Genomic DNA, 114428 nt, shown 5'->3' on the forward strand with positions numbered 1-114428 from the left:
CTGCGGTCGATGGGCGCGGACGTGGTGATCGTCTCGGCGCACTCCGGCACCAGCGGTACGTCGTCCTACGGTGACGCGCTGCCGTACGTGGAGAACGCGGCGGCGCTGGTGGCGGAGCGGGTGCCGGGGATCGACGCGATCCTGGTCGGGCACGCGCACGTGGAGATCCCCGAGTACCGGGTGGTCAACCGGGAGACGGGCCGTGCGGTGGTGCTCTCCGAGCCGCTGAAGTGGGGGCAGCGGCTGACGCTGTTCGACTTCGACCTGGTGTGGGAGCGGGGCGGCTGGCACGTGGAGTCGGTGTCGTCCAAGGTGCTCAACGCGAACACGGTGGAGGAGGACCGCTCCATCACGCGTCTGGTGCGCGGCCAGCACAAGAAGGTGGTGGCGTACGTCAACGAGCGGATCGGGTCGTCCACTGCCGCGATGAGTGCGGCGGAGGCGCCGTACAAGGACACCCCGGTCATCGACTTCATCAACCATGTGCAGGCGGAGACGGTGCGTGCCGCGCTGGCGGGCACGGCGTACGCGGGCCTGCCGGTGCTGTCGCAGGCGTCGTGCTTCTCGCGGACGGCGGCGGTGCCGGCGGGCGAGGTGTCGGTGCGGCAGGTGGCGGGGCTGTATCCGTTCGAGAACACGCTGGAGGCGCGGCTGTTGACCGGTGCGCAGCTGCGGGAGTACCTGGAGTTCTCGGCCCGGTACTACGTGCGGACGCCGGCGGGCGGTCCGGTGGATCCGGCGAAGCTGACGAACGCCGAGGGCACTCCGGATTACAACTATGACGTGGTGAGCGGCCTCTCCTACGAGATCGACGTGGCGAAGGCGCCGGGGTCGCGGGTCGGGAAGGTGGTGTTCGAGGGCAAGCCGCTGGACGACGCGGCGCAGTTCGTGCTGGCGGTGAACAACTACCGGGCGAGCGGCGGGGGGAATTTTCCGCATGTGGCGCGGGCCCGGCAGCTGTGGGCGCATCCGGAGGAGATCCGGAACACGATCATCGCGTGGGTGCGGGCTCAGCGGGTGATCGATGTGGCGCGGTTCTCGTCAGTGGACTGGAAGCTGACGCGGGATGGTGTGCCGGTTTTCTGAGTCGGCGGCCGGTGCGGGGGGTGTGGTGCGGGGCCGCGGCGTGGGTCGCGGCTCCAGCCCGAATGTGGTGAAGGCGGTGCGTTCGGGGAGGGGGTAGTGGGTGGTGCCGGTGATGGCGTTGAGGATGGTGGCGCTGCGCCAGGTGGCGAGGCCGAGGCCGGAGCTGCCGACGCCGTGGGTGTGGGTTTCGGCGTTCTGGACGTGGATGGAGCCCTTGACGAGGGGGTCGAGGACGAGGCGGTGGTGGGTGTCGATGCGGGCGCGGCCGGCGGAGTCGCGGCGGATGTAGGGGTCGAGGGCGGCGAGGAGGCGGTCGACGCGGCGTTCGCGGTAGCCGGTGGCGAGGACGACGGCGTCGGTGGTGAGGCGGGAGCGGGTGCCCTGCTCGGGGTGTTCGAGGTGGAGTTCGACCCGGGTGGTGCCGACGCGGCCGGCGGTGCGGACGAAGACTCCGGGGGTGAGGGTGGTGTCGGGCCAGCCGCCGTGGAGGCTGCGGCGGTAGAGCTCGTCGTGGATGGCGGTGAGGGTGGCGGGGTCGATGCCGCCGTTGAGCTGCCACTGCTGGGGGAGGGTGCGGTCTCGGACGGGCTCGGGGAGGGTGTGGAAGTACTGGCTGTAGTCGGGGGTGAAGTGTTCGAGGCCGAGGCGGGTGTGCTCGGCGGGGGCGAAGGCGGGGGTGCGGGCGAGCCAGTGGAGGCGCTCGCGGCCGGCCGGGCGGTGGCGGAGGAGGTCGAGGAAGATCTCGGCGCCGGACTGGCCGGCTCCGATGACGGTGACGTGGTCGGCGGCGAGGAGGTCGGCGCGGTGGTGGAGGTAGTCGGCGGAGTGGTGGACGGGGACGCCGTGGGCCTCGGCGAGGGGCGGAGGGGTTCGGGGACGTCGGGGGTGGTGCCGATGCCGAGGACGACGTTGCGTGCGTAGGTGCGGCCGAGGGCCTCGGCTTCTCCGTCGGGGTCGAGCTGGGTGTAGTCGATTTCGAAGAGGACGCGTTCGGGGTTCCAGCGGACGGCGTCGATGTGGTGGCCGAAGTGGAGTCCGCCGAGGTGTTCGCCGACCCAGCGGCAGTAGGCGTCGTATTCGGCGCGTTGGATGTGGGTGCGCTGGGCGAAGTAGAAGGGGTAGAGCCGCTCGCGGGTCTTGAGGTAGTTCAGGAAGCTCCAGGGGCTGGTGGGGTCGGCGAGGCTGACCAGGTCGGCCAGGAAGGGGACTTGGACGCGGGTGCCGTCGATGAGGAGCCCGGGGTGCCAGCGGAAGGTGTGATTCTCGTCATAGAAGGCGGCCTTGAGGTCCGGGAGGGGGTGCGCGAGGGCGGCGAGGGAGAGGTTGAAGGGGCCGATGCCGATGCCGGCGAGGTCCAGCGGCGCGTCGGGGGTGTGGTCGGGGGACGGGGGGTTGGTCATGCGGGAGTGCGGCCTTCCCGTGGTCGGCGGTGGACCGGGCCGGTGAAGTGCGGCCTCTGTCCTTGGTGTTGAGCGGGGCCGGGCCTTTGCTGAGCGGCACGGAGCCGGTTCAAGCTACCGGCTGTGCCCGGCCGGTGACGCCTTGTGGGGGATGTTTCCCCCGATGGGGGTACTGCCCCGGCGGGCGGCGGGGGACCGGGGCGGCGGGGGGCGCGTGGAGCCGCGGCAGGGTGCGGGGAGCGGCGCGGGAGCGGCTTCGACTACCCTGCACCCCATGGCCATGATGAACCTCGCTATCGACATCGGACCGCTCAAGCCCGATATCGCCCCCCTGATCCTGGGGCTGGTGCTCTTCTTCCTCGTCTTCGCGGTGATCGCGAAGGGGATCCTGCCCCGGATCAACAAGGTCCTCGCCGAGCGCGAGCAGTCCACCGAGGGGCGCTTCGGCGAGGCCGAGGAGACGCGTTCCGAGGCGGAGCGGGTCCACGCCGAGTACCAGGAGCTGCTGGCCGAGGCCCGGCACGAGGCCGCGCGGCTGCGCCAGGAGGCGGTCGAGCAGGGCAACGCGATCATCGCCGAGCTGCGGGCCGAGGGCCAGCGCCAGCGCGACGAGATCGTCTCGGCCGGTCACGCCATGATCGACGCGGAGCGTGCGGTGGCGGAGGCCGAGCTGCGCGAGCAGGTCGGTGTGCTGGCCACGGAGCTGGCGGGCAAGATCGTCGGTGAGTCGGTCGAGGAGTACGCGCGGCAGAGCGGCATCGTGGACCGCTTCCTCGAGGAGCTCCGGACGGCGCAGCCGGCGGATGCCGTCGAGGACAAGCGCGGCTGACGAGCGGCAGCGTTTTTCGGGCCTGGCGTCCGTGCCCCGGTCGGGGTGCGGGCGCCTTTGTCGTGCGGGCCGGGCCGTGGGGGCTCGCGCGAGAGGGTTTCTCCCCGCCCCGCCCTTTCCCCGTTTCCCCAGGGGCCGCCCCTCCCCCCTCCCCCCGGCCCCGCGCTCCGCGCGGCCGAGCGGGGGCTCCGCCCCCCCTGCATCCCTGGCGGGGCCCCGCCCCCGCCCCCACGCCTGAGGCACGCCCCCAGCGCCCCCGCCTCCGCGGCTCCGGCCAGCCCGAAAGGCCCGAAAGGGCGGGCCAGGCTCGGAGGAGGCCGGTCAGGCGCGGGCGATTGTCTCGTGGTGGCGGATGACCTCGGCGATGATGAAGTTGAGGAACTTCTCGGCGAAGGCGGGGTCGAGTTTGGCGTTCTCCGCGAGGTCGCGGAGGCGGGCGATCTGGCGGGCCTCGCGGGCGGGGTCGGCGGGGGGCATCTTGTGTGCGGCCTTGAGGTGGCCGACCTGCTGGGTGCACTTGAAGCGCTCGGCGAGCATGTGGATCACGGCGGCGTCGATGTTGTCGATGCTGTCGCGGAGCCGGGAGAGCTCGGCGAGGACCTCGGGCTCGGGGTCGGTGCTGTCGTTCATGGTGCCCGAGCCTATGCGCAAGCGGCTCCGTCCGCGGACGGGGCGGATGGGACCGGTCCGGCGGCCCCGGTGACGGCGGCCCGTGTCATGGGCGACGATGTGCGCGGCCGGGCCGCGCGGGCCGGGGCCGGGAGGGCGGGTGGGAGCCATGCCGCAGGTCGCCGCGGACGACGAGGGGTTCCTGATCGGCGGCCGGCGGGTGCGGCTGCTGTCGGGCGCCGTGCACTACTTCCGTGTGCACGAGGGCCTTTGGGCGCACCGGCTGGGCATGGTGCGCGCGATGGGGCTCAACTGCGTGGAGACGTACGTCCCGTGGAACCGGCACGAGCCCGACGAGGGCGCGGTGCGCGGCCTGGGGGAGCTGGGCCGGTTCCTGGACGCGGCGGCCGCGGCGGGGCTGTACGCGATCGTGCGGCCGGGGCCGTACATCTGCGCGGAGTGGGACAACGGGGGCCTGCCGCACTGGCTGACGGGCCGGCTGGGCCGCCGGGTGCGCACCGGCGACCCGGAGTACCTGCGGGCGGCGGACGGCTGGCTGGGGGCGGTCGCGGAGGAGGTCGTACCGCGGCAGGCGGACCGCGGCGGCCCGGTCGTCCTGGTCCAGGTGGAGAACGAGTACGGCTCGTACGGTTCGGACCGGGCCCATTTGCGCTACCTGGTGCGCCGGTTGAGGGCGTCGGGGGTGAGCGTGCCGTTGGTGACCTCGGACGGCCCGGAGGATCACATGCTGACGGGCGGGACGGTCGCGGGGGCCGTCGCGACGGTCAACTTCGGTTCGGACGCGCGCGGGGCGTTCGCGGCGCTGCGCCGGCACCGGCCGCGCGGGCCGCTGATGTGCATGGAGCTGTGGTGCGGCTGGTTCTCGCACTGGGGCGGCGAGCGGGTGGTGCGGGACGCGGGCGAGGCGGCGGGGGTGCTGCGGGAGGTGCTGGAGTGCGGGGCGTCGGTGAACGTCTACATGGCGCACGGCGGGACGAGCTTCGGCGGCTGGTCGGGGGCCGACCGCGCCGGGGAGGAGCACTCGGGGGCGCTGCTGCCGACGGTGACGTCGTACGACTACGACGCGCCGATCGACGAGTACGGGCGGGCGACGGCCAAGTTCCATGCCTTCCGGGAGGTGTTGGCGGCGTACGGGGAGGCCCCGCCGCCCCCGCCGCCGCCCGCTCCCCCGGTGCTGTCCGCGCCGGTGCTGGTGCCCCTGGGGCAATGGGCGCCGCTGGGCGCGGTGTTGGACGTCCTGGGCGGGGCGGAGCGGGAGGGGCCGGTGCCGCCCTCGTTCGAGGAGCTGGGGGTGGACCGGGGCGTGGTCCGCTACCGCTTCGCGCTGCCGGGTCCGCGGGCGCCGCGGCCGCTGCGGGTGCGGGGGCTGCGGGACAGGGCGGTGGTGTACGTGGACGGGGTGCGGGTGGCCGTGCTGGACGCCGAGGAGGGGCTCGTCGGCGAGGTGGCGGGCCCGGCGGAGGTGGAGCTGTGGGTGGAGTCGCTGGGCCGGGTCGCCTACGGTCCGCGGCTGGGCGAGACGAAGGGACTCACGGGTGGGCTGACGCACGGCGGCGCCTACGTGCACGGGGTCCGGGCGCGCGGTCTGCGGCTGGCGGCGCCGGAGGGCGCGGGCGCGCTCGCGGCGGTGCCCTGGCGGGCCCCTGCCGGGGAGGGTCCGGGTCTGTACCGCGGTTCCTTCCGGGTGCCGGGTCCGGGCGACGCGACGCTCGAACTGCCGGGCTGGGGAAGGGGGTTCGTGTGGGTCAACGGTTTCTGTCCGGGGCGCTACTGGTCGGCCGGTCCGCAGGGCGCGTTGTACGTCCCGGGGCCGGTGCTGCGCGAGGGGCGGAACGAGCTGGTGGTGCTGGAGCTGGAGCGGGCGGGCGAGCCATTGGCGCGACTGGACGGGGACGTCCGGTGAGGGGCGTCCCCGGGTCCGCGTCCCGTCGGTCACCGGCCGATGACGGTGACCGACGGGACGGAACCCCGTGGGAGGGTTGTTCCCGAGATCGTGCGACGTGAAGCCGTCCGGACGGAACCAAACGGCGGTGCTTCTCCCCAGGGTCTCCACGTTTCCCCAGGGTCTCCACGTTCCACCCGCACCTCCCCCGTCCCCGGCGGGCGGGGGCGGTCAGGGCGGGGCGGGGGCGGTCAGGACCGGGCGGGGCGGGTGTAGCTGTAGGAGCGCTCGACGCGGGCGACGTGGACGACGAATTTCTCGTACCAGCGCTCGCGGCCCTCGGCCCGCGTGACGGCGTGCTCCGCCTGGTCGCGCCAGGCGCGTATGGAGGCGTCGTCGCGCCAGTAGGAGACGGTGATGCCGAGGCCGCTGCCGCTGAGCGCCGAGTCGATGCCGAGGAACCCCGGCTGCTCGAAGGCGAGTTCCAGCATGTGGGCCGCCCTCTCGTCGTAGTCCTCGCAGCCCTTGGTGATGAGGGCGCTGAAGACGACGACGTAGTAGGGCGGTTCGGGCAGCGTGGCGGGGGCGATGTCGCTCATCGTGTCCTCCGTGGCGGGCGGTCGGCGAAGGACAAGATCTCGCCTCCCGGCCGCGTCCGCAATCGCTCCCCCGGTCAGCCCCGGCGGCCGGGTCCGCCGGCCGCGCCGGGCGGCCGGGCCCCGCGCTCCGGGCGCGGCCGTTCCACCGGGAACACCGCCGTCACCAGCCAGCCGCCCTCCGGCGCCGGGCCGGCGCGCAGGCGTCCGCCCATGGCCTTGGCCCGTTCGGCGAGGCCGACGAGGCCGAAGCCGCCGCCGCGGGCCTGGTCGGTGAGGCCGGCGGGGCGGCGGCCGTCGTCGGCGACGCGCAGTTCGACGCCGTCGGGGACGCCGCGGACGCCGATGCGCACGGCGGTCGCGTCGGCGGCGTGCTTGCGGATGTTGGTCAGGGCCTCGCGGACGACGCGGTGGACGGCGGCGGCGACGTCGCCGGGCAGCCAGGTCTCCATGCCCTGCTCGATGTAGAGGGCGACGGGCGGTCCGGTGCGGGCGAAGTCCTCGGCGAGGGCGCGGACCTCGGGCAGGCCGGCGACCGGTTCCGTCTCGGGCTCGGCGCCCTCGCGCAGCACGCCGACGAGCCGGCGCATCGCCCCGAGCGCCTCCCCCGCGGAGCTCTCGATGCGTTCGAAGGCCCGTCCCGCCGCCTCTCCCTCCAGCGAGGTGAAGCGCGCCGCCTGGGCCTGCACGGCGATGCCGGTGATGTGGTGGGCGACGAGGTCGTGCAGTTCGCGGGCGAGTTCGAGCCGCTCGGCGGTGCGGACGGCGGCCATGTCCCGTACGCGCTGGGCGCCTTGGGCGCGCAGCAGCAGCGAGTAGGCGCCCACGACGACGGTCAGCACGCTGAAGACGGCGGTGAACCGGGCGGGGTTGAGGTCGCGCATGGGCGCGGCGAGGGCCGCCAGGGCGAGTGCCGGGCCCAGGACGGCGGCGACGCGCGCGGTGGAGCGCTGGATCACGGCGGTGAGCAGGACGAGCAGCGCGATGTCCTCCCCCATGCCCCAGACGACACCGGGGTGCCGCCCGGTCATCAGGACGGCGGAGGTGGTGCCGGAGACGGCCACGGCGGCGGTGGCCCGCGCCTCCAGCGGGATCCAGCCGTAGGGCACCGCGCACAGGCAGACGACGACGCCGGAGGCGAGCACGATGGCGTGCGGCGGGCTGGGCTGCCGGGTCAGGACCAGCCCCTCCCAGCCCACCAGCGCGAGCAGGGCGACGGCGAACGCGGCCTTGGCGGCGACGGCGCGGCGGGGGTGCCGGACGGTCCACCCGGCCCGTCTGTTCACGGCACCCGTCCGGCGTTCACGAACCGCCCGTGGCCAGCCCGCTCTCCCAGGCCCAGGCGGCGATCTCGACGCGGTTGCGGGCGTCGAGCTTGGTCTGCACGTTGGCGAGGTGGGTCTTGACCGTGGAGAGGGAGACGAACAGTTCGGCGGCGATCTCGGCGTTGGTGGCGCCGCGGGCCAGGCAGCGCACGACGTCGGCCTCCCGCTCGGTGAGCGGCTCGGAGGGGGTCTTGACCGCGGAGGGTTCCCCCGCGGCGGCCGGGGCCAGGTCGCGCAGCAGGCGGACGGTGATGGCGGGCGAGATCAGGGAGTCGCCGACGGCCGCGGCGTGCACGGCCTCGACGAGCATGGCGGGGCTGGCGTCCTTCAGCAGGAAGCCGGAGGCGCCGTTGCGCAGGGCGGAGTGGACGTACTCGTCGAGGTCGAAGGTGGTGACGATGACGATGCGGGGGCGGCCGCCGCGCCCGGGGTCGGCGGCGGTGAGGGCGGAGAGGCGGCGGGTGACCTCCAGGCCGTCGAGCTTGGGCATGCGGATGTCGAGGAGCAGGACGTCGGGCCGGTACCGCTCGACGGCCTCCAGGGCGGCCTCGCCGTCCACGACGTCGGCGACGACGTCGATGTCGGGCTGGCTCTCCAGGATCATCCGGAAGCCGGTGCGGACCATCTCCTGGTCGTCCGCGATGACCACGGTGATCGCCATGTCGTCCCCTCCGCCGGGGTGGGCCGGTACGGGTGGCCGGTACGGGCGCCCGGCGGGGTGGGCCGCCGCCGGCCGCCGTGCCGGGCGTCCCTCCATGTCACCGGGGGTGTGCCGGGGCCGCAACAGCAGGGCGCCGGGCCGCCGGGTGCCGGGCCGGGGCCGGGGGACTCCGCCGCGCCCACCCGTGGGGCGCTGCCGGGCCGCGGTGGGCTCGCCCGGCCCGCTCAGCCGTCCGCCCGTCCGGCGGCGCGGCGCCGCCCGAGGAGCCGTACGCCGTACGCGCCGCCGCCGACGGCCAGGAGCGCCGCGGTGCCCGCGACGAGCGGCCCGCCGACGTCGTGGTGGCTCTTGACCGTCTGCCCGGCCTGGACCATGCGCCGCACCGGGTTGCTGGCCGCCTGGCGGTGCCCGGCGGGCCGCTTCTCGACCTCGGACCGCTTCTCGACGGCGTCCTTCGCGGGCGGCCGCGCCGGGGCGGCCGGGCGCGACACGCCGCCGCGGTGCTCCCGCTGGGTGACCGGCGCCTGCCCGCGGCCGGTCGTCGCGGGCCGGTCCTTGGCGGCGGCACCGGCCGGGTGCTCCTGGGGGCGCTGCTGGACGACGGTGCGGTGGAGGGGGCTGAGGGGGGTGTGGCGGCCGTGCTCCCGGGGGCTTTCCCGCGGGCTCTCCCGGAGGCGTTCGTGGCTGACGACGGGCCGGTGGCCGCCGGGGTGGTCGCGGTGCCCGCCCTCCGCGGCGAAGGCACCGGTCGCCGGTACGAGTGCCGCGCCCACGGCGGCGAGGAGGGTGAGGGCGGCGGTGCGGGTCCTGGCGGGCACGTCGGGTGCCTTTCTGTCGGTCGTCCGGTGCGCGGGCGATGCCGCGGTGTCCTGCGCCCGCGGCGTCCGGACGTCCTCGCCGTCGTGGCCGCCGCGGCCACGACATCACGTTACGGCGGTTCACCCCGCGCACACCTCGGCTGTCCGACCATTTGCCGATCCGCCGAAAGGATGACGGCGGCCCGTCCGCGTCCTACCGCGGTCGCGCGGACGGGCCGCCTCCCGGCGGACTGCCGGAGGTCCGGCCGGGTGCTCGGCGGGGACGGTCAGCGGTGATCGGCCGTTGCCCAGCCGGTGATCACCGGTGACCGGCCGGTGGTTCAGCCGCCCAGGCTCGCGGCGCCCGCCGCGATGTCCTTCGCGAAGGTGCTCACCTTCGTGTAGACGCCGGGGTAGCCGGGCCGGGCGCAGCCCGTGCCCCAGCTGACGATGCCGACCTCGATCCAGGCGCCGGAGTCGTCCTTGCGGAACATCGGGCCGCCGGAGTCGCCCTGGCAGGTGTCCACGCCGCCGGTGTCGAGCTTGCCGGCGCATATCTCCTCGGCGGGTATGGTGCCGCCGCCGTAGGCGGAGTTGCAGGCGGCGTCGTCCACGTAGGGCACCTCGGCCTTGAGGAGGTGGTTCTGCTGGGCCCCGCCCTCCTTGTCGGCGCCCCAGCCGGCCACGGTGAAGGTGCCGGAGTTGTAGGCGGGGGTGTCGGCGGTCCTGAGGGTGGGCAGGTCGACCGGCCGGGCGAGCTTGATCAGCGCCCAGTCCTTGCCGGAGCCGTTGTAGCCGGGGGCCTGGAGGACCCGGGTGGAGCCGACCTTGACCGCCTGGGGGGAGTCGAGTTCGACGGCTCCGACGGTGGCGGTGATCGAGGTGTCGGCGCCGCTGCCGTTCACGCAGTGCGCGGCGGTGAGGACGATCTGCCGGGTGTAGAGGGCGCCGCCGCAGCCCATGGAGAGGCGGACCATCCAGGGGAACTCGCCCTGCTGGGCGGGGACGCCGCCGACGACGTACGGGCCGGGTTCCTTCGCCGGGCTCTTCGCGGGGGCCGCCTGGGCGCCGCCGGGCTGGAGGCTGAAGGCGGCGAGGGCCACCGCGCCGGCCGCGAGGCCTCTCTTCCATGCCGTGGTGTGGGTGCGCAAGGGACGTCCTTTCGTGGGAGGTTGCGCGCCTTTGCCAGGCTCATGACAACTCACTGGGGACACTCTGCCGATGACGAGCCCGGGTGGGCGCGCTGCGAGTATCGGAGCGGGCGGTTCCCCGCGGCAAGGACGGTTCCGGCCAGTGCGTACGGACCGTTCGGTCGGGGACTCCCGCCCGGCCCCGCCCCCGTTCCGGAGCCCGCCCGTACAGTGGAGACGGGCGGGCTCTGGAACGGGGCGGTGGTGGCCGGTGGGCACGGACGTCGAGATCCAGCACGGTTTCCCGCACCTGGCGACGGTGCACTCCGCGGTCACCGCCCTCTACCGGCGGCTCTCCGCCGAGGCCGTGCGCGGCTTCGCCACGAGCCTCCTCCCGGCCGACGTCGCCTTCTCCGACGACGAGGACCCCTACCTCGGCGTCCAGCGCGTCGCCGGGGCGATCGTGCGGCACCTGCGGCTGCCGGACGCGCGGATGATCGTCAGCTTCCACGGCATGCGGCAGGCGGCCGGCGTCGAACTCGCCGCCGGGCCCGAGTACTTCGTCGAACTCAACACGCGCTTCAAGGAGCACCGCAGGGACATCGGGGCGGCCCTCGCCCACGAGGTCACCCACGTCCTCCTGCACCGGCTCGGGCTCGCCTTCGCCGGCACGCGCGACAACGAGATCCTCACCGACACGGTGGCCTCGTACCTCGGGGCGGGGTGGCTGCTGCTCGACGCGTACCGGGAGGACGCGCTCACCACGCAGAAGCTCGGCTATCTCACGCCGGAGGAGTTCGGCTACGTCCTCGCCCTGCGGGCACGGGAGTTCGGGGAGGACCCCTCCCCCTGGTTCACAAGCCCGCGGGCGTACGACGCGTACGTCGCCGGGGCGGAGCGGGCGCGGCGGGGGCGGCGGCGGGCGCCGCTGGCGGGGGCCGGGCGGCCGGCCCGCCACCGGTACGCTCGGGACCGGCGCGCCGGGGTCTCGTCCGTGCCGGACGAATACGCCTTCGGGGGCGATCCGTTGCGGGTCAGCTTTCCGTGTCCGACGTGCCGGCAGTGGTTGCGGGTGCGGGTTTCGGGGAGGGTGCGGGTGCGGTGCGGGGTGTGCGGGGGTGTCGCGGAGTGCGACACGTAGGGATCGCGCCCCGGACCCTCCCCCGGAGGGGGCACCCCCTCCGCGGCGCTACCGCGCCGCACTCGCCCCCGCCCACCACCGCCTCAACACCCGCTCCGCCGGCTTCCCGTGCGGGGTGTACGCCAGCTTGCGCGGCGTCTCCCCCGCCCCCGGCCAGTCGTCCCACATCCACCAGCACACCCCGGCCCACCACGCCTTCCCCTCGAACGCGGCGAGCAACGCCTCGTAGCCCGCCGCCTGTTCGGCGTCACCGTTGGCCGTGCTGACCGTCCACGAGTAGGGGGCCGTCGTCGTGCCGCGCTGGCTGACGTAGCCGGCCTCGGTGAAGAGGATGCGGCGGTGCTCCCGCGCCGCGAAGGCGGCGAGTTCGTCGACGACGGGCTGCCAGGCCGCCCGCAGGGCCCCCGCGTCCGTCGTGGGCCGGTCGCCGAGCGGCCAGTAGGCGTCGATGCCGACGACGTCGAGGTCCTGCCAGAAGGCGACGTGGCGGTACTCGTCGTAGTTGGCGGCGTACGTCAACGGGCCCTTGTAGCGCGCCCGGACGGCGGAGACGACGCCTTTCCAGTGGCCGCCGTCCCCGGACGTCCCCGCCAGCTCGGTGCCGACCGCGAACTGCTCCGCCCCGGTCTCGGCGGCCAGTTGGGCGTAGTGCCCGATGAAGCGCCGGTAGACCGTGAACCAGGCGTCGGCGTCCTCGGGCCTGATCCCGGCCCGGTCCCCCTCGTTCCGCAGGTCGACATGCGGCTTGATCATGGCCTTGAGGCCGGCGTCGTGGGCGAGCCGGACGATGTGCCGCAGGCTGTCGTCGCTCGCGGTCTCGTCCGTGGGCCGGAAGTCCGCGTCCGTGACGCGGTCCTGGTACCAGGTGGGGGTGAAGGTCACCCAGCGCGCCCCGGTGGCGGCGATCTGCCGCAGATACGTTCCGGCCTCGGGGCTGTCGTAGTCGTCCTTGTTCCAGGACGGCAGCGTGATGCCCTTCAGCGGGGGCTCCTTCCGCTCGGCGGGCCGTTTGCCCGGACCGCGGCTCGCGGTGACGCCGGGGGACTCCCGGGGCTCCGAGGAGTCCGTGCCGGAGCAGCCGGCGAGGAAGAGGGCGGCCGCGGCCACGAGCCCGACGACGGCCGCCCCCTTCGTCGCGCTCACTGGCTCAGGTCCCCGGGGCCGACGAAGGTGTACCCGAGGGCACGGATGCCGTCGACCGTCTGCTGGAGCGCCGTCGTGCCGTAGTACGGGTGGTAGAAGAAGCTCGCCACCCCGTCGCGGACGGCCAGGTTGGCCCTGGCCGCGGCGACCAGGTCGGCCGGGAGCCGGGCCGGGTGGTTGTTGTAGGGCTCGGGCTCGTAGTTGCCGAGGTTCTCCGGCAGCACGGTGGTCCCGTAGACGTCCTTGACCGCGTACGGGAAGAACTGGCCGATGTAACGGCCGGCGTCCACCGGGGCGCCGCTCAGCGTGCCTGCGAAGTACAAGGATCGCTCCAGCCGGGCCGGGATGTTCTGTCCCACGACACGGTAGTCGGTGGCGGACGCCGCGTAGTGCGGAGTCGTCCACAGCGCCGGCTTCGGCAGCCCGGCCGCCGCGAAGCCCGCGAGCGCGGACGTCACGCGGGACTGCGCCCACACCGTCGAGTCCTCGGCGGGCGGCCCGTCGTAGACGACGTTGTCGGCGGCGTCGACGTGCGCCCGGAAGAACTCGAAGTCGTCGCCCGTGACGCCCGAGTACGGGTTGTTCACGTTGCTGTACTGATGGGTGTAGCCGTGGTCCATCAGCACCGCGCCGTGCGCCAGCATGTACTTGAGGGCGGAGACGACCTGCGGCGCCTGGGCGAGCGTGACCGTCTCGGGAACACCGTTGTTGTAGACGCCCTTGGGGTCCGTGTAGACGGGGATGACGTTGATGCCGTACGGGATCTTCTGTCCGTACAGGTAGTCCGCCGCCGCCCGCAGCTCGCCCGGGCTGGACTTGGGGCTGATGTCCTCCAGCCGTACGAACGCCCGGTGCCGCTCGGCGGTGGCCGGCGCGAGGCCGTCGAAGAGCAGGTCCTCGAAGACGATCACGCGGTCGGACTCGGAGACGTAGGTGAAGGGGATCTCCCCGACGTAGGTGAGGTTGCCGGAGCGGATCGCCCAGGGGCTGGTGTCGCCGGAGTTGGCGTCCGTGGCCTCCGCGAGCCGGGTCACCTGCGGGTAGCCGGGCCCGCTCACCAGCGCGGGGTAAAGCACGCCGCCGTCGTACCCGGCGGGGATCTTGCGGGTCAGCTGCTGTCCCTTGTACGAGACCCGGGTGATGTTGCCGACCGAACCGCCGGGCGCGTAGAAGGAGTTGGTGGGATCCCAGCCGTAGTGCTGCTTGAAGGTGTCCACGCCGACGGCGCCGGCCATGCCCCAGATGTTGTCCCCGATCCACGTCACGGGGTGGGTGGTGGCCAGGGCGTCCCGGTAGAACGCGGCGGGGACGGCGTCCGGGACGCCGCCGCCGTAGTAGGTGGAGCCGATGTAGACCGTGGACGTGTACTGGTCCACCATGCCGGCGGTGTACGCCGAGACGGGCTTGGCGGTCACGGTCCCGAAGTGCCCGGCGAGGTTGGCGGCGGCCATCGCGTAGAGCTCGCCGAGGTAGCCGTAGGGGCCGGTGGTGTCGTAGAGGACGAGCGCGGTGGCCGCCGAGGCGGCGGCGGCCCGCGGCCGGGCGACGGCGGGCACGACGCTCCCGGCGCCGGGGCGCGCGGCGGCGGGGGTGGCGACGGCGCTCTTCACCGCGGTACGCGGGTTCACCGCGGCGCCCGGTTTCGCCGCGGTGCCCGGCGTCGGCGCGGTGCCCGGCGTCGGCGTCGCGCGGCGCACGACGAGCTTGTGCCGGCCGCGGAGCCGGTCGTTGGCCAGCCGGGCGGCCTGCCAGGCCTTGAGGTCCTTGGTACCGACGCCCGAGAGGGCCGCGGTTCCCACGCCCTGGAGGGCGTGGGCCGCGTGTCCCTTGCCCCCCGGGGACCCGGCCGCGCCGGCCCCCTCCTGCGAAAGAGCGAAGCCGCCCAGCAGGGCGGCGGCTATCGAAAGCGCGACCGAGGCGCGGGAAATTCCCCGTCTCCGTACGGAATGACGCGCACGCATATGCGATTCCCCCCTGAGTGAACGCGGTGAACGCGGTGAACGCGGTGAAGCCGGATAACCCGGTGGATCCGGTGGATCCGATGGATCCGATGGATCCGATGGATCCGATGGATCCGATGGATCCGATGGATCCGATGGATCCCCGGTGATTCCCCGTGATCCGCGCGGATTTCCGGCACTTCCCCCCGGAAGCCGCCCCGCGACCGGCCCGGTGCGGGCCGACAGTTGGCCGATTCTGGTGGGGTGGAGGACCCCTGTCAATACGCTCCCGGCCCGCCCCCGGAAGCCGCCCCCGGCGCATTCCGAGCGCGCATTCGACCCCTCAATTGGTGCGGACCGCAGGCCACTTGCGTCACATTCCCGGCCCCACCAGCGAGAACTACCCGCGGGTCGGAAGAATTTACACATCCGATTCAACGATTTCTCCGATGTTCCGCTGAACGGACCGGGGGGTCTGGTACGTTCCCAGCGCACGCCTCGGAGGAGGCGAAAAATGGGGGGGAACCCATGTACGGAAAACCCGCTCTGGGCACCGTCGTGCCACTCGCCGGGCTGACGGTCGCCCCACAGGTCGCCCCGGGAATGCCGTTCGCCGAACGGCTCCAGCAAGCGGCCGGCGCCGGATTCGTGCTCTACTGCGCGGTGGCCGCGGGACTGATGACGCTCAAATTCTGGTACCAGATACGGAATTGGGGCGGCCGCTCGTGAACGACGTCTCCACGGCACTGATCTGGTCCAGCATCGCCATCATCGTGATGGCGGGCTGCTACAACACCGCCCTGTTCCTCATCTCCCGGCGCGGCTTCCGCAGATCCAGAGGCCCCCGGGAGCAGCGCTTCTACGTCTTCCTCCTCGCCTGCCTCAACGAGGAGAAGGTGCTCGCCGAGAGCCTGGCCCGCATCACGGCGCTGCCCGCCCGCAACACCCTGGCGCTCGTGATCGACGACGCCTCCGACGACCGCACCGCCGAGATCGCCGAGGCGGCCCTGCGCGCCGACCCCGGCAAGGTCCGGCTCCTGCGCCGCCACCTGCCCGACGCCCGCAAGGGCAAGGGCGCCGCCCTCAACGCCGGTATCCGGCACCTGCGTTCGTCCGGGCTGCTGGAGGGGCGCGACCCGCGGGACGTCATCGTCTGCGTGGTGGACGCCGACGGCCGGCTCGACCCGCACGTCGTGCAGGCGGTCGACCCGTACTTCGACAACCCCCGCACCGGCGGCACCCAGATCGGGGTGCGGATGTACAACCGCCACCAGGGGCTGCTGGCCCGGCTCCAGGACATGGAGTTCGTCATCTACGGCGACATCTTCCAGAGCGCCCGCCGCACGATCGGCAGCGTCGGGATGGGCGGCAACGGCCAGTTCATGCGGCTGGCCGCGCTCGACACCCTGATGGGCCCGGACGGCTCCGGCCCCTGGAGCGACTCCCTGACCGAGGACCTCGACCTCGGCGTCCGCCTGATCGCCCGCGGCTGGACCAACCAGCACTGCACCTCGGCCGCCGTCTCCCAGCAGGCCGTGCTCGACGTGCGGCGGCTCGTGCGCCAGCGCTCGCGCTGGTTCCAGGGCCACCTCCAGTCGGCGGGCCTCGTCCCGCTCATCGTGCGCGAAGTGCCCACCCGGCCCGCGCTGGACCTGCTCTACCACCTCTCCAGCCCGGTGCTCATCCTGCTCACCTCCCTGCTGCCGCTGTCCTTCCTGGTCGCGGTGGCCGGCACGGTCGTCGGCTCGTTCGAGGCCGGCCGCCCGCTGGTCTCCCCGATGTGGGTGATCGGTCCGTACGTCCTGTCGTTCACCGCCGCCTACGTCTACGGCTGGGTCTACTCCCGGCGCGAACAGGGCCTCGGACTGGCCCGCGCGGTCCTGCTGTCGCACGTCTTCATCTTCTACGGCTACATCTGGTTCGCCGCCGGGTGGTGGGGGCTGTGGCGGATGCTGACCGGCAAACAGACCTGGCTCAAGACCGCGCGCACCTAAGGCACTTCGTCCACCCATGACGTCCCAGGGAGAACCATGTCCGCGAACCTGATCAACTCCCCCGTGCGCGCCATGCTCGTCCTCGGCACCCGCCCCGAGGCGATCAAGCTCGCGCCGGTGGCCCGCGCCATGACGGCCTCGGAGCTCTTCGAGCCGGTCGTCGTCACCACCGGCCAGCACCGCGAGATGCTGCACCAGATGCTCGACCTGCTCCAGGTGCCCGAGCGCACCGCGCTCGACGTGATGCGCGAGCGCCAGGAGCTGTCCACCCTCACGGCCCGCCTCGTCGACGGCCTCGGCGAGGTCATCCGGGCGCGGCGGCCGGACGTCGTGCTGGTCCAGGGCGACACGACCACCGCGCTGACCGGCGCCCTGGCCGCCTTCTACGAGCACGTCCCGGTCGCCCACGTGGAGGCGGGGCTGCGCACGGGCGTGCTGGACAACCCGTTCCCCGAGGAGCTCAACCGGCGTCTCATCGGCCGGGTGGCGCGCTGGCACTTCGCCCCGACGCCGCGGGCGGCGGCGCACCTGGTGGCCGAGGGCATCCCCGCCTCGGAGGTCTTCACCACCGGCAACACGGTCATCGACAACCTCCTGTGGGTCCTGGAGAAGGGCACCGGCCGCAGCCACTTCACCGGCGCGGACGGGCTGCGGCGCGTCCTGCTGACGCTGCACCGCCGGGAGAACCAGGGCGACACCATGCGCGGCATGGGCCGGGCCATACGCCGGCTGGCCGACCGGGGCGACGTGGAGATCCTGCTGCCCCTGCACAAGAGCCCGGCGGTGCGCGACGCACTGCTGCCGGAGCTGACCGGCCACCCGCGCGTCCGTGTCGTCGAGCCCCTCGGCTACCTCGACTTCTCGGCCACGCTGGCCGCCTGCGACCTGGTCCTCACCGACTCCGGCGGCGTCCAGGAGGAGGCGCCGGCGCTCGGCAAGCCGGCCCTCGTCCTGCGCACCACCACCGAACGGCCCGAGGCGGTGGAGGCGGGGGCAGCGCGGCTGGTGGGCACCGTGCCGGAGGTGATCCTGGCGGCGGTGGAGCGCCTCCTGGACTCCCCCGCCGACTACGAGCGCATGGCCACGGCCGGGAACCCGTTCGGCGACGGCCACGCCACCGACCACATCGTCGCCCAGCTCGCGGAGGACTTCGGCGCGGACGCGGACGCGGCGCCCGTGGAGGCCCGTCTCCCCGAGGGTCCGGGGTCATACTCGACCACATGACGAGAGTCCATCGGCTCCTCCTCGCCCTCGCCGCCCTCCTGGGCCTGGCGTTCGGGGCGTACGCCCTGTGGAGCGAGGAGAACGCGCCGGAGCGGCCGTGGGCCGAGGGCTCGGTCCACGGGCCGTGGCGGACGGTGTTCACCGGGCACGGCACGGTCGAGGGCCACGACGGCGTCCTGACCCTCTCCCCCGCCCCGGCCACCCGCCCCGACGAGACCCACGCGGCCCTGGTCGTCTCGACGGCGGCGTACGAGAACGTCGACTACGCCGCCCGCATGCGCACCGTCGCGCAGCTCCGCTCCCCGGCCCCCAACCCCTGGGAGGTCCCCTGGCTCCTGTGGGCCTACTCGGACCCCGAGCACTTCTACTACCTCACCCTCAAGCCGAACGGCTGGGAACTCGGCAAGCGCGACCCCGCCTACCCCGGCGGCCAGCGCTTCCTCGCCACCGGCCAGGGCTCCTACCCCGTCGGCCACCCCTCCGACGTCCGCATCGCCCAGCGCGGCGCCCGCATGGAGGTCGCCGTGGACGGCCGCGGCCTGGTCGCCTACCAGGACCAGGAACGCCCTTACGTCCGCGGCAGCGTCGGCATGTACACGGAGGACGCGCGGGTGCTCTTCAGCGACGTGTCCGTACGGTCGGCACCGGCGTCCGGATGACCGCGGTGCACGGCCCCGGCCGAGGAGTTGGCGGGTGGCGGGGCGGACGACGTCCGGGGGCCCGGCGCGGCGAAGCCCCCGGAAACCCCGCCGTCACCCCAGATGCACCTCCAGGGCCGCCCGCACCGCCGACTCGACCGCGCCCTCGATCCAGGACGGCTTGACGGACGTGTGGTCGCCGGCGAAGTGGAGCGGGCCTTCGGGGGTGCGGATGGAGGGGAGCAGTTCGGTGTGCTGGCCGGGGAGGAGGACGGAGGCCTCGCCGTAGGCGTACGGGTCCCGCAGCCAGCTCTGGGTGCGGCCGGCGCCGGTGCAGAAGACCTCCACCCGCTGGCCGTAGACCTGTTGGAGCCCCCGCAGGGCGTGGGGGTAACGGGCGTCGTCGTCGAGGGAGTCCCAGCGGGCGGCGTCGTCGGCCCAGCTGTAGGAGGCGAGGACGACACCGCCCCGGCTGCCGGGCACGGGGTGGGAGGGGTGGATCATGAAGCGGTTGGGGTTGTCGGAGACGGAGCCGCCGCCGACGACCCCGGTGGCCTCGGGGGCGTCGCGCCCGGCCCACCGGGTGGCGGCGTGGTGCGCGCGCTGGGCGGGGGTGATGCGGCCGCGCGGGACGGAGGGGTGCGCGCCGAGGAGGCTGCCGTCGTCGGGCGCCCGGCCCGTGCGGTACTGGTCGTACAGCCCGGGGCGGATCTCGTCGAGCGCCCGGCGCCAGCCGTCCTCGTCCAGCTCCCACCAGCGCCGGCCGAATTCGAGGAGCACCTTGGTGGCGCCGTCGTAGTGCAGTTCGGTGACGGCCCGCCGCTTGCCGTACGACATGAGGGGGCTGATCTGCACGTGCCGCAGTCCGGAGAAGGGGACGGTGACGACGGCGAGGTCGGCGGTGAACTGTTCGCGGACCACCTTCCCGCCGCGTCCCTCGGAGACGGTGTCCACCCAGACGTGCGGGCCGTCGGCGCGAACGTGCCGGGTGTCGCCGTGCCGGCCGGGGTGCCAGTACTCGATGTGCGTGACGCGGCGGTCGAGGCGCAGGACGTCGTCCACCCGGCGCAGCAGCGCGTCCGGGAGCGTCGCCGTTCCGCCGACGAGCTCCCAGAAGGCCGTGTCGGGGCTGATCAGGGACTGGCTGATGAAGCTGTGGACGAAGGAGAGGGGCAGCCGGGAGGTGAGGTTCTCCAGCGTTCCGACGAGGTCGATCGTCCGCTCGTCGAGGCCGGCCTCCTCGGTGAGGAAGCGGTACATCGACCAGTCGCCGTACTTCTCGACGACCCGGGCCCAGCCCCGCACCTGTTCCGGCAGGGGCTTGCCGACCCGCTTGCCGTCCTTGCCGGCGGTGCTGAACTCGTCGCGCACGGGGTCCAGCGCGCGGCGCAGGATGGTGGCCGACGGCACGTCGAGGTACGGGTCGGGCACGCCGAACGAGCGGTTGACCTTGCGCGGGGACGCGGCGTACGCGGAGCGGCGGACGCGGATGCCGTTGACGTGCAGCCAGGCGTTGTTGACGGGTCTGCCCTGTCCGTCGACGTCCACGAGGTGGAACGGGCGCCTGCGCAGGCCGAGCCGGTCGATGAGGCCCATCACCAGCGGGTGGCTGCCGGGGATGCGCATGGCGCCGGCCTCGGCGTACTGGAGGGGGTCGGCGAAGGGCTGCTCCTGCCGCTCGTGGCCGCCCGTGCGGAAGGTCTTGACGCGGCCGCCGACGCGGTTGCCGTTGGCCTCCAGCAGGGTGACGCGGTGTCCGGCCCGCTTGAGCAGCCAGGCGGCGACCAGTCCGGCGGGGCCGGCGCCGATGACCAGCACCTTCCTGGCGGCTCCGGAACGGCCGCGCGGCAGACCGGCGTCGAGGATCTTCCGGTAGACGGGGGCCAGCGGCCGGTCCTGGTCGTCCACGAGGAGCAGGGCGCGGGCGACGCCGAGGCAGGTGTCGCGGCCGGCGGCGGGTCCGGCCGGCGCGGCGGTGGCCGGGCCGGCCGCCGGGCCGAGTGCGGCGGCCGCGGCGGCGGCCCCCGAGGCGGCTGCCGCGAACTGCCGGCGGGAGAGGGCGGGTTGGTCCTGAGGGGCCCGGGGTTCGTCCATGCCCCCTGCATAGGGCGCCGTGGCGTCCGTACGACGAGCGGACCGGCGAACGCCACCTGATCGTGGGAGCGCCCCGGCGCGGGGCGGGATCCGACGCGCCCCCGCCCCGGGGTTTGCCCGCCAACCGGCCGGAACCGGGCGTCAGTTGACGTACAGATCTCGCAAGGGGTCAATGCGGGGCCCGTGATCGCAAGGGAGGATGAACATACCGCCATCCGTCACGTCAGCGGTTTTTCATACGGAAGACTCTCTCTTGCCAGAGCTTTTGCCCTGGCCCCCCCCAACCCCTGGAGAGAGCTATGAGCAGCATGCGCAACGCCGCCGCCGTGACCGTGATGGCCGCCACCGCCCTCGGCGCCGGGGCGGCCGCCGCCGACGCCAGCCAGGCCCACGGCACCGCCTGCAACTCCCCGGGCGTGGTCGCCGGGAACGTCATCCAGGTCGCGCCCCGGGTCTCCCCGAACGTCGGCGGCAACACGGTCTCGGTCGTGGGCCTCGGCAACGTCTCGCACGCCAACACGCTGGTCAACAAGTAAGCGCCCTGGTTCCAGCCGCCAAGGGCGGGGTCGCGTGTCCCCCTCTCCCCGGGGGCCACGCGGCCTTCCGCCCCGGCGTGATCACACGGCCAGCGCCCGGTCCGTCGGCCGGATCGGGGCGGGCAGGGTGCTGCTGCCCGTCAGATAGCGGTCGACGGCGCGGGCGGCGGAGCGGCCCTCGGCGATGGCCCAGACGATCAGCGACTGGCCGCGGCCCGCGTCGCCGGCGACGAAGACGCCGGGGACGTTGGTGGCGAAGTCGGCGTCGCGCGCGACGTTGCCGCGCTCGTCCAGCTCCAGGCCGAGCTGCTCGACGAGGCCGTTCTCGCGGTCCGTCCCGGTGAAGCCCATGGCCAGGGTGACCAGTTGGGCGGGGATGCGGCGCTCGGTGCCCGGCTTCTGTTCGAGCCTGCCGCCGGTGAACTCCACCTCGACCAGGTGCAGCCACTGCACGTTGCCGTCCTCGTCGCCCTCGAAGCGGGTCGTGGAGACGGAGTAGACGCGCTCGCCGCCCTCCTCGTGGGCGGAGGTGACCTTGTAGAGGAGGGGGAACGTCGGCCAGGGCTGGCCGGCGGGCCGGGTCTCCGACGGCCTCGGCATGATCTCCAGCTGGGTGACGGACAGGGCGCCCTGCCGGTGCGCGGTGCCGACGCAGTCGGCGCCGGTGTCGCCGCCGCCGATGACGACGACGTGCTTGCCCTCGGCGGTGATGGTGGGCGCGACGTAGTCGCCCTCGCGCACCTTGTTGGCGACGGGCAGGTACTCCATCGCGAAGTGGACGCCCTTCAACTCCCGCCCGGAGACGGGCAGATCGCGCGACGTCGTGGCGCCGGCCGCGATGACCACCGCGTCGTACCGCCCGCGCAGCTTCGCCGCGTCGATGTCGCGGCCGATCTCCACCTCGGTGCGGAACTTGGTGCCCTCCGCCCGCATCTGCTCGATGCGCCGGTTGATGTGCCGCTTCTCCATCTTGAACTCGGGGATGCCGTACCGCAGCAGCCCGCCGACGCGGTCGGACCGCTCGTACACCGCCACCGTGTGCCCGGCGCGGGTCAGCTGCTGGGCGGCGGCGAGGCCGGCCGGGCCGGAGCCGATGACGGCGACGGTGCGGCCGGAGAGCCGCTCGGGCGGCTGCGGGGTGACGTCACCGGCGGCCCACGCCTTGTCGACGATGGTGACCTCGACGTTCTTGATGGTGACGGGCTGCTGGTTGATGCCCAGCACGCACGCCGACTCGCAGGGCGCGGGGCACAGCCGCCCGGTGAACTCCGGGAAGTTGTTGGTGGCGTGCAGCCGCTCGCTGGCGGCCCGCCAGTCCTCGCGCCAGGCGTAGTCGTTCCACTCGGGGATGAGGTTGCCCAGCGGACAGCCGTTGTGGCAGAACGGGATGCCGCAGTCCATGCAGCGCCCGGCCTGCTTGCTGATGATCGGCAGCAGGGCGCCGGGGACGGCCACCTCGTTCCAGTCGCGGACGCGCTCGGCGACCGGGCGGGAGGGGGCGCCCTCGCGGTCGGTGGTCAGGAAGCCCTTCGGGTCAGCCATGGGTCGCCGCCTCCATCATCTTCTCGTGGGTCTCGGTCTCGGGGAGACCGGCTCGCTCGGCGGCGTCCTTGGCGGCGAGCACTGCCTTGTACGTGGTCGGGAGGACCTTGCGGAAGCGGTCCGCGGCCGCGTCCCAGTCGGCGAGGAGCGCCGCCGCGACGGTGGAGGCGGTCTCCTCGTGGTGGCGGCGCACCACGCCGTGCAGCCACCGCCGGTCGGCGTCGTCCAGCGGCTCGACGGCACCGGCCAGTTCCCGGTTGACGTTCCGCACGTCCAGGTCGACGACGTAGGCGACGCCGCCGGACATACCGGCCGCGAAGTTGCGCCCGGTCGGGCCGAGGACGACGGCGCGGCCGCCGGTCATGTACTCGCAGCCGTGGTCGCCGGCGCCCTCGCAGACCACGGTGGCCCCGGAGTTGCGGACGCAGAACCGCTCGCCGACGCTGCCGCGCAGGAACATCTCGCCGCCGGTGGCGCCGTAGGCGAGGGTGTTGCCGGCGATGGTGGAGTACTCGGCGAGGTGGTCGGCGGCCCGGTCGGGGCGGACGACGATCCGGCCGCCGGAGAGGCCCTTGCCGACGTAGTCGTTGGCGTCGCCCTCCAGGCGCAGGGTGACGCCGCGCGGCAGGAAGGCGCCGAAGGACTGGCCGGCGGAGCCGGTGAAGGTGATGTCGATGGTGTCGTCCGGCAGTCCGGCGCCGCCGAACTTCCGCGTCACCTCGTGGCCGAGCATCGTGCCGACGGTCCGGTTGATGTTGCGGATCGGCAGCTGGGCGCGGACGGGCTGGGGCTCCTCGTCGCCGACGGTGTCGAGCGCGTCGGCGGCCAGCTTGATCAGCTGGTTGTCGAGCGCCTTGGCCAGCCCGTGGTCCTGGGCGACGGCCCGGTGCCGGACGGCGCCGTCGGGCAGTTCGGGGACGTGGAACAGCGGCGCCAGGTCCAGGCCCTGGGCCTTCCAGTGGTCCACGGCCCGCTCCACGTCCAGCAGTTCGGCGTGGCCGACGGCCTCCTGGAGGGTGCGGAAGCCCAGCTCCGCGAGGAGTTCGCGGACCTCCTGGGCGATGAACTCGAAGAAGTTCACCACGTGTTCGGCCTTGCCGGCGAACCGCTCGCGCAGCACCGGGTTCTGGGTGGCGATGCCGACCGGGCAGGTGTCCAGGTGGCAGACCCGCATCATGACGCAGCCGGAGACGACGAGCGGCGCGGTCGCGAAGCCGAACTCCTCGGCACCGAGCAGCGCGGCGATCAGCACGTCGCGGCCGGTCTTGAGCTGGCCGTCGGCCTGGACGACGATGCGGTCGCGCAACCCGTTCAGCAGCAGCGTCTGCTGGGTCTCGGCCAGGCCCAGCTCCCAGGGGCCGCCCGCGTGCTTGAGGGAGGTCAGCGGCGAGGCGCCGGTGCCGCCGTCGTGCCCGGAGACCAGCACCACGTCCGCGTGCGCCTTCGACACCCCGGCGGCGACCGTGCCGACGCCCGCCTCGGAGACGAGCTTGACGTGGATGCGGGCGGCCGGGTTGGCGTTCTTGAGGTCGTGGATGAGCTGGGCGAGGTCCTCGATGGAGTAGATGTCGTGGTGCGGCGGCGGGGAGATCAGCCCCACGCCCGGCGTGGAGTGCCGCGTCTTCGCCACCCACGGGTAGACCTTGTGGCCGGGCAGCTGGCCGCCCTCGCCGGGCTTGGCGCCCTGCGCCATCTTGATCTGGATGTCGTCGGCGTTGACCAGGTACTCGCTGGTGACGCCGAAGCGCCCGGACGCCACCTGCTTGATGCCGGAGCGGCGCGCCGGGTCGTACAGCCGCTCCGGGTCCTCGCCGCCCTCGCCGGTGTTGGACTTGCCGCCCAGCCGGTTCATGGCGATGGCCAGGGTCTCGTGCGCCTCGCGGGAGATGGAGCCGTACGACATGGCGCCGGTGGAGAAGCGCTTGACGATCTCGGCGACGGGCTCGACCTCGTCCAGCGGCACGGGCTCGCGGTCGGACGCGAAGGAGAACAGGCCGCGCAGCGTCATCAGCCGCTCGGACTGCTCGTTCACCCGGGCCGTGTACTGCCGGAAGATGTCGTAGCGCCGCTCGCGGGTGGCGTGCTGGAGGCGGAAGACGGTCTCGGGGTCGAACAGGTGGGGCTCGCCCTCACGCCGCCACTGGTACTCGCCGCCGATCTCCAGCCTGCGGTGCGTGGCGGGTATGCCGGTGGCCGGGTAGGCCTTGGCGTGCCGGGCTGCGACCTCCCGCGCGACGACCTCCAGGCCGATGCCGCCGATCTTGGTGGTGGTGCCGTGGAAGTAGGTGTCCACGAAGGAGGCGTCGAGGCCGACGGCCTCGAAGACCTGGGCGCCGCGGTAGGAGGCGACGGTGGAGATGCCCATCTTGGACATCACCTTGAGGACGCCCTTGCCGAGCGCCCTGATGAGGTTGCGGATCGCCCGCTCCGGCTCGATTCCGGGCTGGTCCTGGAAGGACGTGCCGGCGCGGACGAGGTCCTCGACGGACTCCATCGCCAGGTACGGGTTGACGGCCGCGGCGCCGTAGCCGATGAGCAGCGCCACGTGGTGCACCTCGCGCACGTCGCCGGCCTCGACCAGCAGGCCCACCCGGGTGCGCTGCTTGGTGCGGATGAGGTGGTGGTGGATCGCCGAGGTGAGCAACAGCGAGGGGATCGGGGCGTGTTCGGCGTCGGAGTGCCGGTCGGAGAGGACGATCAGCCGGGCGCCGTCGGCGATGGCCGCGTCCGCCTCGGCGCACATCGCGTCCAGCCGGGCGGCCAGCGCGGCGCCGCCGCCGGAGACCCGGTAGAGGCCGGAGAGCGTGACGGCCTTGAGGCCGGGCAGGTCGCCGTCGGCGTTGATGTGGATGAGCTTGGCCAGCTCGTCGTTGTCGATGACGGGGAACGGCAGGGTGACGCTGCGGCAGGACGCGGCCGTCGGCTCCAGCAGGTTGCCCTGCGGCCCGAGCGAGGAGACCAGGGAGGTGACCAGCTCCTCCCGGATGGCGTCCAGCGGCGGGTTGGTGACCTGGGCGAAGAGCTGGGTGAAGTAGTCGAAGAGCAGCCGCGGCCGCTCGGAGAGCGCGGCGATCGGCGCGTCCGTGCCCATCGAGCCGATCGGCTCGGCGCCCGTGCGGGCCATCGGGGCGAGGAGGACGCGCAGTTCCTCCTCGGTGTAGCCGAAGGTCTGCTGGCGGCGGGTGACGGAGGCGTGGGTGTGGACGATGTGCTCGCGCTCGGGCAGGTCCTCCAGGTCGATGAGACCGGCCTCCAGCCACTCCTGGTAGGGCTGTTCGGCGGCGAGGGACGCCTTGATCTCGTCGTCCTCGATGATGCGGTGCCCGGCGGTGTCGACCAGGAACATCTTCCCCGGCTGGAGGCGGCCCTTGCGGACGACCTTCGCCGGGTCGATGTCGAGGACGCCGACCTCGGAGGAGAGGACGACCAGCCCGTCGTCCGTCACCCAGTACCGGCCCGGCCGCAGGCCGTTGCGGTCGAGAACGGCGCCGACGAGGGTGCCGTCGGTGAAGGTCACACAGGCCGGGCCGTCCCAGGGCTCCATCAGTGTGGAGTGGTACTGGTAGAAGGCGCGCCGTGCCGGGTCCATGGAGGCGTGGTTCTCCCAGGCCTCCGGGATCATCATCAGGATGCTGTGCGGCAGCGAACGCCCGCCCAGGTGGAGGAGTTCGAGGACCTCGTCGAAGGTGGCGGAGTCGGAGGCGTCCGGGGTGCAGACCGGGAAGATCCGCTCCAGCGGGCCGTCGCCGAACAGGCCGCTGGCGAGCTGCGATTCACGCGCCCGCATCCAATTGCGGTTGCCGCCCACGGTGTTGATCTCGCCGTTGTGCGCCACGAAGCGGTACGGGTGGGCGAGCGGCCAGCTCGGGAAGGTGTTGGTGGAGAAGCGGGAGTGGACCAGGGCGATGGCCGTGGCGAAGCGGCGGTCGGACAGGTCCGGGAAGAAGGGCTCCAACTGGCCGGTGGTCAGCATGCCCTTGTAGACTAGGGTCCGGGCGGAGAGCGACGGGAAGTAGACCCCGGCCTCGCGCTCGGCGCGCTTGCGCAGCACGAACGCCTTGCGGTCCAGGGCGATTCCGGTGCTCCGCCCCTCCCCGTCCGCGACGCCGTCCGCGACGAAGAGCTGCCGGAACTCCGGCATCGTCGCCCGCGCCGAGCTGCCCAGCAGCTCGGGGGCGACGGGGACGTCGCGCCAGCCGAGGACGGCGAGGCCCTCCTCGGCGGCGATCGCCTCGATGCGCGGCATCTCCGCCTCCGTGCCGAGGAAGGCGATGCCGACGGCGTACGCGCCCGGCTCGGGCAGCGCGAAGTCCACGACCTCGCGCAGGAACGCGTCCGGGACCTGGACGAGGATCCCGGCGCCGTCCCCCGAGTCGGGCTCGGAGCCGGTCGCGCCGCGGTGCTCCAGGTTGCGCAGGACGGTGAGCGCCCGGTCCACCAGGGCGTGGCTCGCCTCGCCGGTCAGGGTCGCGACGAAGCCGACGCCACAGGCGTCGTGTTCGTGGCGAGGGTCGTACATCCCCTGCGGGGCGGGGTGGGATGCAGAACGCATCGGCGCTCCCGTCGTCGTCTTGGCAGTCATGTCGGTGCATGTGCCGAGGGACGACGCTGGCCCTCCGCGAAATTTCGTGCAGGTTACACACCGGCTCCCGCGATGCGGAAGGCATATCCCACTATGTGGACACTTCGGGTGGATTCACCCTGCCGAACTGGCTGTGCGAGCGGCACTGCCCGCGGGTTTGGTTAGGTGTGCCCTGCCGGCGGAGGGTTGAAACAGGGCCGAAACCTGCACGTTATGCGGTGCCCCGCAAAAGCATCACCCGACGGCGGTGCCGAAGGCAAGACCCAGCAGGTAGGTCACCCCCGCCGCCGCCCCGCCGAGCAGGAGCTGCCGCAGCCCGCTGAACCACCACGACCGGGCCGTCACCCGGGCCACGACGGCGCCGCAGGCGAAGAGGCCGAGGAGCGCCAGCAGCACGGCCGGCCACAGCGCGGCGGCCCCGAGGAGGTAGGGCAGCACGGGCAGCAGCGCGCCCAGCGCGAATGAGCCGAACGAGGCGAGGGCGGCGGTCATCGGCGACGGCAGGTCGGACGGGTCTATGCCCAGCTCCTCGCGGGCGTGGATCTCCAGCGCCTGCTCCGGGTCGCGCGACAGCTGCCGCGCGACCTCCCGCGCGAGCTCCGGCTCCACACCGCGCGAGACGTAGAGCTCGGCCAGCTCCTCCTGCTCCGCGCCGGGGTGCCGGCGCAGCTCTCGGCGCTCCACGTCCAGCTCGGCGAGGACGAGTTCGCGCTGCGAGGCGACGGAGGTGTACTCGCCGACGGCCATCGAGAACGCGCCCGCGGCGAGACCGGCGAGCCCGGTGATCACCATCGTCCGCGACGACACGTCGCCGCCGGCGACGCCGGTGAGCAGGGCCAGGTTCGAGACCAGACCGTCCATCGCCCCGAAGACCGCGGGGCGCAGCCAGCCGCCGTTCACGTCACGGTGCGTGTGGTTGTCGCGGTGGGCGATGTGTGTGGCCGCGACGTTGTCGAGGACAGCCATGGTGGGTGTGTGCTCCTTCGGGCAGGGGCGCCCCTCCGGGGGGCACCGCTGGGTCGAAGGTACGCACGAATGCGGGTGATCCGCTAGCAAGGAAGGCCGAACTTACTGCTCTGACCAGGGGGTTTGCCCGCGGGTGAGGACGAACGCGGCGCGGCCGCGTCGCCCCCGGAGGGAACCCCGCTACTTCGCCGGCTTCGGCTCCGCCTTCTCCGGGGACGCGCCGTCCTCCGCGGCGGCGTCCTCCGAGGCCCCCGGCTCCACCACGGTCTCCCGCCCGGGGACCTTCCGCGACGACACCACGATGTACGCGACCGCCGCCAGGAACACCAGGATCGACGTCCACCCGTTCAACCGCAGGCCCAGCACGTGATGCGCCTCGTCCACCCGCAGGTACTCCGTCCAGAAGCGCCCCACCGTGTACGCCGCGACGTACAGCGCGAAGGCCCGCCCGTGCCCCAGCTTGAAGCGGCGGTCCGCCCAGATGACGAGGGCGGCGACGCCCAGGCACCACAGCGACTCGTACAGGAAGGTCGGGTGGTACGTGCCGGCGACCCGCCCGATCGCGGGATCGGCGTCGATCTTCAGCGCCCACGGCACGTCCGTCCGCTTGCCGTAGAGCTCCTGGTTGAACCAGTTGCCCCAGCGGCCGATCGCCTGGGCGATGGCGATGCCGGGGGCGACCGCGTCGGCCCAGGCCGGCAGCGGGATGCCCCGGCGGCGGCAGCCGATCCAGGCGCCGACCGCGCCCAGCGCCACCGCACCCCAGATGCCGAGGCCACCCTCCCAGATCTTGAAGGAGTCGACCCAGTTCCGGCCCTCGCCGAAGTACAGCTCGTAGTCGGTGATCACGTGGTAGAGCCGGCCGCCGACCAGGCCGAAGGGCACGGCCCAGACGGCGATGTCGGCGACGGTCCCGGCCCGGCCGCCGCGGGCGACCCAGCGTCGGTTGCCGAGCCAGACGGCGACGAAGACGCCGATGATGATGCAGAAGGCGTAGCCGCGCAGCGGGATCGGGCCCAGGTGGAGGACACCGGTCGACGGGCTGGGGATGTATGCGAGATTCATGGCACCACCGACGCTACCCTGCCGGGCGGCATACGCGGCAACCCACCCGGGACAACGGCTGCGTAACAGGGGCGGCGGAAGAGTCTCAGTGCCCCTTCGCCGCCGCGACGGTCATTTCCCGCAGCTTCGCGGAGGTCAGCGGATGGGCGGGGTCGCCGTAGATGCTCTTGCCGTTGAGCAGCACGGTCGGCGTCGCCTTGAGCTTGAGCTTGCGGAACGCCTCGTGGGACTGCCGCACCCAGCTCTCGTGGGTGCCGTCGTCCACGCACTTCTGGAAGCCGGGGGTGTTGAGCCCGGGCACCTGGCCCGCCAGTTCGTAGAGGCGGGACGTGGCGGCGAAGGCGTCGTTCGTCTCGGGCGGCTGGTTCTTGTAGAGCACGTCGTGGTACGCGGAGAACTTGCCGGCGTCCTGCGCGCAGGCGGCCGCGTTGGCCGCGGTGAGGGAGCCCTTGCCGCCGAGGTTCTTGTCGATGAGCGTGACGATGTGGTACTCGGTGCGCAGCTTGCCCTCGTCCTCGAGGTCGTGGATCGTCTCGCGGTAGGCGTTCTCGAAGAGGGCGCAGGCGGGGCAGCGGAAGTCCTCGTAGACGGTGAGGGTGGCCTTGGCGGCCTTCTTGCCGACCGGGATGGTCGAGCCGTCCTTGCCGAGGGCGCCCTGGGGTGGTACGGCGGGGCCGGCGGCCGCCGTCCTCTCCTTCCCCCCGGAGCCGGCGACCAGCGCCGCGACGCCCCCGCCGGCGCCCAGCACGCCGAGCACCACGGCGCCCGCGATCAGGGCCCGCCGGCGTCTGTCCCGGGCCTCGTCCCTGAGGCGCTGTTCCTGCAGCCGCTCGCGGGCGGTGCGCTTTCCGTCGGTGTTCTTCTGGCTCACGTCCCCGTAAACGAACCGGGGGTGCGGGCCAGCGCACCCCCGATCGCGGATTCCTTCGAACGGGTGACGTGTGTCGGCGTTACCCGTGCCCGGCGCTACCCGTGCCGGCGCACGCCCGCCGCGAGGTCACCGGCGAGGGCGCGGACGGCGGCGAGGCCGGAGTCGGGGTCGGGCGCGTCCAGCAGCCGCTTGACGAAGGCCGAGCCGACGATGACGCCGTCGGCGAAGCCGGCGACCTCGGCGGCCTGGGCGGCGTCGGAGACGCCCAGGCCGACGCAGACCGGCAGTTCCGTCACCGCGCGGGTGCGGCGCACCAGGTCCTGGGCCTCGCGGCCGACGGACTCGCGGGTGCCGGTGACGCCCATGAGCGAGGCGGCGTAGACGAAGCCGGAGCCCGCCGCCGTGATCTTCGCCAGCCGCTCGTCGCGGCTGCTGGGGGCGACGACGAAGACCGTGGCGAGGCCGTGCTGTTCGGCGGCCTTGCGCCAGGCGTCGGACTCCTCGACCGGCAGGTCGGGCAGGATGCAGCCCGCTCCCCCGGCGGCGGCGAGGTCGGCGGCGAAGCGCTCGGCGCCGTAGTGGTCGACCGGGTTCCAGTAGGTCATGCACAGGATGGGGGCGCCGGTGGCCCGGTGCACCTCGCCGACCGTGCGGATCACGTCCGCGATCCGCACGCCGCCGCGCAGGGCGATGTCGTCGGCGGTCTGGATGACGGGACCGTCGAGGACGGGGTCGCTGTGCGGCAGGCCGACCTCGACGATGTCGCAGCCGCCCTCGATCATGGCGGTCATGGCGCGGACGCCGTCGTCGACGGTGGGGAAGCCGGCGGGGAGGTAGCCGACGAGCGCGGCGCGGTTCTCCGCCCTGGCCCCGGCCAGGACGTCGTTCAACAGGCCGATGGTCCCGGTCACTTCGCGACCCCCTCGTCGTAGAGCCCGAAGTAACGGGCCGCCGTGTCCATGTCCTTGTCGCCGCGCCCGGAGAGGTTGACCAACAGCAGGCCGTCCGGCCCGAGTTCGCGGCCGACCTCCAGCGCGCCGGCGAGCGCGTGCGCGCTCTCGATGGCGGGGATGATGCCCTCGGTGCGGGAGAGCAGGCGCAGCGCCTGCATGGCGTCGTCGTCGGTGACGGCGCGGTACTCGGCCCGTCCGGTGTCCTTGAGGTAGGAGTGCTCGGGGCCGATGCCGGGGTAGTCGAGGCCGGCGGAGATGGAGTAGGGCTCGGTGATCTGGCCGTCCTCGTCCTGGAGGACGTAGGAGCGGGAGCCGTGCAGGATGCCGGGGGTGCCCTGGGTGAGGGTGGCGGCGTGTTCGCCGGTCTCCACGCCGTGGCCGCCGGGCTCGCAGCCGACGAGGCGGACGCCGGCGTCGGGGAGGAAGGCGTGGAAGAGGCCGATGGCGTTGGAGCCGCCGCCGACGCAGGCCAGCGCGGCGTCCGGGAGCCGGCCGGCGCGCTCCAGGATCTGCCGGCGGGCCTCGACGCCGATGACCCGGTGGAAGTCGCGGACGAGCGCCGGGAAGGGGTGCGGGCCGGCGACGGTGCCGAAGAGGTAGTGGGTGCGGTCGACGTTGGCGACCCAGTCGCGGAACGCCTCGTTGATGGCGTCCTTGAGGGTGCGGCTGCCGGACCTCACGGCGACGACCTCGGCGCCGAGCATCCGCATGCGGGCGACGTTGAGCGCCTGGCGCTCCGTGTCGACCTCGCCCATGTAGATGGTGCACTCGAGGCCGAAGAGGGCGCAGGCGGTGGCGGTGGCGACGCCGTGCTGGCCGGCGCCGGTCTCGGCGATGACGCGGGTCTTGCCCATCCGCTTGGTGAGGAGGGCCTGGCCCAGCACGTTGTTGATCTTGTGGGAGCCGGTGTGGTTGAGGTCCTCGCGCTTGAGGAACACCCGGGCGCCGCCGGCGTGTTCGGCGAAGCGCGGCACCTCGGTGAGGGCGCTGGGGCGGCCGGTGTAGTTGACCATGAGGTCGTCGAGCTCGGCGGCGAAGGACGGGTCGGCCTTGGCCTTCTCGTACTCGGCGGCGACCTCGTCGACGGCGGCGACGAGCGCCTCGGGGATGAACTTGCCGCCGAAGGCGCCGAAGTAGCCCGCGGTGGTGGGGACTTGGCCCTCGGGGTCGGGAAGGAAGAAATCAGAAGGCACGGGGGACTCCTGTGAACGGGAAGGGCGACGGGCCGGCGCTGAGCGCGCCGCGCCCGGCCGCGATGACGGTTACGGCGTGCGGCCGCCGCGCCATCGCATCCCGTTGATCTGCCCGGGCTCGCACCCGATGTGGTACCGCACCCGCCGGCCCCGGACGCGCCGCGCGGGCGCGCGGCAGCCGCGCGGGCGGCAGCCGCGCGCCAGCCGCGCATAGGCGTCACCGGCCGACGGCCCGGCCGCGGGCACCGCGACGGGCGCCGGGCGGTGGCCCGGCGCCGTGCGGCGGACGCGGCGGTGGCCCATCCGGCCTCAGCCCCGCCCGTGCCGCAGCGCCGGGTGGGCGCCCGCGGCGACCAGGTCGGCCACGGCGCCCTTGGGGTCGCGGCCGGTCACCAGGGACTCGCCGACCAGGACCGCGTCGGCCCCGTCGTTGGCGTAGGCGATGAGGTCGTGCGGCCCGCGGACGCCGGACTCGGCGACCTTGACGATGCCGTCCGGGATCTCCGGGGCGACCCGGGCGAAGGTGCCCCGGTCGACCTCCAGGGTCTTGAGGTTGCGCGCGTTGACGCCGATGACGCGGGCGCCGGCGGCGACGGCCCGCTCGGCCTCCTCCTCGTCGTGCACCTCGACCAGCGGGGTCAGCCCGATGGACTCGGCGCGCTCGACCAGGGAGACCAGCGCCTCCTGCTCCAGCGCCGCGACGATCAGCAGGGCGAGGTCGGCGCCGTGGGCGCGGGCCTCCCACAGCTGGTAGGCGGTGACGATGAAGTCCTTGCGGAGGACGGGGATGTCGACCCGGGCGCGGACGGCCTCCAGGTCGGCGAGCGAGCCGCCGAAGCGGCGCTGCTCGGTCAGCACGCTGATGACGGACGCGCCGCCCGCCTCGTAGTCGGCGGCGAGCCCGGCGGGATCGGCGATGGCGGCCAGCGCGCCCTTGGACGGGCTGGAGCGCTTGACCTCGCAGATCACCGAGACGTTCTCGCCGCGCAGCGCGGCGGCGCCGTCCTTGGCCTGCGGGGCCTTCGCCGCGCGCTCCTTGAGCTCGTCGAGGCTCACCCGCGCCTGCCGCTCCGCGAGGTCGGCACGGACTCCGTCGATGATCTCGTCGAGCACACTCACGCGAGCGGCCCCCTTCCGGGCTCGGTGGTCCTCGCTGATGCGGTTCGTACTCACCCCACCAGCACACTGTGATGGTACTTGGCCGTGGACCGAGGTCGCGCATCCGGTTGACGACGGCCCGTCCTAGGGCGCCAGCGCCGCCCCGCAGGGCAGGTTGCGCACCACCGTGAACGCCAGCACCACGGCGGTGAGGGCCCATCCCCGGCCGCGCGTCACCCGCAGCGGCAGCCCGCCGCCGTGGCGCGCGGCACGCACGCACCACAGCACCCACAGCGGGACGAAGACCGCGTACCCCACGACGGCCAGCGCGTTCGCGTGTACGGCCGCGGCCAGGTCGCCGTGCACCAGCGCGTGCAGCCCGCGCAGCCCGCCGCAGCCCGGGCAGTACACCCCCGTCCGGCGCAGCAGCGGACAGGCCGGATAGTGCCCCGGCACGTACGGATCGACGACCCCGACCAGAACAGCGCCCGCGGCCACCAGCCCGGCCACCCCGAGCGGCGCACCGAGCCGGCGCACGGCGGCGGATTCCCTCACACCGCGAGTCTGATCCGCACCCGGCGCGGACGCAGCCGGGGGCGTACGTCCGGGCGGCGGCCCGGCGGGTCAGGGACGGCGGCGGTGACGCGCCGGAGTCGGACGCCCGGCCGGGCCAGGGCCAGGGAGGCAGTCGGGCCGGGGCGGCGGGCCGGCTTCGGCGCGCGACGGCGCGGCCCCGGGCGCGTACGGGGGAGCGTACGGGCCGGGGCCGCGCCGTGGAGGAGGGCCGGGCGGCGGCGTCAGCCCTTCCGGGTCTCCGTGCGCTTGGGGCGCGAGCCGAGGCCCATCATGCTCATGATCCCGCCGACGACGGCGCCGAGGAGGCACAGGCCGACGCCGGCCCAGAAGCCCACCGGCTTGGCCATGACGCAGAACGCGCTGGCCACGCAGAAGCCGACGAAGGCGATGACGACGCCGGTCCAGGCGGCCGGGGTCTTCCCGTGGTGGACCCGGGGGATGATGTCGTGGTGGGCGCTGCCCGACATGATGTGACTCCTCGTTGTATGGGGCTCGCTGAGTCGCGCCCGCGGGCGCGTGACCCTCGCGGTCATTGTCCCTGACGGCCCGTGACCGTCTCGACGTGGGGTGGCCGTGTCCCGCGCTAGGACTGGCGGGGCGAGGCGTCGCCGGTGGGGTCCTCGCCGCGGTCGAACGCCTTCCACAGCTCCTCGGGCCGCTCCGGATCCGGCGCCTTGCGGGCGCGGCGCGGGCGCGGCGTGCCGTCGCGCTCGTAGCGGCCGGACATCGCGGGCCAGTGCCGGCCGTGCCGCAGCGCCAGCAGCCCGGCGAGCAGGATCAGGACGCCGCCGGCCAGCGACACCCACGGCCAGGAGCTGTGGGTGACGTGCTCGACGGCGGTGCGGGCCAGGCCGGTGGAGCGGGACGCCTTCTCCTCCAGGGCGGCGGTGTCGCCGCGGTCGAGGAGGCACAGGACGGCGATGCCGGCGCCGCACAGGGCCAGCAGGGCGGAGACGAACATCCGCGCGACGCCGCGTACGGCGAAGACGGCGACGAGCGCCGCGAGGCCGACGATCGCCAGGGCGCCGGGGACGCCGCTCACGTCCTGGCCGGTGACGTGCTCGACGGTGGCGTTCTCGGCGCCCTCGGCACTGCCGGTCAGCCAGGTGCGCCCGCCCGCGAGCAGGACGAGCGCGGCACCGGCGGCGGTGAGGACCAGCGCGGCGCCGACGCTGCGCCGGGCCGCGCGGCCGGGGCGCGTCGCGTCGGGCTGCGGACGGGGGTGGGGTACGGCTGCGCTCACCCCTCCAGTGTCCCCTGCCGCCGAGGGGGCCGCGCAGCCGGGGTCACGCCGGTGCCCCCGGCCGGGTGAGGAGCTCCGCGGCGCGCACGGCGCGCAGCACGGCGGCGGCCTTGTTGCGGCACTCGGTGTCCTCGGCGACGGGGTCGGAGTCGGCGACGACGCCGGCGCCGGCCTGGACGTGGGCGGTGCCGGCGCGCAGCACGGCGGTGCGGATGGCGATGGCGGTGTCGGAGTCGCCGGCGAAGTCCAGGTAGCCGACGCAGCCGCCGTACAGGCCACGGCGGGCGGGTTCGAGCTCCTCGATGATCTGCATCGCGCGGGGCTTGGGGGCGCCGGAGAGCGTACCGGCGGGGAAGCAGGCGGTGAGGACGTCGAAGGCGGTGCGGCCGGGGGCGAGGCGGCCGGTGACGGTGGAGACGATGTGCATCACGTGGCTGTAGCGCTCGATCGACATGAAGTCGACGACCTCGACGCTGCCGGGTTCGCAGACCCGGCCGAGGTCGTTGCGGCCGAGGTCGACGAGCATCAGGTGCTCGGCGCGCTCCTTGGGGTCGGCGAGCAGCTCCTCGGCGAGCGCGGCGTCCTCCTGCGGGGTGGCGCCGCGCGGCCGGGTGCCGGCGATGGGGTGCAGCATGGCCCGGCCGTCCTCGACCTTGACCAGCGCCTCGGGGCTGGAGCCGACGACGTCGAACCCGTCGAAGCGCAACAGATACATGTACGGGCTGGGGTTGGTGGCCCGCAGCATCCGGTAGACGTCCAGCGCCGAGGCGGGACAGGGCGCCTCGAAGCGCTGGGACGGTACGACCTGGAAGGCCTCGCCGGCGCGGATGCGCTCCTTGATGTCCTCGACGGCGGCCATGTAGCCGGGGCCGCCCCAGTGGCGGACGTACTCCGGCAGCTCGGCGGCGGGCAGCGGCGCGGGCTCGGAGGGCACGGGGCGGTGCAGGTCCGCGGTCATGGCGTCGAGGCGGGCGACGGCGTCCGCGTACGCCTCGTCGACGCCGGTCTCCAGGTCGTTGTGGTTGATGGCGTTGGCGATGAGCAGGACGGTGCCGTCGCGGTGGTCGAGGACGGCCAGGTCCGAGGTGAGCAGCATGGTCAGCTCGGGCAGGCCCAAGTCGGCCCGCTCGCCGGGGTGTTCGCCGATCTTCTCCAGGCGGCGCACCACCTCGTAACCGAGGTAGCCGACCATGCCGCCGGTGAACGGCGGCAGGCCGGCGCCCTCGATGAGGTCGCGCGGGGTGTGCAGGGCCTCGACGGTGGCGCGCAGCGCCGCCAGCGGGTCGCCGTCGGTGGGCACGCCGACGGGCGGGGTGCCCAGCCAGTGGGCGGCGCCGTCGCGGACGGTGAGGGCGGCGGCGCAGCGGACCCCGACGAAGGAGTAGCGGGACCAGGTGCGGCCGTTCTCGGCGGACTCCAGCAGGAAGGTGCCGGGCCGCTCGGCGGCGAGCTTGCGGTAGAGGCCGACGGGGGTGTCCCCGTCGGCGAGGAAGCGACGGGTGACGGGGATGACCCGGCGGTCCTTGGCCAGGGCGCGGAAGGTGGCGGCGTCGGGCACGACGTCGGTGGTGGCAGCCATGGCAGCGGAGCCTACTGGCCCAGGGGCAGCTCTCCTGCGTCGAAACAGGTACGCGTACCCGTGTGGCAGGCGGGGCCCACCTGGTCCACCTTCACGAGGAGGGTGTCCGCGTCGCAGTCGAGGGCCACCGATTTGACGTGCTGGACGTGACCGGACGTGTCGCCCTTGACCCAGTACTCCCGGCGGCTGCGGCTCCAGTAGGTGCAGCGGCCGGTGGTGAGGGTGCGGTGCAGCGCCTCGTCGTCCATCCACCCGACCATCAGCACCTCGCCGGTGTCGTACTGCTGGGCCACGGCGGGCACCAGGCCGTGGGCGTCGCGCTTGAGGCGGGCGGCGATGGCGGGGTCGAGCGCGGAGGGGGGAACAGGGTTGCCGGTCATGCCTTCATTGTGCCGCCGGTTCCGGTTCGCTCCCGACCCGGTGCGGGCCCGGTACCGGTCGCACGGATGTCGGAGGGATGCGGCATGCTTCCGTCATGACCTCACCGCCTCCTCCGCCTCCGTCGAACCCGCCGCAGCCGCCGGGCGCCGGTGGCGGCTTCGGCCCCCCGCAGGGCTTCGGGCCGCCGCCGGCCGGGCCGCCGGGCCCGATGCCGCCGCCGGCCGGCGGTCCGTACGGGCCGGGCGGGCAGCCGCCGTACGGGCCGGGCGGCCAGGGCTTCGGCGGGCCCGGCGTCCCCGGTGGGCCGGGTGGCCCCGGCGGTCCCGGCGGTCCGTACGGGCAGATGCCCGGCCCGCCGCCCCCGCCGCCGCCCTCCGGGGGCGGGGCGCGGATCGCCGCGATCGTCGTGGGCGCGGTGCTGGTCGTCGGCCTGGTCGTGGGCGGCTTCGTGCTGGCCAACAAGGACGACAAGGGCGGCGCGTCCGCGAAGGGTTCGCCGTCGCCGAGCGCGTCGGGCAGCAGCGGTCCGGAGCCGTCCGCGCCGCCGACCGTGCCCACGCTGCCGCCCCTGCCGAAGATCCCGGTGCCCTCGGGGCCGGCTGCCTCGGGGCCCTCGGCCTCGGCGTCCTCGCCGGTCGTGGTGCCCATGGTCGTCATCAAGCCCGGCGAGTGCTTCGACCACCCGGCGATGACCCCGTCGATCAGCAAGGTGGAGAAGAAGTCCTGCGACGGCACGCACGACGGCGAGGCGATAACCAACCGGACGCTGGACAGCGGGCTGCTCACCGAGTCGGCGATACGCGACAACGCCCAGCGGCTCTGCAAGCCGGACGCCGAGCGGCGGCTGCGGGCCATCAACGACGGCCGGCTGTACTACTACTTCGCGCTCTACCCCAACGAGCGGACGTATCTGCTGGCCAGTGAGCGCCGGGTGACCTGCTGGATCGCCCGCAGCGACAAGCCGGGCGGCTCGAAGCTGACCGCTCCGCTGCCGGACTGACCCGGGGGCCGCGCCCGTGGCGGCGGGCGCGGCGCCGTGGCACGGCGGTGCGGGCGACCGTAGGCTGACGCCATGTCGACCCACGCACAGCGCGAACGCCTGCTCCTCGCCGACCTGTTGGAGACCTCGGGCCCCGACGCGCCCACGCTCTGCCAGGGGTGGACCGCCCGCGACCTCGCGGCCCATGTCGTGGTGCGCGAGCGCCGCTCGGACGCGGCCGCGGGCGCCCTGTTCAAGCCGCTGGCCGCCCGTCTGGAGCGGGTGCAGGCCGAGTTCGCCGCCAAGCCGTACGAGGAACTGATCCAGCTCATCCGCACCGGGCCGCCGCGGACGTCGCCGTTCGCCCTCAAGCCGATCGACGAGGCGGCGAACACGGTGGAGTTCTTCGTCCACACCGAGGACGTGCGCCGGGCCCAGCCCGACTGGACGCCGCGCGAGATCGATCCCGTCTTCGCGGACGCGCTCTGGTCCCGCCTGGAGAAGATCGCCCGGATGCTGGGGCGGAAGGCGCCGGTGGGGATGGTGTTGCGGCGGCCGGACGGGCGGACGGTGGTGGGGAACCGGGGGGTTCCCGTCGTCACCGTCACCGGTGACCCGGCCGAGCTGCTGCTCTTCGCGTCCGGGCGGCAGGGGGCGGCGAAGGTCCGCCTGGAGGGCGAGGAGGCGGCGCAGACGAAGCTGCGGGGTGCGCGGCTGGGGCTTTGAGCAGCCCCGGCCCCTCCCTCAGAGGGCCCCCCTTTCACCGTTTCCTGCGCGGCAGCGCGCAGAAACGGTGAAAGGGGGGGGCCGGGGCAATCCCTACCGCACCGGGTGCCCCGCCCCCCGCAACGCCGCCTTCACCTCACCGATCCGCAAATCCCCGAAGTGGAACACCGACGCCGCCAGCACGGCATCCGCCCCCGCCGCGACGGCCGGCGCGAAGTCGGCGAGCTTCCCGGCCCCGCCGGAAGCAATCACCGGCACGGTGACATGCCTCCGCACCGCCGCGATCATCTCGGTGTCGTAGCCGTCCTTCGTCCCGTCCGCGTCCATCGAGTTGAGCAGGATCTCCCCCGCCCCCAACTCCGCCGCGCGGTGCGCCCATTCGACGGCGTCGAGCCCCGTCCCGCGGCGGCCGCCGTGCGTCGTCACCTCGAACGACCCCGACACCGTACGCCGCGCGTCCACGGAGAGGACGAGCACCTGCCGCCCGAAGCGCTCCGCGATCTCCCGCACCAGGTCGGGGCGTTCGATCGCGGCCGTGTTGACGCCGACCTTGTCCGCGCCGGCGCGCAGCAGCCTGTCGACGTCGTCGGCGGTGCGGACGCCGCCGCCGACCGTCAGCGGGATGAAGACCTGCTCGGCCGTGCGCCGGACCACGTCGTAGGTGGTCTCGCGGTTGCCGGAGGAGGCGGTGATGTCGAGGAAGGTGAGCTCGTCGGCGCCCTCCTGCCCGTAGACGCGGGCCATCTCGACGGGATCGCCCGCGTCGCGCAGGTTCTGGAAGTTGACGCCCTTGACGACCCGGCCGTTGTCGACGTCCAGGCAGGGGATGACTCTGACCGCGAGGGTCACGCGGATTCTCCTCGGAAATCTCCGGAAGCCCTGAATGCTTCCACTTCTACTTCGACCAGCCAGCGCGAGTCCGCGAACCCCGAGACGACGACGAGCGTGGCCACGGGCCGGACGGTGTCGAAGAGTTCCTTGTGGGCCCGGCCGACCGCGTCCACGTCACGGGCGTGCGTGATGTACATCCGGGTGCGGACGACGGCCTCCGGCCCGAGCCCGAAGCGCCTCAGCGCGTCCAGCGCGTTGCCGAAGGCGGCCTTCGTCTGCTCGTACGGGTCCCCCTCGCCCTGGAGGACGCCGTGCACGACGGGGGTCGTGCCGGCGACGAGGACCCGGTCCCCCGCCGCGACGGCCCGTGCGAAGCCGATCGTCTCCTCCCAGGAGCTGTCGCTCTGCACGCGGCGCGGGGCGGCGGGGTTCGTGGTCATCGGGACACAGCCTCCAGGGCCTCTTCCAAGGTGAACGCCTTGGCGTAGAGGGCCTTTCCGACGATGGCGCCCTCGACGCCCTCCGGTACCAGAGTGGCGATCGCCCGCAGATCGTCAAGGGAGGAGACGCCGCCGGAGGCGACGACCGGCCGGTCGGTGACGGCGCAGACGTTCTTGAGCAGCTCCAGGTTGGGGCCCTGGAGGGTGCCGTCCTTGGCGATGTCGGTGACGACGTAGCGGGCGCAGCCCTCGGCGTCGAGGCGGGCGAGCGTCTCGTAGAGGTCGCCGCCGTCGCGGGTCCAGCCGCGGCCGCGGAGGGTGGTGCCGCGGACGTCGAGGCCGACGGCGATCCGGTCGCCGTGCTCGGCGATGACGCGGGCGACCCACTCGGGGGTCTCCAGGGCGGCGGTGCCGAGGTTGACGCGGGTGCAGCCGGTGGCGAGGGCGGCGGCCAGGGAGGCGTCGTCGCGGATGCCGCCGGAGAGTTCGACCTTGATGTCCATGGCGCGGACGACCTCGGCGATCCGCTCCCGGTTGTCGCCGGTGCCGAAGGCGGCGTCCAGGTCGACCAGGTGCAGCCACTCGGCGCCGGCGCTCTGCCACGCCCGGGCGGCGGCGAGCGGGTCGCCGTAGGAGGTCTCGGAGCCGGACTCGCCGTGGACGAGGCGTACGGCCTGCCCGTCGCGCACGTCGACGGCGGGGAGAAGTTCTAGCTTGCTCACAGGGTTCCGATCCAGTTGGTGAGGAGCTGGGATCCGGCGTCGCCGGACTTCTCGGGGTGGAACTGGGTGGCCCACAGCGGCCCGTTCTCGACGGCCGCCACGAACGGCTCGCCGTGCTCGGCCCAGGTGACCTTGGGGGCGCGGATGGCCGCGTTGGTGACCTCGAGGCTCCACGCGCGGACAGCGTAGGAGTGCACGAAGTAGTAGCGGGTGTCCGCGTCGAGGCCGGCGAAGAGCTCCGAGCCCTCGGCGGGCGTGACGGTGTTCCAGCCCATGTGCGGGACGACGGGGGCCTTGAGCGGCTCGACCGTGCCGGGCCACTCGTCGAGGCCCTCGGTCTCGACGCCGTGCTCGATGCCGCGCTCGAAGAGGATCTGCATGCCGACGCAGATGCCCATCACGGGCCGCCCGCCGGACAGCCGCCGGCCGACGACCCAGTCGCCGCGGGCCGCGCGCAGCCCCTCCATGCAGGCGGCGAAGGCGCCGACGCCGGGGACGAGGAGCCCGTCGGCGTTCATGGCCCTGTCGTAGTCGCCGGTGATCTCGACGTCCGCGCCGACGTGGGCGAGGGCCCGCTCGGCGGACCGGACGTTGCCGAAGCCGTAGTCGAAGACGACGACCTTCTTGCGCTGCGTACCGCTCATGACCACAGGCTTTCGATCCGGAGGACACCGGCGGCCAGACACATCGTGGCACCGATGCCCAGCAGGACGATCACGCTCTTGGGCATGCCCTGCTTGACGAAGGAGATGATCCCGCCGACGAGGAAGAGCCCGACGACGATCAGCGTCGTGGAGAGGCCGTTCACAGCGCGCCCTTCGTGGACGGGATGATCCCCGCCGCGCGCGGGTCGCGCTCGCACGCGTACCGCAGCGCCCGGGCCAGGGCCTTGAACTGGCACTCCACGATGTGGTGCGCGTTGCGCCCGTACGGCACGTGGACGTGCAGCGCGATCTGCGCCTGCGCGACGAAGGACTCCAGGATGTGCCGGGTCATCGTCGTGTCGTAGGTGCCGATCATCGGCGCGATGTTCTCGGGCTCGGTGTGCACCAGGTAGGGGCGACCGGAGAGGTCCACGGTCACCTGGGCCAGCGACTCGTCCAGCGGGACCGTGCAGTTGCCGAAGCGGTGGATGCCCACCTTGTCGCCGAGCGCCTGCCTGAAGGCGGCGCCCAGCGCGAGGGCGGTGTCCTCGATGGTGTGGTGGGTGTCGATGTGCAGGTCGCCGTCGGTCTTGACCGTCAGGTCGAAGAGGCCGTGCCGGCCGAGCTGGTCGAGCATGTGGTCGTAGAAGCCGACGCCCGTCGACACATCGACCTGCCCGGTCCCGTCGAGGTCCATCTCGACGAGGACGGACGTCTCCTTGGTGGTCCGCTCGATGCGACCCACGCGGTGGTTCATCGGTTCTCCTTCATGACGGTGCGCACCGCGTCGAGGAACGCGTCGTTCTCCTCGCGGGTGCCGGCGGTGACCCGCAGCCGGCCCGGTACGCCGTTGTCGCGCACCAGGACGCCCCGGTCGAGGATCGCCCGCCAGGCGGCGTGGGCGTCCTCGAAGACCCCGAACTGCACGAAGTTCGCGTCGGACTCGGTCACGTCGCAGCCCATGGCGCGCAGTTCGGTGACGATGCGGTCGCGTTCGGCCTTGAGCCGCTCGACGTAGCCGAGCAGCGTGTCCGTGTGCTCCAGGGCCGCGAGGGCGGTGGCCTGGGTGACGGACGAGAGGTGGTAGGGCAGCCGGACGAGCTGGACGGCGTCCACCACCGCCGGGTCGGCGGCGAGGTAGCCCAGGCGCAGCCCGGCCGCGCCGAACGCCTTGGACATGGTGCGGGAGACGACCAGGTGCGGCCGGCCCGCCAGCAGGGGCAGCAGGGACGGGTGGTGGCTGAACTCGCCGTACGCCTCGTCCACGATCACCATGGACGGGCCCGCCGCCTGCGCCGCGTCGTAGAGCCGCAGCACGGTCTCCGCGTCGACGGCGGTGCCGGTGGGGTTGTTGGGCGAGCAGACGAAGACGACGTCCGGCCGGTGCTCGGCGATGGCGGCGACGGCCGCGTCCACGTCGATGGTGAAGTCGTCGCGGCGCGGGCCGGGGATCCAGCCGGTGCCGGTGCCGCGCGAGATCAGGGCGTGCATCGAGTACGAGGGCTCGAAGCCGAGGGCGGTGCGGCCGGGGCCGCCGAAGGTCTGCAGCAGCTGCTGGAGGACCTCGTTGGAGCCGTTGGCGGCCCAGACGTTGGCGCGGGTGACCTCGTGACCGCCGGTGCGGGTGAGGTACGCGGCCAGCTCGGTGCGCAGCTCGGTCGCGTCCCGGTCGGGGTAGCGGTTGAGGTGGCGGGCGACCTCGGCGACGCGCTCGGCGATGCGGGCGACGAGCGCCTCGGGCAGCGGGTACGGGTTCTCGTTGGTGTTCAGGCGGACGGGGACGTCCAACTGGGGCGCGCCGTAAGGGGACTTGCCGCGCAGTTCGTCCCGGATGGGAAGGTCGTCGATCCTCGTCACTTGCTCTGCGGCACCTTCCAGTCGAACCTCGCCTTGAGGGCCGCTCCGTGCGCCGGCAGGTCCTCGGCCTCGGCCAGCGTCACGACGTGGCGGGTGACCTCGGCGAGGGCGTCGCGGCTGTAGTCCACGACGTGGATGCCGCGCAGGAAGGACTGCACGGACAGGCCCGAGGAGTGGCAGGCGCAGCCGCCGGTGGGCAGGACGTGGTTGGAGCCGGCGCAGTAGTCGCCGAGGGAGACCGGGGCGTAGGGGCCGACGAAGACCGCGCCCGCGTTGCGGACCCGGGCGGCGACGGCGGAGGCGTCGGCGGTCTGGATCTCCAGGTGCTCGGCGGCGTAGGCGTCGACGACGGCCAGGCCGGCGTCGAGGTCGTCGACGAGGACGATCGCGGACTGCCGGCCGGCGAGCGCCGGGAGGATCCGCTCCTCGGCGTGCCGGGCGGCCGGGGCCTGGACCTTCAGCTCGGCCTCGACGGCGGCGGCCAGGGCCTCCGACGGGGTGACGAGGACGGCGGCGGCCAGCGGGTCGTGCTCGGCCTGGCTGATCAGGTCGGCGGCGACGTGCGCGGGGTCGGCGGTGTCGTCGGCGAGGATCGCGATCTCGGTGGGGCCGGCCTCGGCGTCGATGCCGATGCGGCCCTTGAGCAGCCGCTTGGCGGCGGCGACCCAGATGTTGCCCGGGCCGGTGACGAGCTGGGCGGGGCGGCACTCGTCGGTGCCGTAGGCGAACATGGCGATCGCCTGGGCGCCGCCGGCCGCGTACACCTCGTCCACGCCGAGCAGGGCGCAGGCGGCGAGGATCGTGGGGTGCGGCAGGCCGTCGAAGGCGGCCTGCGGCGGGGAGGCGACGGCCAGCGAGGAGACGCCCGCCTCCTGCGCGGGCACCACGTTCATGACGACGGACGACGGGTAGACGGCGCGGCCGCCGGGGACGTAGAGGCCGACGCGCTCGACGGGCACCCAGCGCTCGGTGACGGTGCCGCCGGGGACGACGGTGACGGTCGTGTCGGTGCGGCGCTGCTCGCGGTGGACGAGGCGGGCGCGGCGGATGGACTCCTCCAGGGCGGCGCGGACCGCCGGGTCCAGCTCCGCCAGGGCGCGCTCGATCGCCTCGGGCGCGACGCGCACCCGCTCGATCGTGACGCCGTCGAACTTCTCCGCGTAGTCGATCAGTGCCGCGGTGCCACGATGATGCACGTCCTCGCAGATGGGCCGCACCTTCTCCAGGGCGGCCTCGACGTCGAGTTCGGCTCGGGGCAGCAGGTCGCGGTCGAAGACACCGTCGGTGACGGCGCCGCCGCGCAGATCGATTCGGGAGATCACGCGACCAATTGTCTCAGACCCGCCGCATCACACGGCTCTCCGTACCACCCAGTGATACGCCGCTCGGGCACCTTGACGGGAGCCCGTCAAAGTTGACCGCACGCTGGGTGTTCAAGCGGTGACCCACGGGGAATCGGGCCAGTACACACGTACCGCGTGACGCAAGCACGTACGGACACGCGGTTCCGGCCGGGGGCCCGGGGTCGCCCCCGGGGCAGACGCAGCACCCCGCCAGGGAGGGAACCGTGACCGAGACGGACACCGGCGGACCGCCCCCCGGGCTCGGCCTCACCGCCGCCGAGGAGGGCATGTGGCGGGCCTTCCGCACCGGCACCACCCACGACCTGCGCACCGACCGCCCCGAGCGGAACGACCCCGACGGCCCGCACACCTGGGGCCCGGAGCGCAGCGTCCGCGCCCTGGTCGTCGCCCTGCTGCTGCTCGACAGCCCGCCGCCGCTGCCCGGCCGGGTGGCCGCCCTCAAGCTCAACGGCGTGCAGATCACCGGGCTGCTGGACCTGTCCGGGGGCACCGTCCGCCCCTACGTCGAGATGCAGAACTGCCGTTTCGAGCAGCAGCTGCTGCTGCCCGAGAGCCACTTCACCACCCTGCGCCTGGTCGGCTGCGCCATTCCCCGGCTGGAGGCCGCCCGGCTGCACACCGAGGGCGACCTGCACCTGCCGCGCTGCGTGGTGCGGCGCGGCATCCGGCTGACCGACGCGCGGATCGGCACCGACCTGCTGCTCAACCAGGCCGTGGTGCGGCGCGACCGGCGCGGGGTGGCCATCGCCGCCGACGGGCTCTCGGTCGGCCAGGACCTCCAGGCCGAACTCACCCGCAGCTACGGCGAGTTGAGCATGCGCGGCGCGACCATAGGGGTCTCGCTGAGCCTGCGCGGCTCCACCCTGAGCAACCCCTTCGGCCGGCGCGCGCTCAACGCCCCGCAGCTCACCGTGGAGCGCACCGTCTACCTGACGCCCGCCGCCGACGCCGGCCCCGTCCCGGCCGGCACCACACCCCCGTACGGCATCTCGCTCTCCGCCCCGGACCCCACCACCCCGGGCACGGCACCCGGATGCGGCGCTTCACCTGCGAGGGCGGGATGCGGCTGGACGACGGCCGGTTCGGCGACGCGGTCGACTTCAGCAGCGCCCGGCTGGTGATGACCGGCGACCAGGAGCTGTCGCTGCGCCGCGTCCAGACGCCCGAGCTGCGCTTCCTCGGGGAACGGCCGGAGAGCGGCCGGGTGGTCCTCTCCGGCGCCAAGGTGGTCAACCTGGTGGACCGGTGGGAGAGCTGGCCGGGGCCCGGCGGGCTGGTGATGGCGGGGTTCTCGTACGAGACGCTGATACCGCTCGGCGGCTTCCCGCTCGCCAGACGCCTGGAGTGGGTGGCCGCGGCCACCCCCGAGTACGCCCCCGAGCCCTACGAGTGCCTGGCCGCGTCCCTGCGCGCCGGCGGCGAGGACACCGACGCCCGCGCGGTGCTGCTGGCCAAGCAGCGCCGGCGCCGCGAGACGCTGCCGCTCGCCGGCAAGGCGTGGGGCTACCTCCAGGACTGGACCGTCGCCTACGGCTACCGCCCCGGGCGGGCCGCGCTGTGGATGGCCGTGCTGTGGGCGCTGGGCACGGCGTACTTCTCCCAGCACCCGATGCCCCGGGTGAAGCCGGACGAGGGGCCCAGCTGGAACCCCGCCCTCTACACCCTCGACCTGCTGCTGCCGGTGATCGACCTCGGCCAGGGTCCGGCCTGGCGGACCAGCGGGACGGGGCAGTGGCTGGCCAGTGCGCTCATCCTGGTCGGCTGGGTGCTGGCCACGACGGTGGCGGCGGGGGCGTCGCGGCTGCTGCGACGGCAGTGAGGGCGGGGAGCGCGCGCGGTTAGGCTTGACCGCTGTGACCTCCGCGCGCCTTCCGATCTTCCCGCTCAACTCGGTGCTGTTCCCCGGCCTCGTCCTGCCCCTGAACGTCTTCGAGCAGCGGTACCGCGCGATGATGCGCCACCTCGACGGACTGCCGGAGGACGAACCGCGCCGCTTCGGCGTCGTGGCCATCCGCGACGGGCTGGAGGTGGCCCCCAGCGCCCCGGGGCTGCCCACCGGGACGCCGCCCGAGCCCGGCCCCGCGACCGGCTTCGGGCCCGACCCGATCGCGGCGTTCCACACGGTGGGCTGCGTGGCGGAGGCCGCGACCATCCGGGAGCGGGACGACGGCACCTACGAGGTGCTGGCGACCGGCACCACCCGCTTCCGGCTGCTCTCCGTCGACGCCTCCGGTCCCTATCTGACCGGCGAGGTCGAGGACCTGCCGGAGCGGCCCGGCGAGGGCGCCGGGGCGCTCGCCTCCGGCGTGCTGCGGGCCTTCCGCGCGTACCAGAAGCGGCTGGCCGGGGCCAGCGAACGCTCCCTGACCGGGCGGACGGAGCTGCCCGACGAGCCGTCCGTCCTCTCCTACCTGGTCGCCGCCGCCACCATGCTCGACGTCCCGGCCCGGCAGCGGCTGCTGGAGGCGCCGGACACGGCCTCCCGGCTCGCCGCCGAGCTGGACGTGCTGCGCACCGAGTCGGCGTTGATCGCCAAGCTTCCGTCGGTGCCGGCGGGCGACCTGACGCGGCGCCCGACGAGCCCCAACTGACCGGAGGGGGAACCCTTGTCGAAGAAGTCCGGCAGGCCCGGCGCGTCCGGCGCGACGCCGGCCGTCAAGGCCCTGGAGAAGGCGGGCGTCGCCTTCTCCGTCCACGCCTACGCGCACGATCCCGCCTCCTCCTCGTACTCCTCGTACGGCGAGGAGGCCGCCGCGGCCCTCGGCGTCGACCCGTCGCGCGTCTTCAAGACCCTCGTCGCGGACGTGGACGGCGCCCTGACGGTGGCCGTCGTCCCCGTCGCCGGCTCGCTGGACCTCAAGGCGCTGGCGGCGGCGGTCGGGGGGAAGCGGGCGGCGATGGCGGACCCGGCGGCGGCGGAGCGTGCGACGGGCTACGTCCGTGGCGGCATCTCGCCGCTGGGGCAGCGGAGGCGCTTGCCGACGGCCCTGGACGCGTCGGCCCTCGCCCACGCCACGATCCACGTCTCGGCGGGCCGCCGGGGGCTGGAGCTGGAGCTGTCCCCCCGGGACCTGGCGGTGCTGACGGGAGCGGTGCTCGCCCCGATCGGCCGCGCCTAGCACATTTCCTCTCCCCGCCCCGCCCTTTCACCGTTTCCCAGGGGCTCCGCCCCTCGCCCCCGGAACCGCGCTCCGCGCGGTCGGAGCGGGGCTTCGCCCCCGCACCCCACCGGGGGCTCCGCCCCCTGGCCCCCGGAACCCGCTCCGCGCGGTTGGCGGCTGCGCCCCCTGCACCCCCGATCGCGGCTTCGCCGCTCGTCCTCAAGCCCAGGACGGGCTGATTTTCAGCCCGTCCTGGGGGCACCCCCTCTGGGGGAGTTCGAGGACGAATGCGGCGCAGCCGCACTGCCCCGCGCGGCAGCGCGCAGAAACGGTGAAAGGGCGGGACAGGGGCACCAGCCGTCCGCAGGACAACCGCGCGAAGCGCGGCTGCGGGCCCGCGGGGGCGCAGCCCAGGAGGCCCAGGAGGCGCACCCCCGGAGAGATGCCGCCCCCTCGACAACCACCCCCACCCGCGCTACGACACCCCCATGTCCAAACGCACCCGCAAGCGCAGATGGAGGCTCCGCAAGAACCGCGCCAACCACGGCCGCAGGCCGGCCTAGCCCTCGCGGGAGGACCCCGCCTCGGGCCCGGGCCCCGGGACCTCGTCCCGGGGCCCGAACAGCGCCGTCAGGAGCAGATGCACCGCCATCGCCGCCAGCGGGAACGCCAGCAGCATCCCCTTCGCCCCCAGCCGCAGGGGCGCGTCGAAGACGACGCCCTTGCCGACGGCCCGCGCGTGGGCGACGACGTCCGACGTCGGCCCCAGCCACATGCCGAGCCGCCAGGCGACCAGCGAGCCGAGGAGGGCGCCGACCGCGAGGCCGGTGACGGGACCGACGCCGCCCGCGCGCCGCAGCAGGAAGACGACGGTGGCGCTCACGGCGCCGAAGCCGAGGCCGAGCAGGGCGAACGTGCCGTCCGCGCCGATCGCCTGCTCCCCCTCCGAGCTCCGCAGGAAGACCGCCTTGCCGTCGGAGATCAACGGCACCCGGGGCGCCAGCCACAGCCACAGGAACCCCAGCAGCACCCCGGACACCGTCACCACCGCCGCGACGACCGCGGCCGACGGCAGCTCGGCCCGCAGGGCCCGGGAGAGCGTGGCCGGGCCGCCGGGCGGAACGTCCCCGGCGGATTCCGGGTGGTGCGGGGGCCGGTCGTGCGGGGAGGGCGTCAGTGGTGCGGTCACCCCGCCATCGTGCCAGGTCGCGCCCCCGGGGCGCCCACCGCGGCGCGTCCCGGGCCTCACCGCACCGCGGCCCGGCGGAAGGCCCAGGTCGCCACGGCCAGCGAGACCACGCCGACGGCGGCGCACACGCCCAGGTCGGCGGCGGTCAGCAGCCAGTCGGGCCGCGCGTCGAAGGACCGGGCGAGCGCCTCGACGCCGTACGTCGAGGGCAGCAGGTCCCGCGCCCAGACGACCGGCTCGGGCAGGTGCGCGGCGGGCAGCACGCCGAGCAGCAGCGCCGCCGACATGCCCAGCTGGCCGCAGAGCGTGGCCAGTTCGGGCCGCGGCGCGAGCAGCCCGAGCGCGGCGCCGAGCCCGGAGAGCGCGGCGCCCGACAGCGGGATCACCGCGGCCAGCACCCACAGGTGGGCGAGCGGCAGTTTGAACAGCAGGCTGCCGACGACGGCCGTGACGGCCGTCCCGGGCACGGTGAACGAGGCGTAGGCCGCCGCCGCGCCGAGCACGACGGCCGCGGGCGGCACGGGCAGCGTCGCGTAGTGGTCGAGGCCGCCGCTCGCGCGCAACTGGCCGAAGTACTGGGCGAGGAGGTTCAGCGCGACGAAGGCGACCACGAGCACGCTGGACCCGGCCACCACGGCCCGCGCCTCGTCGCCCCCGTCCACCACGCCCCGCATCAGGATCATGATCCCGACGGACTGGAAGGTCGCGACGAACAGCAGCGGGATCCGCGCCACCCGGGCGCGCGAGAGCTGCGCGCGGTAGACGGCCGAGAGCGCGGGCAGCAGCCGGGCGCGCGGCGCGAGCGGGGCCGCGGCCCCGTCGTGCGGGGGCCGGGCCCGGACCGCGCCCCGCGCCCGGACCTTCCCGGGCGCCGCCTCGGATACAGCACTCACGCGGCACACTCCTGTTCCGTTCGGGGCAGGTGCCTCACCCCTTCACCAGCCCTTCCGCGCGACCGCCCAGCGCGAGGTAGACGTCCTCCAGGCTGGGTGTGGCGAGGGTGAAGTCGTCGAGCGCGGCGAAGGCAGGCCCGCCGGTCACGGCCGCGACGGCGGCCCGCGCCCCGGCCGCGTCCAGCCGCAGCGACCAGCGGCGGCCGGTCTCGGTGGCCGCGCCGCGCAGGGCGGCGACCTCCGGGACGTCGAGCGGCGGCGCGTCGCGCCAGACGAGTTCGACGCGGACCTCGTCGGCGACGAGCTCCTTGAGCCCGGCGGGGGTGCCGCAGGCGATGATCCGGCCGCTCTCCAGCACGGCGACCCGGTCGAGGACCGTCTCGGCCTCGATGACGTTGTGCGTCACCAGCAGCACCGTCGTGCCGCGCTCGGCGCGGCGCCGGTCCACGGCGGCCCACACGGCGCGGCGGGCGACGGGGTCCATGCCGGTGGTCGGCTCGTCGAGGACGAGGACGGGGCGCTCGCCGACGAGGGCGGTGGCGAAGCAGGCGAGGCGGCGCTGGCCGCCGGAGAGCTTCTTCAGCGGCCGCCCGGCGATCGGGCCGAGCCCCAGCTCGTCGAGGACGGCGTCCCGTTCGGCGCGGGCGGCGCGCAGGGTCAGGCCGCGCAGCCGGCCGGTGGTCTCGGCGGCGAGGGCCACGGTGAGCTCGTCGAGCGCGGTGGACTCCTGGCCGAGGTAGCCGACGAGGCGGGCGGCCCGGTCGGGGTGGCGTACGAGGTCGTGGCCGAGCAGGTCGACGCTGCCGGCGTCGGGCCGCAGCAGTCCGGTCAGCTGCCGCACCAGCGTCGTCTTGCCGGCGCCGTTGGGGCCGAGCAGCCCGAAGACCTCGGCGCGGCGGACGTCGAGGTCGATGCCGTCGCTGGCGCGGACGGGGTCGCCGCCGCGGGCGGGGGCGTACGTCTTGACGAGGCCGCGCACGGTGCACACGGTGTCGCCCGCGTCGTCCGCCCGCCCCGGGGAGCCGCCCCGCTCCTCCTGTCCCGCGCCCATCTCCACGAGCTATGAGGGTACGCGCAGGGGGCGCACGCCCGTGCCGCGGGGTCGGCGCGTTTCCCGCCACGCGGGCGCGCGCCCGCGTCGACGCCCTGTCGTCGCGCCCGCGTTCTCCCACCGCCCCACTGGGAGGGGGCGGGAGAGGGAGGGGTTCAGTCGCCCGCCGGCGCGTGCTCCGCCGCCGTCCGCGCGTCGATCTCCCGCCAGAAGCCGGCCCGGATCGCATACCGGTCCCGCTCGTCGATCTGGTCGTCCTTGTGCGCGAGCAACCCGAACCGCGCCGCGTACCGCAGCAGTTCGCCGTCGATCCGGTGCGGGATCCGCGGATACTCCGTCGACAGGTGCTGGAGCTGCGCGGAGTCCGTGATCCGCTCCGTCCAGCGCCGGGCGAAGACCTGCCCGACCTCGAAGGGGTCGCCGCCCACGGTGGTGATGTCCTCCTCGCGGTCGGCCCACCGCTGCTCGGCGCTGGTGAGCTGGGCGAGCGTCGGCAGCGCCGCGGCCTCCGGCGTCTCGCCGAGGCCGTTGCCGGAGGCCCGGTCGACGAGCCCCTTGTCGGAGGACCAGCGCAGCGTCGCGTTGGGGTGCCCGACCGCCGGCGCGGGGACGGGGGCGGCGGGCCCGCCGGGCCCGGGCCCCTTGCCGAGGACCGCGAGGTCCTTGGGCGTGGGCACGTTCCGCGCCCCGGCGCCGTCGGAGCGCTCGCCGCCGGAGGACGGCCGCGTCCCGTTCCGCGCGGGCTCCCCCGCCTCCGGCGGGGCGGCGGAGGCCGCGGCGGACCGCTCCGACCCGGAGGTCTCCGGCAGCGGCGCGGACAGGATGGCCGCGATCTCCGGCTCGGGCGCCGGCGGCGGCGCGCAGGGCCCGGTGAGCTCGCGGGCCCGGACGGCCCGGGTGATCCAGGTGCGGTCGAGGACCCGCCGTTCGTCCGCCTCGGCGACCAGGTCCTCGGACTGGTTGTAGTCGCCGTCCGCGGCCTGGACGGCCCACAGGTGGACGGCGACGCCGTGCTCCTTGGCGGACATCAGCCCGGGCAGCAGGTCGCCGTCGCCGGTCACGAGCACGATGTCGGAGCAGGCCCGGTTGCGGGCGAGTTCGGTGAGTTCGGCGTGCATCGCCGCGTCCACGCCCTTCTGCGCCCAGCGGCCGTCGGCGCGGGTGAGGGCGCCGAGCCGGACGGTGACGCGGGGCATGACGCGGAGCCTGCGGTGCTCGGGCTGGGGCACCCGGTCGGGGGCGCCGTCGAACCAGTAGATGCGCAGCAGCGGCCGCTGGGTGTCGCCCTCGGCGCGCTCGCGCAGACCCTGGATGAGGGTCGTGTGGTCGACGGTGATGCGCGACCGGGCCGGTTCCCCGGCCAGCAGGCTCGCGGCGGCGCCCAGCAGATACCCGGCGTCCACCAGGACGACGCAGCGGTCCACGGTGCACCTTCTTCCGTATGTCCAGCTTGTCCAGATACGCGGTCGCCCCCGGCACGGCACCCGGCATGGCGGTGCTCCGGATGTCCCATGACTTTCCCAGGAGTCTGCCCGACCGCACGGGGGTTATCAGTCCGAACTGGATCATCGGCGTGGCGGATACGGGGTGAGACCGAGAAGCACCCCCATCACCCTTGGATTAGCACCGAAATGCACGTTTCTTCAGACCGTGCCAGGGTGTGGAACGGGGAACACCCGGGGGGCACCTTGAGTGGAGGCAGACCCGTCATGGCCAAGAACAAGAAGCAGGACCGCAGTCAGCAGCAGAAGGCCGGCGCGGCGGAGCGCGGGCAGGAGCAGGCCCAGAAATCGGCCATGGAGGCCCAGTCGCACCGCGTGACCCCGGCCGACCTCGCGCAGAAGAGCCGACAGAAGCGCTTCGGCCACAACTGACCGGCGCCCGGAAGCGCATGAGGGCGCGCCCGCGGGAAGCGGGCGCGCCCTCACGGCGTACGGGACGGGCTCAGCCCGCCAGACAGGACGGTCCGAGCAGCTGCTTGAGGTCGCCGAAGAGCGCGGGGTCCGGGGTGACCCGGTGCCGGTCCAGGCGCAGCACGGTCGTCTTGCGCGGCCCCTGGAGCTTGATCCGCACCTCGGTGGAGCCCCGGTGGTGGGTGAGCACCTGCCCGAGCCGTTCGACCATGGGCGGGGTGACCTTGACGGTGGGGATGGTGATGACGACGGGCGCGTTGCTGCCCGCGTTGGACAGGTCGGGGACCATCAGCTCCATCGCGACCAGCCGCGGGATGTCCTCGCGCTTGTCGAGCCGGCCCTTGACGAAGACGACGGCGTCCTCGACGAGCTGGGTGGAGACCAGCTGGTAGGTGGCGGGGAAGAACATGCAGTCGATGGAGCCGGCCAGGTCCTCGACGGTGGCGATGGCCCAGGCGTTGCCCTGCTTGGTCATCTTGCGCTGGAGGCCGGAGATGATGCCGCCGATGGTGACGATCGCGCCGTCGGCGTAGTCGCCGCCGGTGAGCTGGCTGATCCCGGCGTCGGCCTTGTCGTTGAGGATGTGCTCGATGCCGAAGAGCGGGTGGTCGGAGACGTAGAGGCCGAGCATCTCCCGCTCCTGCGCGAGGAGGTAGGACTTCTCCCACTCGACGTCGGAGAACTCCACGTCCAGGCCGAAGCCCGGCTCGCTGCTGTCCTCCTCGCCCATCCCGCCGAAGAGGTCGAACTGCCCCTCGGCCTCCTTGCGCTTGACCGCCACCACGTTGTCGATCATCGGCTCGTAGTGCGCGGTGAGGCCCTTGCGGGTGTGCCCCATGGTGTCGAACGCCCCGGCCTTGATGAGGGATTCGACGGTGCGCTTGTTGCACACGACCGCCTCGACCTTGTCGAGGAAGTCGGGGAAGGAGGAGTACTTCCCCTTGGACTTGCGGCACTTGATGATCGAGTCGACGACGTTCTGGCCGACGTTGCGGACGGCCGTCAGGCCGAAGAGGATCACGTCGTCGCCCTGCGCGGCGAAGTTCGACTCGGACTCGTTGACGTTCGGCGGGAGCACCTTGATGCCCATGCGGCGGCACTCGTTGAGGTATGTCGCCGACTTGTCCTTGTCGTCCTTGACGGAGGTCAGCAGGGCGGCCATGTACTCGGCCGGGTGGTTGGCCTTGAGGTAGGCGGTCCAGTAGGAGACGAGTCCGTACGCGGCGGAGTGCGCCTTGTTGAACGCGTAGCCGGCGAAGGGCACCAGCACGTCCCACAGCGCCTGGATGGCCTCGTCGCTGTAGCCGTTCTTGCGGGCGCCGCCCTGGAAGATGGTGAAGTTCTTCGCCAGCTCCTCGGGCTTCTTCTTGCCCATCACGCGGCGGAGGATGTCGGCCTCGCCGAGCGAGTAGCCGGCGATGATCTGGGCGGCCTTCTGCACCTGCTCCTGGTAGACGATCAGGCCGTAGGTGACGTCCAGGACCTCCTTGAGCGGCTCCTCCAGCTCCGGGTGGATCGGCGTGATCTCCTGCTGGCCGTTCTTGCGCAGCGCGTAGTTGGTGTGGGAGTTCATGCCCATCGGGCCCGGCCGGTAGAGGGCCGAGACGGCGGAGATGTCCTCGAAGTTGTCGGGCTTCATCAGCCGCAGCAGGGAGCGCATGGGCCCGCCGTCGAACTGGAAGACGCCGAGGGTGTCGCCGCGCTGGAGCAGTTCGAAGGTCTTGGGGTCGTCGAGCGGCAGTTCCAGCAGGTCGATGTCGAGGCCCTTGTTGGCCTTCACCATCTTGACCGCGTCGTCCATGATCGTGAGGTTGCGCAGGCCCAGGAAGTCCATCTTCAGCAGGCCGAGCGACTCACAGCTCGGGTAGTCCCACTGCGTGATGGTCACGCCGTCGGTGTGCCGGACCCAGACGGGGACGTGGTCGGTGATCGTCTCGCTGGACATGATCACGCCGGCCGCGTGCACACCCATCTGCCGGACCAGGCCCTCGACGCCGCGCGCGGTGTCGATGACCTTCTTGACGTCCGGCTCGTTCTCGTACATCCCGCGCACCTCGCCCGCCTCGCTGTAGCGCGGGTGGGAGGGGTCGGTGATGCCGGAGAGCGGGATGCCCTTGCCGAGGACGTCGGCGGGCATCGCCTTGGTGATGCGGTCGCCCATCGCGTACGGGTAGCCGAGGACGCGCGCGGAGTCCTTGATGGCGTTCTTGGCCTTGATGGTGCCGTACGTGCCGATCATGGCGACCTTGTCGGCGCCGTACTTCTCGGTGACGTACCGGATCACCTCGGAGCGCCGGCGCTCGTCGAAGTCGATGTCGACATCGGGCATCGAGACGCGCTCGGGGTTGAGGAACCGCTCGAAGATCAGGCCGTGCGGGATGGGGTCGAGGTCGGTGATGCCCATGGCGTACGCGACGATCGAGCCGGCCGCGGAGCCACGGCCGGGGCCGACCGCGATGCCGTTCTTCTTCGCCCACATGATGAAGTCGGCGACGACGAGGAAGTAGCCGGGGAACCCCATCTGGATGATGACGTCCATCTCGTACTCCGCCTGCTTCTGGCGGTCCTCGGGGACGCCGCCGGGGAAGCGGCGGGCCATGCCGCGCCGGACCTCCTCCTGGAACCAGGTGACCTCGGTGTAGCCCTCGGGCACGTCGAACTTGGGCATGAGGTCGCGCTTCTCGAACCAGCCGGTGGTGTCGACCTGCTCGGCCACCAGGCGGGTGTTGGCGCAGCCCTCCTGCCAGGCGTCCGAGGAGTCGATGGCGTACATCTCCTCGGTCGACTTCAGGTAGTAGCCGGTGCCGTCGAACTTGAAGCGGTCGGGGTCGGAGAGGTTCTTGCCGGTCTGGATGCACAGCAGCGCGTCGTGGGCGGCCGCCTCGTGCGCGTAGGTGTAGTGGGAGTCGTTGGTGACCAGCGGGGGGATGCCCAGCTTCTTGCCGATCTCCAGCAGCCCGTCGCGGACGCGGCGCTCGATCTCGATGCCGTGGTCCATCAGCTCCAGGAAGTACCGGCCCTCCCCGAAGATGTCCTTGTAGTCGCTGGCCGCCTGCAGGGCCTCGTCGAACTGGCCGAGCCGCAGCCGGGTCTGCACCTCGCCGGACGGGCAGCCGGTGGAGGCGATCAGGCCCTCGGACCACTGGGCGATGGTCTCCTTGTCCATCCGCGGCCACTTGGTCAGCCAGCCCTCGGCGTAGGCGTCGGAGGAGAGCCGGAAGAGGTTGTGCAGACCGGTCTTGTTCGCCGCCCAGATGGTCTTGTGGGTGTAACCGCCGGAGCCGGAGACGTCGTCGCGCTTCTGGTGCGGCTGGCCCCACAGGATGCGCCGCTTGTTGCGCCGCGACTCGGGGGCGACGTACGCCTCGATGCCGATGATCGGCGTGATCTCGGCCTTCTTGGCCTGGTGGAAGAAGTCGTAGGCGCCGTGCAGGTTGCCGTGGTCGGACATGGCGATGTGCGTCATCCCCATCTCCTTGCAGGCGCTGAACATGTCCTTGAGCCGCGCGGCACCGTCCAGCAGCGAGTACTGCGTGTGGACGTGCAGGTGCGTGAAGGGCGGCTTGCTCACGGTGGACGACCTCCGGCGGCGGTTCGGGGACAGGGCGGCACGGCAGTCTTGAAGGGTACCGGCCCGCACCCCCCGGCACGGCGGGCGCGGGGGACGCGGACGCCACGGGGGACCCATCGCACGCACATTCGATGTTTTCGATGGCGAAGCGGTCTTTAGGAGCCACTTATCCAGGAACGTGCCAGACTCGCATGCATGGACATATCAGCGGCACGGCCGAGGGCGCTGCGCGCGGCCCTCTTCACGGCGCTGTGCCTGCTGCTCTCCACGGCCTCGCACGCCGTGCTGTCCGGGCGCCCGCTGCCCCTGCCGGTCGCCGGCGCGGCCGGCGCCGGGGTCCTCGCGGCGGCCTACGCGCTGGCCGGCCGCGAGCGGGGCTTCGGGCACATCGCCGCCCTGCTCGTCCCGCTGGAGCTCGCCCTCGGCGCCGCCTTCGGGGCGGGCCAGGACGCCTGCTACGACGCGGCCGGCCGACCGGCACCCGGCGCCCTCACCATGCTCTGCGGCGGCAGCCGCCTCGGCGCCCCGCTCGCCCGCCTCACCGGCCCCGGCCTCGCCCCCTGGCTCCTGCTCGCCGGACATGTCGCCGTCGGCCTGCTGGCCGCCGCCTGGCTCGCCCGCGGCGAGCGGGCCCTCGTCCGGCTGCTGCTCGCCGCCGCGGCGGCCGCCTTCCGGCCGCTGCGCCCGGCCCGCGCCACGGTGCCGGCCCCCGCGCCGCGCCGCCGGGCCGTCCCCGCCGCCGCCCGTCCGGCCGCGCCCTCCGGGCCGCCGCTGCTCCACTCCGTCGTCAGACGCGGGCCGCCCGTGCCCGCCGTCCCCGCCTGACCCGGAAGACCCCTCGCACCACGGAGCAGCACCACCATGAGCAAGCGCAACAACTGGGACAACAAGCAGTCCGCCCGTGAGCGGCTGCGCGCCGAGCGCGAACGCCAGGCCAAGAAGGAGAGGACCAAGCGCCAGCTGATCGTCGGCGGCTCGCTCGTCGGCGTCCTGGCCGTCGCGGGCGGCATAGCCGTCGCCGTCACCCAGCTGGGCGGCGGCAGCGGCACCGGCTCGGAGTGGTCCGCCGCCGCCAAGAAGACCCTCGTCAAGCCGGCCAACACCGCGGGCGAGAACGGCACCGAGGTCGTCGTCGGCGACAAGAACGCCAAGCACACCCTGGAGGTCTACCAGGACATGCGCTGCCCGGTCTGCTCGGTCTTCGAGCAGAACGTCGGCCCGGCGATCGACAAGGACGTCAAGGACGGGAAGTTCAAGGTCTCGTACCACATCGGCACCTTCCTCGACCGCAACCTCCCCGGCACCGGATCCAAGAACGCGCTCAGCGCGGTCGGCGCCGCGCTGAACGTCAGCCCCGAGGCGTTCGTCGAGTACAACAAGGCGCTCTACGCCAAGGAGAACCACCCCGAGGAGACCAAGGACGACTTCGCGAAGGACGACACCCTGCTGAAGATCGCCCAGCAGGTCCCGGCCCTCAAGGGCAACAAGGACTTCGAGAAGAACGTCAAGGAGGGCACCTTCGACAAGTGGGCCCTGGAGATGTCCGCCGCGTTCGACAAGAACAAGGACATCACCGGCACCCCCACCATCAAGCTGGACGGCAAGAAGCTGACGGCCCAGGGGAGCGACAACCCGCCCATGACGCCGGACCAGTTCGCCTCCGCCGTGAACGCCCGGCTGAAGTAACCCCCCTCGCACCGGACTCCCGTCCCCGGCCCCTCCCCCGGGTGATGCCGAATCTTGACACGACAACTGCGGCGTGTCGTGGCACACTTCCCGGTTATGAAGGGGACGGGAGTTCGGTTGCGGGCGCTGCGCGCCGGGCTGTTCACCGCACTGTGCGTGGCCCTCTCCTCGGCCTCCCACATCCTGCTCTCCCGGATGCCGCTCCCCGCGACCACGGTCGCGGCCCTGTCGGCCGGCTACTTCGCCCTCTCCTTCGCCCTCGCCGGCCGCGAGCGCGGCTACTGGCCGATAGCCGGCCTGCTCATCCCTCTCGAGCTGGCGGCGGACACGGTGTTCACGACGGGGCAGCACGCCTGTTACGGGCCCGCCGGGGGCCCGGTGGCCGGTCCGCTGCACTCCCTCGGCATCGATCTCGTCTGCCGAAGCGGCCAAGTCGGCGCACCGCTGGCCCGGATGGCCACCGTCCCGCACACTCCGGACCAGATCAATTCCACGGTCCCGTGGCTGCTGCTCGCCGGGCACATCACCATCGGCCTGCTGGCCGCCTTCTGGCTGCGGCGCGGCGAAGTGGCCCTCACCCGGCTGCTGCGCGCGCTGGCCGCGTTCGCCGTCCGCCCGCTGCTGTGGGCCGCCGCCGCACTGGGCATTCCGCTCCGGCCGTCGGGCGCGACGGTACGCCCGGCCCGCGACACCCTGCGTTCCCGCAAGCTCCCCCTGCTCGTCCACTCCGTGGTACGGCGCGGACCGCCTCAGGCCCTCACTGCCTGAGCAACACGTCCCAACGCCCTACACCCGGAGAAGCCATCATGAGCAACCGCAACAATGCCCAGAACAAGCAGGCGGCCCGAGAGCGGCTGCGCGCCGAGCGCGAACGCCAGGCCAAGAAGGACAAGACCAAGCGCCAGCTCATCGTCGGCGGCGCGGTGGTGGTCGCCCTGGCGGTCGCGGCCGGCATAGCCGTCGCGGTCACCAAGATGAACGACGGCGGCAGCGACCACTGGAAGGCCGCCGCCAAGAAGGAACTCGTCAAGCCCGCCAACACCACGGGTGAGAACGGCAACGAGATCGTCATCGGCGAGAAGAGCGCCAAGGAGACCCTGACGGTCTTCGAGGACCCCCGCTGCCCGAGCTGTGCAGGCTTCGAGCAGGAGGTCGGCCCGACCATCCGCCAGGACGTCAAGGACGGGCGATACAAGGTCCGCATCGTCATGGTGAACTTCCTTGACGGCATGCTCTCGGGAAGTGGTTCCAAGAACGCCGTCAGTGCGCTGGGGGCCGCCCTGAACGTCAGCCCGGAAGCGTTCCTCGACTACAAGGCGGCGCTCTACGCCGAGAAGAACCACCCCGACGAGCGGGACGACGCCTTCGCCGACGACAAGAACCTCCTCGACATCGCCCAGCAGGTCCCGGCCCTCAAGGGCAACAAGGACTTCGAGAAGAACGTCAAGGACCACGTCTACGACCGCTGGGGCCTGGAGATGGGCAAGCTCTTCGGCAAGGACGGGGTGAACGGCACCCCGACGCTGCTGCACGGCAAGAAGCAGCTGACGGTCCAGGGCCCCAAGGGCCCGGTGCCTCCGATGACCAAGCAGCTGTTCGACGAGGCGATGGACAAGGAATTCGGTCCGCGGAAGAAGTGACCGCGCGAAGGGGGGACGGCCCCGGGGCCGTCCCCCCAAGCGCCCCGTATTACCCGGGCATTACCAAAGCGTTAAGGTAATCGCCCGTGAATCTCCCCATATCCCGCCGCACTCTCGTCACCTCCGCGGCAGCGACCGCGACGCTGCTGGGCGTGGCCCCGGCCCGCGCGGCCGGCGGTGCGCGGCCCGCCTTCCTCCACGGCGTGGCGTCCGGCGACCCGTTGCCCGACGGCGTCCTGCTGTGGACGCGCGTCACGCCCGTCCCGGACGCCACCCCCGGCTCGGGCCGCGGGCCCGACACCCCCGTCACCTGGGAGGTGTCCGAGGACTCCGGCTTCGGACGCGTCGTCGCCACCGGCACCGTGACGGCGACGGCCGCGTCCGACCACACGGTCAAGGCCGACGTCCGCGGACTGCGCCCGGCCACCGGCTACTTCTACCGCTTCAGGGCCGGCGACGCCGTCTCCCCGACCGCCCGCACGCGCACCGCACCGGCCCCCGACGCGACGCCGGACGGCCTCCGCTTCGGCGTGGTCTCCTGCGCCAACTGGGAGTCGGGCCACTTCTCCGCGTACCGCCACCTCGCGGCCCGGCGCGATCTGGACGCGGTGCTGCACCTCGGCGACTACATCTACGAGTACAGGTCGGGCGAATACCCGGCCGCCAAGTACGTCGTGCGCAAGCACGAGCCCGAGCACGAGATCGTCACGCTCGCCGACTACCGCGTCCGGCACGGCCGTTACAAGACGGACCCCGACCTCCAGGCCATGCACCACGCCCTGCCGATGGTCGCCATCTGGGACGACCACGAGTTCGCCGACAACGCCTGGGAGGGCGGGGCCACCAACCACACCCCGGGCACCGAGGGCGACTGGAAGGTCCGCATGGCCGCGGCGAAGCAGGCGTACTTCGAGTGGATGCCCGTGCGGCCGTCGGTCGCCGGCACCACCTACCGGCGGCTGCGCTTCGGCCGCCTGGCCGATCTGCACCTGCTGGACCTGCGGTCGTTCCGCTCGCAGCAGGCCAGGACGGGCGCCGGCACGGTGGACGGCGCCTCCCGGACGCTGGCCGGACGGGTCCAACTCGACTGGCTGAAGGAGGGCCTGGCCGCCTCCGACACGACCTGGCGGTTCGTCGGCAACCCCGTGATGATGTCGCCCGTCGCCTTCGGCGCCCTGCCCGCGCACCTGCTGCGGCCGCTCGCCAAGCTGCTGGGGCTGCCCGCCGAGGGCATCACCGTCAACACCGACCAGTGGGACGGCTACACGCACGACCGGCACGAGTTGCTGGAGCACCTGACGGGCCGGGGCATCCGCAACACGGTCTTCCTGACCGGGGACATCCACATGGCCTGGGCCAACGACGTGCCGGCGAAGGCGGCGACGTACCCGCTCTCGCGCTCCGTCGCCACCGAGTTCGTCGTCACCTCGGTGACCGCCGACAACCTCGACGACACGCTGCACGTCCACCCGCACACGGTCTCCCTCCCGGCGGTCGCCGCCGTCAAGGCCGCGAACCGGCACGTGAAGTGGGTCGACATGGACTCCCACGGCTACGGCGTCCTCGACGTCACCGCCGAGCGGGCGCAGATGGACTACTACGTCCTCTCCGACAAGCGCGACCCGGCCGCGACGTCCTCGTGGAAGCGCTCGTACCGGACGACGTCGGGCACCCAGCGCGTGGAGCGGGTGAAGTCACCGGTGGGGTGACCTCCCCAGGCCCGCGGCGCTTGAGCCCGTCCGGCGCTTGAGGACGAGCGGCGAAGCCGCGATTCGGGGGTCCAGGGGGCGGAGCCCCCGGTGGGGCGCAGGGGCGAAGCCCCGCCCACCGCGCAGAGCGCGGTCCGGGTCCGGGGGCTTGCCCCCGGGGAAACGGTGAAAGGGCGGGGCAGGGGCTCAACCCCCCGGCCTAGCCGGATACTTCCTCCAAGAACCCCAGCGCCACCCGCCACGCCCGCTCCGCCGCCTCCCCGTCGAAGTCGGGCAGCTCGCTGTCCGTGAACAGGTGCCCAGCCCCCTGATACCGGTGCACCTCCACGTCCGCCCCCGCCCGCCCCATCCGCAGGTACCACGCGTTGAGCCAGTCGTGCGGCTCGAAGGGATCCGGGTCCGCCACGTGCAGCTGCACCGGCAGCTCGTCCACCCCCGCGTCCTCCGCCAGGTCCGACGTCCCGTGGAAGAGCAGCAGCCCCCGCGCCCGCTCGTCCCCCAGCGCCAGGTTCTGCGCGATCGACCCGCCCATCGAGAACCCGGCGTACACCACACCCCGGTCGGACAACGGCGCCACCGCCGTGACGGCCCGGCGCAGCAGCTCCTCGCGCCCGATCTCCTCCTTGATCGCCATCCCCTCCTCGACGGTCCCCGCCGTGCGCCCCTCGTAGAGGTCGGGAACGTGCACCTCGTACCCCGCGCCGCGCAGCCGCCCGGCCGCCGCGTGGACGGCCGGTCGCAGACCGTACGCCGAATGGAACAGAACAATCGTGGTAGGAGACGGCACCGGAGTCACTTCCTCGCAGGCTGAACACAGAGCTGAACACAGAGCGGACGGATCACGTCGCGTGGCCTCCATCGTGCCAGCTACGGTCGAAGGGGGCCCGCCCCGGCAGCACGCCGGAAGGAGAGCTGAGGCCCATGGCGGAGGACATACTGCGCCCCTTCGCGGTCGTCGTCGGCGCGGTGCTCGTCACCCTGTTCGTCGGCTGGGCCGCCGACCGCACGGTGCGCGAGATCGCCGAGCACCACCCCGAGGCCCCGCTGTGGCGGCTGCTGCGCCGCTGCCGGACGCCCCTGCGCCTGGTGCTGTGCGCGGCGCTGCTGCGCGCCGGCCTCGGCTCGGCCGGGCTCTCCCGCGGGTACGAGGACCCGGTCGGCCGGCTGCTGAACCTCGTCCTGATCGGCGCCTGCGCCTGGCTCGCCGCCCGCGTGGCCACCGCCGCCGTCGAGGCGGGGTACGCGCGGTACGCCGCCGGCGACCGCGACCCGGCCCGGATGCGCCGGGTGCGGACGCAGGTCACCCTGATCCGCAGAATCGTCACGGCGGCCATCTGCGTCGTCGCCCTGGCGGCCATGCTGCTGACGCTGCCGGGCATGCGCGCCGTCGGCACGTCCGTCCTGGCCTCGGCCGGACTGATCGGCGTGGTGGCCGGCGTGGCCGCGCAGTCCACGCTCTCGAACGTCTTCGCCGGGCTCCAGATCGCCTTCGGCGACATGGTCCGCATCGGCGACACGGTCGTCGTGGGCGGCGAGTGGGGCACCGTCGAGGAGATCACGCTGACCTACATCGTGGTGACCACCTGGGACGAGCGCCGCATCACCATGCCGGTCTCGTACTTCACCGGCCGGCCGTTCGAGAACTGGTCCCGCGGCAACCCCCGCATGACGGGCACGGTCTTCCTCCACCTGGACCACTCCGCCCCCGTCGACCTGCTGCGCGAGCGCCTGCACCAGATCGTCAAGGACGCCCCGGAGTGGGACGGCCGGGCCTGGAGCCTGGTCGTCACGGACACCACGCCGTCCACGATCCTGGTGCGGGCCCTGGTCACGGCCCGGGACGCGGACGACATCTGGACCCTGCGCTGCCTGGTGCGCGAGCAGCTCGTGGAGTGGCTGCGCCGCGAGCACCCGTACGCGCTGCCGCGGATCACCACCGCGCCCGCGCCCGGCCCGGCCGACGCGCCGGACCGCCGGCAGACCCCGCCGACGTCGGAGGACATCGGCCCGGGCCCGGGCCCGGACTGACGCCGCGCGGCCCCGCCGTCCCGCGCGCGGCTACATCCCGCGCAGCGAACGGACGTCGAGGTGCCGCAGCACCCGGTCCACCACCTCCGGGTCCATCCACGGCTCGCTCCGCGCGTCGAGGACCGCGTGCCGCGCCGCCGAGAGCAGATCGGCCTGGATGCGCTGGATGGTGTGCAGCCGCTGGACGCGCTGGGCGTGCGCCTCGCGCCGCTCCTCGTCCACCATCTCGGGGCTGATGCGGGCGCCGACGTCGTAGGCGCGCCGGTGCAGCATCTCCCTCAGGTCCTCGGAGAGCTCCTCCTCCTGCTCGATCTCCAGCAGCCGGTGCCGGGCGGCCTTGGCGGCGCGGATGGCGAGCTGCCGTTCCAGCTCCCGCGTCCAGTCGGAGTCGCCGCGCACCCCGAGCGCCTTGACCAGCCGGGGCAGGGTCAGGCCCTGGACGACGAGCGTGGCGATGATGACGGCGAAGGCGATGAAGAGGATCTCGTCCCGGGCCGGAAAGGGCGATTTGTCGTTCGTGGTCAGCGGAATGGCGAGGGCGAGCGCCACGGAGGCCACGCCGCGCATCCCGGACCACCACATGATCACGGTCTCCCGCCAGCTCGTCAGGATCTCCTCGTCGACGTCACGGCCCTTGTGCAGCCGCTTCGCCAGCCAGGCGGCGGGCAGCAGCCACGCCAGCCGCACCCCGACCACGACGGCGACGACGACACCGCCGATGCCGAGCATCTCGCCCCAGCGGCCCGAGGCGGTGGCGATGGCGTTGTGCAGTTCGAGGCCGACGAGGCCGAAGGCGACACCGGTGACGAGGGTGTCGACGATCTCCCAGAAGGTGTGCCCGGCCAGCCGCCCCAGGACGTCGTCGGCGTCGCTCGCGAACTCGGCGAGGTACAGCGCGGTGGTCAGCACCGCCAGCACGCCGGACCCCTTGAACTCCTCGGCCAGGACGTACGAGACGAAGGGCACCAGCAGGGTGAGACCGATCTGGAGCGTCGCGTCCCCGAGGATGTCCATCAGCCGCTTGGCGCCCCAGCCGAGCAGCAGCCCGACGGCCAGGGCCACCACGGCGGAGAAGACCAGCTCGACGACCGCCTTGGGCAGCGAGAAGCTGCCGCTGACGGCCGCGGCGATGGCCACGTGGTAGAGCACGATGGCGGTGACGTCGTTGAAGAGCCCCTCGCCCTCCAGGATCGAGACCAGGCGGCGGGGCAGCCCCAGGGAGCCGGCGACGGCCGTCGCGGCGACCGGGTCGGGAGGGGCGACCAGCGCGCCCAGCGCCACGGCCGCGGCGAGCGAGATCCCCGGCACGATCGCGTTGGCGACGGCCGCGACCGCGGTGGTGGTGACGAAGACGAGGGCCACCGCCAGCAGGAAGATCGGCCGCCGGTTGGCCGCGAACTGCCGCCAGGAGGTGCGCTGGGCGGACGCGTAGAGCAGCGGCGGCAGGACCAGCGGGAGGATGAACTCCGGCGGGATGTCGATGTTCGGCACGAACGGCAGCAGCGCGAGGACGATGCCGCCCAGCGTCATCAGCACCGGCGGCGGCAGCCCGAGCCGGTCCCCCAGCGGCACCGTGACGAGCGCCCCGAGCAGCAGGACGAACAGCAGGGCCAGCTGGTCCACGAGTGCCCTCCGCGCCGCCTGGGGAACAGTCGTTCACCCCAGCCTGCCACGGAACGGGCCTCACAGCCCCTTGGTCATCGCCCGGTGCGGGATCCCGCTGCCCTCGTCGAACTCGGGCCCGTGGGCCGCGTACCCGAGCCGCTCGTAGAAGCCCAGCGCGTGCGTCTGCGCCTCCAGGTAGACCCGCGCCAGCCCGAGCCGCCGGGCCTCGGCCTCCACGGCCCGGACGAGGGCGGCGCCCACCCCGGTGCCGCGCGCGGCGCGGACGGTGGCGAGCCGGCCGAGGACGGCCGTCACGTCGTCGTCCACCCCGGCGCGGGCGTACTTGCGCCGCGCGGGCGCGCCGTGCAGGAAGCGGACGGTGCCGAGCGGCCCGTCGGGCCCGCCGGCCAGCAGGTGGACGGCCTCGGCGTCGTAGGCGTCCAGCTCCTCCGCCTCAGGGATGCCCTGTTCGGCGACGAAGACCGCGCGGCGCACCGCGAAGCAGTGCTCCAGCTCGTCCCCGGCGACGATCCGGATCCTCACGCGCTCTCCGCGCGCACCGTCTCCAGCGCGTGCCGCAGGTCCTCGGGGTAGTCGCTCCCGAACTCCACCCAGCGGCCGTCCGAGGGGTGCTCGAAGCCGAGCCGCACGGCGTGCAGCCACTGACGGGTGAGCCGCAGCCGCTTGGCCAGCGTCGGGTCGGCGCCGTACGTCAGGTCGCCGACGCAGGGGTGGCGGTGGGCGGACATGTGCACCCGGATCTGATGCGTCCGGCCGGTCTCCAGCTTGATGTCGAGTAGGCTGGCGGCCCGGAACGCCTCGACGAGGTCGTAGTGCGTGACGGACGGCTTGCCGTCGGCCGTCACCGCCCACTTGTAGTCGTGCTGCGGGTGGCGGCCGATCGGGGCGTCGATGGTGCCGCTCAGCGGGTCCGGGTGGCCCTGGACGAGCGCGTGGTAGCGCTTGTCGGTGATCCGCTCGCGGAACTGGTGCTTGAGGTGCGAGTAGGCGCGCTCGGACTTGGCGACGACCATCAGGCCGGAGGTGCCCACGTCCAGGCGGTGCACGATGCCCTGGCGCTCGGCGGCGCCCGAGGTGGAGATCCGGTAGCCGGCGGCGGCGAGCCCGCCGATCACGGTGGGGCCGGTCCAGCCGGGGCTGGGGTGGGCGGCCACGCCGACCGGCTTGACGATGACGACGATGTCCTCGTCGTCGTGGACGATCTCCATGCCCTCGACGGGCTCGGCCACGACCCGCACCGGCGCGGGCGGCGCCGGCATCTCGACCTCCAGCCAGGCCCCGCCGGTCACCCGGTCGGACTTCCCGGCCTCGGCCCCGTCGAGCTGGACCTTGCCCGCGGCCGCGAGCTCGGCCGCCTTGGTCCGGGAGAACCCGAACATGCGGGCGATGGCGGCGTCGACGCGCTCGCCCTCCAGGCCATCGGGTACGGGCAGGGCGCGGATCTCGGGAATCGTGCTCACCCGTCGAGTATGCCGGACGGGTGACGAGGCCCCGAACCCCCGGTGTTCCCGCCGCGGTCCCGGTCGCCCCGTCCCGGCCGCTGATGTGCGTCGCGGATGTCAGTCGCGGTGGACGGAGCCGTCCGGGTCGAGCCCCCGGAAGGAGAGGATCACGATGAGGAAGCCGCCGCAGACGATCGCCGAGTCGGCGAGGTTGAAGACCGGCCAGTGCCAGACGGCGATGAAGTCCACCACCCCGCCCTCGAACCCGCCCGGCGCCCGGAAGAGCCGGTCGGTGAGGTTGCCCAGCGCGCCGCCCAGCAGCAGGCCCAGCGCGATGGCCCAGGGCAGGCTGTGGAGCTTGCGGGCGATCCGGGCGATGACGACGATCACGGCGGAGGCGATGACCGTGAAGATGATGGTCATCGTCTCGCCGATGCCGAAGGCCGCCCCGCGGTTGCGGATCACGGTGAACTGCAGCCAGCTGCCGATCAGCTCGACGGGGTCGTGGTGCTCCAGCTTGGCCACGACGGCCAGCTTGCTCAGCAGGTCGACGAGGTACGCGCAGACCGCGACCGTGAACAGCACGCCGATCCGGCGCCTGCCCCGCGGGCTCCCGCCGGTCTCCTCGACGTCCCCCGGCGCACCGGTGGTCCTTCCGGTCTGCTCCGCCTCTGTCACGTGAGTCCTTCGCTCCTGACCGTCGCCCGGCACTGCTGTGTCCAGTGGGGCCCGGGTGCACTGCCCGGCCGATGACGAGGGTACGGCACTCGACCCCTCCGGGTTCAGCGACGTTCCTGCCGCTGCTTGCACTCGACGCACAGCGTCGCCCGGGGAAACGCCTGCATACGGGCCTTGCCGATGGGCCGGCCGCAGTTCTCGCAGAGCCCGTACGTCCCGGCGTCCAGCCGGCCGAGCGCGCGCTCGGTCTGGTCCAGCATCTCGCGGGCGTTGGCGGCGAGGGCCAGTTCGTGCTCGCGCGCGATGTTCTTCGTCCCGGTGTCGGCCTGGTCGTCTCCCGCGCCGTCACCGGAATCCCGCATGAGCCCGCTCACCGCGCGCTCCGCCGCGCCGATCTCCCCCGTGAGCCTCCGCACCTCGCTCTCCAGCACGCCGCGGGCCTCGGCGACCTCGTCGGGCGTCCACGGCTCCTCCCCGGGCCGCACCGCCAGCTCCCCCTCCGCCCGCGCGGCGGGCACCTTGGCGACCACGTCCTCCGCCTTCTCAGCAGCCACGGTTCCGACTCCCGTCTCCTCGGGGATCCCCGCCGCCCCGGCCTTGAGCCCGGGGGCGGCGGCCTTCTCGGCCACGCGCCGGGCGGGCGCCTCCTCGGCCCCGGGCACCCCGGCGCCCCGCGCCGCACCCGCCCTCCCGACGGACCCGGCCTTCCCGGCCACGGCCTCCCGACCCGGCGCCCGCTTACCGACCGCCTTTTTGGCGGGTGCCGCCTTCTTGGCGGGTGCCGCCTTCTTGGCGGGTGCCGCCTCCTTGGCGGGAGCGGCCTTCTTGGCGGGTTCCCCCTTCTTCGCGGGAGCGGCCTTCTTCCCGGGAGCAGCCTTTTTCGCGGGGACGGCCTTTTTCGCAAGGGCGGCCTTCGTCTCGGAGACGGCCTTCTTCCCAGGAACGGCCGCCGGGGCGACCTCGGACGCGCCCTTCGCCGGAGCAGCCTTCGCAGGAGCGGCCTTTGCCGCAGCCTTCTTCGAAACGGCCTTCTGCGCCGCCGCCTTGGCGGACGCCTTCCCCGCCCCCTGCGCGGCAGTCGCCTTCTTGCCAGTCACCTTCTTGGCAGCCGCCTTTTTGACAGACGCCTTCTTGACGGGCGCCTTCTTGACGGGCGCCTTCTTGACGGGCGCCTTCTCAGGGACCGCCGCCTTGGCAGGCGCCTTCTTGGCCGGGGCCCCACCCGCCGTCGTCTTCGCCGCCGTCTTCTTCACCGACGCGGCCCCTTTCGCACCCCCGCCCCCGCCCCCGGCCCCCGCCGCCTCTCCCCTCGCGGCACCCCCTTTCCCCGTACCGCCCTCCCCCGTACCGCCCTTCTTGGCCGCGGCCCCGCCGGAGCCGGCCTTCTGCGCCGCCGTCTGCTTCGCCGCCGTCCCCTTCGCCCCCGCCGTCCCCTTCGCCCCCGCCGTCCCCTTCGCCCCCGCCGTCCCCTTCGCCGCAGCGCCCCCCGCCGAGCCTGCCTTCCGTGCCCCGGTGGTCGTCCTCCCCGCCCCGGCGGCCGAGCCGCTCACCGAGCCGCCGGCTCCCGCTCCCGCCCCGGCCGGCCCGACCTTCTTCGTCACGGTCTTCCTCGCCCCGGCGGCCGGGCCGCCCGCCGCGCACACCCGCGCGCCGGCGGCCGGGGCGGGGGCGGGGCGCCCCGCAGGGCGGCGGCGGCCCGCGGCCGCCGTCCGTACGGCGACGGCGACGGCATCGGCCCCCGCCGAGGATTCCTGCGCCATGGCCGCGACCCCTTCACATTTTATGATCTTGCGCGCGAATCGTGCGGGAACGATAAATCGCCCCACGGCAGGCGGCAACGGGGCACGCCGGTCCCCACCCTTGTGCCCCGCTCCCGGCCCCGTAACCGGAGGAACGGCCCGGGCGCGGGCGGAGAGCCGATATCCGGTCGGCCGACCCGCCCTGCGCCCCGTACACTGGGCGGCAGCGAAAGGCGTGGAAGGGACGAGTAACGCCGTACGCAGCCATCAGCGACCCGGGGACGGTGCGAGCCCGGGGGTGTGCACGGCGCGAAGATCAGCCCGGAGCCGCCGGAAGAACGCCCCGCGCCGGACGCGCAAGCCAGGCACGCGGGGTCAGTAGAACCGGCGTCGCGACCCCAATGAGGGGGCCGGGGGCCGTACGGCCCGCGGCCAAGGAGGGTGGTACCGCGGGAGCCCGGAAGGCGTCTCGTCCCTCCGACGGACAGCGCACAACCGTCCCGCCGGAGGAAGCCGATGACGCAGTACCGCCAGGTACCCGCTCAGGTCGACCTGCCCGCCCTGGAGCACGCCGTGCTCGAGTTCTGGCGCGAGCAGAAGATCTTCGCCCGTACGCTCGAACAGTCCGAGGGCCGCCCCGAGTGGGTGTTCTACGAGGGCCCGCCCACGGCGAACGGCATGCCGGGCGCCCACCACATCGAGGCCCGCGTCTTCAAGGACGTCTTCCCGCGCTTCCGCACCATGCAGGGCTACCACGTGGGCCGCAAGGCCGGCTGGGACTGCCACGGCCTGCCCGTCGAGCTCGCCGTCGAGAAGGAGCTCGGCTTCTCCGGCAAGCAGGACATCGAGGCGTACGGCATCGCCGAGTTCAACGCCAAGTGCCGCGAGTCCGTGACCCGGCACACCGACGCGTTCTCCGAGCTGACCACCCGCATGGGCTACTGGGTGGACCTGGACGACGCGTACCGCACCATGGACCCGGACTACGTCCAGTCCGTCTGGTGGTCGCTGAAGGAGATCTTCAACAAGGGCCTGCTGGTCCAGGACCACCGCGTGGCCCCCTGGTGCCCCCGCTGCGGCACCGGCCTGTCGGACCACGAGCTGGCGCAGGGCTACGAGACGGTCGTCGACCCGTCCGTCTACGTCCGCTTCCCGCTGACCTCCGGCCCGCTCGCGGGCGAGGCGTCGCTGCTCGTCTGGACGACGACCCCGTGGACGCTGGTCTCCAACGTCGCGGCCGCCGCGCACCCGGACGTCACCTACGTCGTCGCCACCGACGGCACCGAGCAGCTGGTCGTCGCCGAGCCGCTGCTGGAGAAGGCCCTCGGCGAGGGCTGGACCGCGACCGGCCAGTCGTTCACCGGCCGCGAGATGGAACGCTGGACGTACGAGCGCCCGTTCACCCTCGTCGACCTCGAGAACGCCAACTACGTCGTCAACGCCGAGTACGTGACGACCGAGGACGGCACGGGCCTCGTCCACCAGGCCCCGGCCTTCGGTGAGGACGACCTCAGGACCTGCCGCGCGTACGGCCTCCCGGTCGTCAACCCGGTCCGCGCCGACGGCACCTTCGAGGAGGAACTCCCGCTCGTCGGCGGCCAGTTCTTCAAGAAGGCGGACGAGGCGCTCACCGCCGACCTCGGCGCCCGCGGCCTGCTGTTCAAGCACGTCGCGTACGAGCACAGCTACCCGCACTGCTGGCGCTGCCACACGGCGCTGCTCTACTACGCGCAGCCCTCCTGGTACATCCGCACCACGGCCGTCAAGGACCGGCTGCTCCAGGAGAACGAGAAGACCAACTGGTTCCCCGACTCGGTCAAGCACGGCCGCTTCGGCGACTGGCTGAACAACAACATCGACTGGGCGCTCTCCCGCAACCGCTACTGGGGCACCCCGCTGCCCATCTGGCGCTGCGAGCAGGACCACCTCACCTGCGTCGGCTCCCTCGCCGAGCTCACCGAGCTCACCGGCACCGACCAGAGCGGCCTCGACCCGCACCGTCCGTACATCGACGCCGTCACTTTCCCCTGCCCCACCTGCCAGGAGACGGCCACCCGCGTCCCCGAGGTCATCGACGCCTGGTACGACTCGGGTTCGATGCCGTTCGCGCAGTGGGGCTACCCGTACAAGAACAAGGAGCTCTTCGAGAAGCGCTACCCGGCGCAGTTCATCTCGGAGGCCATCGACCAGACCCGCGGCTGGTTCTACACGCTGATGGCCGTCGGCACGCTCGTCTTCGACAAGTCGTCGTACGAGAACGTCGTCTGCCTCGGCCACATCCTCGCCGAGGACGGCCGGAAGATGTCCAAGCACCTGGGCAACATCCTCCAGCCGATCCCGCTGATGGACCAGCACGGCGCCGACGCCGTCCGCTGGTTCATGGCCGCCGGCGGCTCGCCGTGGGCCGCGCGCCGCGTCGGCCACGGCACGATCCAGGAGGTGGTGCGGAAGACCCTCCTGACCTACTGGAACACGGTCGCCTTCCAGGCCCTCTACGCCCGCACCGCCGGCTGGTCCCCCTCGGCCGCCGACCCGGCGCCGGCGGACCGCCCGCTCCTGGACCGCTGGCTGCTCGGCGAGCTGAACACCCTCACCGACGAGGTCACCCGGTCCCTGGAGGCCTACGACACCCAGCGCGCCGGCAAGCTGCTCTCCGCGTTCGTCGACGACCTGTCCAACTGGTACGTCCGCCGCTCGCGCCGCCGCTTCTGGCAGGGCGACGCGGCCGCGCTGCGCACGCTGCACGAGGTCGTCGAGACGGTCACCCGCCTGATGGCCCCGCTCGTCCCGTTCATCACCGAGCGGGTCTGGCAGGACCTGGTCGTCCCGGTCACCCCGGACGCCCCGGCGTCGGTGCACCTGTCCACCTGGCCCGTGGCCGACACGTCGCTCGTCGACCCGGAGCTGTCGAAGCAGATGGTGCTGGTCCGCCGCCTGGTGGAACTGGGCCGCGCCACCCGCGCCGAGTCCGGCGTGAAGACGCGCCAGCCGCTGTCCCGCGCGCTGGTCGCGGCGGCCGGCTTCGAGTCCCTCTCCGCCGAGCTGCGCACCCAGATCACCGAGGAGCTGAACGTCTCCTCTCTCGCCTCCCTCTCCGAGGTCGGCGACTCCCTGGTCGACACCACCGCCAAGGCCAACTTCCGTGCGCTGGGCAAGCGGTTCGGCAAGGGCGTCCAGGCCGTGGCCAAGGCCATCGCCACCGCGGACGCGGCCGCCCTCTCCCTCGCCCTGCGCGAGGGCAACGCCTCGGTGGACGTGGACGGCGAGCCGGTCGCCCTCTCCCCCGACGAGGTCATCATCACCGAAACCCCCCGCGAGGGCTGGTCGGTGGCCTCCGACTCGGGCGCGACCGTCGCCCTCGACCTGGAGATCACCCCGGAGCTGCGCCGCGCCGGCCTCGCCCGGGACGCGATCCGCCTCATCCAGGAGGCCCGCAAGAACTCCGGCCTGGACGTCGCCGACCGCATCGCCCTCCGCTGGCACTCCTCCGACGACGAGGTCCGCACCGCCCTGACCGAACACTCCGCCCTCATCGCGGACGAGGTCCTGGCCACGGACTTCGCCCCCGGCGAGGCGGATACGACGTTCGGCGCCCCCTTCGAGGACGAGCCCCTGTCCTTGACGTTCCGCCTCCGCAAGGCGTAACCCTCCGGGAAGGGCGGGCGGGGCTTCTTGCCCCGGTCCCGCCCCCGGAGGGGGCACCCCCACCCCCCCGCCACACCCCCACGCACCAACACAACGGGCCGGGCCCCTGGGAATCCCCAGAGGCCCGGCCCGTAATGATTGCGACGACTGAACCGCTACGCGGCGGCCGTCAGTTGTCATCCTCATCGATGAGGAACCCACGCATCGGCGAAGGCGCCTGCATGGGCTGCGGCCCCTGCGGCCGCACCGGAGCCATCGGCTGCGTCATCGCGGGCGACATCTGCTGCTGCCCCCCGTACGACGGGCTGCCCGACTGCCCCGGACCACCACTGCCCATGGACGAGTTGCCACCCATGCTGTGGCCGCCCATGCCCGCACCGGCCGACGCCATGGACCCGCTCATCGAGGGGGCCGGCGGCAGCGACGGCGCGCCCGAGGCGCGCGGCGGGGCGAGCGAGTCGTCCGCCTGGTTCTCCAGCTGACGCAGCTGGCTCTCCAGGTAGGACTTCAGCCGCGTGCGGTACTCGCGCTCGAAGCCGCGCAGATCCTCGACCTTGCGCTCCAGCGTGGCGCGCGCGGACTCCAGCGAGCCCATCGCGACACGGTGCTTCTCCTGCGCGTCCCGCTCCAGCGCGTCGGCCTTGGCGCGGGCGTCCCGCTCCAGACCCTCCGCCCGGCTGCGGGCCTCACCGACGATCTTGTTGGCCTCGGAGCGTGCCTCCGCGATCGCCTGATCGGCCGTCTGCTGCGCGAGCGAGAGCACGCGGGCCGCGCTGTCGCCGCCCGGGCCCTGACCCGGCTGGGGCAGCTGGGGACCGGGGCCGCCCATCGGACCGCCCTGCCCCATCGGGCCGGGACCACCCTGACCCATGGGGCCGCCCTGCCCCATCGGACCGCCCTGGCCCATCGGACCGGGACCGCCCTGGCCCATGGGACCACCCATCGGGCCGCCCATGGGACCGCCCTGGCCCATGGGGTTCTGTCCCATCGGTCCCGCGCCGTGCGGGCCCTGGGGACCGTGGCCGTGTCCGCCCGGCCCGGCCGGCAGCTGCGGGGCACCACCCGGCAACTGCGGCGGGCCGCCCATCTGCTGCTGGTTCGGCGGCACCGGCTGCGGGCCGGATATGGCGGCGGGCACGGGGGCGCCGGGAGCGGACCGCTGGTCCTGCGGCTCCGGCTTGCGCATGCCCTGCTGCTGGTTCTGCGCCGCGGCACGGGTCGCCGCCGCCAGCTTGGCGCGCAGGTCCTCGTTCTCCCGGAGCAGGCGCGTCAGTTCGGCCTCGACCTCGTCGAGAAAGGCGTCGACCTCGTCCTCGTCATAGCCTTCTCGGAGACGGACGGTCGTGAACTGCTTGTTCCGCACGTCCTCGGGGCTCAGCGGCATCTCTTCTTCACCTCAACGTAGTCGTCGGCAATCGGCAAGACCGTATCGTTCACAGCCGCGTTCACAGCCGCTCCACGACGGTGATCAGGATGTAGACGATGATCATCAGTACGAAGAAGGACAGGTCGAGCGCCACGCCCCCGAGACGCAGCGGCGGGATGAACCGCCGCAGAAGCTTGAGTGGCGGATCGGTGACAGTGTAGGTGGCCTCGAGCACGACCACCATCGCCTTACCGGGTTGCCACGAGCGGGCGAACTGGAAGACGTAATCCATCACCAACCGGAAGATGAGCACGAGCAGGAAGACGTACAGCGCGATGTAGATCACCTGCCGTGCGATGTCCATCCCGCGCTTCCCTCTCCCCTCACCGTGCCCGGTCCATTTGACCGTCACTCACCGGCATTGCCTGATTGTGCGTCTCTAGCTCTGGTTGAAGAACCCGCCCTCTGCGATACGGGCCTTGTCCTCCGCCGTGACATCGACGTTAGCAGGAGACAGCAGGAACACCTTCTGCGTCACCCGTTCGATGCTGCCGTGCAGACCGAAGACCAGACCGGCGGCGAAGTCGACAAGTCGCTTCGCGTCGGTGTCGTCCATCTCGGTCAGATTCATGATCACCGGGGTGCCCTCGCGGAAGTGTTCCCCGATGGTACGGGCCTCGTTGTAGGTCCGGGGGTGCAATGTCGTGATGCGGTAGGGCTCCCGCTCGGACACAACTTTGGGCATGATCACCGGTGCGTTCTTCTCCAGGGAGTGGCGTTCGGGTGTGATGGACGACACGGGGGCGATTCGGGCGGGTCGTCCCGTTTCCGCTGTCAGCGGAGCGGGTTCACGCTGTGCGGGCGGCTGGGCGACTCGAACCGGTTCGTCCGATTGCGTCTGTTGGGCCTGGTGCTGTTGCCGGCGCCGGTCGGGCTCCGGCTCGGGCTCGAACTCGTCGTCGGGGTCGAATCCCCGGCCGTCGTACCCATCGTCCTCCACGAGGCCGAGGTAGACCGCCATCTTGCGCATCGCGCCGGCCATTCTCTGCGTCCTCCGCTCTGTGGTGGATCGGCTCCTCTAACGGCGCTGGATCCACTTGGTCTGCCCGACTTTTGACGGGAATGACCATATTTTGTGCTGTGGTCCGACTCTTGGCGACGTTACCCGAGCCGTGGTCGGCTTCCGAGTACCGCTGTGCCGACGCGTACATGTGTCGCACCCGCCGCCACGGCGTCCTCCAGATCAGCGCTCATTCCTGCGGACACCATGTTCGCAGCAGGATGGGCCGCGCGCAGGTCCGTTGCGATTTCCCGCAGCCGCTCGAACGTCGCCCGCGGCCGTCCGGCGTACGGTCCGGCCAGCGGAGCCACCGTCATGAGGCCCGCCGGGCGCAGCCCTTCGGCCTCCGCGAGCGCGTCCGCGAGGGCCGCGACCCCGTCGGGGGCGACCCCGCCGCGGCCGGCGGCGTCCCCGCTCTCCGCGTCGAGCGCCACCTGAATCAGGCAGTCCAGTTCTCTCCCCCGACGGACGGCCGCCGCGGAAAGCGCCGTGACCAATCTGACCCGGTCAATGGAGTGCACGACATCGGCATAATTAACCACCGACTTTACTTTGTTGGTCTGCAATTGACCGACAAAGTGCCAGGTAAGGGGCATGCCCGAGCATTCCGCGGCTTTCGGTGCCGCGTCCTGGTCGCGATTCTCCGCGACATGACGGACCCCCAGGTCCGCCAGGAGACGGACGTCACTCGCGGGGTACGTCTTGGTGACCACGATCAGGGTCACTTCTTCACGCTTTCGGCCCACGGCCGCGCAGGCGGCGGCGATACGTTCCTCCACCTGGGCGAGATTCCGGGCCAGTTGCGTCCTGCGGTCCGTCATCGCCCGGACTCCCCTTCGAGCCATACGTAGCTGGCGAGCCGTCCCGTGACCCGCTCGCGCCGGTACGAGAAGTGGTCCGCCGATTCCAGCGTGCAGATGTCCGACCGGGTGACGTCCCCGACGCCCGCCCGGCCGAGCTGGGCGCGGACGCCGGCGGCGACGTCCACCGCGGGCGTCCCGCCGCGGGTGGTGGCCCACGCCTCGGGGACCACCGCGGCGACGTCCGCCCGCATCGCCTCCGGCACCTCGTAGCAGCCGCCGCAGACCGAGGGCCCGAGGTGGGCGACGATCCGGGCGGGGTCGGCGCCGAGCCGGACCATCTCCCCGACGACCGCCGGCACGACACCGGCGACCAGTCCGGGCCGTCCGGCGTGCGCCGCGCCCGCGACCCCGGCGACCGGGTCGGCCAGCAGGACGGGGGTGCAGTCGGCGGTGAGCACCGCGAGGGCCAGTCCCCGACGGGCCGTCACCACCGCGTCGACCGACGGGATCTCCCGGCCGGCCGGCCAGGGACCGTCCACCACGGCCACGTCCTTGCCGTGCACCTGGTTCATCCAGACGACGAGCGCCGGGTCGAGGCCGAGCGCGCGCGCCGCCCGCTCCCGGTTGACCCGCACCGCCGCGGGGTCGTCGCCCACCGCGCCGCCCAGGTTGAGCTCCGCATACGGAGCGGCGCTCACCCCGCCCCACCGGTCGGTGGAGGCGAAGTGCGCGCCGCTCGCGTGTGCCGCGTCGGGCCGGCCCCGGGTGTGCGGAGGGGGGTTTCCTATCACCGAGGTCACGTCGGCCCGCGTCACTTCAAGAAGTCGGGAACGTCCAGTTCCTCGGCGGTGGAGTCCTGGTACGGACGGGCCGGGGGAACCTGGGGGGACGAGGCCGGGGGCGGCGGGACCTCGGCGACCGGGACCGGGTCCGGGACCGGCTCCTCGGTGCGGGGGGTCACGTTGCCCAGGCCGCCGAAGGCCGGGCGGGACGGCTCGGCCGGCGGGGCCGGGCGGCTCGCGGCGGCGGGCGCCGGGGCGGCGCTCTCCTCGCGGCCGTAGGACGAACCGAGCACCTTGTCGCGGTTCTTGGCGGGCGGCTGGCCGCCGTCGAAGCCGGCCGCGATGACGGTGACCCGGACCTCGTCGCCCAGGGCGTCGTCGATGACGGCGCCGAAGATGATGTTGGCCTCGGGGTGGGCGGCCTCGCTCACCAGCTGGGCGGCCTCGTTGATCTCGAAGAGGCCGAGGTCGCTGCCGCCGGAGATGGAGAGCAGCACGCCGCGGGCGCCGTCGATGGACGCCTCCAGCAGCGGCGAGGAGATCGCCATCTCGGCCGCGGCCACGGCACGGTCGTCGCCGCGGGCCGAGCCGATGCCCATGAGGGCGGAACCCGCCTCGGACATCACGGACTTGACGTCGGCGAAGTCGAGGTTGATGAGACCCGGGGTGGTGATGAGGTCGGTGATGCCCTGAACACCCGACAGCAGCACCTGGTCCGCGGACTTGAACGCGTCGAGCACGCTGACCTGGCGGTCCGAGATGGACAGCAGCCGGTCGTTGGGGATGACGATGAGGGTGTCGACCTCGTCGCGCAGGCTGGCGATGCCGTCCTCGGCCTGGTTCGCGCGGCGGCGGCCCTCGAAGGTGAACGGGCGGGTGACCACACCGATCGTCAGGGCGCCCAGCGAGCGCGCGATGTTGGCGACGACGGGTGCGCCGCCGGTGCCGGTGCCGCCGCCCTCGCCCGCGGTGACGAAGACCATGTCGGCCCCCTTGAGGACCTCCTCGATCTCCTCGCGGTGGTCCTCGGCGGCCTTGCGGCCGACGTCCGGGTTCGCGCCGGCGCCGAGACCCCGGGTGAGCTCCCGGCCGACGTCGAGCTTGACGTCGGCGTCGCTCATCAGCAGGGCCTGTGCATCGGTGTTGATCGCGATGAACTCGACGCCCTTGAGACCGACCTCGATCATCCGGTTGATGGCGTTGACGCCACCGCCGCCGATGCCGACGACCTTGATGACTGCGAGGTAGTTCTGCGGTGCTGCCACGTCGAAGGCCTCTCGCCTCGAGTTACGTATGCCTGGAGGACGGTTCGCAATGCCAACCCGAACCCTAACGTTGAAGTTTAGGGTTACCCGTGCCACTGTTCCCTGGGTTCTCGGGACAGGACACTAAGTCGACAAGTGGTGCGTGTTCAACGAACACGCCGAACCTCCCGTTTTTCTTTTCACCCTATGTGATCACCCATAGGCGTAGCCAACCAGGGTGCTGCCGGCCCCCACCGGGCGTCAACTCCCCGCCGCCGCGGGGGCGCCGGGGGCGCTGACGTCGAAGCGCTTCGCGCCGGGCGCCGCCTTCATCAGCGCGGTGAGCGTACGCGCCTTGGCGTCGCCCCGCTCGCCGCTGCCCCAGACGACCGTCCGACCCCCCGTCAACTCCACGGTGATGGAGTCGTACGAGCGTACGCGGATGACGAGGGTGTCGCGGCGCACGTCCGCCGGGAGGGACGCCGAGGCGCGCACGCCCTCGCGCTCCAGGCGCGCGCGGCCGAAGTGGCGGACGCCCGGGGAGTCGTCGGGGGCCTCCATCACCAGCCGGGGCACCTTGGCCGGGGCGCGGTCGACTGTGGCGAACCGCACTCCCATACCGTCGATTTCGATGAACTTCCCGCCCTTTTCGAGGATCGCTTTCGGCTGACGTTCGGTCACTTCCAGTCGGATTCCGTGCGGCCAGGAGCGGCCGACGTCGACGGACTCGATCCGGGGGAGCTTCGCGCGCAGCCGGCCGGCGATGGCGTCCGTGTCCACGGACACCAGCGGCTCGCCGAGCGGCACGGCGGCGGCCGCGCGCACCTCGTCCGCCGTGAGGACCTCGGTGCCCGCGACCTCGACGTGGGTGGCGCGCAGCCAGCCGGAGCCGTACAGCGCCCAGACGACGGCGGTGCCGAGGAGCGCGGCCGCGACCGCCGCCAGGACCAGCCGGGTGCGCCGCGAGAGCCCCGCGAGCGGGCCGGAGCGGCCCGTGCGGGGTCTGCGGCCGCCCGTACGGCCCCTGGGGCGCGCGGGCCTCCTGCCCGGCCCCTTGGGGGGCCGGGAGGAGCCGGCCGACGACTTCGGTCCCGGCTTACGGTTCCGTTCGCCGCCGCGCCGGGCGGTCGTCGGTCCGGCCACGCTGCTCAGCCTCCTGCCTGTGCGGGCCGTCAGCCCGCCCTGCGTGCGGCGATCGCCTCGTACACCATGCCGACCAGCAGCTCGTCGGCGTCCCGGCGGCCGAACTCGGCGGCGGCGCGGGACATGTGGTAAAGCCGCTGCGGGTCGGCGAGCACCGGGAGGACGTTGCCCTGCACCCACTCGGGCGTCAGTTCGGCGTCGTCGACCAGCAGTCCGCCGCCGGCCTTGACCACCGGCTGGGCGTTGAGCCGCTGCTCGCCGTTGCCGATGGGCAGCGGGACGTAGGCGGCGGGGAGCCCGACGGCGGACAGTTCGGCGACGGTCATCGCGCCCGCGCGGCAGAGCATCATGTCGGCCGCGGCGTACGCGAGGTCCATGCGGTCCACATACGATACCGGGATGTAAGGCGGCATTCCGGGCATGTTGTCCACGTGCGGCAGGTCGTTCTTCGGACCGACCGCGTGCAGGACCTGGATGCCGGAGCGCTGGAGGAACGGGACGACCGCCTGGATCACCTCGTTGAGCCGGCGGGCGCCCTGCGAGCCGCCGGAGACCAGCAGGGTGGGCAGGTTGGGGTCGAGCCCGAAGGCCGCCCGGGCCTCGTAGCGCAGCGCCGCGCGGTCCAGCGTGGCGATCGTGCGGCGCAGCGGGATGCCCACGTAACGGGCGTTGCGCAGCTTGCTGTCGGGGGTGGACACGGCCACCCCGGCGGCGTAGCGCGAGCCGATCTTGTTGGCCAGGCCCGGGCGGGCGTTGGCCTCGTGGACGATGATCGGCACGCCGAGCCGCTTGGCGGCCAGGTAGCCGGGCAGCGCCACGTAGCCGCCGAAGCCGACCACGCAGTCGGCCTTGGTGCGCTCCAGGATCTGCTCGGCCGCCTTGATGGTGCCGCGCAGCCGACCGGGGACGGTGATCAGTTCCGGGGTGGGCTTGCGCGGCAGCGGTACGGCGGGGATGAGGCCGAGCTCATAGCCCCGCTCGGGCACGAGCCGGGTCTCCAGTCCCCGCTCCGTGCCGAGCGCCGTGATCCCCACGGTCGGGTCCTGCCTGCGCAGGGCGTCCGCGAGGGCGAGCGCGGGCTCGATGTGGCCGGCGGTCCCCCCGCCGGCGAGTACGACATGCACCGAAATTCACCGCTCTCCGGACGGCCGCTTCTTGACGCGCCGTCTCATCGTCTTCCATCTCACCCCAGGCTGCCGCATGGCCAGTGCCGCCCGCGCACCGGGCTCGTCGCGCGCGAAGGCGATGAGCAGGCCGATGGCGAACATGGTCGGCAGCAGGGCGGACCCTCCGTAGGAGAACAGCGGCAGCGGCACCCCGGCGATCGGCAGCAGGCCGAGCACCGCACCGATGTTGACCACGGCCTGGGCCGTGATCCAGGTGGTCACCGCTCCCGCGGCGTACCTCACGAAGGGGTCCTCCGTGCGTCCGGCCACGCGGATACCCGCATAGCCTAGAGCCGCGAACAGGGCGAGAACCGACAGCGTCCCCGCCAGGCCCAGCTCCTCACCGGTGATCGCGAAGATGAAGTCGGTGTGCGGCTCGGGCAGTTCGCCCCATTTTTCGACGCTCGCCCCGAGTCCGGCGCCGAACCAGCCGCCGTTGGCCAGGGCGTAGATGCCGTGCACGGCCTGCCAGCACTGGTCGTTGGCGCCCGGGTCGGTGGCGCCGATGCAGGCCAGCCGGGACATGCGGTTGGCGCTGGTCTTGATGAACAGGAAGGCGAGCGCGGCCGTGACGCCGATCACGCCGGAGAACAGCCGGGTGGGGGCCCCGGCCACCCACAGCAGGCCGAGCAGGACGGCGGTGAGGACGACGGTGGTGCCCATGTCGCCGCCGACCATGATCAGGCCGAGCAGCACGAAGGTGACCGGGACGAGCGGCACCAGCAGGTGCTTCCACTGGGTGAGCAGCTTCTTGGCGTGCTTGCGGGCCAGCAGGTCGGCGCCCCAGAGCACCACGGCGAGCTTGGCGAACTCGCTGGGCTGGGCCTGGAAGGGCCCGCCGAGGGAGATCCAGTTGGTGTTGCCGTTGATGGTCTCGCCGATGCCCGGGACCTGGACGAGGACGAGCAGGAAGACCGTTCCGGCGAGCAGCGGGTAGGCCAGGGCGCGCAGCAGCCGGACGGGGGTGCGGGCGGCCATCAGCAGCAGGAGCGCGCCGATGGCGGCGGCCAGCAGCTGCTTGCGGAAGAAGTAGGTGGGGGCCAGGCCGCTCTGCAGCGCCTTGATCTGGGAGGCCGAGTAGACCATCACCAGGCCGAGCACGATGATCAGCAGCGAGCCGCCGAGGATGAGGTAGTAGGCCGTCAGCGGGCGGTCCCAGGCGCGTCTGGCCCGGGTGTGCAGGGTCCGCAGGCCGCCCAGGACCGTGCCGCGCGGGGGGCCGCCGCGGCCGCCGCCGGAGGCGCCGCCGCGGGCGGCCGCGGGCCGGGAGGGGCGGACGGACCGGGAGCCCGTGGCCGGCCCGCGCAGGGCCGTCCAGGGGCCGGACGGCCCCGGCCGTGGTGCGACGTGGTCGTGCATCCGGTCCCCTCCGCTGCTCCCGTGCCGTCCGGCCCGCGGCGGGCGCCGGGCGGCTACTCCTGTGTGGTGCGGCCGACGGCCAGCTCACGGACCGCGGCGGCGAACGCCTCGCCCCGCTCGCCGTAGTGGGTGAACATGTCCATCGACGCGCAGGCCGGGGCCATGAGGACCGTGTCGCCCTCGCCGGCCAGCCGGGCCGCCGCGCGGACCGCCTCGGCCATCGCCCCAGTGTCGGTCCGGTCGAGGTCCACCACCGGGACATCCGGGGCGTGTCGCGCCAGCGCCTCCTTGATCAGGGCGCGGTCCGCCCCGAGGAGGACGGCGCCGCGCAGCCGCTTCGCGGACCGGGCGACGAGCTCGTCGAAGGTCGCGCCCTTGGCGAGGCCGCCGGCGATCCACACGATCGACTCGTAGGAGGCCAGCGACGCCTCGGCGGCGTGGGTGTTGGTGGCCTTGGAGTCGTCGACGTAGGCCACGCCGTCCACGTCGGCGACGTGGGCGATGCGGTGGGCGTCCGGCCGGAAGGCGCGCAGCCCGTCGCGGACCGCCTTCGGCTCGACGCCGAAGGCGCGGGCGAGGGCGGCGGCCGCCAGGGCGTTGGCGATGTTGTGCGGCGCGGGCGGGTGGATGTCGGAGACCTCGGCCAGCTCCTGGGCGTTGCGCTGCCGGTCGGCGACGAACGCCCGGTCGACGAGGATGCCGTCCACCACGCCCAGCTCGGAGAGGCCGGGGGCGCCGAGGGTGAAGCCGATGGCGCGGCAGCCCTCCTCGACGTCGGCGTCGCGGACGAGCTGTTCGGTGCGCGGGTCGGCGGTGTTGTAGACGCAGGCGACCTTGTTGCCCTCGTAGACCCGGCCCTTGTCGGCCGCGTAGGCGGCCATGGAGCCGTGCCAGTCGAGGTGGTCGGGGGCCAGGTTGAGCACGGCCGCGGAGTGGGCGCGCACGGAGGGCGCCCAGTGCAGCTGGTAGCTGGAGAGCTCCACGGCGAGGACGTCGTAGGGCTCCTGGGAGAGCACCACGTCGATGATCGGCGTGCCGATGTTGCCGACGGCGGCGGTGCGCAGCCCGGCGGCCTCCAGGATGGCGGCGAGCATCTGGACGGTGGTGGTCTTGCCGTTGGTGCCGGTGACGGCCAGCCAGGGCGGCGCGCCCTCGCCGCGCAGCCGCCAGGCGATCTCGACGTCGCCGACGACGTCCACGCCGGCCGCGGCGGCGGCCGCGAACAGCGGGCTGTCGGGGCGCCAGCCGGGCGAGGTGACGACGAGGCCGGTGCCCTCCGGGAGGGTCGTGGCGTCACCGAGCCGTACGGTCACGGCGTCGCCGAGGCCCGCCGCGCGCTCGCGCAGGGCCGGGCCGTCGCCGCCGTCCACGACGGTGACCCGGGCGCCGAGGCCGGCCAGGGCGCGGGCGGCGCTGACGCCGCTCACGCCGAGGCCGGCGACGGTGATGTGCTTGCCGTAGAACTCCGAGGTGGTCACTTGATGGCCAGCCATCCCGCGTAGAAGATTCCGAGGCCGACGGCCACGCACAGGCCCTGGATGATCCAGAACCGGACCACCACGAGGACTTCGCTCCACCCCTTGAGTTCGAAGTGGTGCTGGAGCGGGGCCATCCGGAAGACGCGCTTCCCGGTGAGGCGGAAGGAGCCGACCTGGATCACCACGGACATGGTGATGAGGACGAACAGGCCGCCGAGCAGGGCGATCAGCAGCTCCGTGCGGGAGCAGATCGCCAGACCGGCGAGCGCGCCGCCCAGGGCGAGCGAACCGGTGTCGCCCATGAAGATCTTGGCGGGCGAGGTGTTCCACCACAGGAAGCCGAAGCACGAGCCCATCAGCGCCGAGGCGACGACGGCCAGGTCGAGCGGGTCCCTGACCTCGTAACAGGCGGCGCCGGAGGTCAGCGGGTTGCCGCACCACTGGCCGTGCTGCCAGGTGCCGATGAAGACGTACGCGCCGAAGACCATCACCGAGGCGCCGGTGGCCAGGCCGTCGAGGCCGTCGGTGAGGTTCACGCCGTTCGACATCGCGAGGATCATGAACAGCGCCCAGACCACGAAGATCACCGGACCGAGCGTCCAGCCGAAGTCCTGGGTGAACGACAGCCGGGTCGAGGCCGGCGTCTGCCCGCGGACGTCCGCGAACTGCAGCGCGAGCACCGCGAAGGCGATGCCGACGATCAGCTGGCCGGCCATCTTCGCCTTGGCCCGCAGACCGAGGCTCCGCTGCTTGACGATCTTGATGTAGTCGTCGAGGAAGCCGACCAGGCCCATGCCGGCCGTCAGGAAGAGCACCAGCAGGCCGGAGGTCGTCGGGTTGCTGCTGGTGATGACCTTGGTCAGCGCGTAGGCGACGAGCGTGGCCAGGATGAAGGCGATGCCGCCCATGGTGGGCGTGCCCTTCTTCCCGGCGTGGCCGCGCGGGCCGTCGTCCCGGATGAACTGCCCGTAGCCCTTGCGGGCCAGGAACTTGATCAGCAGCGGGGTGCCGATGAGGGTCAGGAAGAGACCGATGACACCCGCGACGAGGATCTGGTTCATCAGCCGGTGACCTCGCCCTCAGCGGCGAGCAACTGCTCCGCCACCCGCTCCAGGCCCACCGACCTGGACCCCTTCACCAGTACGACGTCTCCCGGGCGCAGCTCGCTGCGCAGCAGGTCGACCGCCGCCCGCACGTCGGACACGTGCACCGACTCCTCACCCCACGAACCCTCGTTGTAGGCGCCCATGCACAGCCAGGCCGCTTCCCTGTCCCCGACTGCCACGAGCTTGCTGACGTTGAGCCGGACGGCGAGCCGTCCGACCGCGTCGTGCTCGGCGAGCGACTCCTCGCCCAGCTCGGCCATCTTGCCGAGCACCGCCCACGTGCGGCCCCCCCGCTCCTTGGCGGCGTCGCCCATGGCGGCCAGCGCGCGGAGCGCGGCTCGCATGGACTCGGGGTTCGCGTTGTAGGCGTCGTTGACGATCGTCACGCCGTCCGCGCGCTCGGTGACCTCCATGCGCCAGCGGGAGAGCTGGCCCGCCCCGGAGAGCGCCGAGGCGATCTCCCGCACGGGCATGCCCAGCTCATGGGCGACGGCGGCCGCGGCGAGCGCGTTCGACACGTGGTGCTCACCGTACAGCCGCATCGTCACCTCGGCGCACCCGGTGGGGGTGTGCAGCGTGAAGGAGGGCCGTCCCGCGGCGGTCAGGCGGACGTCCGCGGCGCGCACGTCGGCGTCGTCGGCCTCGCCGAAGAGCACGACGCGGGCCTTGGTGCGGGCGGCCATGGCGCGGACCAGCGGGTCGTCGGCGTTGAGCACGGCGACGCCGCCCTCGGCGGCCGCGGGCAGGGCCTCGACCAGCTCGCCCTTGGCGACGGCGATCTGCTCGCGGCCGCCGAACTCGCCGATGTGCGCGGTGCCGACGTTGAGCACGAGGCCGATGCGCGGCGGGGTGAGCTCCGCGAGGTAGCGGATGTGGCCGATGCCGCGGGCGCCCATCTCCAGGACGAGGTGGCGGGTGTCCTCGCCGGCGCGCAGCGCGGTCACCGGGAGGCCGATCTCGTTGTTGAGGTTGCCGGCCGGGCAGACCGTGGGGCCGAGGCGCTCCAGCAGCTGGCCGATCAGGTCCTTGGTGCTGGTCTTGCCCGCCGAGCCGGTCAGCCCGACGACGGTGGCGCCGAGGCGCTCGGTGACGGCGCGGGCCAGCGCGCCGAGCGCGGCGACGACGTCCGGGACGACGATGGCCGGTACGCCGACGGGGCGGGTGGCGAGTACGGCGACCGCGCCGGCCGCGATGGCACGGTCGGCGTAGTCGTGCCCGTCGACGCGCTCCCCGGCGAAGGCCGCGAACAGGCCGCCGGGGACCACCTCACGGGAGTCGATGACGACGGGGCCGGTGACCCGGGCGTCCGGGTCCGGTATGTCGTGCTGCTGCCCGCCGACGACGGCGGCGATCTCGGCGAGGGACAGAGGGATCACCGGTGGTCACCTCCGGCCGTTCGGTCGGGCTTCCGGAGGGCCTCCGGGGCCGGTTGCTGCTGTGCGCGCATGGCGGTCTGTCATCCCTGGTCGTTCCGGTGCTGGGGGGCGGCCGTGCGGCCCTGCTCCTCGATGGCCCCGCGCAGCACCCGGCGGTCGTCGAAGGGGCGTACCTCTCCGGCGACGTCCTGGCCCTGCTCGTGGCCCTTGCCGAGGACCAGAACGGTGTCGCCGGGTTCGGCGCGGGCGACGGCGGCCGCGATGGCCTGGGCGCGGTCCTCCATCAGCAGGACGGCGCCGCGCTCGCCCACGGGCACCTCGGCGGCGCCCGTGAGCATGGTGGCGAGGATCGCGAGCGGATCCTCGGAGCGGGGGTTGTCGGAGGTCAGGACGGCGGTGTCGGCGAGGCGCGCCAGCGCGGCGCCCATCGGGGCGCGCTTGGTGGTGTCCCGGTCGCCGCCGCAGCCGAGGACGGCGTGGATGCGGCCGGGGGTGACCTTGCGCAGGGCGCGGAGAACCGATTCGACGGCGTCCGTCTTGTGGGCGTAGTCCACGACGGCCAGATAGGGCTGGCCGGCGTCCACGCGCTCCAGCCGGCCGGGGACGCCGGCCACGGCGGCGACGCCGTCGGCGGCGGCCTGCGGCTCGGTCCCGGCGGCGGCCAGGGCGACGACGGCGGCCAGCGCGTTGGCCACGTTGAAGGGCCCGGCCAGCGGCGAACGGGCGGACACCCGGACCCCGTCGGGGCCCTCGACGGTGAACGCGGAGTCGAACGGGCCGGTGACGACGTCCACGGCGCGCCAGTCGGCCTCGGGGCGGCCCTCGGCGGAGAAGGTCACGACCGGGACCTCGGCGTCGCCCCCGGCCAGCCGGCGGCCGTACGCGTCGTCGAGGTTGACGACGCCGAGGCGGCTGCGCTCCTTGGTGAAGAGCTGGGCCTTGGCCCGGTAGTAGTCCTCCATGCCGGAGTGGAACTCCATGTGCTCCGGGCTGAGGTTGTTGAAGACCGCGACGTCGAAGACGCAGCCGTCCACCCGTCCCAGCACCAGCGCGTGGCTGGAGACCTCCATGGCGACCGAGCGGACGCCCCGCTCGCGCATGACGGCGAAGAGCGCCTGGAGGTCGGTGGCCTCGGGGGTGGTGCGCTCGGATTTGATCCGCTCGTCGCCGATACGGGACTCGACGGTGCCGATCAGGCCCGTCAGCCCGCCCGCGGCGCGCAGTCCGCCCTCGATGAGGTACGCGGTGGTGGTCTTGCCGGAGGTGCCGGTGATGCCGATCTGGAGCAGGTCGCGGCCGGGGTCGCCGTAGACCGTCGCCGCGAGGGCGCCCATCCGGGCCCGCGGGTCGTCCACGACGAGGACCGGGAGGCCGGTGGCGGCGGCGCGGCCGGCGCCCGCCGGGTCGGTCAGCACGGCGGCGGCGCCGAGGCCCGCGGCCTGGGCCGCGAAGTCGGCGCCGTGGAAGCGGGCGCCGGGCAGGGCGGCGTAGAGGTCGCCGGGGCGGACCGCGCGCGAGTCGTGGGTGATGCCGGTGACGGCGGCGTCCGAGGCGCCCTCGGGGGCTCGGATGCCCAGCTGACCGGCGAGGTCCGCGAGGGGCACGGGCCGGATCCGGGTGGGGCGGGGCGCTCCCGGAGCGGTTGCTTCCGGGGGGGTGGCTGGGGACTGATCAGCGTGGGGCACGGCGGTGAGCGTACCGGGCGCACCCGGCCCGTCGCGAAGCGAGGGGCGCGCCGGGCCCCGGTTCCCGGGAGGGACGGTGGGCTGCGTCACAGTCCCGCGGTCCGGCGGCGTCGCACGGGGGCTCACCTAATATTCCACCGGCAGCCGGGGCGGCGGACTGCCCGAGGGCGGCACCTGCAGGGTCTTCAGCGCGAAGGACATGACCTGCTGGAAGACCGGTCCGCAGATCTGGCCGCCGAAGTAGCTGCCCCGGGTCGGGTTCTGGATGGCGCAGTAGACGGTGATCCGCGGCTGGTCGGCGGGGGCGAAGCCGGCGAAGGACGCGGTGTAGCCGTGGTAACGGCCGGTCCTCGGATCCACCCGGTTGGACGTGCCGGTCTTGCCCGCCACCCGGTAGCCGGGGATCTTCGCCTTGGTGCCGGTGCCGTCCCGGTCGTCGACCACCGACTCGAGCATCGCGGAGAGCTGCTTGGCCGTCCTCTCGCTGATCACCCGGGTGCGCGGCGGGGCGGCGGCGGGGGTGAACCGCCCGTCCGGCCCCTTGCTGCCGCGCACCAGCGTCGGCCGCACCCGCTCGCCGCCGCCCGCGATCGTGGAGTACACCGACGCCGCCTGGAGGGCGTTGAGCGACAGGCCCTGACCGAACGGGATCGTGTACGACTGCGACTGCTCCCACTTCTGCCAGGGGGCGAGGATGCCGGGCGTCTCCCCCGGGAAGCCGAGCCCGGTGGGCTTCCCGATGCCGAACCTGCTCAGGTACGAGTGGAGGACCTGGTTCGCCTGTTCCCGGGTCCTGCCCAGCTGCTCACTGGCGAGGATGGTGCCGATGTTGCTGGACTTGGCGAGCACCCCGTTGAGCGTCAGGTGCCAGATCCCGTGGTCGATGTCGTCGGCGAACGAACGGTCCGCGCGCGGCAGCCGGTTGGGCACCTCGACGTGGGTGCCGGGGGTGGCCGCGCCCTCCTCCAGGACGGCGGCCATGGTCATCACCTTGCTGACGCTGCCGGGCTCGTAGGCGTCCTGGACGGCCGCGTTGCCCATGGCCGCGCGGTCGGCGTGGGCGAGGTCGTTGGGGTTGTAGCCGGGGGCGTTGGCCATGGCCAGGATCTCGCCGGTGCGGGAGTCCTGGACGACGACGTAGCCGCGGTCGGCCGCCGAGGCGCGCACCTGCTCGGCCACCGCGTTCTGGGCGGCCCACTGGATGTCCCGGTCGATGGTCAGCTCGATGTCGGAGCCGGGGACGGCCGCCTGCTCCTTGAGGTCGCCGGTGGGCACCTGGCGGCCGCCGGACTGGGCGTAGACGCGCTTGCCGTCCTTGCCCGCCAGCTCGGCGTTCAGCTGGGCCTCCAGCCCGCCGCCGCCCCGGCCGTCGGCGTTGACGAAGCCCAGCAGCCCGGCGGCCAGGTCCCCGTTGGGGTACACGCGTTTGCTGTGCGCCTCGCGGTTGAGGCCGGTGAGCAGGTTGACGCCGCCGCGCCCGGTGGGCGTGCGGGCCGCCTCCCGCTTCTTCAGCTCCCGGATCCGGTTCCACACCTGCGGGGTCTGCTGGCGGGCCAGCACGACGTACTTGGACTTCGGGTTGGCGGTGAGTTTCGCCTCGATGGCCTCGGCGCTCTCGCCGAGGACGGGGGCGAGCAGCCCGGCCGCCCGCCGCGGCGCGTCCGGGATCTTGATGCGCTCAGGGGTGAGCAGGTCGGGCGCGGCGGTGATGTCGTACGCGTCGACGGTGGTGGCCAGGTCCACCCCGTTGCGGTCGGTGATGGTGCCGCGCTCGGCGGCCAGGGTGACGGGGATGTAGCGGTTGACGTTGGCGCGGGCCGCGTACGCGCTCGCGTCGACGGCCTGCACCTGGAGCAGCCGCACGGTGAACGCCAGCAGCACCAGCGTGAGCGCGAACCCGATCAGCCGCAGCCGGGGTTTGGGGCTGCCCAGCCGCAGGGGCTGTGCCGCGACCCCCGGGCGCGGCCGGGCGGCGGGCCGGCCCGCGGGACGGGCCGGCCGGGGAACCGGGCGGCGGGGCTGCCTGGGCGCCGTCACTTCGTCACCTGCCTGGGGATCCGGGGGCGGGAACGGCCGGCCGCGGACCGCCGGCCCGCGGCGGCGCCGGGAGCGCCGGGGCCTGCCCGCCCGGCCGCTGGAACTGCGGGTACGGCGGGAGGGCGGGTCCGAACGGGGCGGGGGCGCCGGGCCGTTGGGACTGCGGGTACGGAGCGGGCGCCGGGGCCCGGCCGCCCGGCCGCTGGGACGGGGGGTACGGCGGGAGGGCGGGGCCCTGGCCGTCCGGAGCGGTGCCGCCGGGGATCCGGTACGGCTGGAAGGCCGGATCCGTCACGGGGGGCCCGTCCGTGCCCGGCGTGCCGGGGCCGGCCGGGCGCACGGCCCCCGCGGGGTTCACGGCCCCCGCCGGACGGGGCGCCGCGCCGGGCGGGGTGCCGCCCGGGGCCCTGCCCGGGAGGGCGCCCGGCGGGGCGGCCCCGGGGGCGTACGCCGCCGGATCCTCCGGCGTGCCGCCGGCCGCCGGGGCCGGGGCGGGGACGCCGCGGACGGTGCCGTCCGGATCGAGGAAGGCGGGGCTGCCGCCGGGGACGAGGCCCAGCTCGCGGGCGCGCCGCTCCAGCGCGTCGGGGGCGGCGAGCTGGTCCACCTCCTGCTGGAGGGCCTGCTGCTGGTCCGTCAGCTCGGTGGTCCTGCGCTGGAGCCGGGTGAGCTCGAACGACCCCTGGTTGATCGAGGAGTTGAGAAGCAGCAGGGCGATGAGGCCGGAGCCGAGGAGGAAGACGACGAGCAGCACGAAGGGGGTCCGCCGCATCGCGGCGGGCCCGGGGGGCAGCAGCCGCCGGAGCGTGCCCCGGCCGCGGGCGGCGGCCGGCGTCACGGCACGTCCTCGCGGATGCGTTCGGCGCCCCGCAGCCGCGCCGGGGCGGCCCGCCGGTTCTCGGCGATCTCCTCCTCGGTGGGCAGTTCGGCGCCCCGCGTGAGCAGCCGGAGCCGCGGCTGGTAGCGCTCGGGGACGACCGGCAGCCCGGGCGGGGCCGTGCTGGCCGCCCCGGCGGCGAGGACGCCCTTGACGATGCGGTCCTCCAGCGACTGGTAGGACAGCACCGCGATCCGGCCGCCCACCGCGAGCGCGGCCACGGCCGCCGGGATGGCCTTCTCGACACTGGCCAGCTCGGCGTTGACCTCGATGCGCAGCGCCTGGAAGGTGCGCTTGGCGGGGTTGCCGCCGGTGCGCTTGGCGGCCTGCGGGAGGGCCTCGCGGATGAGCTCGACGAGCCGGGCGCTGGTGGAGAAGGGCTCCTTCTCGCGCTCGCGGACGATGGCGGAGACGATCCGCTTGGCCTGCTTCTCCTCGCCGTACGCGCGCAGGATCCGCACCAGTTCGCCCGGCGGGTAGGTGTTGAGGACCTCGGCGGCGCTGATGCCCGTGGTCTGGTCCATGCGCATGTCCAGCGGCGCGTCCTGGGCGTACGCGAAGCCGCGGTCCGCCTCGTCGAGCTGCATGGAGGAGACGCCGAGGTCGAAGAGGACGCCCTGCACCTTGGGGACGCCGAGGCGCTCCAGCACCTCGGGGAGCTCGTGGTAGACGGCCTGCACGAGGGTGGCGCGGTCCCCGAAGGGGGCGAGCCGCGCGCCGGCCAGCGCCAGGGCGGTGGGGTCGCGGTCGAGGCCGATCAGCCGGACCTCGGGGAAGGCCGTGAGCAGCGCCTCGCTGTGCCCTCCGGCGCCCAGGGTGCAGTCGACGACGACGGCCCCCGGCGCTTCGATGGCGGGAGCGAGCATGTCCAGACACCGCTGGAGCATGACGGGGACGTGTCGCGCGTTGCCGGCCATGGGCCCTTCTGGGAGTGCGGTACGGCGCTTCGCGCACGCACCGCCGGGTCCCCGCCCGCTCGAAGGGGAGGCGGCACGCGGGGCGGCCGGAGCGGGAGGAGGCCGAGGGGTACGGGAACGTCGCGCCGTGCGGGTTCTTCGAGTTCGACGGAGCCGAGGGGAGCGTCTCGCCTCCCACTTCGCGCCACTTTAGTCCACTCGTCCCCTCGGTCAATCACTGCGTTCGCCTCGCGTTGCCGCGGCCCGCACCCCTTTCCGTTCGCACAGACATGCGATCGTCACCCCTGTGGCTTACCTCACAGCCGCCCGGGTCGGTGGGGATTGCCCGGCCCTCGGGCGGGCCGTCGGGCCCCCGGCCGACTAACGTCGTGCGTATGTCGATATCCGCGTCCCAGCCCCCCAGCCGGAACCGCGCGTCCGGGAGCGGCCTGCCGACGGTCACCGACCGTCTCGTCGAGGCCAACGCGCGGTACGCCGCCGAGTTCACCGACCCGGGCATGGACGCCCGGCCCGTCCTGAAGGTCGCGGTCGTCGCCTGCATGGACGCCCGTCTTGACCTGCACGCCGCGCTGGGCCTCCAGCTCGGCGACTGCCACACCATCCGCAACGCGGGCGGTGTGGTCACCGACGACATCATCCGTTCGCTGACCATCAGCCAGCGGGCCCTGGGCACCCGCTCCGTGGTGCTCATCCACCACACCGGCTGCGGCCTGCTCGACCTCACCGAGGACTTCCGGCACGACATCGAGGCCGAGGTCGGCCAGCGCCCCGCGTGGGCGGTCGAGGCGTTCAAGGACCTCGACCAGGACGTGCGCCAGTCCATGCAGCGCGTCCGCACCTCGCCGTTCCTTCCGCACACCGACGACGTGCGCGGCTTCGTCTTCGACGTGACCACGGGACGGCTGCGGGAGATCGACCCCAGGCCGTGACGGCACGTCATGCCCCGGCGGTGCCGGCGGACCGCCGGGGCGTGAGAATGCACAGGCTGAGAACGCATGGGCGACGCCCGCTCCCGCACCCGCGCGGGGCGGGGGCCCGTTACGGGCCGAGGAGGGCCGGGGTGACCACCTTTGACGAGCCGACGACGGGGCTCGGCGGGCCGACCGGGACGACGGAGCGGATCCGCGCCTCGGTGGAGAGCGTGATCGAGGGCAAGCCGGAGGTCGTGCGGCTGGCCCTGACCGTGCTGCTCGCCGAGGGCCACCTGCTGATCGAGGACGTCCCCGGCGTGGGCAAGACGATGCTCGCCAAGGCGCTGGCCAAGTCGCTGGACTGCTCGGTGCGGCGCATCCAGTTCACCCCCGACCTGCTGCCCTCGGACGTGACCGGGGTGAGCGTCTTCGACCAGCGGGAGCGGGAGTTCGAGTTCAAGCCGGGCGCGATCTTCGCGCAGATCGTCATCGGCGACGAGATCAACCGCGCCTCCCCCAAGACCCAGTCGGCGCTGCTGGAGTCGATGGAGGAGCGCCAGGTCACCGTCGACGGCCGGACCTATCCGCTGCCCTCCCCCTTCATGGTGGTGGCCACCCAGAACCCGGTGGAGATGGAGGGCACCTACCCGCTCCCCGAGGCCCAGCGCGACCGCTTCATGGCCCGTGTCTCCATGGGCTACCCGAGCCCCGAGGCCGAGCTGCGGATGCTGGACGCGCACGGCGCCCGCTCCCCGCTCGACGACCTCGTCCCGGCCGCGCACGCGCACGACGTCGTGGAACTCGTCGCGGCCGTCCGCGAGGTGCACGTGGCCGAGGCCGTGCGGCGGTACGCGGTCGACGTCGTCTCCGCCACCCGCGGCCACCCCGAGCTGGGGCTCGGCGCCTCGCCCCGGGCCACCCTGCACCTGCTGCGCGCGGCCCGGGCGGCCGCGGCCCTCGCGGGCCGGGAGTACGCGCTCCCCGACGACGTCCAGGCGCTCGCCGTCCCCGTCCTCGCGCACCGGCTGCTGCCCACCGCCCAGGCCCGGCTGAACCGGCGCACCGCCGAGCAGATCGTCGGCGACGTCCTGCGCCACACCCCGGTGCCCGAGCTCCGGGCGCGGCGGCCGTGACGGCCGGACCGCGGCCCGACGGGCCCCTGGCCGAGGAGGAGCCGGGAGCCCTGGGCGGACTGCGGGCGGCGTTCGGCGGGCTGACCACGCGCGGGCGGTCGTTCCTCGCGGCCGGGGCCGCGGCCGTCGGCTGCTCCTACGTCCTCGGCCAGGAGGACCTGCTCCGCGTCGGGCTGCTGCTGGCCGCGCTGCCGCTCGCCTGCGTCCTGGTGCTGCACCGCACCCGCCACCGCGTCACCGGCAGCCGCCGGCTGGAGCCGGAGCGGGTCTCCGCCGGGGAGGAGGCCCGGGTGCACCTGGCGGTCGACAGCGCCTCCCGGCTGCCCACCGGTCCGCTGCTGCTCCAGGACCGCGTCCCCTACGAGCTGGGCCCGCGCCCCCGCTTCGTCCTGGCGCGGCTGGAGCCGGGCGCGCGGCGCGCGGTCTCCTACCGGGTCCGCGCCGAGCTGCGCGGCCGCTACGCGCTGGGGCCGCTCCAGCTGCGGGTGACCGACCCGTTCGGCATGTGCCGGATCGACCGGGACTTCGGCGCCCGGCAGACGCTGACCGTGCTGCCGCGCTGCGTGCCGCTGCCCGCGGTGCCGCTGGGCGGCGAGGCGGCCGGCCACGGCGAGGGACGGCACCGCGCCGTCGCCCTGGCCGGCGCGGACGACATCATTCCGCGCGGGTACCGGCACGGCGACGACCTGCGCCGCGTGCACTGGCGGGCCACCGCGCGCCACGGCGAGCTGATGGTGCGCCGCGAGGAGCAGCCGCAGCGCGCGCACGCGACCGTGCTGCTCGACACCCGGGGCGTCGCCTACGCGGGCGCCGGACCGGAGTCGGCCTTCGAGTGGGCCGTCTCGGGGGCCGCCTCGGCCGCCGTGCACCTGCTGGGACGGGGCTTCGCCGTACGGCTGGTGACCGACACCGGAGCCTTCGTCCCCGGCCTCGCCGGCACCGCCCCCGCCGACGCGGCCGCGCCCCTGCTCGACGCCCTCGCCCTCGTCGACCACTCGCCGGCGGACGACCTCTCCGGCGCGCACGCGGCCCTGCGCGACGGGCGCACCGGCCTGCTCGTCGCCTTCCTCGGCGAACTGGACGAGCACCGGGCCGCCTCCACCGCCCGCCTGCGCGCCCGCGGCGCCGCGGCCCTCGCGTTCGTCCTCGACCCGGAGGTCTGGACGGGCGCGGCACCGGCCCCCGACGCCCGCCCGCTGCGCGTGCTGCGCGAGGCGGGCTGGGCGGTGGTCGCGGTGGGGCCGGGCGACGCCCTGCCGGACGCCTGGCGGCTGGCCGGGGCGGGCGGCACGGGCGCGACGGAGGATCCGGCGGCGGAGGGACGGACGTGAGCGGGGCGACGCGGCTGGCGGTCTGTGCCGTCCTGGCGACGGCCGGGGCGGCCACCGCCATGGTGCCGCTGGTCGACGGCGCCTCCTGGCTGGCCGACGCCGTGCTGCTGCTGGCCGTCCAGAGCGCCGTCGGCGCGCTCGCCCGCCGCGCGCCGCTCCCGCGCACCGCGGCGGTGGCCCTCCAGGCGCTGACCGCCCTGCTGCTGCTCACCGTGGTCTTCGTCCGCGACCGCGCGGTCGCCGGACTGCTGCCCGGACCGCGGGCGTTCACCGGGTTCGCCGAGCTGCTGCGGCAGGGCGCCGACGACATCGCGCGCTACGCGATCCCGGCGCCGGCGACCCCGGGCATCGAACTCATGCTGGTGGGCGGCGTCCTGCTGGTCGGGCTGGCCGTGGACGCGCTGGCCGTCACCCTGCGGCACGCCGCGCCCGCCGGGCTGCCGCTGCTGGCGCTCTACTCGATCGGCGCCGGGCTGACCCGGAGCGGCGCCGACTGGCTGTGGTTCCTGGCCGCCGCCGCGGGCTACCTGCTGCTGCTCCTCGCGGAGGGCCGGGACCGGCTCGCCCGCTGGGGCCGCGTCTTCGGCGGCGGGACGGGCGGCGCCGCGTCCGCCGCCCCGGCCCGTACCGGCCGCCGGATCGGCGTCCTCGCCCTGGGCGTCGCCCTGGCCCTGCCGGTCGCGCTGCCCGCCATCGACGGCGGGCTGCTGGCCCCGCGCGACCGGGGCCGGGAGGGACACGGCGAGGGCGGGACGATCTCCGCCGTCAACCCGGTGGTCTCCCTGCGGGACAGCCTCAACCAGCCCGAGAACCGGGAGGTCCTGCGCTACCGCACCTCGCTCGACGCCCCGCGGGACCTGTACCTGCGCATCGTCGCCCTCGACCACTTCGACGGACGGACCTGGCGGCCCTCCGAGCGGCGGATCACCGACGTCCCCGAGCGGCTGCCGGCCCCCGCCGGGCTCTCCCCGGAGGTGGCGACGGACCGCTACACCCTCTCGGTGGCCGCCTCCGACACCTACGCCCAGACCTATCTGCCGCTGCCCTTCCCCGCCGAGTCCGTCCGCGCGGACGGCCGGTGGCGCTACGAACCGGAGGGCCGCTCCCTGGTCGGCGACCACGGGCAGACCACCCGCGGCCTGCGCTACCGGGTCACGGGCCTGCTGCCGCGGCCGACGGCCGCGCAGCTCGCCCGCGCGCCCGAACCGCCCGAGGCGCTGCGCCGCGAGTACACCGAGGTGCCGTCCTCGCTGCCCGAGGTGGTGGCGCGGCGGGCCCGCGAGGTGACGGCCGGGGCCGCCACGGCGTACGAGCGGGCCGTGCGGCTCCAGGACTGGTTCGCGGTGAACGGCGGCTTCCAGTACGACACGGAGGTGCGGTCGGGCGGCGACGACGACGCCGTCGCCTCCTTCCTGGAGGACAAGCGGGGTTTCTGCGTCCACTTCTCCTTCGCCATGGCCGCGATGGCGCGCACGCTCGGCATCCCGGCACGCGTCGCCGTCGGCTTCACCCCCGGCAGCCCGCGGGGCGACGGGACCATGTCGGTGGGCAGCAAGGACGCCCACGCCTGGCCCGAGCTGTACTTCGAGGGGGCCGGCTGGACGCGGTTCGAACCGACGCCGAGCCGGGGGGCGCCGCCGGAGTACACCGTGCGGCGCGATCCGGCCGGGGCCGGGGCCGACGATCCGGCCGCGCCCGTGCCGGACCGCCCGTCCGGTCCCCGCCCGGCGCCCTCCCGGGGCGACGCCCCCGGCCCGGTGCCGGGCGGGCCCGGCTCCGCCGGCCTCCCCGCCGACGGCTCGTCGTCCTCCGGCCCGGGCGCCGTGGTCTGGTCGGCGGCCGCCGGGGCGCTGCTGGTGCTGCTCCTCGCGGCGGCGCCGCTGTGGCGGGTCCGGGTGCGGGCCCGCCGGCTGGGCGGCGGCCGCGGCCCGGCGGACCCGGTGGCGCGGACGCTGGCCGCGTGGCGGGAGCTGACGGATTCGGCGTGGGACCACGGGATCGCGCCGGAGCGGGCGCGGACGCCGCGGGGAACGGTGGAGCGGATCAGCGCGGCCGCGGCGCTGGACTCGTCGGCGGCGGCGGCCGCGGGGCGGGTGGCCACGGCGGTGGAGCGGGCGCTGTACGCGCCGGAACCCCCGGCTTCCGGCGATCTCGCGGGGGATGTCGCCCTGGTGCGGGCGGGGTTGCGCGCCTCCGCCGGGTGGCCCGCGCGGCTGCGGGCGGTCCTCGCGCCACGCTCGGTGGCGGGCGCCGTGCCGTGGCTGCGGCGCCGCCGTTGAGCGGACGCGTCGAGGGGATCCGCCGGACGACGAACGCCGGGCGCCCGCACCCGGAGGGTGCGAACGCCCGGCGTTCTCAGGGGACTCAGCCTGAGGGGACTCAGCGGCCCTGCTCGTCGCGCCGCCGCTGCCACCGCTGCTCGATGCGGTCCATCATCGACCGCCGCTGCCGCACCGGGCCGCGCCGCCCGGCGGCGCCCATCGGCCCCCGCGGAGCACCGCCCCGCGGCGCCTTGCGCCAGCCCGTGACGACGAGCACCGCGCAGCCGAGCATGACGAGGAACCCCACCACGCTGATCCAGATCCACTGGGCGACCATTCCGGCCATGAGGAGCGCGATGCCCACCAGAAAGCCCGCGATCGCCTGGTAGACCCGTCGCCGGGTGTACGTGCGCAGGCCGCTGCCCTCGAGCGCTGTGGCGAACTTGGGATCTTCGGCGTACAGCGCTCGCTCCATCTGCTCGAGCATGCGCTGCTCGTGCTCCGAGAGCGGCACGGAGTCCTCCTACTCGTCGGTCGCGGGGGTGCGACCGGGTGCGACCCTTTCAGGATAGGCAGGGAATCGCCCCCGTGAAACCCGCCCCTCTGCGCCAATCCGCCCACCGGCCCGGGGGCGGCGACGGTGGCGTTCGCAACGTACATTCCCTGCCCGCCGACCCGTCATGCCGGACGGTGCCCCCGATCATACGGCGCGAACGGCCTGATCGGGCGGCCCCTGCGGACCCCGGTCCTAGTCCCGAGCCGCCAGCACGTGCAGCTGTGTGGCCACGGCGTGGAAGGCCGGCAGCGCGGCCGCCGCGGCCTCCAGCTCGACGAGGGCGTCGCGGGCGCCGGGCTGGGCGTCGACGAGGACCCCGGGCACCAGGTCGGCGAAGACCCGGACCCCGTGCACGGCCTTGACGTCCAGGCCCGCCGCGCCGACCAGCTCCGAGAGCTGCTCGGCCGTGAAGCGCCGCGGGACCGGGTCCCCCGCCCCCCAGTGGCCGTCCGGGCCGGTCAGCGCCTGCCGGGCCTCGGCGAAGTGCCCGGCGAGGGCACGGGCGAGCACCGCGCCGCCGAGACCGGCGGCGAGCAGGCTGAGCACACCGGAGGGGCGCAGGGCGGCCGCGATGTTGCGCAGCCCGCCGGCCGGGTCCTCCAGGTACTCCAGGACGCCGTGGCACAGGACGGCGTCGTACTCCTCGCGTCCGACGACCTCGAAGAGGTCCTGGGTGTCGCCCTGGACGCCGCGCACCCGGTCGGCGACGCCGGCCTCGGCGGCCCGGCGCTCCAGCGCGAACAGGGCGTTGGGGCTGGGGTCGACCACGGTCACGCGGTGTCCGAGACGGGCCGCCTCCACGGCGAACTTGCCGCTGCCGCCGCCGGCGTCGAGCACCTCCAGCTCCGTGCCCCGCCGGTCGAGGGCGTCCCGGAGGGCCTCCCAGACCACGGCGGTACGCAGGGACGCGCGGGGACGCGATGGGGTCTCCCCACCCAGGGAAGGCTCGGACACGGCGGGTGGCTCCTCGGCGGCGGTGACGTGACGACGAACGCCGCCCAGCCTAGTGGTCCCCCGCCCGGCCCCCGCCCACGCCCCGCGTCCGGCCCCCGGGGACGGCGCCGGGGGACGGCGCCGGGGCCACCGGCCCCCCGCCCGGCGCCACGCTGCGTACAGGGAGAATCACCCTCATGGACAGCAGCAGTGCGCACCGCAGAGGAAACACCCGGCGGAAGCTCTTCGAGGCGGCGGTCACCCTCATCGCCGAACAGGGCTTCTCCTCCACCACGGTGGACGAGATCGCCGAACGGGCCGGGGTCGCGAAGGGCACCGTCTACTACAACTTCGCGAGCAAGACCGTCCTCTTCGAGGAGCTGCTGCGGGACGGCATCGAGCTGCTGACCGTCGCCCTGCAGCAGGCGGCGGACGAGACGGCCGCGCGCGGCGGGCGGCGGGTGGACGCGCTGGACGCGATGGTCCGCGCCGGGCTGGAGTTCATCGCCCGCCACCCGGCCCTGACGCAGCTGTACGTGGCCGAGCTGTGGCGCACCAACCGGGCCTGGCAGCCGACGCTGACGCAGGTGCGGCGGAAGGCCCTCGCGGTGATCGAGTCCGTGCTGCGGCAGGCCGTCGCGGAGGACGAGGTGAGCACGGAGATCGACGTCCCGCTGACGGCGTCGGCCCTGTTCGGCATGGTGCTGGTGACGGCCCTGGACTGGCAGTCGTTCCAGCCGGAGCGGTCGGTGGACGACGTGCACGCGGCGCTCTCCCGGCTGTTGCAGGGCCGGATCGGAGGCGGCGGCGCCCGCTGAAGGCTGCCGACCCTTGAAGGGCGCCGCCGCCGTCGGGGCGCGGCCCGGCTCCGCCGCCCCGTGCCGGCGGTGCGCGGCCCGCGCCCCGTTCGCGGACCACTCTTCCGTCCGCGCGGCCCGCGCACCGTCCGCCGCGCTACTCATTCCGGCTGAGTACCCGCACCGGTACGCGCGCTGAGTACGTGCGCGCGCCGTTCCGTACGATCGCGTGCGTGTCCGTACTTCCCCTGGTGTTCACGAGCGGCTGGGCGAGCGGGATCAACGCCTACGCCGTGGTCCTGCTGCTCGGCCTGTGCGGCCGGGCCGGTGTCGGCGGGGCGGTGCCCGACGCGCTGCAGCGGCCCGAAGTCCTCGCCGTGGCCGGGCTGTTGTTCCTGTGCGAGACCGTGGCCGACAAGATCCCCTACGTGGACACCGTCTGGGACGCGGTGCACACCCTCGTCCGCCCGGCCTGCGGCGCCGTGGTCGGCGCGCTGCTGGCCGGCCGGGGCGACGGGTCACTGCCGGAGGTCGCGTACGCCGCCCTCGGCGGGACGACGGCGCTGGTGACGCACCTGGTGAAGGCGGGCACGCGCATGGCGGTGAACACCTCGCCGGAGCCGCTGAGCACCATCGTGGTGAGCGTCGTGGAGGACCTGGGCGTCGCGGCGCTGGTCGTCCTCGCGCTGTTCCACCCGGTGGCGGCGGCGTGCGCGGCCGGCGGCCTGCTGGTCCTGGGCGCCGCCACCGTGGTGTTCCTGTGGCGCAAGGTGCGCGCGTTCCTGCGCCGGAGGCGGGAACGGCGCCTGGCGGCGGCCCGATAGAGTCCTGTCACATGGCAAGAATTGCGGTGATCGGCGCCGGCATGGCCGCCATGGCGGCCTCCGCCCGGCTCGCGATCGCGGGCCACAAGGTCACGGTGTACGAACGCGGGACGACCCACGGCGGCGCGCTCGGCCGCTTCGAGCGCGACGGCTTCGCCTTCGACACCGGCCCCCAGCTCCTGCACCTGCCCGCGGTCTACCGCGACCTGTTCGTCAAGACGGGCAAGGAGTCCCTGGAGCAGAGCGTCACGATGTCCCAGGTGGACCCCGCGAGCGCGCACGTCTTCGCCGACGGCACCGCCGTCGCCCTGCCCAACGCCTCGCGGGCGGGCGTCGTCGGGGCCCTCGACGCCGCGGTCGGCCCGGGCGCGGGCGAGCGCTGGAGCGACCTGGTCAACCGGGGCCGGGAGGTCTGGGACGCCACCCGCCGCCCGCTCCTGGAGGAGCCGCTGGCCACCGGGGCGGCCCGGGAGGCGCTGGGCCGCGACCCGTACCCGGCCGTCCGCCGGCGCGGGCTCTTCCGCCGCCCCGCCCCGCCGGCCCTGGCGTCCGTCGCCGCGCGGGAGTTGAAGGACCCCCGGCTCGCCGCCCTGCTGGAGAGCCACGCCCTGGCGTACGGCCTCGACCCGCGCACCGCCCCGGCGAGCGCGACCGTCCTGCCGTACATGGAGCAGACCTTCGGCAGCTGGTACGTGGCGGGCGGCCTGCGGGCCCTCGCCGACGCGCTGCACCGGCGCTGCCTGGCCCGCCGGGTGGAGTTCCGCTTCGGCGCCGAGGTCACCGAGGTCCTGGAGGAGGACGGCCGGGCCGCCGGGGTGCGGCTGGCCGACGGCGGGACGGCCGGGGCGGACGTCGTCGTCGCGGGCGTCCACCCCGGCCGCCTCGCCGTCCCCGCCCCGGGCACGGTCGGCCCCGCCCCCGTCCCGCCGGGCCGCTGCACCGTGCTCCTCGCCCTGCGCGGCGCGCGCCCCGAGGGCACGGCGCACCGCACGGTGGTCCACGCCCCCGACCGCGCCGCGGAGTTGACCGGGATCTTCGCGCCGGAGGCCGCCCCGGCCTATGTGCCGACGGTGACCGTGCTGCGCCCCGACGACCCCGCGGTCCGCCCGGACGCGCAGCACGAGGCGGTCACCCTCACCGCGACCGTCGCCCCCCAGGGCGCGGTCGACTGGCGCGCCCGGGCCGGGGAGTTCGCGGACCGCATGGTGCGCGCCGCCGAGGCGGCCGTGCCGGGCCTGCGCGAACGGCTGCTGTGGCGCGAGGTGTTGACCCCCGCGGACACCGAGGCGGCCACCGGCGCCGAGGGCGGCGGCGTGCCCGCCCCGGTCCTCGCGGGCGCGGGCGGCGCGTACCTGCGCCCCGCCAACACCACCGGAACGTCCGGTTTCTACCGGGTGGGCGGCTTCGCGCACCCGGGCGGCGGGCTCGCCCACGCCGGGATGTCCGGGGCGCTGGTCGCCGGGCTCGTCGTGGAGGGCGCGGACTTCCGCGGCTCCCGGTGAGCGGGCCCGGTCAGTAGCGGTAGCCCTGCTGCTCCCCGTACCCCTGCTGCCGGTGCGGCGGCGGGACGTCGGTGTCGCGCTGCTGCGGCACCCAGACGCCGCCGGGCGGGGTGTCCATGTCGTACTGCCCCGCCCCCGTCGCCCAGGCGTCCGTGCCGTACGGCTGCTGCTGCCCGTAGCCGTAGGGGGCGCCGGCCGGCGGGTGGGTGCCGATGTACGGGTCGGAGTAGGCGGCGTACTGGTCCTGCTGTCCGTAGTCGAACTGATCCCCGTAGGGGGAGGCGGCGGCCGGTTCCTGCACGGGGGCGCCCGCCGGGGTGCCGTAGGCGTCGTACGTCCCGCCGAAGACGGTGGTCTCCTCGGCCGCGAGGACGTCGTCGTGGCCGCCGGGGGCGGCGGGCTGCCGCGGGACGGCGGGCATCATGGCCGTCGCCGCGTTCGGGTCCGGCACGGAGGGCGGACGGGGGGCCGGGGGCGCGTCCCGCTCGTCCCGCGCGGGCTTCCGGTCCGCGGGCTCCGGGGCCGTGGCGCCCCGGTCCGCCCGGCCGCGCCGGCGGCCGGACCGGGCGGGCGCCCCGTCGCCCTCCGCGCGGTCCCCGCGGCCGCGGCGCAGCGCCCAGCCGGCGGAGAAGCCCCGCCGGAAGGACACCGTCACATAGACCTGGCCGACCGCGAACGCGACCGCGCCCACCGCGATGACCACGACGGACGGGACGAGCACGCCCGCCACCACGCCGAGGAAGCCGGCGAGGGCCAGCAGGCGCCAGCGCAGCCTGGCCTTGTACTGGAAGAGCACCTCGCCCAGCAGCCAGAGCCCGACGACGCCGAACGCCAGATAGAGGACCGTCCAGCCCATGAGTCGCCCCTCTCCTCCGGCCGCCGCGCCCGGCCGGCCGTCAGGGCCGCTGGTGCAGCCCCAGGTTCTCGTAGATTTCCAAGGTGGCCGTGGAGTGGTTCAGGGTAATGAAGTGCAACCCGGGAATCTCCTCGGCCATCAACCGGGCACACAGCTCCGTCGCGTACTCGATCCCGATCGAGCGTACAGCCGCCGGATCGTCCTCCACCGCCCGGATCCGCTCCGCGAGCCCGGCGGGGAAGGCCGCGTTGCTGAGCTGTGCGAAGCGTTCGATCTGGCGGACGTTGGTGACGGGCATGATCTCGGGGATGATCGGGGTGTCGCAGCCGGCCGCGGCGACCCGGTCGCGCAGCCGCAGGTAGTCCTCGGCGTGGAAGAACATCTGCGTGATGGCGAAGTCGGCGCCCGCCCGGCACTTGTCCACGAAGTGGCGCACGTCCGTGTCCCAGTCGGTGGAGCGCGGGTGCATCTCCGGGAAGGCGGCGACACCGACGCAGAAGTCGCCCGACTCCTTGATGAGCCGGACCAGTTCGATCGCGTGGTCCACACCCTCCGGGTGGCGCACCCACTCGCCCATGGGGTCGCCGGGCGGGTCGCCGCGCAGGGCGAGCATGTTGCGGATGCCGACGTCGGCGTACTGCCCGATGACGTTGCGGAGTTCGGCCAGGGAGTGGTTGACGGCCGTGAGGTGGGCGACGGGGGTGAGGGTGGTGTCGGTGGCGATGCGCTCGGTCGCGCGGACCGTCCCCTCGCGGGACGAACCACCGGCACCGTAGGTGACGGAGACGAAGGTGGGGGCCACGGCTTCGATGCGCCGGATGGCGTTCCACAGCGTCCGCTCCCCCTTCTCCGTCTTCGGGGCGGCGAACTCGAAGGAATACGAACGCTCGCCGGAGGCGAGCAGGTCACGCACCGTACGGGCGTGATCCGTCCTGGTGGAGGCAGTGCCTAGGGCCATACCGGCCAAGTTAACCCGGCACACGGCGATCTTGGCAGGGGCGGCCGGTGTTCTGTCCGTTTCCTGACCCCTTCCGGCCGCCCGGGAACGGCCGGGGAAGGTCAGGAACGGCCGGGGAAGGTCAGGAAAGGCCAACGGGCGTGCTGCGGGCGCGGATCCGCTCCGCAAGGCGGGCCGCGGCGGCGCCCGGGTCGGCCGCCTCCGTGATGGCCCGGACGACGACGACGCGGCGGGCGCCGGCGTCCAGCACCTCGTCGAGGTTGGTCTCGTCGATGCCGCCGATCGCGAACCAGGGCTTCTCCTGCGGGAGCCGGGCCACGTGCCGCACCAGGGACAGGCCGGGGGCGGGGCGGCCGGGCTTGGTGGGGGTGGGCCAGCAGGGGCCCGTGCAGAAGTAGTCCACGCCGGGCTGGGCGAGGGCGGCGTCGGCCTCGGCCTCGGAGTGGGTGGAGCGGCCGACGAGCACGTCGGCGCCGAGGATCGCGCGGGCGGCGGGGACGGGGAGGTCGCCCTGGCCCAGGTGCAGCACGTCGGCGCCGATGGCGTGCGCGACGTCGGCGCGGTCGTTGACCGCGAGCAGCCGGCCGTGCCGGCGGGCCGCCTCGGCCATCACGGCCAGGTGCTCCAGCTCCTCGCCGGCCTCCATGCCCTTGTCGCGGAGCTGGACGACGTCCACGCCGGCGGCGAGGACCGCGTCCAGGAACTCGGGCAGGTCGCCCTGGCGGCGGCGCGCGTCGGTGCAGAGGTAGAGCCGGGCGTCGGCGAGGCGTTCGCGGGTGGTGGCGGGCATGTTGGTTCTCCCCCTGGTCGGCCGGCCGGGCCGGCGGGCGGTGTACGGGCGTACGGGCGGAGGGTGCCGCCGCCGTCGCCCGCACACCGATCCCTGCACCGATCGGGCCGGCCGTGCGTCAGACGGCGAGCGCCTGGGCGCGGCGCTTCACCTCCGTCCCGCGATTCTCGCGCAGGGCCTGCACGGGGGTGCCGGGCAGGGTCGGGTCCGGGGTGAACAGCCACTCCAGCATTTCCTCGTCGCTGAAGCCGTCGTCCTTCAGGAGCGTCAAGGTCCCGGACAGGCCCTTGACGACCCGGCCCTCGCCGATGAACTCGGCGGGCACCTGGAGTACGCGGTTCTCGCCCCGGCGGACGGCGATGAGCTGGCCCTCCTTGACCAGCTGCCGCACGCGGGTCACCTCGACGCCGAGCTTCTCGGCGATGTCGGGGAGGGTGAGCCAGGCGGGTACGAGAGCATCGATCTTTGCGTCAATCTCGGTCACGGGACAAGCCTGCCATCCTGGACTGACACCCGGTACCCGGGTTGACCCGCCGGAGGGTTCCCCCACTCCCGCCCCAACCCCCTTCCCCAGGGGCTCCGCCCCTCGCGCGGCACGCAACCCGCGCTCCGCGCGGCGGGGCGGGGGCTCCGCCCCCAGCACCCCCTTGCGAGGCTCCGCCCCTGCACCCCGGCCGGGGCTCCGCCCCTTCCTCCCCCGCCAGGGCGGCGCCCGTCGCCGGGCTTCGGGGCTCAACCGCGCTCCGCGCGGCTGTCCTCAATCGCCGGACGGGCTGATTTCAGCCCGTCCGGCGATTGAGGACGAGCGGCGAAGCCGCGACCAGGGGGGCCGGGGGGGCGGAGCCCCCGGTGGGGTGCAGGGGGCGAAGCCCAGCCCGGGGCGCAGGGGGCGGAGCCGGCCAGGGGCGCAGGGGCGGAGCCCCAAGGGCGCAGGGGCGAAGCCCTACAAGGAGCCCCAGCGGACGACCCGGCGGGGCGCAGGGGCGAAGCCCCGCAAAGAGGCCCAGCGGACGACCCGGTGGGGCGCAGAGGCGGAGCCCCGCCCGGGGCGCAGGGGGCGGAGCCGGCCAGGGGCGCAGGGGCGAAGCCCCAAGGGCGCAGGGGCGAAGCCCTGCAAGGAGCCCCAGCGGGCGACCCGGCGGGGCGCAGAGGCGAAGGCCCGCAAGGAGGCCCAGCGGGCGGCCTGATGGGGTGCAGGGGCGAAGCCCCGCCCGGGGTGCAGGGGCGGAGCCCCGCAAAGAGGCCCAGCGGGCGGCCTGATGGGGTGCAGGGGCGAAGCCCCGCCCGGAGTGCAGGGGCGGAGCCCCGCAAGGGGGTGCTGGGGGCGGAGCCCCCGCCCCCGCCGCGGGCGGAGCCCGCGTCCCGCCGCGCGGAGCGCGGTCGGGGGGCGCAGCCCCTGGGAAACGGGGAAAGGGCGGGGCGGGGAGAGGAAATCGCCCTCGGGGCGGGCCCAGGCCCGCTCAGGCGGTCGCCGCCTTCAGCGGCACCCCCGCATCCGCCACCCTCCCCCGGTCCACCACGGCCCCCCGCTCGATCAGCTTCCGCCCCTGGGCGAGATCCCGCGGCCGGCCCACCGCCAGCAGGGCGACCAGCACATCGCCGCGCAGCCAGCACACCGTCCAGGCCGCCCCGGCGGGATCCCCGCGCCAGACGAGTTCGTCGGCGGCCGAGTGGTGGCCCGCGTACTGGACGAAGCGGCCGAACTGTTCGGACCAGAAGTAGGGGACGGGGTCGTAGACGCCCTCCTCCCCGTCGATGCCGACGATGTTCGCGGCCACCGCCCGCGGCCCCTGGAGCGCGTTGTCCCAGTGGTGGACGAGGAGCCGCTCCCCGTACCGCCCGGACGGGAAGGAGGCGCAGTCGCCGACGGCGTAGACGTCCGGCAGGGACGTCCGCAGCCGCTCGTCGGCGGCGACGGAGCCGTCCGGGGCGAGCGAGACGCCGGAGCCGGCGAGCCAGCCGGTCGCCGGCCGCGCGCCGATGCCGACGACGGTCGCGTCGGCGGCGAGCCGCGTCCCGTCGGCGAGCACGACCGCCCCGGGCTCCAGGGCCGCGACCCGCACCCCGGTGAGCAGCCGGGCGCCGGCCTCGGCGTACCAGCCGGCCATGTGCGCGGCCACCTCCGCCGGCAGCGCGCCGGCCAGCGGGCGGTCCGCGGCCTCGACGACCGTCACGGAACAGCCCGCCTCCCGCGCGGCGGTGGCCAGTTCGGCGCCGATCCAGCCGGCCCCGACGGCGACGATCTCGCGCTGCTCGACGAGCAGGGGCCGCAGCCGCTGGGCGTCGTCGAGGGTGCGCAGCAGGTGGACGCCGGGGACGTCCTCGGCGCCGGGCAGCCGGACGGGCTCGGCGCCGGTGGCGACGACGAGCACGTCGTAGTCGACGGGGCCGCGGGAGGTCTCCAGCCGGTGCGCGCCGGCCCGCAGCCCGGTGGCCTCCACGCCGAGTTCGACCTCGACGCCGAGGGAGGCGAAGTCGACCTCGAAGGCGGAGCCCTCGGCCTTGCCGAGCAGCACCGCCTTCGACAACGGCGGCCTGTCGTAGGGGGCGTGGGGCTCGGCGCCCAGCAGCCGGATGCGGCCGGTCCAGCCCTGCTCGCGCAGGGCGACGGCGGTCTGCACCCCGGCCATGCCGGCGCCGACGACGACGGCTCCGGAGGCGGAGCCGCTGCGGGTGTTCGTCCAGTCGCTCACCCGATCACTGTAGGTCCGCCGGCGGACCCGCGGGCCGCCGCCCCGTCCCCCCGCCGCCTTCCGGCCCGTTGCCGGACCGTACTAGGGTGGCCGGTGCACGAAGCACTCGCGGGAGCCCGGACGGACCGGGCTGAGAGGGAGGCTGGACGGCCTCCGACCGTACGAACCTGATCCGGGTCATGCCGGCGAAGGGAGGGGCTGGACGCCCATGCACGCATCTGCCCGAGGCAGTACGTACGACGTCCTGGTGATCGGCGGCGGGGTCATCGGTCTGGTCACGGCCTGGCGGGCGGCCCAGCGGGGCCTGGCCGCCGCGGTCGCCGACCCGGCTCCCGGCGGCGGCGCCGCGCGGGCCGCGGCCGGGATGCTCGCGCCCGTCACCGAACTGCACCACGGCGAACAGGCCCTGCTCGCCCTCAACCTGGCGTCGGCGCGCCGCTATCCGGAGTTCACCGCCGAGCTGGAGGAGGCCAGCGGCCGGGACACCGGCTACCGCGCCTGCGGCACGCTGGCGGTCGCCCTGGACGCCGACGACCGGGCGCACCTGCGCGAGCTGCACCTGCTCCAGCAGCGCTGCGGCCTGGAGACGCGGTGGCTGACGGGGCGCGAGTGCCGCCGCCTGGAGCCGATGCTCGCGCCCGGGGTGCAGGGCGGGCTGCGGGTGGACGGCGACCACCAGACGGACCCCCGGCGGCTGGCCGCGGCCCTGCTGACGGCGTGTGAGCGGGCCGGGGTGGCCTTCCACCGGGCCGGGGCCGTCACGGCCCTGCGCGCCGGGGAGAGGGTGACCGGCGCGGAACTCGCCGACGGCACCCGGGCCGTGGCGGACCAGACCGTACTGGCCGCGGGCAGCTTCAGCGGCCGGCTGGCCGGGCTGCCGGAGGCGGCGCTGCCGCCGGTCCGGCCGGTCAAGGGCCAGGTGCTGCGGCTGCGCGTCCCGGCGGCGTACCGCCCGTTCCTCTCCCGCACCGTCCGGGCGGTCGTGCGCGGCGGGCACGTCTACCTGGTGCCGCGCGAGAACGGCGAACTGGTCGTCGGCGCGACCACCGAGGAGCTCGGCTTCGACACCACCGTGACCGCGGGCGGGGTCTACGAGCTGCTGCGCGACGCGCACGAGCTGGTCCCCGGGATCACCGAGCTGCCGCTCGTCGAGACCACGGCCGGGCTGCGCCCCGGCTCGCCGGACAACGCGCCGCTGCTCGGCCCGACCGCCGTCCCCGGCCTGCACGCCGCCACCGGGCACCACCGCAACGGCGTCCTGCTGACGCCGCTGACCGGGGACGTCATGGCCGAGGTGCTGACCGGCGGCGCGCCGCCCGCGGAGGCCCGTCCCTTCTCCCCCCTGCGTTTCACCCCGTCCCCCAGGAGCAGTCCGCATGACCGGCACCGTGAGCCTCACCCTCTCCGTCTCCGTCAACGGGGAGCGGCGCGCCGTCGCGCGCGGCACCACCCTGGCCGCCCTGGTGGCCTCGCTCACCGACGCGCGCGGCGGGGTGGCCGCCGCCGTCAACGAGAACGTCGTCCCGCGCGGCCGGTGGGACGCCACCGAGCTCGGCGAGGGGGACCGCGTCGAGGTCCTCACCGCGGTGCAGGGGGGCTGACGATGGCCGACGACGTCCTCACCATCGCCGGGACGGCCTTCACCTCCCGGCTGATCATGGGTACGGGCGGGGCGCCCAGCCTGGAGGTCCTGGAGCGCGCCCTGCTGGCCTCCGGTACCGAGCTGACCACGGTGGCGATGCGCCGCCTCGACCCGTCGGTGCGCGGCTCGGTGCTGTCGGTGCTGGAGCGGCACGGGATCCGGGTGCTGCCCAACACGGCGGGCTGCTACACCGCGGGCGAGGCCGTGCTGACCGCCCGGCTGGCGCGGGAGGCGCTCGGCACCGACTGGGTCAAGCTGGAGGTGATCGCCGACGAACGGACGCTGCTGCCGGACCCGATCGAGCTGCTGGACGCGGCCGAGATCCTGGTCGACGACGGCTTCACGGTGCTGCCGTACACCAACGACGACCCGGTGCTGGCCCGCCGCCTGGAGGACGCGGGCTGCGCCGCGATCATGCCGCTGGGCTCGCCCATCGGCTCCGGCCTGGGCATCCGCAACCCGCACAACTTCCAGCTCATCACGGAGCGGGCCGGGGTCCCGGTGATCCTGGACGCGGGCGCCGGCACCGCCTCGGACGCGGCGCTGGCCATGGAGCTGGGCTGCTCGGCGGTGATGCTCGCCTCGGCCGTGACCCGCGCCCAGGAGCCGGTGCTGATGGCGGAGGCGATGCGGCACGCGGTGGAGGCCGGGCGGCTGGCGCACCGGGCGGGCCGGATCCCGCGCCGGCACTTCGCGGAGGCGTCGTCGCCGGTGTCGGGGCTGGCGGCGCTGGACCCGGAGCGCCCGGCGTTCGGTTCGTTCAGCCCGTCCGGCGCCTGAGGACGAACGTCGTTCAGCCCGTCCGGCGCCTGAGGACGAGCGGCCGGGCCGGCGGAGGGGGAGGAGCCCGCGCCGGGGGACGCACCCGTCCGTACGTACGGACGTACGGCGTGTCCGCACGGCCTCGTAGACTCGTTGACCGTGGATACGACCCTGCCGGACCCCCTCGTCGACCGGCTGCTCGACGGCCGCTACCGCATCGAGGCGCGGGTGGCCGCGGGCGGCATGGCCACGGTCTACCGGGCCCTGGACACCCGGCTCGACCGGGTCGTCGCCGTCAAGGTGATGCACCCGGCGCTCGCCGGGGACGCGGTCTTCGTCGAGCGCTTCATCCGCGAGGCCAAGTCCGCGGCCCGGCTCGACCACCCCAACGTGGTGGGCGTCTACGACCAGGGCACGGACGGGGCGTACGTGTACCTCGCGATGGAGTACGTCGCCGGCTGCACCCTGCGGGACGTGCTGCGCGAGCGGGGCGCGCTCCAGCCGCGGGCGGCGCTGGACATCGTGGAGCCCGTGCTGGCCGCGCTGGGCGCCGCCCACCGGGCGGGCCTGGTCCACCGCGACATGAAGCCGGAGAACGTGCTGATCGGCGACGACGGCCGGGTCAAGGTCGCCGACTTCGGCCTGGTCCGGGCGGTGGGCACGCACAGCGCGACCAGCACCGGCTCGATCCTCGGCACCGTCTCCTACCTCGCCCCCGAGCAGATCGAGCACGGCACCGCCGACACCCGCACCGACGTCTACGCCTGCGGCGTCGTCCTCTACGAGATGCTCACCGGCACCAAGCCGCACAGCGGCGCCAGCCCCGCCCAGGTGCTCTACCAGCATCTGCACCGGGACGTGCCGGCGCCCTCCGCCGAGGTCCCGGGCCTGGCGCCCGAGCTGGACGACCTGGTGACGACCGTCACGGCCCGCGACCCGGAGCTGCGTCCCGACGACGCGGTCGGCATGCTGGCCCTGGTCCGGGCGGCCCGCGGGGCGCTGACGGACGGGCAGCTGGACGCGCGCCCGCCGCTGGCCACCGCCGGGTCCGAGGCCCCCGGCTCCGAGGACCGCACCAGCGTCCTGCCCCGGCCGGCCGCCGCGCCCCCGGCGGAGGCCGCGCCGGCCGGGCTCACCGCCCGCCTGGAGCGCCCGCCCGCGCCCCCGGCCGCGCCGGAGCCGCCGGCCCGCTCCCGGTTCGCGGCCGCGCTGCGCGCCCGGCCGCGGCGCGCGGTGCTGGTGGTCGCCGGGGTGCTGCTGGCCCTGCTGGCGGGCACCGGCGTCTGGTACGTCAACTCCGGCCAGTTCACCACCGTCCCCGCCGTGCTGGACCTGACGCAGGCCAAGGCCGAGGAGAAGCTGGACGCGGCCGGGCTCGGGGTGCGGACGAAGCAGGCGTACAGCGACACCGTCGAGCGCGGCCATGTGATGGCCACCGACCCCGGCCCGGGCGAGCGCATCCGCAACACCGGCAAGGTCACGCTGACCGTCTCCCGCGGCCCCGAGCGGGCCGAGGTGCCCAACGTGGTGGGCATGCGGCTCGACGACGCCCGCAAGAAGATCGCCGAGGAGGGGCTGACCGTCGGCGGCGTCGGCTACCAGTTCAGCGACGAGACGCCGCAGGGCGCGGTCCTCGGGACGGACCCGCGGGCGGGCGAGGAGCGCCGCCCCGACACCCCCGTGAACCTCGTCGTCAGCAAGGGCGCCCCGCAGGACGTGCCGGACGTCGGCGGCCTGTCCGTCGCGGACGCGACGGCGGCGCTGCGCGACGCGGGCCTCCAGGTCAGGGTCTCGGACGACCGGGTCTACTCGGCGCGGGAGAAGGGCTCCGTCGCCGGGCAGTCGCCGGCGGCGGGCGCGAAGGCGGCCAAGGGCGACACGGTCACCCTCACCGTGTCGAAGGGCAAGGAGATGATCGCCGTCCCCGACGTCACCGGGATGAGTGAGTCCGCGGCGCGGAAGGCGTTGACGGACGCGGGCTTCCAGGTGCGGGTGGACAAGCCGTTCCTCTTCCCCCGGGACTCCGTGGAGAGCCAGTCGGTGCGGGCCGGTGACCAGGCGGCCAAGGGCGACACGATCACGATCAGGCTGAAGGGTGCCTTCTGATGGTCCGCAACCCCGTGGGCGGGCACGTGCCCGTGGCGGGCGGGCTGGCCCGTACCGGCCTCCCCTACGCCCGGTCGATCGGCGCGGAGGCGGTCCAGGTCTTCGTCGCCAACCCGCGGGGGTGGGCGACGCCCCCGGGATCCCCGGCGCAGGACGAGGAGTTCCGCGCGGCCGGGCTCCCCTCGTACGTCCACGCGCCGTACCTCATCAACTTCGGCTCGCACAACCCCGATACGGTCGACCGGTCGGTCGCGTCACTGCGGCACTCGCTGCGCCGCGGCCGGGCGATCGGCGCCCGGGGCGTCGTCGTCCACACCGGCTCGGCCACGGGCGGGCGGGCGCGCGCGACGGCGCTCGCGCAGGTCCGCGAGCGGCTGCTGCCGCTCCTCGACGAGCTCACGCACGACGACGACCCGCGGCTGCTGCTGGAGCCGACGGCCGGGCAGGGCGCGTCCCTCTGCTCCTGGATCGCCGACCTCGGGCCGTACTTCGACGCGCTGGGGCACCATCCCCGGCTCGGCGTCTGCCTGGACACCTGCCACCTCTTCGCGGCCGGCCACGACCTGGCGGCGCCCGGCGGGATGAAGCTGGCCCTGGACGAGCTGGTCTCGGTGGTCGGCCCCGGGCGCCTCGGCCTCGTCCACGCCAACGACTCCAAGGACGTCGTGGGCGCCCACAAGGACCGCCACGAGAACATCGGCTCCGGCCACATCGGCGCCGGTCCCTTCGCGGGGCTGTTCACCCACCCGGAGACGGCGGGCGTCCCGCTGACGATCGAGACGCCGGGGGGCAGGGAGGGCCACGCCGCGGACGTGGCCCGCCTGAAGTCCCTGCGGGCGGAGGGGCTTTAGCCCCGTCCCTCCCGGCTCCCGGAGGAGGTGAAGCGGCGGGGCTCTACAGCTCCGGGCCGTCGCCCGGCTCCTCCTGGTAGGAGTAGCGCTGCTCCCGCCAGGGATCCCCCACGTTGTGGTAGCCGCGCTCCTCCCAGAAGCCCCGGCGGTCCGCCGTCATGTACTCGACTCCCCGCACCCACTTGGGCCCCTTCCACGCGTAGAGGTGGGGAACCACCAGCCGCACGGGGAACCCGTGCTCCGCGGTGAGGAGTTCACCGTCCTTGTGCGTCGCGAAGACCGAGCGCTCCGAGGCGAAGTCGGACAGCCTCAGGTTGGAGCTGTAGCCGTACTCGGCCCAGACCATGACGTGCGTGACGTCCGGCGCCGGCGGCGCGAGATCGAGGATCGTCCGGGTGGCGACCCCGCCCCATTCCGCGCCCAGGACGCTGTACTTGGTGACGCAGTGCAGATCCGCCACGACGGTCTCGTACGGCAGCGCCGAGAACTCGTCGTGCGTCCAGCAGCGCTTGTCACCGTCGGCGGTCGCGCCGAAGACCCGGAACTCCCAGCGTTCCGGTCGGAACTTCGGCACCGGCCCGTAGTGGGTGACCGGCCAGCCGCGCTGGAGACGCTGCCCCGGAGGCAGCTGGAGATGTTCCCCTTTGCGGCTTTCCGACTGACCCATACCTCCATGGTGTCAGACCTGGCGGAGAGGTGATGACCGGGGGCTCCCCGGCGGTTCCGGGACTTCCCCACCATCCGCCCGCTTCCGGACAACTCCCACTAAGTGTGAACTTACTGGACGGCCTCCGGGGCCGGTGCGAGGATGCGCACCGCACCTCCCACGCCTCAGGAAGGAGCCCGCTCGATGCAGGGCGACCCGGAGATCCTCGAATTCCTCAACGAACAGCTCACGGGCGAGCTGACCGCCATCAACCAGTACTTCCTGCACGCGAAGCTCCAGGAGCACCACGGCTGGACGAAGATCGCGGAGCACACCCGCGCCGAGTCCTTCGACGAGATGCGGCACGCCGAGACCCTCACGGACCGGATCATCTTCCTGGAGGGGCTGCCGAACTACCAGCGGCTCTTCCACCTCCGCATCGGCCAGTCGATCACCGAGATGTTCCAGGCCGACCGGCAGGTGGAGGTGGAGGCGATCGACCGCCTCCGGCGCGGGGTGGAGGTGATGCGCGCCAAGGGCGACATCACCTCGGCGAACATCTTCGAGTCCATCCTCGCGGACGAGGAGGACCACATCGACTACCTCGACACCCAGCTCGAACTGATCGAGAAGCTGGGCGAACCGCTCTACCTGGCCCAGTACATCGAGCAGGAGAACGGCGGGGCCGCGTAGGCGGCGGGAGCGCCTAGGCGGCCCGCGCGGTCACCTCGGCCGCCAGGGCCTCCGGCACGCCCCGGTCCGCGAGCTCCCGGCGCGGGCAGGCGCCCCGGCCGAGCAGGGCCTGGATACGGCGCACACAGCTGCCGCAGTCCGTACCGGCCTTGCAGGCGGAGGCTATCTGGCGCGGGGTGCACCGCCCCTGGTCCGCGTGCTCGCGCACCTGCTGCTCCGTGATGCCGAAGCACGAGCAGACGTACACGCGGTTCACCGCCTCGCCGGTCAGAGATCAATAAGGTAACCCTAACCTTACCTGGCCGGGCGGCTCCCGTACAACGCCGGACGACGCCGAGGGGCGCGGATCACTCGATCCGCGCCCCTCGTCCGTTCGTTCGTCCGTCCATGGCGTGCGCCTGTGCGCCCGCCCCCGGGACTACTGGTCCCGGTACATCTCCGCCACCAGGAACGCCAGGTCCAGCGACTGGCTGCGGTTGAGCCGGGGGTCGCACGCCGTCTCGTAGCGCTGGTGCAGGTCGTCGACGAAGATCTCGTCGCCGCCGCCCACGCACTCGGTGACGTCGTCGCCGGTGAGCTCGACGTGGATGCCGCCCGGGTGCGTGCCGAGCGCCTTGTGGACCTCGAAGAAGCCCTTGACCTCGTCCAGCACGTCGTCGAAGCGCCGGGTCTTGTGGCCGGAGGCCGCCTCGAAGGTGTTGCCGTGCATCGGGTCCGAGACCCACACCACCTGGGCGCCGGAGGCCGTGACCTTCTCCACCAGGGTGGGCAGCTTGTCGCGGATCTTGTCCGCGCCCATCCGCGTGATGAAGGTCAGCCGGCCCGGCTCGCGCTCCGGGTCGAGGCGCTCGATGAGGGTCAGCGCCTCCTCGGGCGTGGTCGTCGGGCCGAGCTTGACGCCGATCGGGTTGCGGATCTTGGAGGCGAACTCGATGTGCGCCCCGTCCAGCTGACGCGTGCGCTCACCGATCCACACCATGTGGCCCGACACGTCGTAGAGCCGGCCGGTACGGGAGTCCACCCGGGTCAGCGCCGATTCGTAGTCCAGGATCAGCGCCTCGTGGGAGGCGTAGAACTCCACCGTCCTGAACTCCTCCGGGTCCACCCCGCAGGCGTTCATGAAGTTCATGGCCCGGTCGATCTCGCGCGCGAGCTGCTCGTAACGCTGGCCGGAGGGCGAGGACCGGACGAAGTCCTGGTTCCAGGCGTGCACCT

The 114428-nt window shown here is 73.8% G+C and carries 103 protein-coding genes, 3 pseudogenes and 1 riboswitch (2 of these 107 cut by a window edge); of the genes and pseudogenes, 37 read left to right on the forward strand and 69 right to left on the reverse strand.

Features of this window, described 5'->3' with window-relative positions:
- Positions 1-1086 carry the 3' portion of a bifunctional metallophosphatase/5'-nucleotidase gene (locus tag AC230_RS08165; protein WP_049715395.1) on the forward strand. It extends 735 nt beyond the left edge of the window, so the window shows 1086 of its 1821 coding nt (coding positions 736-1821); its start codon lies beyond the left edge, outside the window; its stop codon occupies positions 1084-1086.
- Here AC230_RS08165 and AC230_RS30870 read toward each other — a convergent pair.
- Positions 1042-2486, reverse strand: a pseudogene (locus AC230_RS30870) (lysine N(6)-hydroxylase/L-ornithine N(5)-oxygenase family protein). The gene AC230_RS08165 and the pseudogene AC230_RS30870 sit on opposite strands and share 45 nt — an antisense overlap.
- 274 nt (positions 2487-2760) lie before the next feature.
- Here AC230_RS30870 and AC230_RS08175 point away from each other — a divergent pair.
- Positions 2761-3315, forward strand: coding sequence for a F0F1 ATP synthase subunit B (locus AC230_RS08175; RefSeq protein ID WP_049715397.1), 555 nt, complete (start codon positions 2761-2763; stop codon positions 3313-3315).
- A gap of 321 nt (positions 3316-3636) precedes the next feature.
- On the opposite strand, the gene AC230_RS08180 is transcribed toward AC230_RS08175, so the two are convergent.
- On the reverse strand, positions 3637-3945 hold the full coding sequence (locus tag AC230_RS08180) for a chorismate mutase (RefSeq protein ID WP_049715398.1): 309 nt from the start codon (positions 3943-3945) through the stop codon (positions 3637-3639).
- 148 nt (positions 3946-4093) lie between these two features.
- Between AC230_RS08180 and AC230_RS08185 the strand changes: the two genes are divergently transcribed.
- Positions 4094-5848: a glycoside hydrolase family 35 protein gene (locus AC230_RS08185; RefSeq protein ID WP_049715399.1), complete on the forward strand. Its 1755-nt coding sequence runs from the start codon at positions 4094-4096 to the stop codon at positions 5846-5848.
- Positions 5849-6078: 230 nt separating this feature from the next.
- Here the strand turns inward: AC230_RS08185 and AC230_RS08190 are convergent, their stop codons facing one another.
- From AC230_RS08190 to AC230_RS08210, 5 genes are all read right to left on the reverse strand, one after another.
- Positions 6079-6426, reverse strand: coding sequence for an antibiotic biosynthesis monooxygenase family protein (locus tag AC230_RS08190; protein WP_049715400.1), 348 nt, complete (start codon positions 6424-6426; stop codon positions 6079-6081).
- A 74-nt stretch (positions 6427-6500) separates the two neighbouring features.
- Positions 6501-7709 carry a sensor histidine kinase gene (locus AC230_RS08195; protein WP_049715401.1) on the reverse strand — a complete coding sequence of 403 codons (1209 nt, stop codon included), beginning with the start codon at positions 7707-7709 and terminating at the stop codon, positions 6501-6503.
- A 16-nt stretch (positions 7710-7725) separates the two neighbouring features.
- Entirely contained in the window at positions 7726-8409 is a 684-nt protein-coding gene (locus AC230_RS08200) for a response regulator (RefSeq protein WP_049715402.1), read from the reverse strand.
- Between the two features lie 224 nt (positions 8410-8633).
- Entirely contained in the window at positions 8634-9227 is a 594-nt protein-coding gene (locus AC230_RS08205) for a hypothetical protein (RefSeq protein ID WP_049715403.1), read from the reverse strand.
- Positions 9228-9547: 320 nt separating this feature from the next.
- Positions 9548-10357 carry a serine protease gene (locus AC230_RS08210; RefSeq protein WP_049715404.1) on the reverse strand — a complete coding sequence of 270 codons (810 nt, stop codon included), beginning with the start codon at positions 10355-10357 and terminating at the stop codon, positions 9548-9550.
- 250 nt (positions 10358-10607) lie between these two features.
- Here AC230_RS08210 and AC230_RS08215 point away from each other — a divergent pair, with 250 nt between their 5' ends.
- Positions 10608-11477 carry a hypothetical protein gene (locus AC230_RS08215; protein ID WP_049715405.1) on the forward strand — a complete coding sequence of 290 codons (870 nt, stop codon included), beginning with the start codon at positions 10608-10610 and terminating at the stop codon, positions 11475-11477.
- 48 nt (positions 11478-11525) lie between these two features.
- On the opposite strand, the gene AC230_RS08220 is transcribed toward AC230_RS08215, so the two are convergent.
- Positions 11526-12620, reverse strand: coding sequence for a glycoside hydrolase family 113 (locus AC230_RS08220; RefSeq protein WP_049715406.1), 1095 nt, complete (start codon positions 12618-12620; stop codon positions 11526-11528).
- A complete protein-coding gene (locus tag AC230_RS08225) occupies positions 12617-14419 on the reverse strand; it encodes a DUF2334 domain-containing protein (protein WP_241833135.1) in 1803 nt (600 codons plus the stop codon). Before AC230_RS08225 ends, AC230_RS08220 begins: the two co-directional genes overlap by 4 nt.
- Before the next feature lie 179 nt (positions 14420-14598).
- On the opposite strand from AC230_RS08225, the gene AC230_RS34275 reads away from it, so the two are divergent.
- The 5 genes from AC230_RS34275 (at position 14599) to AC230_RS08245 (ending at position 18437) form a co-directional block, all read left to right on the forward strand.
- Positions 14599-14730, forward strand: coding sequence for a hypothetical protein (locus AC230_RS34275; protein WP_277816847.1), 132 nt, complete (start codon positions 14599-14601; stop codon positions 14728-14730).
- A 358-nt stretch (positions 14731-15088) separates the two neighbouring features.
- Positions 15089-15289 (forward strand): hypothetical protein, encoded by a 201-nt coding sequence (locus AC230_RS08230; RefSeq protein ID WP_049715408.1) that lies wholly within the window; start codon positions 15089-15091, stop codon positions 15287-15289.
- The gene (locus AC230_RS08235) at positions 15286-16554 is read left to right on the forward strand and encodes a glycosyltransferase (protein WP_049715409.1); all 1269 of its coding nucleotides are present in this window, start codon (positions 15286-15288) and stop codon (positions 16552-16554) included. Before AC230_RS08230 ends, AC230_RS08235 begins: the two co-directional genes overlap by 4 nt.
- Before the next feature lie 36 nt (positions 16555-16590).
- Positions 16591-17778 (forward strand): non-hydrolyzing UDP-N-acetylglucosamine 2-epimerase, encoded by a 1188-nt coding sequence (gene wecB, locus AC230_RS08240; RefSeq protein ID WP_049715410.1) that lies wholly within the window; start codon positions 16591-16593, stop codon positions 17776-17778.
- The gene (locus tag AC230_RS08245; RefSeq protein WP_049715411.1) at positions 17775-18437 is read left to right on the forward strand and encodes a hypothetical protein; all 663 of its coding nucleotides are present in this window, start codon (positions 17775-17777) and stop codon (positions 18435-18437) included. Before wecB ends, AC230_RS08245 begins: the two co-directional genes overlap by 4 nt.
- 93 nt (positions 18438-18530) lie before the next feature.
- Here AC230_RS08245 and AC230_RS08250 read toward each other — a convergent pair whose 3' ends face one another.
- The gene (locus tag AC230_RS08250) at positions 18531-20510 is read right to left on the reverse strand and encodes a flavin monoamine oxidase family protein (RefSeq protein ID WP_049715412.1); all 1980 of its coding nucleotides are present in this window, start codon (positions 20508-20510) and stop codon (positions 18531-18533) included.
- A 299-nt stretch (positions 20511-20809) separates the two neighbouring features.
- Between AC230_RS08250 and AC230_RS08255 the strand changes: the two genes are divergently transcribed.
- Entirely contained in the window at positions 20810-21046 is a 237-nt protein-coding gene (locus AC230_RS08255) for a chaplin (protein WP_049715413.1), read from the forward strand.
- 81 nt (positions 21047-21127) lie between these two features.
- Here the strand turns inward: AC230_RS08255 and AC230_RS08260 are convergent, their stop codons facing one another.
- The 14 genes from AC230_RS08260 to hisI all read right to left on the reverse strand — a co-directional run bounded on the left by AC230_RS08260 (position 21128) and on the right by hisI (position 37094).
- Positions 21128-22588 carry a glutamate synthase subunit beta gene (locus AC230_RS08260; RefSeq protein ID WP_049715414.1) on the reverse strand — a complete coding sequence of 487 codons (1461 nt, stop codon included), beginning with the start codon at positions 22586-22588 and terminating at the stop codon, positions 21128-21130.
- Positions 22581-27140: a glutamate synthase large subunit gene (gene gltB / locus AC230_RS08265; RefSeq protein ID WP_078871070.1), complete on the reverse strand. Its 4560-nt coding sequence runs from the start codon at positions 27138-27140 to the stop codon at positions 22581-22583. Before gltB ends, AC230_RS08260 begins: the two co-directional genes overlap by 8 nt.
- Before the next feature lie 264 nt (positions 27141-27404).
- The gene (locus tag AC230_RS08270; protein WP_049715416.1) at positions 27405-28136 is read right to left on the reverse strand and encodes a VIT1/CCC1 transporter family protein; all 732 of its coding nucleotides are present in this window, start codon (positions 28134-28136) and stop codon (positions 27405-27407) included.
- A gap of 180 nt (positions 28137-28316) precedes the next feature.
- Positions 28317-29201, reverse strand: coding sequence for a prolipoprotein diacylglyceryl transferase (gene lgt, locus AC230_RS08275; protein ID WP_049715417.1), 885 nt, complete (start codon positions 29199-29201; stop codon positions 28317-28319).
- 85 nt (positions 29202-29286) lie between these two features.
- Positions 29287-30072, reverse strand: coding sequence for a DsbA family protein (locus AC230_RS08280; RefSeq protein WP_049715418.1), 786 nt, complete (start codon positions 30070-30072; stop codon positions 29287-29289).
- Between the two features lie 95 nt (positions 30073-30167).
- Positions 30168-30983: a tryptophan synthase subunit alpha gene (gene trpA, locus AC230_RS08285; RefSeq protein WP_049715419.1), complete on the reverse strand. Its 816-nt coding sequence runs from the start codon at positions 30981-30983 to the stop codon at positions 30168-30170.
- The gene (trpB, locus tag AC230_RS08290) at positions 30980-32218 is read right to left on the reverse strand and encodes a tryptophan synthase subunit beta (RefSeq protein ID WP_049715420.1); all 1239 of its coding nucleotides are present in this window, start codon (positions 32216-32218) and stop codon (positions 30980-30982) included. The genes trpA and trpB overlap by 4 nt, the downstream gene beginning before the upstream one ends.
- Before the next feature lie 69 nt (positions 32219-32287).
- Positions 32288-32521, reverse strand: coding sequence for a tryptophan biosynthesis modulator TrpM (trpM, locus tag AC230_RS33515; RefSeq protein WP_049715421.1), 234 nt, complete (start codon positions 32519-32521; stop codon positions 32288-32290).
- Between the two features lie 6 nt (positions 32522-32527).
- Positions 32528-33337 (reverse strand): indole-3-glycerol phosphate synthase TrpC, encoded by an 810-nt coding sequence (trpC, locus tag AC230_RS08300; RefSeq protein WP_049715422.1) that lies wholly within the window; start codon positions 33335-33337, stop codon positions 32528-32530.
- 123 nt (positions 33338-33460) lie between these two features.
- On the reverse strand, positions 33461-33871 hold the full coding sequence (locus tag AC230_RS08305) for a DUF2752 domain-containing protein (RefSeq protein ID WP_053161087.1): 411 nt from the start codon (positions 33869-33871) through the stop codon (positions 33461-33463).
- Positions 33872-34113: 242 nt separating this feature from the next.
- Entirely contained in the window at positions 34114-34359 is a 246-nt protein-coding gene (locus AC230_RS08310; protein WP_049715424.1) for an HGxxPAAW family protein, read from the reverse strand.
- A 116-nt stretch (positions 34360-34475) separates the two neighbouring features.
- Positions 34476-35135, reverse strand: a complete 660-nt coding sequence (locus AC230_RS08315) for a TIGR02234 family membrane protein (protein WP_049715425.1) — start codon at positions 35133-35135, stop codon at positions 34476-34478.
- Between the two features lie 43 nt (positions 35136-35178).
- On the reverse strand, positions 35179-36714 hold the full coding sequence (locus AC230_RS08320; protein ID WP_049715426.1) for an anthranilate synthase component I: 1536 nt from the start codon (positions 36712-36714) through the stop codon (positions 35179-35181).
- Between the two features lie 11 nt (positions 36715-36725).
- Complete coding sequence (hisI, locus tag AC230_RS08325) at positions 36726-37094, reverse strand: phosphoribosyl-AMP cyclohydrolase (RefSeq protein ID WP_049715427.1); 369 nt, start codon at positions 37092-37094, stop codon at positions 36726-36728.
- A gap of 95 nt (positions 37095-37189) precedes the next feature.
- On the opposite strand from hisI, the gene AC230_RS32460 reads away from it, so the two are divergent.
- Positions 37190-38095 carry a hypothetical protein gene (locus AC230_RS32460; protein ID WP_157868538.1) on the forward strand — a complete coding sequence of 302 codons (906 nt, stop codon included), beginning with the start codon at positions 37190-37192 and terminating at the stop codon, positions 38093-38095.
- A gap of 72 nt (positions 38096-38167) precedes the next feature.
- Positions 38168-38800 carry a TIGR03085 family metal-binding protein gene (locus AC230_RS08335; protein WP_049715428.1) on the forward strand — a complete coding sequence of 211 codons (633 nt, stop codon included), beginning with the start codon at positions 38168-38170 and terminating at the stop codon, positions 38798-38800.
- A gap of 93 nt (positions 38801-38893) precedes the next feature.
- Here AC230_RS08335 and hisF read toward each other — a convergent pair whose 3' ends face one another.
- The 8 genes from hisF to hisD are packed head-to-tail and all read right to left on the reverse strand — an operon-like array spanning position 38894 to position 44616.
- A complete protein-coding gene (hisF, locus tag AC230_RS08340; RefSeq protein ID WP_049715429.1) occupies positions 38894-39649 on the reverse strand; it encodes an imidazole glycerol phosphate synthase subunit HisF in 756 nt (251 codons plus the stop codon).
- Complete coding sequence (locus tag AC230_RS08345; RefSeq protein ID WP_049715430.1) at positions 39646-40071, reverse strand: RidA family protein; 426 nt, start codon at positions 40069-40071, stop codon at positions 39646-39648. Before AC230_RS08345 ends, hisF begins: the two co-directional genes overlap by 4 nt.
- Positions 40068-40793 carry a bifunctional 1-(5-phosphoribosyl)-5-((5-phosphoribosylamino)methylideneamino)imidazole-4-carboxamide isomerase/phosphoribosylanthranilate isomerase PriA gene (gene priA, locus AC230_RS08350; protein WP_049715431.1) on the reverse strand — a complete coding sequence of 242 codons (726 nt, stop codon included), beginning with the start codon at positions 40791-40793 and terminating at the stop codon, positions 40068-40070. The genes AC230_RS08345 and priA overlap by 4 nt, the downstream gene beginning before the upstream one ends.
- Positions 40790-41437 carry an imidazole glycerol phosphate synthase subunit HisH gene (gene hisH, locus AC230_RS08355; RefSeq protein WP_049715840.1) on the reverse strand — a complete coding sequence of 216 codons (648 nt, stop codon included), beginning with the start codon at positions 41435-41437 and terminating at the stop codon, positions 40790-40792. The genes priA and hisH overlap by 4 nt, the downstream gene beginning before the upstream one ends.
- Positions 41434-41601: a hypothetical protein gene (locus tag AC230_RS32940; RefSeq protein ID WP_049715432.1), complete on the reverse strand. Its 168-nt coding sequence runs from the start codon at positions 41599-41601 to the stop codon at positions 41434-41436. The genes hisH and AC230_RS32940 overlap by 4 nt, the downstream gene beginning before the upstream one ends.
- Positions 41598-42194, reverse strand: a complete 597-nt coding sequence (hisB, locus tag AC230_RS08365) for an imidazoleglycerol-phosphate dehydratase HisB (protein ID WP_049715433.1) — start codon at positions 42192-42194, stop codon at positions 41598-41600. Before hisB ends, AC230_RS32940 begins: the two co-directional genes overlap by 4 nt.
- Complete coding sequence (locus AC230_RS08370; RefSeq protein ID WP_049715434.1) at positions 42191-43294, reverse strand: histidinol-phosphate transaminase; 1104 nt, start codon at positions 43292-43294, stop codon at positions 42191-42193. The genes hisB and AC230_RS08370 overlap by 4 nt, the downstream gene beginning before the upstream one ends.
- On the reverse strand, positions 43291-44616 hold the full coding sequence (gene hisD, locus AC230_RS08375; RefSeq protein ID WP_049715435.1) for a histidinol dehydrogenase: 1326 nt from the start codon (positions 44614-44616) through the stop codon (positions 43291-43293). Before hisD ends, AC230_RS08370 begins: the two co-directional genes overlap by 4 nt.
- 245 nt (positions 44617-44861) lie before the next feature.
- On the opposite strand from hisD, the pseudogene AC230_RS08380 reads away from it, so the two are divergent.
- From AC230_RS08380 to AC230_RS34795, 4 genes and pseudogenes are all read left to right on the forward strand, one after another.
- A pseudogene (locus AC230_RS08380) lies at positions 44862-46477 on the forward strand (oxidoreductase).
- A gap of 34 nt (positions 46478-46511) precedes the next feature.
- Positions 46512-47249, forward strand: a complete 738-nt coding sequence (locus AC230_RS08385; protein ID WP_049715436.1) for an LON peptidase substrate-binding domain-containing protein — start codon at positions 46512-46514, stop codon at positions 47247-47249.
- 15 nt (positions 47250-47264) lie between these two features.
- On the forward strand, positions 47265-47777 hold the full coding sequence (ybaK, locus tag AC230_RS08390; RefSeq protein ID WP_049715437.1) for a Cys-tRNA(Pro) deacylase: 513 nt from the start codon (positions 47265-47267) through the stop codon (positions 47775-47777).
- 470 nt (positions 47778-48247) lie between these two features.
- Positions 48248-48322, forward strand: coding sequence for a 50S ribosomal protein bL37 (locus tag AC230_RS34795; protein WP_479683264.1), 75 nt, complete (start codon positions 48248-48250; stop codon positions 48320-48322).
- Here AC230_RS34795 and AC230_RS08395 read toward each other — a convergent pair.
- From AC230_RS08395 to AC230_RS08410, 4 genes are all read right to left on the reverse strand, one after another.
- Positions 48319-48948: a hypothetical protein gene (locus AC230_RS08395; protein ID WP_049715438.1), complete on the reverse strand. Its 630-nt coding sequence runs from the start codon at positions 48946-48948 to the stop codon at positions 48319-48321. The genes AC230_RS34795 and AC230_RS08395 overlap by 4 nt on opposite strands.
- Positions 48949-49004: 56 nt before the next feature.
- Positions 49005-49733 carry an ABC transporter permease gene (locus AC230_RS08400; RefSeq protein WP_049715841.1) on the reverse strand — a complete coding sequence of 243 codons (729 nt, stop codon included), beginning with the start codon at positions 49731-49733 and terminating at the stop codon, positions 49005-49007.
- A 142-nt stretch (positions 49734-49875) separates the two neighbouring features.
- Positions 49876-50892 (reverse strand): ABC transporter ATP-binding protein, encoded by a 1017-nt coding sequence (locus AC230_RS08405; RefSeq protein WP_049715439.1) that lies wholly within the window; start codon positions 50890-50892, stop codon positions 49876-49878.
- A 155-nt stretch (positions 50893-51047) separates the two neighbouring features.
- A complete protein-coding gene (locus tag AC230_RS08410) occupies positions 51048-52316 on the reverse strand; it encodes an NYN domain-containing protein (protein WP_049715440.1) in 1269 nt (422 codons plus the stop codon).
- A gap of 285 nt (positions 52317-52601) precedes the next feature.
- On the opposite strand from AC230_RS08410, the gene AC230_RS32945 reads away from it, so the two are divergent.
- Complete coding sequence (locus AC230_RS32945; RefSeq protein WP_198535474.1) at positions 52602-52766, forward strand: hypothetical protein; 165 nt, start codon at positions 52602-52604, stop codon at positions 52764-52766.
- Between the two features lie 70 nt (positions 52767-52836).
- Here the strand turns inward: AC230_RS32945 and dnaE are convergent, their stop codons facing one another.
- The gene (gene dnaE, locus AC230_RS08415; protein WP_049715441.1) at positions 52837-56376 is read right to left on the reverse strand and encodes a DNA polymerase III subunit alpha; all 3540 of its coding nucleotides are present in this window, start codon (positions 56374-56376) and stop codon (positions 52837-52839) included.
- Positions 56377-56571: 195 nt separating this feature from the next.
- On the opposite strand from dnaE, the gene AC230_RS08420 reads away from it, so the two are divergent.
- The 5 genes from AC230_RS08420 to AC230_RS08440 all read left to right on the forward strand — a co-directional run bounded on the left by AC230_RS08420 (position 56572) and on the right by AC230_RS08440 (position 61411).
- A complete protein-coding gene (locus AC230_RS08420) occupies positions 56572-57201 on the forward strand; it encodes a hypothetical protein (protein ID WP_049715442.1) in 630 nt (209 codons plus the stop codon).
- 36 nt (positions 57202-57237) lie between these two features.
- On the forward strand, positions 57238-58062 hold the full coding sequence (locus AC230_RS08425; protein ID WP_049715443.1) for a thioredoxin domain-containing protein: 825 nt from the start codon (positions 57238-57240) through the stop codon (positions 58060-58062).
- A 96-nt stretch (positions 58063-58158) separates the two neighbouring features.
- A complete protein-coding gene (locus AC230_RS08430) occupies positions 58159-58830 on the forward strand; it encodes a hypothetical protein (RefSeq protein WP_049715444.1) in 672 nt (223 codons plus the stop codon).
- Positions 58831-58868: 38 nt separating this feature from the next.
- Positions 58869-59702 carry a thioredoxin domain-containing protein gene (locus AC230_RS08435; RefSeq protein WP_049715445.1) on the forward strand — a complete coding sequence of 278 codons (834 nt, stop codon included), beginning with the start codon at positions 58869-58871 and terminating at the stop codon, positions 59700-59702.
- Positions 59703-59788: 86 nt separating this feature from the next.
- Positions 59789-61411: an alkaline phosphatase D family protein gene (locus tag AC230_RS08440; protein WP_049715446.1), complete on the forward strand. Its 1623-nt coding sequence runs from the start codon at positions 59789-59791 to the stop codon at positions 61409-61411.
- A 199-nt stretch (positions 61412-61610) separates the two neighbouring features.
- On the opposite strand, the gene AC230_RS08445 is transcribed toward AC230_RS08440, so the two are convergent.
- On the reverse strand, positions 61611-62198 hold the full coding sequence (locus tag AC230_RS08445) for a dienelactone hydrolase family protein (protein ID WP_049715447.1): 588 nt from the start codon (positions 62196-62198) through the stop codon (positions 61611-61613).
- A gap of 134 nt (positions 62199-62332) precedes the next feature.
- Here AC230_RS08445 and AC230_RS08450 point away from each other — a divergent pair, with 134 nt between their 5' ends.
- Positions 62333-63439: a mechanosensitive ion channel family protein gene (locus AC230_RS08450; RefSeq protein ID WP_049715448.1), complete on the forward strand. Its 1107-nt coding sequence runs from the start codon at positions 62333-62335 to the stop codon at positions 63437-63439.
- Positions 63440-63469: 30 nt separating this feature from the next.
- Here the strand turns inward: AC230_RS08450 and AC230_RS08455 are convergent, their stop codons facing one another.
- From AC230_RS08455 to AC230_RS08475, 5 genes are all read right to left on the reverse strand, one after another.
- The gene (locus AC230_RS08455; RefSeq protein ID WP_049715449.1) at positions 63470-65062 is read right to left on the reverse strand and encodes a Na+/H+ antiporter; all 1593 of its coding nucleotides are present in this window, start codon (positions 65060-65062) and stop codon (positions 63470-63472) included.
- A 60-nt stretch (positions 65063-65122) separates the two neighbouring features.
- Positions 65123-65587 (reverse strand): GNAT family N-acetyltransferase, encoded by a 465-nt coding sequence (locus AC230_RS08460; protein WP_049715450.1) that lies wholly within the window; start codon positions 65585-65587, stop codon positions 65123-65125.
- Positions 65584-66525: an RluA family pseudouridine synthase gene (locus AC230_RS08465; RefSeq protein WP_049715451.1), complete on the reverse strand. Its 942-nt coding sequence runs from the start codon at positions 66523-66525 to the stop codon at positions 65584-65586. The genes AC230_RS08460 and AC230_RS08465 overlap by 4 nt, the downstream gene beginning before the upstream one ends.
- A gap of 99 nt (positions 66526-66624) precedes the next feature.
- On the reverse strand, positions 66625-67185 hold the full coding sequence (lspA, locus tag AC230_RS08470; protein WP_049715452.1) for a signal peptidase II: 561 nt from the start codon (positions 67183-67185) through the stop codon (positions 66625-66627).
- Positions 67186-67289: 104 nt separating this feature from the next.
- Positions 67290-68945, reverse strand: a complete 1656-nt coding sequence (locus AC230_RS08475) for a TraR/DksA family transcriptional regulator (protein WP_078871072.1) — start codon at positions 68943-68945, stop codon at positions 67290-67292.
- Between the two features lie 495 nt (positions 68946-69440).
- On the opposite strand from AC230_RS08475, the gene ileS reads away from it, so the two are divergent.
- Complete coding sequence (gene ileS / locus AC230_RS08480; protein ID WP_049715454.1) at positions 69441-72569, forward strand: isoleucine--tRNA ligase; 3129 nt, start codon at positions 69441-69443, stop codon at positions 72567-72569.
- A gap of 169 nt (positions 72570-72738) precedes the next feature.
- Here ileS and AC230_RS08485 read toward each other — a convergent pair whose 3' ends face one another.
- From AC230_RS08485 to rsmH, 16 genes are all read right to left on the reverse strand, one after another.
- Complete coding sequence (locus AC230_RS08485; protein WP_049715455.1) at positions 72739-73953, reverse strand: DivIVA domain-containing protein; 1215 nt, start codon at positions 73951-73953, stop codon at positions 72739-72741.
- 61 nt (positions 73954-74014) lie between these two features.
- On the reverse strand, positions 74015-74299 hold the full coding sequence (locus AC230_RS08490; RefSeq protein WP_049715456.1) for a YggT family protein: 285 nt from the start codon (positions 74297-74299) through the stop codon (positions 74015-74017).
- 75 nt (positions 74300-74374) lie between these two features.
- Entirely contained in the window at positions 74375-74977 is a 603-nt protein-coding gene (locus AC230_RS08495; protein WP_049715457.1) for a cell division protein SepF, read from the reverse strand.
- A 119-nt stretch (positions 74978-75096) separates the two neighbouring features.
- Positions 75097-75816, reverse strand: coding sequence for a YggS family pyridoxal phosphate-dependent enzyme (locus AC230_RS08500; RefSeq protein WP_049715458.1), 720 nt, complete (start codon positions 75814-75816; stop codon positions 75097-75099).
- Entirely contained in the window at positions 75813-76586 is a 774-nt protein-coding gene (gene pgeF, locus AC230_RS08505) for a peptidoglycan editing factor PgeF (protein WP_049715842.1), read from the reverse strand. The genes AC230_RS08500 and pgeF overlap by 4 nt, the downstream gene beginning before the upstream one ends.
- Before the next feature lie 23 nt (positions 76587-76609).
- On the reverse strand, positions 76610-77845 hold the full coding sequence (gene ftsZ / locus AC230_RS08510; protein WP_049715459.1) for a cell division protein FtsZ: 1236 nt from the start codon (positions 77843-77845) through the stop codon (positions 76610-76612).
- 240 nt (positions 77846-78085) lie between these two features.
- Positions 78086-78967 carry a cell division protein FtsQ/DivIB gene (locus AC230_RS08515; protein WP_049715460.1) on the reverse strand — a complete coding sequence of 294 codons (882 nt, stop codon included), beginning with the start codon at positions 78965-78967 and terminating at the stop codon, positions 78086-78088.
- A 29-nt stretch (positions 78968-78996) separates the two neighbouring features.
- Positions 78997-80091, reverse strand: a complete 1095-nt coding sequence (gene murG, locus AC230_RS08520; RefSeq protein ID WP_049715461.1) for an undecaprenyldiphospho-muramoylpentapeptide beta-N-acetylglucosaminyltransferase — start codon at positions 80089-80091, stop codon at positions 78997-78999.
- 6 nt (positions 80092-80097) lie between these two features.
- On the reverse strand, positions 80098-81492 hold the full coding sequence (ftsW, locus tag AC230_RS08525; RefSeq protein WP_049715462.1) for a putative lipid II flippase FtsW: 1395 nt from the start codon (positions 81490-81492) through the stop codon (positions 80098-80100).
- Between the two features lie 53 nt (positions 81493-81545).
- On the reverse strand, positions 81546-82985 hold the full coding sequence (gene murD, locus AC230_RS08530; RefSeq protein WP_049715463.1) for a UDP-N-acetylmuramoyl-L-alanine--D-glutamate ligase: 1440 nt from the start codon (positions 82983-82985) through the stop codon (positions 81546-81548).
- Positions 82967-84031: a phospho-N-acetylmuramoyl-pentapeptide-transferase gene (mraY, locus tag AC230_RS08535; protein WP_049715464.1), complete on the reverse strand. Its 1065-nt coding sequence runs from the start codon at positions 84029-84031 to the stop codon at positions 82967-82969. Before mraY ends, murD begins: the two co-directional genes overlap by 19 nt.
- Positions 84031-85452, reverse strand: a complete 1422-nt coding sequence (locus tag AC230_RS08540) for a UDP-N-acetylmuramoyl-tripeptide--D-alanyl-D-alanine ligase (RefSeq protein ID WP_049715465.1) — start codon at positions 85450-85452, stop codon at positions 84031-84033. The genes mraY and AC230_RS08540 overlap by 1 nt, the downstream gene beginning before the upstream one ends.
- Before the next feature lie 80 nt (positions 85453-85532).
- Positions 85533-87227 (reverse strand): UDP-N-acetylmuramoyl-L-alanyl-D-glutamate--2,6-diaminopimelate ligase, encoded by a 1695-nt coding sequence (locus AC230_RS08545; protein WP_078871073.1) that lies wholly within the window; start codon positions 87225-87227, stop codon positions 85533-85535.
- Positions 87228-87263: 36 nt separating this feature from the next.
- The gene (locus AC230_RS08550) at positions 87264-89174 is read right to left on the reverse strand and encodes a peptidoglycan D,D-transpeptidase FtsI family protein (protein WP_049715467.1); all 1911 of its coding nucleotides are present in this window, start codon (positions 89172-89174) and stop codon (positions 87264-87266) included.
- Between the two features lie 4 nt (positions 89175-89178).
- A complete protein-coding gene (gene ftsL / locus AC230_RS34640; protein ID WP_422125565.1) occupies positions 89179-90012 on the reverse strand; it encodes a cell division protein FtsL in 834 nt (277 codons plus the stop codon).
- Complete coding sequence (rsmH, locus tag AC230_RS08560) at positions 90009-90968, reverse strand: 16S rRNA (cytosine(1402)-N(4))-methyltransferase RsmH (protein ID WP_049715468.1); 960 nt, start codon at positions 90966-90968, stop codon at positions 90009-90011. The genes ftsL and rsmH overlap by 4 nt, the downstream gene beginning before the upstream one ends.
- Before the next feature lie 374 nt (positions 90969-91342).
- On the opposite strand from rsmH, the gene AC230_RS08565 reads away from it, so the two are divergent.
- From AC230_RS08565 to AC230_RS08580, 4 genes are all read left to right on the forward strand, one after another.
- Positions 91343-91897: a beta-class carbonic anhydrase gene (locus tag AC230_RS08565; RefSeq protein ID WP_049715469.1), complete on the forward strand. Its 555-nt coding sequence runs from the start codon at positions 91343-91345 to the stop codon at positions 91895-91897.
- Between the two features lie 131 nt (positions 91898-92028).
- Positions 92029-93012: an AAA family ATPase gene (locus tag AC230_RS08570; protein WP_049715470.1), complete on the forward strand. Its 984-nt coding sequence runs from the start codon at positions 92029-92031 to the stop codon at positions 93010-93012.
- Positions 93009-94343: a DUF58 domain-containing protein gene (locus tag AC230_RS08575; protein ID WP_241833137.1), complete on the forward strand. Its 1335-nt coding sequence runs from the start codon at positions 93009-93011 to the stop codon at positions 94341-94343. Before AC230_RS08570 ends, AC230_RS08575 begins: the two co-directional genes overlap by 4 nt.
- Complete coding sequence (locus AC230_RS08580) at positions 94340-96622, forward strand: transglutaminase TgpA family protein (RefSeq protein WP_049715471.1); 2283 nt, start codon at positions 94340-94342, stop codon at positions 96620-96622. The genes AC230_RS08575 and AC230_RS08580 overlap by 4 nt, the downstream gene beginning before the upstream one ends.
- A gap of 100 nt (positions 96623-96722) precedes the next feature.
- Here the strand turns inward: AC230_RS08580 and AC230_RS08585 are convergent, their stop codons facing one another.
- Positions 96723-97118, reverse strand: coding sequence for a DUF3040 domain-containing protein (locus tag AC230_RS08585; RefSeq protein ID WP_049715472.1), 396 nt, complete (start codon positions 97116-97118; stop codon positions 96723-96725).
- Between the two features lie 234 nt (positions 97119-97352).
- Positions 97353-98114 (reverse strand): methyltransferase, encoded by a 762-nt coding sequence (locus tag AC230_RS08590; RefSeq protein ID WP_198535475.1) that lies wholly within the window; start codon positions 98112-98114, stop codon positions 97353-97355.
- A 176-nt stretch (positions 98115-98290) separates the two neighbouring features.
- Here AC230_RS08590 and AC230_RS08595 point away from each other — a divergent pair, with 176 nt between their 5' ends.
- The 3 genes from AC230_RS08595 to AC230_RS08605 all read left to right on the forward strand — a co-directional run bounded on the left by AC230_RS08595 (position 98291) and on the right by AC230_RS08605 (position 101216).
- Positions 98291-98911 carry a TetR/AcrR family transcriptional regulator gene (locus AC230_RS08595; protein WP_049715473.1) on the forward strand — a complete coding sequence of 207 codons (621 nt, stop codon included), beginning with the start codon at positions 98291-98293 and terminating at the stop codon, positions 98909-98911.
- A gap of 212 nt (positions 98912-99123) precedes the next feature.
- Positions 99124-99714, forward strand: a complete 591-nt coding sequence (locus tag AC230_RS08600) for a DUF4126 domain-containing protein (protein WP_049715846.1) — start codon at positions 99124-99126, stop codon at positions 99712-99714.
- Between the two features lie 11 nt (positions 99715-99725).
- On the forward strand, positions 99726-101216 hold the full coding sequence (locus tag AC230_RS08605; RefSeq protein WP_049715474.1) for a phytoene desaturase family protein: 1491 nt from the start codon (positions 99726-99728) through the stop codon (positions 101214-101216).
- 10 nt (positions 101217-101226) lie between these two features.
- Here the strand turns inward: AC230_RS08605 and AC230_RS08610 are convergent, their stop codons facing one another.
- From AC230_RS08610 to AC230_RS08630, 5 genes are all read right to left on the reverse strand, one after another.
- On the reverse strand, positions 101227-102072 hold the full coding sequence (locus AC230_RS08610; protein WP_049715475.1) for a chromosomal replication initiator protein DnaA: 846 nt from the start codon (positions 102070-102072) through the stop codon (positions 101227-101229).
- 40 nt (positions 102073-102112) lie between these two features.
- The gene (gene metF, locus AC230_RS08615) at positions 102113-103030 is read right to left on the reverse strand and encodes a methylenetetrahydrofolate reductase [NAD(P)H] (protein WP_049715476.1); all 918 of its coding nucleotides are present in this window, start codon (positions 103028-103030) and stop codon (positions 102113-102115) included.
- A 121-nt stretch (positions 103031-103151) separates the two neighbouring features.
- Positions 103152-103820 (reverse strand): thiamine phosphate synthase, encoded by a 669-nt coding sequence (gene thiE / locus AC230_RS08620; protein WP_049715477.1) that lies wholly within the window; start codon positions 103818-103820, stop codon positions 103152-103154.
- Positions 103821-103938: 118 nt separating this feature from the next.
- On the reverse strand, positions 103939-104304 hold the full coding sequence (locus AC230_RS08625; protein ID WP_049715478.1) for an Rv2175c family DNA-binding protein: 366 nt from the start codon (positions 104302-104304) through the stop codon (positions 103939-103941).
- A gap of 976 nt (positions 104305-105280) precedes the next feature.
- The gene (locus AC230_RS08630; RefSeq protein WP_049715479.1) at positions 105281-106513 is read right to left on the reverse strand and encodes an NAD(P)/FAD-dependent oxidoreductase; all 1233 of its coding nucleotides are present in this window, start codon (positions 106511-106513) and stop codon (positions 105281-105283) included.
- A gap of 98 nt (positions 106514-106611) precedes the next feature.
- Positions 106612-106724, forward strand: a riboswitch (TPP riboswitch).
- Here AC230_RS08630 and thiO point away from each other — a divergent pair.
- The 5 genes and pseudogenes from thiO to AC230_RS08645 form a co-directional block, all read left to right on the forward strand.
- A pseudogene (thiO, locus tag AC230_RS08635) lies at positions 106722-107873 on the forward strand (glycine oxidase ThiO); the annotation flags it as partial. Its footprint overlaps the riboswitch before it by 3 nt.
- A gap of 16 nt (positions 107874-107889) precedes the next feature.
- Positions 107890-108114: a sulfur carrier protein ThiS gene (gene thiS / locus AC230_RS30880; protein ID WP_078871123.1), complete on the forward strand. Its 225-nt coding sequence runs from the start codon at positions 107890-107892 to the stop codon at positions 108112-108114.
- A gap of 2 nt (positions 108115-108116) precedes the next feature.
- Positions 108117-108935, forward strand: coding sequence for a thiazole synthase (locus tag AC230_RS30885; RefSeq protein WP_078871124.1), 819 nt, complete (start codon positions 108117-108119; stop codon positions 108933-108935).
- Positions 108936-109076: 141 nt separating this feature from the next.
- Positions 109077-111023 carry a Stk1 family PASTA domain-containing Ser/Thr kinase gene (gene pknB, locus AC230_RS08640; protein ID WP_198535476.1) on the forward strand — a complete coding sequence of 649 codons (1947 nt, stop codon included), beginning with the start codon at positions 109077-109079 and terminating at the stop codon, positions 111021-111023.
- The gene (locus AC230_RS08645) at positions 111023-111874 is read left to right on the forward strand and encodes a deoxyribonuclease IV (protein WP_049715480.1); all 852 of its coding nucleotides are present in this window, start codon (positions 111023-111025) and stop codon (positions 111872-111874) included. The genes pknB and AC230_RS08645 overlap by 1 nt, the downstream gene beginning before the upstream one ends.
- 43 nt (positions 111875-111917) lie before the next feature.
- On the opposite strand, the gene AC230_RS08650 is transcribed toward AC230_RS08645, so the two are convergent.
- Positions 111918-112541, reverse strand: a complete 624-nt coding sequence (locus tag AC230_RS08650; protein WP_049715481.1) for a sulfite oxidase-like oxidoreductase — start codon at positions 112539-112541, stop codon at positions 111918-111920.
- Positions 112542-112724: 183 nt separating this feature from the next.
- Here AC230_RS08650 and bfr point away from each other — a divergent pair, with 183 nt between their 5' ends.
- Positions 112725-113213, forward strand: coding sequence for a bacterioferritin (bfr, locus tag AC230_RS08655; protein WP_049715482.1), 489 nt, complete (start codon positions 112725-112727; stop codon positions 113211-113213).
- Positions 113214-113226: 13 nt separating this feature from the next.
- On the opposite strand, the gene AC230_RS08660 is transcribed toward bfr, so the two are convergent.
- Positions 113227-113469, reverse strand: coding sequence for a (2Fe-2S)-binding protein (locus AC230_RS08660; protein ID WP_049715483.1), 243 nt, complete (start codon positions 113467-113469; stop codon positions 113227-113229).
- 162 nt (positions 113470-113631) lie between these two features.
- A protein-coding gene (locus AC230_RS08665; RefSeq protein WP_049715484.1) for a class II 3-deoxy-7-phosphoheptulonate synthase crosses the window boundary here: on the reverse strand, positions 113632-114428 show its 3' portion. Its footprint extends 559 nt past the window's final position; only the last 797 of its 1356 coding nucleotides appear in the window; its start codon lies beyond the right edge, outside the window; it ends in the stop codon at positions 113632-113634.

Origin of the sequence: Streptomyces caatingaensis (genome assembly GCF_001187435.1) — a bacterium.
Taxonomy (GTDB): domain Bacteria; phylum Actinomycetota; class Actinomycetes; order Streptomycetales; family Streptomycetaceae; genus Streptomyces; species Streptomyces caatingaensis.

Coding starts and splice junctions, on each gene's coding strand:
- AC230_RS08175 (WP_049715397.1), top strand. CDS start 2,761: ATGGCCATGATGAACCTCGCTATCGACATCGGACCGCTCAAGCCCGAT.
- AC230_RS08180 (WP_049715398.1), bottom strand. CDS start 3,945: ATGAACGACAGCACCGACCCCGAGCCCGAGGTCCTCGCCGAGCTCTCC.
- AC230_RS08185 (WP_049715399.1), top strand. CDS start 4,094: ATGCCGCAGGTCGCCGCGGACGACGAGGGGTTCCTGATCGGCGGCCGG.
- AC230_RS08190 (WP_049715400.1), bottom strand. CDS start 6,426: ATGAGCGACATCGCCCCCGCCACGCTGCCCGAACCGCCCTACTACGTC.
- AC230_RS08200 (WP_049715402.1), bottom strand. CDS start 8,409: ATGGCGATCACCGTGGTCATCGCGGACGACCAGGAGATGGTCCGCACC.
- AC230_RS08230 (WP_049715408.1), top strand. CDS start 15,089: ATGTACGGAAAACCCGCTCTGGGCACCGTCGTGCCACTCGCCGGGCTG.
- wecB (WP_049715410.1), top strand. CDS start 16,591: ATGTCCGCGAACCTGATCAACTCCCCCGTGCGCGCCATGCTCGTCCTC.
- AC230_RS08245 (WP_049715411.1), top strand. CDS start 17,775: ATGACGAGAGTCCATCGGCTCCTCCTCGCCCTCGCCGCCCTCCTGGGC.
- AC230_RS08250 (WP_049715412.1), bottom strand. CDS start 20,510: ATGGACGAACCCCGGGCCCCTCAGGACCAACCCGCCCTCTCCCGCCGG.
- AC230_RS08255 (WP_049715413.1), top strand. CDS start 20,810: ATGAGCAGCATGCGCAACGCCGCCGCCGTGACCGTGATGGCCGCCACC.
- AC230_RS08260 (WP_049715414.1), bottom strand. CDS start 22,588: ATGGCTGACCCGAAGGGCTTCCTGACCACCGACCGCGAGGGCGCCCCC.
- gltB (WP_078871070.1), bottom strand. CDS start 27,140: ATGCGTTCTGCATCCCACCCCGCCCCGCAGGGGATGTACGACCCTCGC.
- AC230_RS08270 (WP_049715416.1), bottom strand. CDS start 28,136: ATGGCTGTCCTCGACAACGTCGCGGCCACACACATCGCCCACCGCGAC.
- lgt (WP_049715417.1), bottom strand. CDS start 29,201: ATGAATCTCGCATACATCCCCAGCCCGTCGACCGGTGTCCTCCACCTG.
- trpM (WP_049715421.1), bottom strand. CDS start 32,521: ATGGGCCACCGCCGCGTCCGCCGCACGGCGCCGGGCCACCGCCCGGCG.
- AC230_RS08310 (WP_049715424.1), bottom strand. CDS start 34,359: ATGTCGGGCAGCGCCCACCACGACATCATCCCCCGGGTCCACCACGGG.
- AC230_RS08320 (WP_049715426.1), bottom strand. CDS start 36,714: ATGGCTGCCACCACCGACGTCGTGCCCGACGCCGCCACCTTCCGCGCC.
- hisI (WP_049715427.1), bottom strand. CDS start 37,094: ATGACCGGCAACCCTGTTCCCCCCTCCGCGCTCGACCCCGCCATCGCC.
- AC230_RS32460 (WP_157868538.1), top strand. CDS start 37,190: ATGACCTCACCGCCTCCTCCGCCTCCGTCGAACCCGCCGCAGCCGCCG.
- AC230_RS08335 (WP_049715428.1), top strand. CDS start 38,168: ATGTCGACCCACGCACAGCGCGAACGCCTGCTCCTCGCCGACCTGTTG.
- AC230_RS08345 (WP_049715430.1), bottom strand. CDS start 40,071: ATGACCACGAACCCCGCCGCCCCGCGCCGCGTGCAGAGCGACAGCTCC.
- hisH (WP_049715840.1), bottom strand. CDS start 41,437: ATGAGCGGTACGCAGCGCAAGAAGGTCGTCGTCTTCGACTACGGCTTC.
- hisB (WP_049715433.1), bottom strand. CDS start 42,194: ATGAACCACCGCGTGGGTCGCATCGAGCGGACCACCAAGGAGACGTCC.
- AC230_RS08405 (WP_049715439.1), bottom strand. CDS start 50,892: ATGGGCGCGGGACAGGAGGAGCGGGGCGGCTCCCCGGGGCGGGCGGAC.
- AC230_RS32945 (WP_198535474.1), top strand. CDS start 52,602: ATGGCCAAGAACAAGAAGCAGGACCGCAGTCAGCAGCAGAAGGCCGGC.
- AC230_RS08420 (WP_049715442.1), top strand. CDS start 56,572: ATGGACATATCAGCGGCACGGCCGAGGGCGCTGCGCGCGGCCCTCTTC.
- AC230_RS08425 (WP_049715443.1), top strand. CDS start 57,238: ATGAGCAAGCGCAACAACTGGGACAACAAGCAGTCCGCCCGTGAGCGG.
- AC230_RS08430 (WP_049715444.1), top strand. CDS start 58,159: ATGAAGGGGACGGGAGTTCGGTTGCGGGCGCTGCGCGCCGGGCTGTTC.
- AC230_RS08435 (WP_049715445.1), top strand. CDS start 58,869: ATGAGCAACCGCAACAATGCCCAGAACAAGCAGGCGGCCCGAGAGCGG.
- AC230_RS08450 (WP_049715448.1), top strand. CDS start 62,333: ATGGCGGAGGACATACTGCGCCCCTTCGCGGTCGTCGTCGGCGCGGTG.
- AC230_RS08475 (WP_078871072.1), bottom strand. CDS start 68,945: ATGGCGCAGGAATCCTCGGCGGGGGCCGATGCCGTCGCCGTCGCCGTA.
- ileS (WP_049715454.1), top strand. CDS start 69,441: ATGACGCAGTACCGCCAGGTACCCGCTCAGGTCGACCTGCCCGCCCTG.
- AC230_RS08485 (WP_049715455.1), bottom strand. CDS start 73,953: ATGCCGCTGAGCCCCGAGGACGTGCGGAACAAGCAGTTCACGACCGTC.
- AC230_RS08490 (WP_049715456.1), bottom strand. CDS start 74,299: ATGGACATCGCACGGCAGGTGATCTACATCGCGCTGTACGTCTTCCTG.
- AC230_RS08495 (WP_049715457.1), bottom strand. CDS start 74,977: ATGGCCGGCGCGATGCGCAAGATGGCGGTCTACCTCGGCCTCGTGGAG.
- AC230_RS08500 (WP_049715458.1), bottom strand. CDS start 75,816: ATGACGGACCGCAGGACGCAACTGGCCCGGAATCTCGCCCAGGTGGAG.
- ftsW (WP_049715462.1), bottom strand. CDS start 81,492: ATGCACGACCACGTCGCACCACGGCCGGGGCCGTCCGGCCCCTGGACG.
- murD (WP_049715463.1), bottom strand. CDS start 82,985: ATGGCTGGCCATCAAGTGACCACCTCGGAGTTCTACGGCAAGCACATC.
- mraY (WP_049715464.1), bottom strand. CDS start 84,031: ATGAACCAGATCCTCGTCGCGGGTGTCATCGGTCTCTTCCTGACCCTC.
- rsmH (WP_049715468.1), bottom strand. CDS start 90,968: ATGGCCGGCAACGCGCGACACGTCCCCGTCATGCTCCAGCGGTGTCTG.
- AC230_RS08565 (WP_049715469.1), top strand. CDS start 91,343: ATGTCGATATCCGCGTCCCAGCCCCCCAGCCGGAACCGCGCGTCCGGG.
- AC230_RS08595 (WP_049715473.1), top strand. CDS start 98,291: ATGGACAGCAGCAGTGCGCACCGCAGAGGAAACACCCGGCGGAAGCTC.
- AC230_RS08605 (WP_049715474.1), top strand. CDS start 99,726: ATGGCAAGAATTGCGGTGATCGGCGCCGGCATGGCCGCCATGGCGGCC.
- AC230_RS08610 (WP_049715475.1), bottom strand. CDS start 102,072: ATGGGCTGGACGGTCCTCTATCTGGCGTTCGGCGTCGTCGGGCTCTGG.
- metF (WP_049715476.1), bottom strand. CDS start 103,030: ATGGCCCTAGGCACTGCCTCCACCAGGACGGATCACGCCCGTACGGTG.
- thiE (WP_049715477.1), bottom strand. CDS start 103,820: ATGCCCGCCACCACCCGCGAACGCCTCGCCGACGCCCGGCTCTACCTC.
- thiS (WP_078871123.1), top strand. CDS start 107,890: ATGACCGGCACCGTGAGCCTCACCCTCTCCGTCTCCGTCAACGGGGAG.
- AC230_RS30885 (WP_078871124.1), top strand. CDS start 108,117: ATGGCCGACGACGTCCTCACCATCGCCGGGACGGCCTTCACCTCCCGG.
- AC230_RS08645 (WP_049715480.1), top strand. CDS start 111,023: ATGGTCCGCAACCCCGTGGGCGGGCACGTGCCCGTGGCGGGCGGGCTG.
- AC230_RS08650 (WP_049715481.1), bottom strand. CDS start 112,541: ATGGGTCAGTCGGAAAGCCGCAAAGGGGAACATCTCCAGCTGCCTCCG.
- bfr (WP_049715482.1), top strand. CDS start 112,725: ATGCAGGGCGACCCGGAGATCCTCGAATTCCTCAACGAACAGCTCACG.